Consider the following 115,343-nt stretch of genomic DNA (forward strand, 5'->3'; position numbering starts at 1 on the left):
GACCAGCCATGCCGGGCCCGGAGGCCAGCGGCCCTCTTGCAGGACCGCGAAGAAGATAACGGGGGGAAGAAGGCCCGGAGGAAGCTCCGGGAAGGGACCCGGTAGGGAGCGCCCGCGCCCCCGGGCCCTGCGAAGAGAAGCAGGCAGCAAAGAGCCCCGGCGCTCGGGGGAAGGCACCGGGGCTCGTCTATGGGGACGACGACGGGGCGGGCGCTGGGCGCCGGCCGGGTGGGTGTTACGCCGCTTCGTCGAAGCCCGTGTCATGGGCCATCTTCTTCAGTTCCAGGAGGGCGTGCTTCTCGATCTGGCGGATGCGCTCGCGTGTCAGCCCGTGCTGCTTGCCGACCTCGGTGAGCGTGCGCTCCCGCCCGTCGACCATGCCGTAGCGGGCCTTGATGATCGAGGCCGTACGGTCATCGAGCCTGCCGATCAGGTCGTCGAGCTCTTCCCGGCGCAGCACCGTGAGCACGGACTGCTCAGGAGACGCGGCCGAGGTGTCCTCCAGCAGGTCACCGAACTGGGTCTCCCCCTCGTCGTCCACCGACATGTTCAGGCTGACCGGGTCGCGCGCCCAGTCGAGTACGTCCGTGACCCGCTCCGGGGTGGAGTTGAGCTCTGCGGCGACCTCCGCCGGCTCCGGGTCGCGGCCGTGTTCGCGGTTGAACTCGCGCTGCACTCGGCGGATGCGGCCCAGCTCCTCCACCAAGTGGACGGGGAGCCGGATGGTGCGGGACTGGTCGGCGATGGAGCGGGTGATGGCCTGGCGGATCCACCACGTGGCATAGGTGGAGAACTTGAAGCCCTTCGTGTAGTCGAACTTCTCCACAGCGCGCACGAGTCCGGCGTTGCCCTCCTGGATCAGGTCCAGCAGGGGCAGGCCGCTGCGCGGGTAGCGGCGGGCCACAGCCACCACGAGGCGCAGGTTGGAGCGGATGAAGATGTCCTTGGCCCGTTCGCCCTCGGCGACGATGCCCTCCAGTTCCTCGCGGCTCGCGGTCGCGCCGGGCGAGTCGCTGGAAACCGGCTTCTCGAGGCCGTCGAGGATACGCTGGGCGTAGACGCCCGCTTCTATCGCGAGCGACAGCTCGACTTCCTTGGCGGCGTCCAGCAGCGGAGTGCGGGCGATCTCGTCGAGATACATGCCGACCAGGTCGCGGTCCGCGACTTCGCTGCCAGCGGCGCGAACACTGCTTGCCGTGTCGGAGACACCGGTCGTGTTCTCCTGACGACGGGCGACGGCACGGGTTGCCATGCGTGCTCCCTTGCGAGTGATCTGAAACTTTGGCCTGGTGGCTGACTCGGACACTTCACGAGTGCCCGCCTTGCGTAGATGTCAACGGCTGGAATCCGGACTAAATTCCCAACACGCGCAACATTTTTCCGATCATGCAGTAGACTGCGCGGCTACCCATGCGGGCAGGACGGTGACAGCACGCACTCAGGTGCTGGTCGGAGCGGTGTGGAGCCGCTCTGAGCCGTCTCCCGGCCCCCCTCTGCGGCTGCCGGACGGGCGTCACCCTCGTCGCCCTTCACCCGTCTAGACGGCTGGCGTTTCCACTTGGTTGCGTGAGTGCTGTGTGAGCCCCTCCGGCACCCTGTTGCGGAGCGGCTCCGGTCCGGAGCGGCTCGGGCCGCCCGAGGCCCGACAGGAGCCCCGGAACCCCAGCAGCACGAGAGCGGCCCCTGTACCCCTGCGGAAGGGGTACAGGGGCCGCCGGTGGCCCGGCCCCGTGACCGGGCCGTCATCGGGCCGCTGTCTGGACCGTCGACCGAGCCGTCAGTGCGTTGACCGAGCCGTCAGTGCATGGCCGCCAGGACCGGCTCCGGCTCGCCGCCGGGCGCGTCGCCGTCCGTCTCGCCGTCCAGCGTCTTGCCGGGGGCCTGGTTGCCGCCACGGGCGTTCACCAGCACTGTCACGAGCGTGGCCGAGACGAGCAGGATGCCCACCGCCCACCAGATCGCCGAGGTGTAGCCGTGCACCATGGCCTGCAGCTTCAGCATCTGCTGTGCGGGCTTGCTGGTGGCCTCGGCCGCGTGCGAGGTGACGTACGACGTGGTGGCGCTGGCCGCGATGGTGTTCAGCAGCGCCGTACCGATGGCTCCGCCGACCTGCTGCGAGGTGTTGACCATCGCGGAGGCGACACCGGCGTCACTCGGCTGGACACCGTGCGTGGCCAGGGACATGGCGGGCATGAAGGCCGTACCGAGGCCGAGGCCGAGCATCACCATGGCGGGCAGGATCAGCGCCGGGTAGGAGCTGTCCACCTCGAGCTGCGTCAGCAGCAGCATGCCAAGCGCCGCGAGCAGGAAGCCGGGCGCCATCAGCAGACGGGCCGGGACGCGGGTCATGAGCCGCGCTCCGATCTGCGTGGAGCCGGTGATCATGCCGACCACCATCGGCAGGAAGGCCACCCCGGTGCGGACCGGGGAGTAGTCCTTGACCACCTGGAGGTAGTACGTCAGGAACAGGAAGAGCCCGAACATGGCGATGATTGCCAGGCCCAGCGACAGGTAGACCCCGCCGCGATTCCGGTCGGTGACCACCCGCAGGGGCAGCAACGGCGCCCGGACCTTGGACTCGACCAGGGCGAACGCGCCCAGCAGCGCGACCGAAGCGACGAACATGGCGATGGTGCCGCCGTCGCTCCAGCCGTCCGTCTCCGCGCGGGTGAACCCGTACACGAGCGAGACGAGGCCGAGCGTGGAGAGGACGACCCCGGGAATGTCGAGCGCGGAGCGGTTCCGGGTGCCGGACGGCTCCCGGATGACGGTGATCGCACCGAGGGCGGCGACCGCCGCGAACGGGACGTTGACGTAGAAGGTCCAGCGCCAGTCCAGGTACTCGGTCAGCAGACCGCCGAGGATCAGGCCGATGGCGCCGCCGCCACCCGCGATGGCGCCGTAGATGCCGAACGCCTTGGCGCGCTCCTTGCCGTCGGTGAACATCACCGCGAGCAGCGACAGTGCGGCCGGCGCCAGCAGTGCGCCGAACGCACCCTGCAGTGCCCGCGCGGCCAGCATCATGGCCTCTCCGGTCGCGGCGCCGCCCAGTGCCGATGCTGCCGCGAAGCCGACGAGTCCGGTCACGAAGGCGCGCTTACGGCCCCACATGTCGGCTATCCGGCCGCCGAACAGCAGCAGTCCGCCGAAGGCGAGGGCGTAGGCGGTGACGACCCACTGCCGGTTGGCGTCGGAGATGCCCAGGTCGGCCTGGGCGGAGGGGAGCGCGATGTTCACGATCGTCGCGTCGAGGACGACCATGAGCTGCGCAATGGCGATGAAGGCCAGCGCCTTCCATCGCCGGGGGTCGAGCCCGGCCTGTGCGTCGGCCGGAGATGGCGTTTCTGGCATGGATGTGCCTACCTCACGGTGCGGAGTACGAAAAAAGGGACGTGGAAGAGACGACGCCGAAGTCGGTGATGTGACGGTGCGGCTCTGGCGGTCTCTACAGCTGGAAGAGTCGGTGGCGGAGGAAGTCTGGGCTCAGGGGCTGCGGGAACTTGGGCTGGAAGATCTGGAACGGGAAGGTCTGGGACAGGAAGGTCTGGCTGGGAGGTCTGGCGGCGGCGAGGCCAACAGGTGGCTGCGTCAGTGGCTGAGCCAGGGTTTGTGCGTCAGGAGTCCGGAAGGGAGAAGGAGGGACTCGGGAGAGATGACTCCGCAGGGGCGAAAAACTGAGCGGTGCGACAACCCCTCGGCGCTGCGGTTACGGAGATCAGTTGTCCTGTCGCAGTTCCTCCAGTGTCACGGCGTGGCCGGGTAGTTCGGATTTGGCGGGGGCGCGCAGCCCGTCCAGGAAGAGCTGCACATGACGCTCGACGAAGCGTTCGATGCGCTGGCAGCCGACGCCCGGCAGCGGCCGGGTGAGCTGGCTGAGCGCGACCATCACGTCGCCGACGTCGATGTCGGTACGCACTTCGCCCGCCTGTTGGGCCCGCCTGATGAGCTCCTGGGTGAGCCATTCGACCCGCGCGCGAGCCGCCAGACACCGCGGCTCCATGGGATCGAAACGCCCCGAGAGCATTGGACAGAGCGCACCGATGCGCTCTTCGACCGCACCGAAGACGAAGCGGCGCAGCGCTTCGAAGGAGTTCTCCTCCTCGGCAAGCGCCTGCTCCGCCCGCTCGGCGATTCGCTCGGTGACGGCATGCATCACGCCGTGCACGAGCGAGTCACGGTCGGGGAAGTGCCGGTAGAGGGTTGCATTTCCGACCCCTGCCGCGCGAGCGATTTCATCCAGGGACGCGTCGGCTCCGTGGACGACGAACGCCTCGCGGGCCGCGTTGAGGATGCGTTCACGATTGCGGGCCGCGTCAGCGCGCCCCTTGGGGGCAACGCATTCAGCGGCGACGCCCTTGCCGGCGACGCGCTTGGCGGCGGTTGCGCTGCGCATCTGTGTTCCCTCGCTCCCCAGGCCGAACGGACCGGTACGGCACCTACGCGGTACGGCGGTGCTTGTTGCTGTGGTGCTGTGTTGCGGTAGTGCTGCAGTTCGCGATCCGGGGACTTGGTCCCCGTTTCGCGAACGCCTACGTAAACGGGGACGCGCTCCCCGGTTATTTCCCCTGACTGGTGTGACTCACATCACCGGAAACCTCAGTGGTCACGTGGATAACACAGCCCTCGGCCGGTACTCGGCCAGTACCGGCCGGACCGGGCTACCCGTCCCCACAGCCCCGCCCCCACCCAGCCCTCACACAAAAGACCTCGCACAAGAGACTTCACACAGGAGAACGGAGCGGCAATGTCCAACCCCACCCCCGTCAAGGTCGCGGTCATCTACTACTCCGCGACAGGCACCATCGCCGCCCTCGCCAAGGAGATCGCCGCCACGGCCGAGAAGGCGGGTGCAGAGGTCCGGTTGCGGCGCGTACAGGAGCTGGCGCCGCAGTCCGCGATCGACTCCAACCCCGCCTGGACCGCCAACGCCCGCGAGACAGCGGACATCCCCGAGGCCACCCCGGACGACATCGACTGGGCGGACGCGGCGATCCTGGGCACCCCCACCCGGTACGGCAATGTGACCTCGCAGCTCAAGCAGTACCTGGACACCCTGGGCCCGCTGTGGGCGGAAGGACGGCTGGCCGACAAGGTCTACAGCGGCTTCACTTCGTCCTCCACCCTGCACGGCGGCCAGGAGAGCACCCTGCTGGCGCTGTACAACTCGGCTCACCACTTCGGCGGCATCATCGTCCCGCCCGGCTACACGGACGCCTCGAAGTTCGAGGACGGCAATCCCTACGGCACCTCACACGTCGACGCGCAGGGCCAGAAGCCGGTCGACGGCACCGCGCTGAAGGCGGCCCGCGTCCAGGCCGAGCGAGTCGTACGGGTGACGCGGGCGCTCCAGGCGGGGCTCGCGGTGGAGTAGGCGGAGCCAGGGTGCCCTCAGGCAGACACAGCAGGAACCGTGCCGCGTCCCGTGCTCCCCCACCCGTTCCACCTCCCTCCCCAGAGCCCCCAGGCCCCCAGAGCCCACAAGGCCCCAGAAATCCCCAGGACCCCCGGCCCCCGGCCCCCGGCCCCCGAACGAGTGCGCCGTACGCCATTGGACTGGACCCATGAAGTCCCGCGCGGCGTCTGGTCCGAGCCGTCGCCTCGCTGGGACGATGCTGTTGCATCCAGCGGTGACCCCCACATGACCCACGTGCTCCACCCACACATGTGAGGAGCGTTCCGATGCAGCAGCCCTTCTCCGGCGAACACACCTCCGGCCAGCCCACCTCCCGCAGAAACGTCCTCGCCGCTGCCGCCGGCACCGCGGCAGCGATCGGCGTCACGGCCTCCTCCGCGCCGGGCACAGCGCAAGCCGCCCCACCCGCGCCCCGTTCCGTCCCCGGCAGGGAGACGGGCGCTGAGGGGGGCACGGAGGGGGGCACGGAGGGGAACGCCCCGACGACCTCCTCCGCATCCGCCGTCCACGCCCGGGCGGCGGCCCTGCTGCAGCGGATGAGCCTCGACGAGAAGATCGGACAGCTGTTCGTCATCGAGGTCTACGGCCAGACCGCGGAGACGGAGCACGAGGGAAACCGCAAGCTGTACGGCGTCCCGACGCCGACGGAGGTGATCCGGAAGTACCATCCGGGCGGCGTCATCTACTTCGACGCCCGCCGGGGCCCCGACAACGTCCGCGAGCCGCGCCAGATCGCACGCCTGTCCAACGGGCTGCAGCGCGCCGCCGTACGCACCGGTGCGCGGGTACCGCTGCTGATCTCCATCGACCAGGAGGGCGGCAGCGTCGTCTACCGGATGCTGGAGCCGGCCACCCAGCTCCCCGGCAACATGGCGCTCGCAGCGACGCGCTCCACCCGCGACGTCTACGACAGCGCCGAGATCATCGGTACGGAGCTGGCCGCCGTCGGCATCAACCAGAACTACGCGCCCGTCGCCGACGTCAACATCAATCCCGCCAACCCCGTCATCGGCGTTCGCTCGTTCGGGTCGGACACCGGCCTGTGCGCCCAGTTCGTCTCCACCGCCGTACGCGGCTACCATCGGGGCGGCGTGGCGAGCGCGGCAAAGCACTTCCCGGGCCACGGTGATACAGACGTCGACAGCCACACAGGGCTGCCGGAGATCAAGCACACACGCGCGGAGCTGGACCGCATCGACCTGCCGCCGTTCCGTGCCGCCATCCGGCGCGGAGTGGACACGATCATGACAGCGCATATCGTCGTGCCCTCCCTGGACCCCTCCAGGGTGCCCGCGACCATGTCACGGCCGATCGTCACCGGGCTGCTGCGCGGGGAACTGGGCTTCAAGGGCGTCATCGCGACGGACGCACTGGACATGGGGGGCGCCACCACCGACTTCCCGCCCGACGTCGCCCCCGTACGCGCCTTCCAGGCAGGCTGCGACCAACTGGTCCTGGCACCGCAGCTGGACAAGGCGTTCGCCGCTGTACGGAACGCCGTACGCTCCGGACAGATCACCGAGGCGCGACTGAACAGCTCCGTCCTGCGCATCCTCGAACACAAGCTGCACAGGCGACTGTTCCCGTCCCCGTACGTGAGCGAACGGCGCGCCGCACGGATCGTCGGCAGCAGACGGCACCGGTCGCGGGCCCGGCAGATCACGGAGCGAACGGTCACCCTGATCCGCAACGAGGACGGGGCGCTCCCCCTCCCCCGTACCCCCGCGACCGTCCTCGTCACAGGCTGGGGCACCGGTCCCCTCGCCGCCCTGGCCCGCGCCATCGGCGAACGGCGCGGCCAGCTGACGACCACCCTGGAGACCGGCAGCCGGCCGAACACCGCCAAGATCGACGAAGCCACGCAGGCCGCCCGCAGTCACGACGTCACCGTGGTCCTCGCCAACGCCTCCGCCGCCGGCAAGGAGGACGGCGCCGCCCAGGCCCAGCTGATCGCGTCCCTGGCCGCCACCGGACGCCGGTTGATCGTGACGGGCGTACGCCTGCCCTACGACCTCCGCCGCTTCCCCGACGTCCCCGCCTACCTGGCGACCTACAACTACGGCACCCCCTCCATGACCGCCCTGGCCCGCGTCCTCTACGGCGAGGTCGCTCCCCACGGCGAGCTCCCGGTCCCCATCCCCACCCTCGACGACCCCGACCGCCCCCTCTACCCCTTCGGCCACGGCCTGCACTACTGACCCCAACGACGTTGCCGACGGCGATCCCTCATCCGCTAGGCTAGGCGCGCGGATCATCCCGATCCGCGCGCCTCCGTAGCTCAGGGGATAGAGCACCGCTCTCCTAAAGCGGGTGTCGCAGGTTCGAATCCTGCCGGGGGCACCGAGAAATACCTGGTCAAAGGCCCTGCCGTCCAGCGGACGGGAGGGCCTTTGGTGTTGCGGTACTCGTCATGCGGCACTCATATGGCATGTGTGCCGTGCGCGTAGGCCGTGAAGAGTGGCAGGGGCGGGGGCCGGTGGTGGTTTGACCTTGTCGTTGCGTCAACTTCTAGCGTCAGGGCCATGTCGATCACCGTTCTTGACACCTGCTCCGCCATGCGGCGGATTCTGACGGCCCCGGTCGCGGACCGTGTCGGCCTGCTGCGTTCGATGCTGGAGCCCAACAAGGGCATGTACCGCTACCACCCCGGCGGGGTCGACCTGGTGGCCACGCACCTCGAGACATCCGGGTTCCCCGTCGACCGGGACGAGGAGCGTTGCCTCGACGCGCTCGACACGCTCGCTGCGGCCGGAGCCTGGGAGCGGATGCGATGTGCCCTCGACGACGCGCTCACCGTGCTGCTGGAGGCGACGCCGGGACTGAAGGTTCCGGACATCACGGTGCTGTTCGTGCTCGGCGACCCGGGTGACGAGCACTTCATGGGACCCTGCCGAGGTGTCACCGGGTTCGGGGGCATCTCGGGCCACATATCGATCACGTTCTGGCCCTTCCCCGAGAACGTGGAGCGGCTGGAGGCCACTGCCGTGCACGAGCTCCACCACAACCTGCGATGGGCCCCAGGCGGGGTGGTGTGGGACCCGATGACCGTCACGGTCGGCGAGCACATCGTCGGCGAGGGCCTGGCCGACGCCTTCGCCCGTCAGCTCTACGGCGACGAGCTCGGCTACGCCCGTATCGGGGTACCGCACCTGCACGACGACGAGGTCTTCGACAAGGTGCTCACCGGGCTCGATGTGACGGGCATGCAGAACTTCACTGCCTGGGTGCACGGCGACCCCGGCGCCGAGCGCTTCGGCCTCACTCCGGTGGGACTGCCGATGGGCGCGGGGTACGCCGCGGGCAACAGGCTGGTGGACACCTACCTGGCGGCGACCGGGCAGACGGCGGCGCAGGCCCTGCATGCCGACAGCTCGGAGATCATCGCCGCCACGCTCGGCCGCGGGTGACACTGGGACGGTGGAGTGGACGATCCAGGAGCTCGCTACACGGGCCGGCATCACCAGTCGCACCCTGCGTCACTACGACCGCGTCGGGCTCCTGGCCCCGTCCCGGGTCGGTGCGAACGGGTACCGCTACTACGACGCAGGTGCGGTCGCCCGGCTCCAGCGGATCCTGCTCATGCGTCGGCTCGGCATGGGTCTGCCGGCCATCGCCGCTGTCCTGGCCGAGGAGGTGGACACGTGTGACGGGCTCCGCGCGCACATCACCACGCTGGAAGAGGAACGGGACCGCATCGACCGGCAGCTCCGGTCCGTACGTCACACGCTCGACGCTCTGCAGGCGGGGATGGAACCTCGGATGGACGTCATGTTGGCCGGGTTCAACGACCACTACAAGGACGAGGTGATCTCGCGCTGGGGCGAGCGCGCGTTCCAGGTGAGCAACGACTGGTGGCACGGCAAGACCCTTGACCAGCAGCGGGCCTGGAAGCAGGCCGCCGAGGACCTCGTCGCCGCGTGGGTCGAAGCGGCGAAGGCCGGTGTTTCTCCGACATCGGAACAGGCGCAGTCACTGGCTGCCCGGCACATCCGGTGGCTGAGCCAGATCCCCGGAACTCCCACGGCCGAAGGCGACCGGGAGTGCTCGATCGAGATGGTGAAGGGGCTGGGGGACATGTACGTCGACGACCCTCGCTTCGCCGACATGTACGACGACGCCGCGGGGGCCGCATTCGTCCGCGACGCACTGCAAGCGTATGCGCGGACCCGGATGTAGTTCGGCCTTCCGGTGGCGGCAGGGTTCCCAAGACTCTGGCCGGACCAGTCGGGTCGAGAGCCGGGAGGCGCGTGTTCGTGGCGCGTACGCAGTCCAAGTGCGGCGCCCTGACGACCAAGGGAACGCGCTGCCAGCGGTTGGCGCTGATCGGCGCGTCACGGTGTGACCTCCGGTCGGGGCCGGCCAGCGGCGTCAACAACGCGGCCCGGCAGACCGGTACGGCGCTGGGAGTCGCCGTCTTCGGTGCCTTCGCGGGATCGCCCGGCGGCCCTGCGGCGTTCACCGCAGGGCCGCGCCATCTCGGCATGCTGGGCCGCGCGGTGGGTGGCGGTCCTCGTCGTCACGGCCACGACGGTGCCGCGTCCTGGAGTTCTGGAGGTGACGGACAGCCCTGCACTCGGCCGCGTGCGTGACGTGCGGTGAGGCGTGACGTGATCGAGGGCACGTGACGTGATCGAGTGCAGCGAGCGGTCACTGGCTTTCGATCGGTGGCGCTGTCTGGCGCGGGCGAGGGCCGAGGTTCTGGGTGATCGTGGTGTGCAGTGCGGCGTGCAGGACGGGCGCGGGTGTCAGCGAGCCGGCCGGTGTGCAGGGCACCGCCCAGTGCGGGCCTGGAGGGTGCAGACGGCTGCTGGGCGGTACGGTCACCCAGCTCGCCGTACTCAGCACTTGGACGGCGGCGAATTCGCAGAAGGACCAGCCCTGGGCGCTGCCCGGCTCGATGAGCCAGTAGAGCCTGCTGCCGTAGGGGTCGCGGATGGCCGCGCCGGACGAGGAGCCGAGCCGGGCAAGTACGCCTTCTCCCAGGTACGCGGGGACCCTTACCGCGTCCCACCACTCCCCGGCGGGTAACAGCACGGCATCCAGCCCCTTCGGCAGCGGCCACCACACGGTCACGGCTTCTCCTGTGCGTCTTCTGCGGCGGCTTCTGCGACGCCTTCGGCTGCTTGTCCAGCTGCGTCCCCGGCGTCCTCGGCAGCTTCGGCCGCCCGGGCGCCGGCAGTTCGTGGCGTCGCGCGTCCCCGTGCTGTAGGGCGCATTTCACGGTTCCTCACGCTCTCCGCATGTCTTCACCTGTTGGAACGCGACCCACTCTGCCGACAGCGGCAACCAGAAAGTGTCACCAATGCGTGACACCACCGTCGCACACAGTGATCACCAGTCGTCCGCCTCCCGCCGCGGCCGCCGCACCGTACGTCAAGCCGCCGGGCGGTCACAGGGACAGCCAGGCAGCCATGTTGTCCAGTGAGTCGGGCGTCCGGCGACGTTGCGCCACCAGGCCGTTGATGGTCTCGCGTGCTCCTGGGTGGTAACGGGTCTGCTCGGGCGCCAGTTTGCGTGCCGTCACCAGGGACTCCAGTGCGGCGTCGCCGCGTCCGGTCTCCATCTCGGCCCGTGCCCGGTCGACGTAGAAGTGTGCCCGGCGCGACATCGGCCAGCCGTGCGGTAGGCGCACCCCGCGCGACTTCTCCAGCGCCTTGCCGTAGCGCCGCATCTCCACCTGTGCGGACACTTCGTGGACCGCCACATTGGCCGGTCCGAAGCTCAGCCAGTACACCCGCTCCGCCTCACCGGTGCGCTCCGCATAGGAGGCGGCCTCGCGCAAGTGGCTGTCGACAGCGTTCGCGTCGTGTGCGCGGGCCGCGATGACGCTCGCCCCCAGGTGCAGCTGCCCCCGTACGACGAGTGCCGCACGGGCCTCCTGCTCGGCGCTGTCGGTACAGGAGAGCGCCCGGTACCCCGCGTCGATGAGCCGCAGCCCGATGGTGTGCTCGCCCTCGCGGAAGTAGGCCAGGGCGCGCATGTACTGCCGTACGGCGGCCATCAGCGGGTCGGAACCGCGCTCGGCGGCCCAGCCGAGCCGGTCCAGGGCGATGGTGGCCAGGTCGTAGAAGCCCAGCTTGGTGGCGATGTCGTGGGCCGTGCGGTACGCGGAACCCAGTGTCTGCCACAGCCCGGTCGTCCCGCCGTGGTGGGCGGCCGCCGCGGCCTCGGCGATGAAGGCGGGCAGGGCGTGGGCGGCCTTGCTGAGCTGGGTGGCGCGCACCATCCGGCACAGTTCGTCGGCCTGGGCGGCGAGTTCGGCCGGAGTACGGGATCTGCGCTGCGGGGCGTGGGGTGCTGGAAGTGTCCGTGACTCCTGTGGCAGTTGTGGTGCCTGCGATACCTGTGAGGTCTGGGGCTGCTGGGGTGATTGGGGTGTCCGGGGCACCCGGTCGTCCGCTCGGCCCGGATCGTGGTAGTGGTCGTGGACGTGGACGTGGTCGAGTTCGTACGCCTCGTGCCAGTCGTAGAGGTCGTACAGGTCGAGCGCTTCCCTGATGGGACGGATGAGGGCGGCCAGCCGGTCCTGCTGGAGCTCGGTGACGTAGGGCTGGCCTGTCAGCACCGTCACATCGATACGCAACACCCGCGCCACGGCCGAGACCAGGTCGGGCGAGGCGTTTTTCCGTCCTTCCTCGACCTGTCGTAACAGGCTGTAGGAATAGGGGATTCTGGCGGCCAGGCCGCGCTGGGTCAGTCCGGCCAGCTTGCGTTGGTGGGCGATGCGGACGCCCGCGTGTTCTTCCTGCATACCGCGCATCCGCGACTCCGTTCCTCGATGCCCGGGCACCGTATGTGCGGTGTGCGCCAGCGATGCATTTCGGCCGCGAGTGCCACTCGATCGAGTTCCGCGAGGTTGCGCGGCGGGGCGCCGTATGAGAAACGACCGCGCTGAGTGGGAGGTGGCGGCGCCTTGTACATGGAGCAAGAGTTCCGAACCCCCACCAAGGTGCCCGGGAGGAGACACGAGGGACGCGGGCTTCGTGGTGGGATGCCCGTATGGCCTCACGCGTCCTGTATCTGCTCGGCTGCGCGGCGCCACCTGTGCTGCGGGTCGCCGATGTCCTCGGCGACGCCCAACGCGTCGGCTGGGACGTGTGCCTGGGGCTCACCCCGACTGCGGCGCACTGGCTGTCCGATCAGCTTCCTGAACTTGAGCAGCAGACAGGGCATCCGGTGCGCTCGCACTACAAGATGCCCGGCCAGCCGGACGCCTGGCCGCCCGCCACGGCCGCACTGGTGGCCCCGGCGACGTTCAACACGGTCAACCAGTGGGCGCTCGGGATCACGGAGAAGTTCGTCGTCGGTTTCGCCGCCGAGGCGATCGGCAAGGGCATTCCTCTGGTGACGATGCCATGTGTGAACGCCGCCTTTGCCCGCCACCCTCAGTTCGGCACCTCCCTGGAGACGCTGCGGCGGGCCGGGGTGCGGGTGCTGTACGGGGAGGGCGGTTTCGTACCCAACGCGCCGGGCCGGGGCCGCCCGGACGCGTTCCCCTGGGAGCTCGCGCTGGCCGCCGTGGAAGAGGCAGCCGGGGACGCTGGCCTCCCGCAGTGACGGCCAGGCCGGTCGCCACTGGCCCAACAGGCCGGCCGCGGCGCCCGCCACCAGACCCGTCGCACCGGTCACGGCCCGTCTTTCCTCTCGCGCTCACAGCGAGGTACCCTTTGGGCGTTCGCCTTGGTCAATTGCCCAAGGCGAACGCCCAATCCATGCACGCCCAGCCCGCGGGCACCCGCCCACGGGCGTCGGCTCCACGAGCGTCGGCTCCACGAGCGCCCGGCCCGGATGCCGGTCCGGGCCGCCCCACCCGAGAACCGCCCTTACGAGGAGGCTCCTCCATGGCCCCACCACCCCCTCCCACGGCAGCGGAGCGCGGCCACGAGGTGCGGCAGCGGCTCTTGCGGGCCGGTGCGGAACTGATCACCGAGCGCGGCTGGTCGGCGGTGAGCACCCGCGCCGTCGCCGAGCGGGCAGAGGTCGGACAGGGCCTGGTGCACTACCACTTCGCCTCGCTCGGCGCGCTGCTGCGGCAGGCAGCGCTGGGGGCCGTCGAAGCGCTCCTCCACGAGCTGACGGTGCTGCTGAAGGCCGCCGCCACCCCGCAGGAGGCGCTGGAGCGCATATTGAGCACGCTGGACGCCTACTCGGGCACCGACACGACCTCGCTGCTGTTCACCGAGACCTATCTGGCGGCCACCCGCGACGAAGAGCTGAAGAGTGGCCTGGCGCGCCTCCTCACCGGCGCGCGCGAGGAGTTGGCCGGCCATCTGCGCGTGCAGCGGGTGCGGCAGCCGCAGGAGACCGCCGCCGTGCTGATGGCCGCGGTCGACGGGCTGATGCTGCACAGACCCGTGTCGCCCTCGCTCAGCTCGGCAGCCGTCGGGCCTGTGCTGCGACGACTGCTCATCGGGACGAATTCTGGAGGTGAGACAGCGTGAAGGCTGTCATCTGTGGTGCGGGAATCGCCGGACTCGCGCTCGCTCGCCAGCTGGCCGCGCACGGCTGGCAGGTAGAGATCGTGGAACACGCACAAGGGCCGCGCGAACAGGGATACATGATCGACTTCTTCGGGGTCGGTTTCGAGGCGGCCGAGGAGATGGGGCTGCTGCCACGCCTCCGGGAACTCGGGTACCTGATCAGCGAGGCGGCCTTCGTGGACGAGCGGGGGCGCCGTCGGGCCGGTCTGGACTACGGGGAGTTCTCCGATGCGACCGGCGGAAAGCTGCTCAGCATCATGCGGCCCGACCTCGAACTCGCCCTCCGGGAAAGCCTGCCCGCCGAGGTGGAGCTGCGCTACAGCCTGACCGTCACGGACGCCGACGACCGGGAAGACGGTGTCCGCGTCACACTGAGCGACGGCAGCGTGCGGGACGCCGATCTGCTGGTGGGCGCCGACGGCATCCACTCCACGGTGCGCTCCCTGGCGTTCGGCCAGGAGGGGACCGACGAGCACTGCCTGCGCCAGCTGGGCTTCCACACGGCGGCGTTCGTCTTCGACGACCCGCAGGTGTACGAACAGGTAGAGGGGCGCTTCTGCCTGACGGACACGGTCGGCCGCCAGATGGGCTTCTACGCGCTGCGCAGCGGCAAGGTCGCGGCCTTCACCGTGCACCGGGTGGACGACCCGTCCGCACCGCTCCCCCAGGACACACGCAGCGCCGTACGGGAGATCTACGGCTCGCTGGGCTGGGTGGTGCCGCGCGCGCTGGCGGCCTGTCCACCCTCCGAGGAGATCTACTACGACCATGTGGCCCAGACAGTGCTGCCCCGTTGGAGCCGTGGCAGGACGGTGCTGGTCGGTGACGCCTGCTACGCCGTCTCCCTGCTGGCGGGTCAGGGCGCGTCCCTGGGCGTCGCGGGCGCCCATGTGCTGGCCGCGCAACTGGCAGCAGCGGACGGTGACGTACATGCCGGGCTGGAACGGTACGAGCAGCTGTGGCGCCCGGTGGCCGAGGACAAACAACGCGTGGCGCACCAGGGAACGCGCTGGTTCCTGCCCAACAGCGCAGCGCGGTTGCGGCTGCGCAGGGCGGCGATGCGGCTCACCGGGCTGCCCGGAGTCAACCGGCTGATCGCCTCGACAGTGACGGGCAAGCCGGCGGAGCTGTCGCAACTGACGAAGTGAAGCGGCCTCCGGGACCGCCAGGGGCCAGGCGGGGACCGCCAGGTCCTCCGGGGCAGCCCCTGCGAGTCCGCCGAAAATTCTTCCGGGACAGCGATGAGTTCCGCCGCCGGGCCCGGTCTACCCCTGCGAAGAGCTTTTCAGCCCCCGTAGAGAGCCTCACGCGCCGCTACGGGAGCCGTCAGCAGGCCCAGCAGAGCGAAGCGCAGCAGAGCGCAGAGAAGAGGCACAGCATGTCCCGGAAGATCTTCGTCAATCTGCCGGTGAAGGACCTGGACCGCAGCGTCGACTTCTTCACCAAGTGCGGCTTCTCGTTCAACCCGCAGTTCACGGACGAGAACGCCACCTGCATGGTGGTCAGCGAGGACATCTACGTGATGCTGCTGGTCGAGCCGTTCTTCAAGTCCTTCTCGCAGCGGGAGATCCCCGACACCGCCCGGACCAGCGAGGTGCTGGTGTGTCTGTCGGCCGACAGCCGCGAGGAGGTCGACGAACTGGTCGACGCCGCGCTGACCGCCGGCGCGGCGGCGCACGGCGACCCGCAGGAGGAGGGCCCGATGTACGGGCGTTCCTTCGCCGACCCGGACGGCCACATCTGGGAGGTCATGTGGATGGACCCGGCGGCGATCGAGGGCTGACCGGCCAGCCGCCTGCCCACCGGCCCGTAGCCGCCCACCGGGCCACCCGTGGACCACCTACGGGCCACCTACGGACCACCCGCAGGCCGCCCAAGAGCCCGCCCACGGGCAACCGCCGCCACGACACCTCAGCGGAAGTCCGCCGCGTGGTCCCGGGCCCACTGGGCGAAGGTGCGGGCGGGCCTGCCGGTGAGTTCCTCGACTCCCGGGGAGACCTCGGCGGGAGTGTCCACGGAGCGGGCGGCCATGTCGAGCAGTACGTCGGCGATCCCGGCGGGTATGCCGTCGGCGACCATGCCCGCGCGGGCCTCCTCCTGCGGGATCTCCTCGAACCGCAGGCTCCGTCCTGTCGCTTCTGCGATGAGGCGGAGCTGTTCGGCCTGGGTCAGCGACTCGGGACCTGTCAGTACGGGTGTCGCACCACTGCCGCCGAGCGCACCGGTCAGCGCCAGGGCGGCGACGGCGGCGATGTCGTCCTCGTGGATCGGTGTGGCGTGTGCCCTGGGGTGGGCGGCGCGCACCACACCGTCCCGCCGTACGCCCTCGGCCCACGCAAGGGTGTTGGTGGCGAACATGCCGGGTCGCAGGTGCGTCCACTCCATACCGGCCGCGGCCGCCGCGGTCTCCACCGCGTTCTCCAGTGACCGGTGGTGCTCCGCGATGGGGTTGTGGGGGTCCACGGTGGGGATCGCCTGGACGACCGAGGACGACGAGAGGGTCACCATCCGCTTCACCCCGCGTTCGGCCGCGAGTTGCAGGAGGTCCCCGGGTCCGTGCCAGAAGGCGGCGGGGTTGAGGAAGACGGCGGAAGCTCCGTCCAGCGCGGCGCCCAGATCGTCCGCCGCGACCGGTGTCGCGCCGTCGGGCAGCCGGGCGCGGTCGGGGTTCCGCGTCAGACCGCGGACCTCGTGGCCCTCGGCGGTCAGCCGGGCGACGAGCGGGCGGCCGACGTTTCCGGTCGCTCCGGTCACCAGAATCATGTTGTTCTCCCTCATTGTGGGTTCGTGCTGTGTTGGTCGGTGTGCCGTGTTGTGACGGTGTGCTGTGTTGTGCGTGTGTGCTGCCGAAAAGGTCGTACGGGTGCTGCTCGACGCGCGGCGCACCGGTTTCCGGCGTACGGCAGGACAGCCGGGCGCCGGGAGCGGCCAGCTGCGAAGGACCAGATACCGGACGGACCAGACGGCATCTTTCAACCAGATGGATGAAGAAGTCAACCGAATAGATGAGGTTGCACGCGCGGCCGCTACGCTGGACACCGTGAGCGACAAACCCGCCCCCTCGCCCAGCGCACGCTCCCCGCGCCGCACGCCCGGCCCCAAGGAGCGCAAACTCGACCCGGAGCGCTCGTGCCGCCTCCTGCTCGAGGCGGCGCTGGACGAGTTCGCCGCCAAAGGGTTCGCCGGGGCGCGAGTGCAGGACATCGCCGACCGCGCGGGGCTCAACAAGCAGCTGATCGCCTACTACTTCGGCGGCAAGGAAGGGCTGTGGAACGAGCTGAGCCGCCGTTGGACCGAGAGCGAGGAGTCGCTCAACGAGCCGGGCGTGCCACTGGACGAGGTCGTGGCGCGCTATCTGGCCCAGGCACTGGACGACCCCCGTGGCCCCCGGCTGAACGCCTGGGCAGGGCTGACGGGGGCCGGGCAGGAGGGCGACCGCGAGGACCTCTCGGACATGGAGCGCCGCAAGGAGGCGGGGGAGATCGCGACAGAGCTCGATCCGGGCGTCGTCCTCCTGCTGCTGATGAGCGCGGTCGCCACCCCTGTGGTGGTGCCGCACGCAGTGCGCTCGGTCCTCGGCATGGACCCGGAGTCGCCCGAGTTCCGGGAGCTGTACACCGAACAGCTGCGCCGGATCGTCCGGCGCCTGGGCTGACGACAGACCGCAGATCGCGGACCGCGGACCGGAGACCGCGGGGCGCGGCGGCCACCGGCCGGTTCTGCCGTCGAACCGCCCGTGGCCGGTTCGTCGGTCCTACGACCAAGGTCCCGTCCCGAACCAGGCATTCCTCCCGCTGTCCGGTCGTTGTGCTGAACGAGCCGGGCCCGCATCCGGAGCGGAGCTCAGATCCAGAGTCCAGAGTCGAGGGGACAGCGATGTCGATTCAGCTCAACCACACGATCGTGTACGCCAGCGACAAGAAGCGCTCCGCCGAGTTTCTCGCCGATCTGCTGGGCCTGGAGGTCCGGCCGCAGTACGGCCCGTTTCTGCCGGTCGTCACCGAGAACGACGTGGCGCTCGACTTCGCCGATGCCGGGGAGAGTCCGATCACGCCCCAGCACTACGCGTTCCTCGTCTCGGAGGAGGAGTTCGACGCCGTCTTCGCCCGGATCAAGGAGGCGCGGCTCACCTACTGGGCCGACCCGATGCGCACCCGCCCCGGCGAGATCAACCACAACGACGGTGGCCGCGGTGTCTACTGGGCCGACCCGGACGGGCACATGCTGGAGATCATCACCCGCCACTACGGCGGGTGAAGAGCCCGCCTGAGCGGTTGCGGGACAGACGGCTCCTCAGCCGTCCGAGCCGTCCTCCCCCTCGGGGCAGGGCGTGCCGCGCGGCAGCTTGTAGGGAGCCGCGATCCGGTAGACGCCGGGGCGCGGCGCGTCCAGGACCGTCCAGGTGTCCAGGACCGGCTTGTCCTTCCCCTCCGGGGGCGGACCGCCGAACGTGGGCTCCGCCTTGCGCAGACAGCCGTTGATGTTGCCGCTCTCGGCGGAGGGGGGCGCCACCCGGTCGCCGTCCTTGTCGACCAGCCCGAGCCACGGCGAGTACGGCACCCGCACCAGCACCCGCCCGCTCTCGCGTACGCGTACGGTCACGCTCTCGGCGTCGGCGCGCTCCACGGACGCCGAGGCGTCGACCAGCGGCACCGGGTCCTTGACCCGGAACAGCCGCCAGCTGTCGTCGGACCAGATCTCCTTCAGATAGGGCTGGCCCTCCCCCACCAGCTTGGCCTCGGCGACGCCGCCGGCGAGGTCGGGCGGGTCGGCGGGGAGGACGACGTAGTGCACGGCCCAGCGGCGCAGCCACGCGTGATAGCGCTCGGGGCTGAGGTTCTCCTCGTAGAAGAGCGGATTGCGCTCCAGGTCGGCCTGCCGGTTCCAGCCACGGGCCAGGTTGACGTACGGAGCCAGCGCCGAAGCCTCCCGGTGGCTGTTGACGGGGACGACCTCCACCCGCGCCCGGTCCGCGTCGACTTTCCTCAGCTGGGCGAGCAGCGGCTCCAGTTCACCGGCCCAGTTGGTGTCCGGCGTGGTGTGCAGCACGTCCCAGGTGGGTTTGCCGATCTGCCAGCCGAAGGTCACCAGCAGCGCCAGCGCCATGGCCAGACCACGACGGGACTTCCACGGCCGCCACCCGTGCCCTACCGCGATCGGCACGGCCGCCAGCAGCGCCACCCCGCCGAACAGCAGTCCGAGCCGTTCCACATTGGAGCCGACCTGCGAGGGGATCGCCCAGGTCAGCACGATGCCCAGGGCATAGATGGCACCACCCACCCGGACGGCCGTCCACGACTTGGGGACCAGCAGTACGACTGCCACGGCGCCCAGCACCGGGAAGATCAGCGACCAGAACGGCATCGGCTGCACACCCGTGAACGGGAAGAGCAGCGCCGAGGCGGCCACGACCGCCGGCGGCGGAAGGGCGACGGCGAACATCGCGGCGGGCCTGCGTGCCAGCAGCAGTGAGGCCGCGACGACTTCCAGGAACAGCCCGGCGACAGGGCTGGCGGCGGTCGCCAGCGCGGCCAGCAGCACCGCCAGAGCCGCCCGCGTGTACCGCGCGAGCCGACTGGCGCGCCCCCCGCGCCAGCGCGCGGGCCAGGTCCAGACGACGGCGACGGCGCCCAGCCCGAAGAGCACGCCCAGCGCGAAGGTGACGCGCCCCGAGGCGGCGTTGCACGCGAAGGCGAAGGCCCCCCACAGAGAGGGCAGCAGGGGCTTGGGGACCGTCCGCGCCAGGAGCAGCGACAGCAGCCCCGCGGAGAGCACCCCGGAGAGGATCAGCGTCGTGCGGACGCCGATCACGGCCATCAGATACGGCGAGATCACGCTGTAGGAGAACGGGTGCAGCCCGCCGTACCAGGCGAGGTTGTAGGCCGAACCGGGATGCTCGCCCGCGAACTCGGCCCAGGCGTCCTGCGCGGCCAGGTCCCCGCCGCCGCTGGCGAGGAACCACAGCCAGAGCAGGTGGAGCAGCGAAGCGACGGCCAGGGTGATACCGACGACGGGGAGCGGCTTGGAGACCGCGCGCCGCAGCCGCGCCCGGCCCTCGGCATCGTCCGAGGCACCGCTCTCGGCAGCGCCACTCCTGGTGGCCCCGCTCCTGGTGGCCCCGCCCTCGGAAGCTCCGCCCTTGGCGGCCCCGCTCTCGGCGGCCTCGCCCTTGGCGTCCCTCGTCGACTCCGGGCGCTGTCCGGGTACAGGTGTGCGAACGGCGCCCGTGGCGTCGTCCACGCCAGGACTTCCAGCTATCTCACCGGCGCCGGGGTCAGGGTCCGACTCCGGCGTCCGCGGTGGGTGCACAGTGGCCACTGCGCTCTCTCCCCGTCCTCCCCGTACGAATGTGCGGCTCAGATCCGCACGACGTTACCGGACGACACCACCGGACTTCCCACCGGACTCCCCACCGCCCCACGCGCCGGGCCGCCCGTGGGGCGGGCGAGGCGCGCGGGGCGGGGCGTGAGCCGTGAACCGGACATGCCGACCGGGACGGTGGACGCACTGGGGCACCGAATGGTTCAGCCGAGCACGGAATGGTTCAGCCGACGCGGGTCAGCTTGTCCCCGAACCCTGGTTCGGTCAGGTCGCTCTGGAGGGCGACCGGGACCTTCACCTGGCCAGGACCGTCACCCACGGTGAGGCTGCCGACCTTGGTGCCGGGCCCGGCCTCGTGCGGGATGGTCTTGCCGCTGTCGGTCAGCTTCAGCTTCACCTTCAGACCCGACCAGCCCACTGCCGTCACGTCCTTGGTGGCCACGACGGGGGTCTTCCCGCCCAGCTTGTCGTCGACATAGCCGACGACCTGGCCCTTCTTGACCACCTTCTTGGCCGTGAGCGCGTCCTGGCCGGCGTCGATCAGCTTCTTGCTGGCGGCCAGCACGGTGTCCAGGATCGAAGGCTGGTACTGCCCGAGGACGGCACCGATGATGAGCTGCTTCGTACCAGCGATCTCCTTCTCGGCCGCGAACAGCAGGTTGCCGCCCGCCTTGGTCGTCGTACCCGTCTTGATGCCGACCACGCCGTCCATCGGAACCAGCCTGTTCCAGTTGGACTGCTTCTTGCCGTTGGTGTCCACGTACTGCGGCTGCCGCACGACCTCGCGGAACAGCGGGCTCTCCATCACCTTCTTGCCCAGCTTGACCTGGTCGGCCGCGGTGCTCACGGTCGAGGCCGTCAGACCGCTGGGGTCGGTGTAGTGGGTGTTGGTCATGCCCAGGTCCTTGGCGGCTGCGTTCATCTTCTTCACGAACGCCTTCTCCGAGCCCGCGTCCCAGCGGGCCAGCAGCCGTGCCACGTTGTTCGCGGACGCGATCATGATCGCATCCATCGCCTCCCGCTGCGAGATCTTCTGGCCCGCCTTGACCTTGACGGTCGACTCGTTCTGCGCGCTCAGCCCGGCCTCGTCCTCCGCCTTCTGGTCGACGGGGATCATCTCGCCCTTCGTCCCCTTCTTCACGGGGTGATCCCGCAGGATGACGTAAGCCGTCATCACCTTCGCGACGCTGGCGATCGGCACCGGCTTCTGCTTGCCGTGCGAGCCGAAGCTGCCCAGCCCGTCCACGTCGATCACGGCCTGCCCCTCGGAGGGCCAGGGCATGGACGGCTTGTCACCCTCGAAGGTGTACGTACCGGCAGCCGTCATGGACAGCTCGGGGTCCGGCAGCGGACGCAGTGCCTGCACCACCACGAAGATCACCGCGAGCAGCAGCACCAGCGGCGTCCAGATCTTCACCCGGCGGGCAGCCGTGCGCAGCGGCGTCTCGGGCGGCGGCGGACTGTTGGTGAGCTGCGCCAGCAGATCCAGCGGCTGCGGCTGCGAGCCGCCCGCCTCCGGGCTGCCCGGCATCGGCTGCTGCCGCGTACGCTCCGGCTCGCTCTCGGCGGGGCTCGGTGCCGGTGCCGGTGCCGGTGCCGGTGCCGATGCCGACGGATCGGCCGCTCCGGCCGACGTGCCCGGCGCGCTACCCGGAGCCGCCGGCGACTGGGGGGCACCGGCGGGGCGTGCGGGGGCCGCCGACCACGGGTTGGCGGTGGGCGCCGACGGGGACGACGACGCGGGCTTGCCGGGCGCCGCCGGGGTCGCGGCCGCCGCGCCCGTCGCACCCGCTGCTGTCGACGGCGTCGACGGCGTCGACTTGGCGGGGGTGCGGGGCTCGTCGGCGGAGCGGAGCGGGACGAACTGGCTGGTCCGCTCGGCCTCCGACTCCTCGCTGCCACCCTTGTCGCGGCTGCCCTTGTCGCTGCCACCCTTGTCGCTGCCGTCCCACTTCCGGGGGTCGGGGGCGCCCGAGGGATCGGCTGAACCCTTTCTGCCGGACTTCTCCGGCTTCTCGCCGCCCTCCGGCTTCTCACCGTCCTCCGACTTCGTCGGCTCCTCCGCCTTGCCCGGCTTCTGCGAGCTCTGCGGACTCTTCGTCTCGCCCCGCTTGGTGTCGGGCGTACGGAAGACCGCCGTCGGCTGGTCAGCGGCCCCGCCGTTCCTGCCGCTCTTGCCGCTCTTGTCGTCCTTGTCGTCCTCTCCGGCGCTCTTCGCGTCCTTGGGTGCGCCGAAGAACGCCGAGGTCAGCCGCTCGGCGCGGTCGGCCGCCGCGACGTCGTCCTCCTGGCGGGAACGGTCGCTCCCGGGCCGTACGATCCCGAACATCGCGGTCGGCGCGTCGCCCTGCGGCGCGAGGTCGGCCTCGGGGCCGGAATCGGCTTCGGCGGCGGTACCGGCGTCGGTGTCGACGTCGGACTGGGCGTCCTCCGACTTGGGCCGGACGGGGAGATCCGAGGAAGCGGCGCCGTCGCCGTTCTTCCCGGCGCGCGCGTCCACACCGGCACCGTCGGCACCGTTCGCGGGGGTCTTCTGCCCCTCGGCGCCGTCCGCGTCGGCGGGAGCGCCGTCGCCCGCGACCCAGGCGGCCACGGCCGACTTCAGGCGCGCGTCGCCCTCGTCCCCCGTCGCGGGCTCACCGGCCGCTATGGCCTCGTCCCGCTCCGCCGTGCCCTCCGGGTCAGCCGTCCTGCCACCCGTCTCGTCGTCCGGCTCCCCGGCCGGGGACGTGGGTGCGGGGATCTTCGACGGAGCCGTGTCCCGGGTCGCCGTACCGGCACCGTTCTCCGCTCCGGAGCTCTTCGACTGCTTCTTTTCGGCCGTCTCGTCGGGCCGTGCAACCGTCCCGCCGCTCCCCGTCGTCTCCCCCGACGACCTCTCCCGCTCCGACCTGTCGGGGGATTCGCCCGCCACCGATGCCTCCTGATGCTGCTGCTCGCCGCTCGCGATACCAGTTAACAGTGTCCTATGCACCGAGGGCGCCACCGGCGTGGCGGTGCTCCCCCGGAGGGCTGCCCGTGCGGCCTCCCCCAGCGCCAGACGAGAACGACATACCTACTGGTTCCCACCCATAAGGTCCGGGCGCTCTCGACAGACCATTGTGAGAGGGGTCACCCTGTCATTCATCCACGCGGGGAGGCATGGATGGGCAGGAGCCGCAGAACAATTCCCGAGGAGCTGCTGTTGCTCGCCCTGGACCCGGCAACGGGCACCACGGCGCAGCCGCAGTCGCTTGACCTCGGCCTGGCCGGAGCACAGCTAGTGGAGCTGGCTCTGGCAGGACGGATAGCCCCTGATGGGGATCGTATCGCCGTGGTGCTGCCACGGCCGACCGGAGATCCGACCCTGGACTCCGCATTGGAGCTGCTGCGCAGGCGCGGCAGCCCGGTGCGCGCTGTCCACTGGATCGGCGGGCCCCGGTTGGGGCTGCGCCAAACCTATCTCACACATCTGGAACGGTGCGGCATGGTGCACGCCGTTTCCGGCCAGATGTGCGGAGTTCTGCCGACGACGCGCTATCAAGCGACGGAGACGGCCATCAGCCGGGAGATCAGGGCCCGGCTGGACACCGCGATCCGCACCGGAGTCCCGCCGGACCCGCGGACCGCGGCGCTCGCCGCGCTGGCCCACGCGGTCGGTCTCGGCAAGCACCTCTACCCGGGCAACGAGGGGCGGTCCTGCCGTTCCCGGCTGCGGGACCTGATCAGGCACGACCCGATGGGCGGCCTCGTCGCACACGCGGTGATGGACGTCCAGAACGGCGTCGGGGCGCAGTCGAGGCGGGCCCAGGCCGGCACGGCGAGCGGACCGTCCTCGGGCCGCTCGGCCGCGCGGGCGACGGCGTCGGCCGCCGGTCCGGCCCGGCATCTGCCGGACCAGGCCCGGCATCTGGCGGGTGGCATGGTCCGGGCGGGAGCACGCTGAGGTCACGCCCGCGTCCGCCGCGTCCGCCGCGAGCGGCGCGCGCAGGGCCTCACCGGGTACGGGCCGGACCCGCCGCCCACGCGGGCTGAGGGTCGGGCACGTACGCGCAGGACGCTACGCGCGTGGCCGACTGCCGCGGTGGTGTCGGTACGGCGACTGCTGTGCCGCACCGGCCACCACCCGGTGTCGGCCGCTGCGCCGACGGCTGCGCGGCGGCCGCTTGCCGTACGTCGGCCACCGCAACCCCTGGGACTGCCACGAACGGGGCGCCACAGGTCGGCGGCCTACGTCGGCCTGTCGAAGCGCGGCAGTTGCCGCAGGGTGGGAGGCGTGGCAAGTGAGCGGGGCCGGCCGTCGGTGGGCGGCCGGATTCGGTTCTCTCTCGTGTGGTTTTTCTCGACCGCTGTACTCAACCCCGCACTCTCTGTTGCCATTTTCCAGCGCGAGCGCACATGTTGGTGGCAATCTGCTGGAGTAGTCGTACTTACACGGAGGTGCGGTCCCGTGGCGTCGAACGTCAACCCCACAGTCCGGCGTCGCCGACTGGGCCAGGAGTTGCGCCGTCTGCGCGAGCAGCGGGGCATGACGGCCGAGGAGGTCGCGGACCGGCTGCTGGTCTCCCAGTCGAAGATCAGCAGATTGGAGAACGGCCGGCGCAGCATCAGCCAGCGGGATGTGCGCGACCTGTGCGGGGTCTACGAGGTCGAGGACCGCCGGATAGTCGACTCCCTGATGCAGATGGCCAAGGAGTCGCGCCAGCAGGGCTGGTGGCACGCCTTCGGCGATATCCCCTACAGCGTCTACATCGGCCTGGAGACGGACGCCGCCTCGCTGCGCGTCTACGAGCCGCAGGTGGTGCCTGGGCTGTTGCAGACGCGGCCGTACGCGGAGGCCGTCGTCGCCGGGGCGCTGCCGGAGGCCACGGCGGCGGACATCGAGCGCCGGGTGCAGGTGCGGATGCGCCGCCAGGACCGCATCAAGGACGAGCGCAACCCGCTGCGGCTGTGGGCGGTGCTGGACGAGTCGGTGCTGCGCCGGGAGGTGGGCGGCAAGCACACGATGGCCGAGCAGTTGGAATACCTCAACGAGATGTCGCAGCAGCCCCATGTGACCCTCCAGGTGATGCCGTTCTCGATGGGCGCGCACCCGGGGGTGAACGGCCAGTACGCCATCCTCGAGTTCCCTGAGGCATCGGACTCGACCGTCATCTACCTCGAGGGCGTCACCAGCGACCTCTACCTGGAGAAGGCGAACGATGTGGCGAACTACAGCGTCATGTACGAGCATCTGCGTGCCCAGGCGTTGAACCCGGACCAGACGCGCGAGTTCATCGAGAAGGTCGCCAAGGAGTACGCGCGGGGCTGAGCACCCGGGGAGGCGGAGGGCAGACCGCCATAGGAAGGCAGAACACGACGGCCCGGCAATTGCCGGGCCGTCTGGCATGTGCCGGAGGGCGATGCCGCAAAAGACGGGAAGGCTACACCGCAGCGCACCGCGATGTGAAGAGCTGCTTGGAATATGCCATCCGGTTGAGTGAACGGGCACTTCCTGCGCCCGAATCGCCGCGTAATGTCGTTCGCACGTCAGGAACAACCCGGAACAACCGGAGCAGACATGCCGATTCAGCAAGGAAAAACCCACACGTGGACCAAGTCCAGCTACTCGACCGGCAACGGTGCCTGCGTCGAGGTCAAATCACCGGCTGTGCGCACGGTGGCGGTGCGTGACTCCAAAGATCCGCAGGGTCCCGCGCTGAGCTTCCGGCCGGAGGCGTGGGGCGCGTTCGTGGCCCGCGTGGGCGCCGGGGACTCCGGTACCTGCGCGGCAGCCTGAGGCCCGGCCCCCGAAGCCGGACGCCCGTACGCAGCAGCGACGTAAGAGCCCTCTCGACTGGCCGCCGTCCCGGCCGAGGGGGCTCGGCGCTGTCCGGCCCCGCCACCCCCGCCTCCCCCGTCAGCCCCCGTCAGCCCCCGTCAGCCCCCGTCAGCGCAACTGGTCCACATAGGTTTCGGTTCCCGGGATCGTCGGGACGAAGGGAGCGACCAGTTCCGTTCTCCCCATACCGGAGTCCGCGACAGCTTCGTCCAGACCCGTGAAGCATGCCTCCCAGCGTTCGCGCGGGTCCTCCTGGAGGAACCACAGAAGAGTCAGCCGGGTGTCGACACCCTCGACCTGCCTCACATACGACATCCGGTCGACGGGCAGCGGAGTGGGGCGGAATACGGTGACCATGGCGGCGGGTGAGCCCTTGAGGCGGGCCGGGAGGTGGCGGGTGCGCAGCCACTCCAGCAGTTCGGCCCGTTCGCCGGGGCCGCCCGCGTCGACGACCTGGAGCAGCAGGCCCCGGTAGGGGTGGTCGAGCGCGTGGTGGTCGCGGGGCCCGGCGGCGCCGTCACGGTAGACGGTCGTCTCGTGGTTCTGGAAGCTCGTGAAGACATGGGTGCGGTCGCGGTAGACGCGGCCGTCGTGGTTGAGCCGTCTGTTGATCGCGACTGTCCACCGCATGTGCTCCTCGTAGCGGCCCTCGGTGATCCAGTAGGTGGACAGATAGCAGCCCGTGGTGACCGGCTGTGCGACGACGGACTCGGCCGGGTAGCGGAGGAGTTGGAGATCCCGCGTGGCCACCCAGCGGCGCCCGGCGTAGATCCAGGGCATGGCCATGGCGCCCGCGATGTAGTGGTCGTCCTCGTACCAGCGGTTGTAGGCGTACTCATGGCCCGGATGCGGCTCCACCATCGTGATCAGTGCGTGCCCGGGGCGCACGCCGTAGGGGCCGGCGGAGGCCAGTCGCGCGTAGGCGGCGGGCGCGCCGGCCGTGAGCTCGGCCGTCACCTCGGCCGGTTGTTCGGCCGGTGGTTCAGCCGCTCCCTCGGCCGGTGGTTCAGCCGCTCCCTCGGCCGGTGGTTCGGCCGCTCGCTCGGCCGGTGGTTCGGCCGGTGGTTCGGTCGGGCTCTCCATCGGGGTTCCTCCGGCTGCTCAGCTCCCGTACGGTGTCCCGGACCGGTTTAACTGACTGGGCGTCAGAAAGCGAGAGCCCGAGCGGTACCGGTGCGCGGCGTGCGGAACTGTACGGGAGGCGATCTGTCGTGCTGCTCGCGGACAAGACCGTGGTGGTGTCGGGAGTCGGCACGGGGCTCGGCCACGAGGTGGCCGCCGCCTGCGTCCGGGAGGGCGCCGGCGTCGCGCTCGGCGCCCGTACGGAGGCGAACCTGGCCGCGTGCGCCGATGCGGTCGACCCCGGTGGGGCACACAGCACCTACCGCGTCTGCGACATCCGGGACGAGGAGCAGTGCGCGGCGCTGGCCGCGCTGGCCCGCGAGCGCTTCGGCGGCATCGACGCGGTGGTGCATGTCGCGGCACTCGACACCGTCATGGGCGGCCTGGAGGACGCCGATCTCGCGGAGTGGCAGCGCGTACTGGACGTCAATCTGCTGGGGACGCTCAGGATGACCCGGGCCTGCCTCCCGGCGCTGAAGGCGGCCGGGGCCGAGCGCGGGGACGGTTCCGTCGTGATGATCGGCACCCAGTCCTCCGTCGCCCCGCCCACCCAGGTCCGGCAGGCCGCCTACGCCGCGTCCAAGGGCGCCCTCGTCGCGGCCATGTACTCCCTCGCCCGGGAGCTGGGCCCCTACGGGATACGGGTCAACACCGTGCAGCCCGGCTGGATGTGGGGGCCGATGGTGGAGGCGTACGTGGCGTGGACGGCGGAATCCGAGGGGGTGGCGCCGGAGGTGGTGCGCGGCCGGATGGAGGAGCGGATGGCGCTGCCACGGCTGGCCGAGGACGGGGATGTGGCCGAGACGGCGGTGTTCTTCGCCTCCGGCCGGGCGCGTGGGATCACGGGACAGTGCCTGCTGGTGAACGCGGGCGAGCTGATGCGGTAGTCGATGAGCGCGGGGTGTGCGTGCGGGTGCCGGGAGGACAGTCGCGGGCGCGACGGGCGTGTGCGAGGGTGCAGCTGACGCATGGGTCTGGACGCCACACCTCAGTCCGCATCTTCGCCGGCCTCGCGGAAGTGCCGTACGACCTGGGCCGCGACCGCCCGTGCCGCACGGGAGGGCCGACGGCGGCGGTGGTGCGCCAGGTGGACGGAGACGTGCGGCAGGGCGGGACCGCGCACCGCCGCGAGCCGGCCCTCGCCCAGCGCTTCGGCCACATTGGCGTGCGGCAGGACGGTCAGGCCGAGCCCGGCCGCGACACAGGAACGGGCCGCCTCGATGCTGCCGAACCGGGTCAGCCGGGGCCGGGCGCCGGGGACCGCCCGTAGCCGTTCGGCCAGCCAGTCGCTGTAGGAGCAGCCCTGCTCATGGAGGAAGAAGCTCTCCCGCGCCAGTTCGTGCCACTCCGCCGGCTGCTCGCGTCCGGCGAGGGGGTGGTCAGCGGCGCACAGCAGCGCCAAGGACTGACCGGCGACCCGCTCGGCCGTGATGCCGGAGAAGTCGGCCTGTTCCTCCAGCAGGAGTGCACAGTCGAGCCTGCCGGCCCGCAGTCCTTCCACGGCACCGACGGTTCCGCACGGCTCCAGGTGCACTTCCACACCGGGGTGACTGCCGCGCAGCGCGGCGATCACCCGGGGGAGGTGGGCCGAACAGAGCGTCTCCCCCGCGCCCACCACCACTCTCCCGCTGACCGGGCCGTCCTCGGTGGCCGCCTCGAACAGCCGCGCCTCGGCCGCCAGGACTTCCTCGGCCACGCCGAGCAGCCGCGCTCCCGCCTCGGTGAGCAGAGCGCCTCTGGCGAGCCGGTCGAAGAGCCGGGTGCCCAGCGCCTTCTCCAGCGCTCTGATCTGCACGGTGACCGTGGACTGTGCGAGTCGCAGTTCGGCGGCGGCCGCGGTGAAGCTCTCCGTTCTGGCAAGTGCGGTGAAGGTCTGGAGCAGCCTGGTGTCCATGCCAGGAACCCTAACAATCCATCGAACCTCCCGATGGCACTCATGCATAACTATCGTTGGTATTGATGTCGCGATGGTGGAAAGGTGAAGCCATGACTTCCTCAGCGGCCGAAACGCCTACCCCAGCCACCACAGCGGCACCGGTTGCCGATGCCGACATCCTTCGCTACACCGCCTTCACCTCCGACCCCGACGGCGGCAACCCGGCCGGTGTCGTGCTGGACGCCACGCGGCTCGACGAGCAGCAGATGCTGGCGATCGCCGCCGAGGTCGGATACTCCGAGACGGCGTTCGTCACCGCCGGGGACGAACAGCAGCGCCGCTTCACCCTGCGGTACTTCAGCCCGCTGGCCGAGGTCGCCTTCTGCGGACACGCCACGGTCGCCGCATCGGTGGCGCTCGCCGAGCGCATCGGCCCGGGCGCGTTGCTCTTCGACACTCCCGCAGGGGAGATCAGGGTCGCGACCGAGACCGATGACAAGGGCGCCGTGCGGGCGACGCTCACCAGCGTTCCCACCCGCTCGCGCGCCGCACAGGACGCCGAGGTGGACGCCACGCTCTCCGCGCTGGGTTGGGCGCGCGCCGACCTGGACCCGGCGCTGCCGCCGCACGTCGCCTTCGGCGGCAACGAGCACCTGGTGCTGGCGGCCGGTTCCCGGGCCCGGCTGGCCGACCTCGACTACGGCTTCGAGGCGCTGGCCGACGTCATGAACCGGTACGGCTGGACGACGGTGCACCTGGTCTGGCGCGAGAGCGACGACCGCTACCACGCACGCGACCCGTTCCCCGTCGGCGGTGTCGTCGAGGACCCGGCCACCGGGGCGGCAGCCGCCGCGTTCGGAGGCTATCTGCGTACGCTCGGACTGCTGCCCGCGGCGGGCGTGGTCGCCATCCGTCAGGGCGAGGACATGGGGCGGCCGAGCGATCTGCGCATCGAGGCGCAGCCCGGCGACGCGCGCATCCGCGTCACGGGCCACGCCGTCCCGATCGCCGGCCACTAGAGCCGGCCCAGGCACAGAAAACCCGCAGCCCGCCAACGGCCGGCCGGGGCACCCCCTATCCGGGCAAGGCTTCCAACCGCCGCTCGAACAACATCGGTACCGGCATCGAGGGCACGACCGCCACATGGCTGGTGGACCGGTGGTTCGCGGCCTGGGGGAGGTGAGGCAACTTGGCGGCCTCGAGGGGGAGACGGGGTGAGGTGCGCTCGTGCCAGAGGCCGGGCACGAACAGACCGCGGCCCGCTCGGGCGCGGGCCGCCCTGCTCACCAGCGGCGTCGCACCGAGCTGAGCTGCCGCCTCCTTGAAGCGGGCGGGCTTCCAGCCCGTCCACTCCTTCACCTTCCGGTCCGTCGGGTCAGGAAGGGCCAGCAGCATCAGATGGAGCGCCGCCGCGTCCTCGCTCAGGCCGTACTGCTCCGCGCACCGGGTCACCAGCCCCGGCACCGAGCGGGCCGGGTGCTGCTCCCAGCCTGCGGGCACCGCGGCGTCGGCGGCCAGATGGGCGCCCAGCGCGGCGAAGTCCTCGCTGAGCAGCAGCCGCAGATCCGCCAGCGCGGGCAGGCCGGAGGGGGTGGGGAGCCACTGGGAGGGCAGGACGGCGTCCAGGTAGGTGTCCAGCGCTTCGAGCACCGGATCGTCCGCGCCCGACAGCCGGTCCGGGTCCACGGACACATGGCGGACGTCGTGGTTGTCGTCCTCTGTCACCGTCACGGCCGGGTGCGCGGTGAGTCCGTCGGTGGACGGCGGCGCGCCCATCAGGTAGTTGCTCTGCAGGGAGAAGACCCGCAGCGGACCGGGGCCCGCCGCCAGTTCCTGGCGCAGCCGCAGGATGGCCGCTCCGAGCATCGGGCGCAGCGGATCGCCTGCGGGCGTGCGGTAGGCGGCCCATGCGGTGAGGCGGGGCAGCGCCAGCAGTTCGGGCTCGGGGCTCAGTGGTACGCCGGGCTGCAGGCAGTCGGCACCGGCGGCGAGCCGGGCCAGGAGCGCGGAGCGCCGCAGTGGCGGCCACCACAGCCGGTCGGCGGCCTCGGTGCGGGGCTCGTTGCCGTGGCTGCTGCGCGGGGTTGCCGACTCCCCGGTGGGCGCGGCCACTTCCTTGTGGGCCAGTGCCGTCAGCCCGGGCGGTGCGGGCAGCGGTCTGCCGATCTCGCTCAGCCACCACTCGGCGGCCCTGGGAACGTCCGGGCCCTGGGTCCACAGCAGTTCGGGGTCGTCGGGCAGCAGTCTGTCGTAGAGGGCTGCCAGCTGCCCGGGGGTGAGGAAGTGGTGGAGCCCGTCCAAGGCCCTCTCGTGCTCCTTCTCCGTCACCTCCCAGCTCTTGAGGCCGTAGGAGCCCGTGGTCGAAGGGAGGCTCTGCGCGGCGCCCTGGTGCGGTGCGCAGGGCAGCACGCCACGCACCAGGACCACCGCCTCGGGGAGCGAGAGGTCGAGCCGTCGGGCGAGGTCGGCGGCCAGTTCGGGGCGGGCGGGGGCCGGGCCGTGCTGCTGGTACGACTGAGCGAAGCGCGTGAACCAACTGCGGGGACGCGCTGGCTCCAGCACATCGGCCCTGACCGGTTCGAGGCCCGCGGCGGCGAGCGGGCCGGCCGCCGGGAAGTCGCCACCGGGTGCGTACTCCAGCACGCGCAGCGGAACCAGCTTCCGGACCGCCGAGCCGGTTCTGCGCTCCCTGAGCACCAGGGCGGCAGAGGTCCGGGTGCGGATCGGCCAGGTGTACAGCGCGGGCAGCTGCCGCTCCGTCGCGGTGGGCAGCGCGTACTCCACGATCCGCCACTCGCCCGAGGCGAAGGGGCAGTCCGCGTACCGGGCCAGTTCAGTCACCGTCCTGGAGGCGTCGCGGGTGAGGCCCATCGCGGCGCGCAGGGCCTCCAGCAGGGCGTACCCGTGGACGGGCGCGACCCTGAGCCGCTGCCAGGCGTGGTCCCGCTCCTGGCTCCCCTTGCGGAGGTCGCCGTCCCAGGGCGGGGTGTCGGAGACCGCCAGCCGCATCAGCCGTTGGGTGAGGGACTGCCAGGATGTTTCCTCTTCCGGGGCGGGCGCGGGGACGGAGACGGGGGCCCGCTCGGCGTCCGGGGTGAAGCGGCGTACCAGTCGGGCCTGGCCTTCGAGGCAGTTGGCGGCCATCACCAGCAGGTGGGTGACCCGGTGGAAGCTCAGGCCCGCCTCCTGCCAGGTGGTGCCCTGGGCGAGCTCGGGCAGTTCGTCGCGGAGCAGGACGAAGTTGTCGCCTCGTGCTCCGTCGCCCGGGCTGAGGTGTTCGGGCTTCACCCTGGCGACGATCTTCTCGATCCGTTCGCGGTCCAGCTGAGGCGGCAGTTCGCGCATCAGCAGCCCTATGACGTCGACCGCGGCGAACTCGCGGGCCGCCTCGGGGTCCTGGAGCAGCTGGTCGACCGCTCCCCCGACGTGCACGAACCTGCCGAGGATCAGCACCAGCCCGTCGAAGTCGACCCCGGCGCGCAGCAGCGCCCGCTCGCGCGCGCACCAGGCTCGCAGCTCCTCGTGGCCGACCCAGGTGGCGTAGAGATGGTCGATCCGGCCCCAGCCCTTGGTCTGATGCGGGTTGTACCAGCGGTTGGACGACATGGCGTCGGCCGCTTTGTCGCCCTCCACCGTCATATCGAGGTCGGCGCGCATCCACGCTCGCACCTCGGGCTCGAAGCGCGCGTCGGCCAGCAGGTGGCGCAGCTCGGGGCGGCGCGAGACCAGCAGGTCGTACGGGCGCGCTGTGGCCAGCCGTTCGGGTGGGTCGCTGACCGGGACGCCGTGCTCCAGGAGCAGGTCCATCAGGTCGAGGGGGATGCGCTTGCGCTCTCTCCAGTCGCGGTACGTCCAGTGCCGGAACTCGACCGGGACGCCGTCGGCGGCTGCCCTCGGGGCGACGCGCTCGGCCAGCTCGTACACCATCGGCCACGGGCCGCTGTCCCGGACCGGCGCCGTGTTGACGCAGTCGGTCAGCCAGGCGGCGGCCGCTCCCTGCCCGAGTCCGGAAAGCTCGCCGGTGAGCTGGGCGAGCGCCCCGGTGCGCTCCAGCAGGGTGCGCCACAGCTCGGCCCGTCCCCCTGAGGCGTAGCCGCGGGGGCGCAGCCGCAGGACGGCTTCGCGTACGGTCTCCGCGCACCGTTCGACCAGTATGTCGATGGCACGGCCCTTGCAGCAGCGGGTCCAGAACTCGGTGTCGTCGAGCGAGAGCGCGCCGTCCTCGATCAGCTCCGCCATCATGGTGGCCAGCTCTTCGTCGGGCTCCTGCCCGGCCGCCTTGGCGAGCTTGCGGATGTCGGCCGCCAGCTGCGGGTGGAGTTCGCCGTGGCCGCGGAGTCTGGCCCGCACCACCTCGCGGAAGCGGGCCAGGTGCTCACCTGATCCGCTGCCCCCGTTGGCCAGTTCGTTCACCCACGCCCGCAGCACGGTCGCGGAGAGGGCCCCTGCCGCGGCGTAGCGAAGCTGACGGGAGTGCAGCCAGGCGTGGTCGGGTGTGCGGCCGAGGTTGCGCTCGGTCTTGCGGGCCCGGCCGAACCAGGCGGCCGCCTCGGCTTCGCTGCCGTGCTGGAGGGCGAAGTCGGCCATCTCGTCCAGCAGTGTGACCGCCAGCGCCGGGGCGGTCTCCTCCAGCCCGGCCAGCACGCGGTCCATGTCCTTCTTGAAGACGTACTCCCACTCCAGGGTCTCGTGCTGGAGGGCGCGGATCTTCTCCAGGGCGAGGCGCTGCTGCTGCGGGTGGGCCGCCAGCACTCGTTCGGGGAACGGCAGCTGTCCCTCGTGATCCGGTGCCCCGTGCGGAATGCCGGTGCTGAAGAGGCCGTCCGGCAGCCAGGTGTCCTCGCCCATCAGCAGGTCGCGGTAGGGGACCACGTCCTCGGGCAGCAGCTGGGTCAGGGTGAGCCCGTGCGGGCCCGCGTAGGTGCGGGCGAACAGGCCGTCCTCGCCGCGCTCCTCGGTCAGCGGCACGCCGGCGTCCTCCAGCGCGCGCCGCCACTCGGGGTCCGCTTCGGCCAGCGCGCGCGGGGCGCCTGCTCCCGCATCGGCCCACGCCTGCGCGTACTCCTGGCACGCCGTGCGGTGTGCGCGCAGTGCTTTTCCTACGGCGATCAGTGAGAGCAGCCCGGGGTCGCCGGCGAGCTGGGCCGGAACCGTCTTCAGCTTGCGGCCCTTCGGGTTGCGGTAGACCAGCTCCAGGCCGTCTTCCGCCAACTCGGCCGTGTAGCCGTCCTTCTCCACGCTCGCGGCCATGGGCTGCTGCCTTCCGTCGTCCCCGTTACCCCGTTCGTCCCCGCACGAACGGCTGCCGCCATGGCACAGCTGTTCCCTGGGCGATCTGCCGTGCGGGGATCTTGCAAAACACCTTATGCGCGGCCACCGACAGCCGCGTGGCCCTGTGGAAAACCCGGTGCGGGCCAGGGCCTGCCCGGCGAACGGGCCGGGGGGCCTGCCCGGCGACGATCTTGCGTACCCCGCACGGGGGCCGCCTCACGCCCGCGGATAGCGGGCCAGCCAGGCGGGGGACGCCGTGCCGGGGCCGTGCAGGGCAGGGCCCTGAGTCATCTCCATGGCGAAGTCGTCGGCCAGTTCCAGGATCGTCGCGCGGCCTTCCAGCTCGGCCACCCAGCCGGGCGGCAGGGAGGTCTCACCGTGCATGGCGCCCAGCAGATTGCCGCAGACGGAGCCGGTCGAGTCGCTGTCCCCGCTGTGGTTGACGGCCAGCAGCAGGCCGTGCCGGACGTCTTCGGCGACCAGCGCGCAGTAGACGCCGATGGACAGCGCCTCCTCGGCCGTCCAGCCCTCCCCCAGCGCCGCCACCCGTTCCGGTGAGGGCATGCCCTGGCGGACGGCGCCCAGCGCGCGCTTGAGCGCTTCGGTGGTCTCCTGATGCCCCGGGCGGGTCGCCAGTTGCACCAGGGTGCGCTGGACGGCGGTGTCCAGGTCGTCGCCCCGGGCGAGCGTGTGGACGATGGCGGCGAACGCGCCTGCCGCCAGGTAGCCGGTGGGGTGGCCGTGCGTCTGCGCGGCACACTCGACGGCGAGCTGGAAGACAAGCCCCGGCTCCCAGCCCACCAGCAGCCCGAAGGGCGCCGACCGCATGACGGTTCCGCAGCCCTTGGAGTCGGGGTTCTTCGGCTGCTCGACGGTGCCCATACGGGGGTCGGCCAGTCCGCTCAGGCAGGCGTTCCCGGGAGCGCGGCGGGCGTAGAGCCACTCCTCGCGGGCGAGCCAGCCGTCGTTCTCCCGCCGCTCGTCGGGCCCCCAGTCGCGCTGTGTCGCCGCCCAGCGGCGGTAGGCGGCGTGCACATCGGTGGGCGGGTGCCAGGCACCGGTGTCGCGGCGTACATGGGCGCGGATGAGGCCGTCCACGGTGAACAGCGTCATCTGGGTGTCGTCGGTGACGGCGCCCCTGCGGCCGTATGCGGGTACGTAGTCCGTGACCCCTTGCGGCCCCCACTTCTCGCGGACGGCGGCCAGCGAGTCGAACTCGACGCCGGCACCGAGCGCGTCACCGATCGCGCCGCCCAGCAGGCAGCCGCGCACCCTGCTGCGGAAGTCCTGCTGCTCGGCCCGCCCCCATATGGCCGTCGCGCCACCGTCTGAGCCGCCCGCACCTGTCACGATTCGCTGCCCTTCCTTGCCTCCCTTGTGGCTCCCGCACTGTATTAAAGATCCGCCCGCGCGTAGCGGGGTCTGCGGGAGCCGTCGGGCCACGGACGGCAGAATCGTGCCACGGGCGCCTCGGGATCACACCACGGGCAGCAGGTCCGGCAGGTGGCCGTCGGAGGCGTGCGCCGCCTCGACGCGCTCCGGCGGAACCTCGCCGTAGCGGGTCGTACGCGGCCGTGCGGGGCGCCCCGCGGCTTCCGCGATGGCGACCAGGTCCTTGATGGAGCGGTAGGACCCGTAGGAGGAGCCCGCCATACGGGAGATCGTCTCCTCCATGAGGGTGCCGCCCAGGTCGTTGGCGCCCGAGCGGAGCATTTCGGCAGCCCCTTCGGTGCCCAGTTTCACCCAGCTGGTCTGGATGTTGGGGACCCAGGGGTGCAGCAGCAGTCGGGCCATGGCGGTGACGGCCCGGTTCTCACGGGCTGTGGGCCCCGGGCGGGCGATACCGGCGAGGTAGACGGGCGCGTTGGTGTGGATGAAGGGCAGCGTCACGAACTCGCTGAAGCCGGGCAGCCCCTTCTCCAGTGCCGACCGCTGGATGTCGGCCAGCAACCGCAGATGACCCAGCCAGTGGCGGGGCTGGTCGACGTGGCCGTACATCATCGTGGACGTCGAGCCCAGACCCACCTCGTGCGCCGTCTTGACGACCTCGACCCAGGTGGCCGTCGGGAGCTTGCCCTTGGTGAGAATCCAGCGGACCTCGTCGTCCAGGATCTCGGCCGCCGTACCGGGGATGGAGTCCAGCCCGGCCTCCTTGGCCGCGGTCAGCCACTCGCGGATGGACATTCCGGTGCGGGTGGCGCCGTTGACCACCTCCATGGGCGAGAACGCGTGCACATGGATGCCCGGCACCCGCTCCTTGACGGCGCGCGCGATGTCGAAGTAGGCGCTGCCCGGCAGGTCCGGATGGATGCCGCCCTGCATGCACACCTCGACAGCGCCCACCTCCCACGCCTGCTGCGCCCGGTCGGCGACCTGCTCCAGGGAGAGAGTGAAGGCGTCGGCGTCGGTGCGGCGCTGTGCGAAGGCGCAGAAACGGCAGCCGGTGTAGCAGACGTTGGTGAAGTTGATGTTGCGGGTGACGATGTAGGTGACCTCGTCGCCGACCGCGTCCCGGCGGACGTCGTCCGCCGTTCGGCACAGCGCGTCCAGTGCGGGGCCGTCGGCGTGCAGCAGGGCGAGTGCCTGCTCGTCGGTGAGCCGGGTGGGGTCGTCGGCTGCCTGGTCGAGCGCTTGGCGCACATCGGAGTCGACGCGCTGGGGCGCCATTCCCGGCGCCGCGCGCTCGCGCAGCTCGTCCCAGTCGCCGTACACCTCGTCGAAGTCGTCGCGGCGGTCGGCGGTACGGCCCTCGGTGTCGATGGTGCGGTGCAGGTCGGTGCGGCCCATCGGCGTGAAGCCCTCGTCGGGCTCCTGCCAGGGGTGCCCCTCGGGCTGTACGTCCTCGCGGGCCAGCCCCGTCTCCGGATCGGCCAGCGCCCTCACGTGCGGCAGGACGCGCGGGTCCAGCCACGGCTCGCCGCGCCGCACGAACTCGGGGTAGACGGCGAGGCGCTCGCGCAGCTGGAAGCCGGCGGTCCGGCTCTTCTCGGCCAGCTCGTCGATGTGCGGCCAGGGGCGCTCTGGGTTGACGTGGTCGGGGGTGAGCGGGGAGACGCCGCCCCAGTCGTCGATCCCCGCCTCGATCAGCCGGACGTACTCGGCGTCCACCAGGTTCGGCGGGGCCTGCAGACAGCCGGAAGGGCCCATGATGTGCCGCGCGACGGCGACCGTGGCGACCAGGTCGTCCAGTTCGGCGTCGGGCATACCGCGCATCGCCGTGTCCGGCTTGGCGCGGAAGTTCTGGATGATCAACTCCTGGACGCCGTGGTAGGCCCGCTGCACACGGCGCAGCGCGAACAGCGACTCGGCACGCTCCTCGTACGTCTCGCCGATACCGATCAGCAGACCGCTGGTGAACGGCACATTGGAGCGCCCCGCGTCCTCCAGCACCCGCAGCCGCACCGCGGGCTCCTTGTCGGGCGAGCCGTAGTGCGGCCCTCCCGGCTCGCTCCACAGCCGCTCGGCGGTGGTCTCCAGCATCATGCCCATGGAGGGCGCTACGGGCTTGAGCCGCTGGAAGTCGGTCCAGGACAGCACCCCGGGGTTGAGGTGCGGCAGCAGCCCGGTCTCCTCCAGGATGCGGATGGCGACGGCGCGGACGTAGGCGAGCGTGTCGTCGTAGCCCTCCGCGTCGAGCCAGGCGCGCGCCTCAGGCCAGCGGTCCTCCGGCTTGTCCCCCAGGGTGATCAGTGCTTCCTTGCACCCCAGCTCGGCCCCCCGGCGGGCGATGTCGAGGACTTCGTCCATCGACATGTACATCCCGTGGCCCGCACGGCGCAACTTGCCGGGGACTGTCACGAACGTGCAGTAGTGGCACTTGTCGCGGCACAGCCGGGTGAGGGGGAGGAAGACGCTCTTGGAGTACGTGATGACACCGGGACGCCCCGCGGCTGCCAGGCCCGCGTCCCTGACGCGGGCCGCCGAAGCGGTCAGGTCCGCCAAGTCCTCGCCCCGCGCCTGGAGCAGCACGGCGGCTTCCGTCACGTCGAGCGCGACCCCGTCCCGCGCCCGCTTCAGGGCCCGCCGCATCGCGTTGGCCGTCGGCGTCTGTCCGTGTGAGGTCATCCCCCGAGCGTAGCCCTCGGCGCGGGCGGCGCAGGTGGGGCGGGGTAACGGTAACCATTGGCGGGCGCGCCACCGCGGGGACTTCTCGCGCTCACCGACCGCGCGTACAACTCCCCCATGGACTCCTCCAAGGACACGCATATGGGCAGACGTGACGCACTGCGGCTCTCGCTGGCCGCCGGGGCCGCGAGCGCGGTGACGCTTTCCGGGGTGAGGTTCGCCCGCGCTGAGGACGGTGCCACAGCGAGCCGGAAACTGCGGGGGCACCTGCCCACCGGTGCTCGCGATTTCGTGTATCTGCCGGTGGAGATCCCGGCCGGGGTGCGGGAGATCGCGGTCTCCTACAGCTACGACAAACCGGACGTGCCGAAGGGCACTCCCGGCAACGCGCTCGACATCGGCATCTTCGACCAGCGCGGCACGGCACTGGGCGGACGGGGTTTCCGCGGCTGGTCCGGCGGCTTCCGGGACTCCTTCGCCATCAGCGCCGAGAAGGCGACCCCGGGCTATCTGGCCGGCCCGGTCGACGCGGGCACCTGGCATGTGGTGCTGGGCCCGTACACGGTGGCGCCGCAGGGCATGGACTACGAGGTGACGGTCACCCTGCGGCACGGTGAGCCCGGCCGTACGCCGCGGCCCGGCTATCCGCCCGAGCGCGCCAGGGGGCGGGGCCGGGCCTGGTACCGGGGCGACTGCCATCTGCACACGGTGCACTCGGACGGGCGCCGTACGCCCGAGGAGGTGGCGGCCGCCGCGCGCGCCGCCGGGCTGGACTTCATCACCACGACCGAGCACAACACCACCTCCGGGCACGCCGCGTGGCAGGGGCTGTGGGGAGACGATCTGCTGGTGCTGTGCGGAGAGGAGATCACCACCCGCAACGGCCACTGGCTGGCGCTGGGCACCGACCCCGGCACCTTCCTCGACTGGCGCTACCGGGCCCGGGACGACGCCTACCCGAGGTTCGCGCGGGCCGTGCACCGGGCGGGCGGTCTGGTGGTGCCCGCGCATCCCAACTGTCCGTTCGTGGGCTGCCAGTGGAAGTTCGGCTACCGGCACGCCGACGCGGTGGAGGTGTGGAACGGCCCGTGGACGGCCGACGACGAGCTGGCGCTGGCCGCCTGGGACAACATGCTCGTCGTCGGAGACAGCTGGCTGCCCGCCATGGGCAACAGCGACGCGCACCGGGAGGGCCAGGACGTGGGGCTGCCGCAGACGGTGGTGCACGCGGACGACCTGGCGCGCCGCCCTGTGCTGGAGGCGATCGGCAGCGGGCGGTCGTATCTGGCCGAGTCGTCGAAGCTCTCTCTGCGGCTGGAGGCGACCACACCGGGCGGCGGACACGCCACGCTCGGCCAGACGCTGCGGGCCGAGCCCGACACCCCGGTGGACGTCTCCCTCACCCTGCGGGGCGCGCCCGAGGGGGCCACGCTGCACCTGGTGACGGACCAGGGCACCGTGCGCACCGCTACCGGCTCACGCCTCACCTGGCGCACGACGCCCTCACTGGCCGCCTATGTACGGGCAGAGGTACGGCATCCCGCCCAGGAGGGCTCCGGGCTGCCCGGCGCGATGGCGGCGATGACGAACCCCGTCTGGCTGGGCAGCGCCCCGGAAAGGGGCGGGCGGGGTCAGTGAGGGACCGACGCGGCGGGCGTGCGGTCGGCGAGCCACCGCAGTGCGGCCTCGGACGGGGAGCCGGGTTCGACGGTGTAGGTGCACAGCGTCTGGTGGTGGTCGACGGTGAGCTGGAACGTCTCGTAGGACACCTCCAGCTCGCCCGCCTCCGGGTGGTGTATGCGCTTGCGGCCCGAGAGTTTTTCGCGCACCTGGTGGTCCTCCCACAGTTCACGGAACCGCGGGCTGCCCTCGAGCAGCTCGGTCAGCACGGCTTTGGCCCGCGGGTGACACGGGTAGCGCGCGCAGTCGGCGCGCAGGGCGGCGACCGTCTCGGCGGCCAACTCCTCCCAGCCGGGGTGCAGGGTGCGGCTGTCGGGGTGGCGGAAGACGAGCAGCGGCGCGTTGCGCCAGCGCGGCGGCAGGGCCTCCAGATCGAAGGCGACACGGGCGCCGATCCGGTTCCAGGCCAGGAAGTCCAGCCCTGGCCCGTAGACGAAGGCCGGGATGTGCGGGTCCATGGAGTCCAGCAGCCGCTGGATCTCGGGCCGTACAACGGTCCGGGTGGACGAGCCGTCGCCGAACTGCGGGTCGGCGAGGTTGCGCAGATAGGTGTGCTCGTCGGCGGTCAGCCGCAGGGCGCGGGCCAGCGCGTCGAGCACAGGGGCCGAGATGCTGTGCGCGCGGTCCTGTTCGATGCGGATGTAGTAGTCGACACTGATCCCGGCGAGCTGGGCGACCTCCTCGCGGCGCAGCCCGGGTACGCGGCGCCGGTTGTGGACGGGCGGCAGCCCCACCTCGTCGGGGTCGAGCGCTGCCCTGCGGGACTTGAGGAAGGCGCCGATCTGCAGCGTCTCCTTCTTCTCCGTGACCGTCATGCGCCCAGTATCCGCCGAGGGTGGTACTGCCGGACCCAGGTTGCGCCTGATCTGGTTGGGGTGCGCGGCCTGGACGAGGCTTGTCCCCGACCCGAAGACAGCAGGACACGACACACAGGAGCGCAACTGTGCAACGGCGCATTCTCGGCGGCACCGGCATCTCGGTCAGCGACCACGCCCTCGGCGCCATGATGCTCGGCACCGCCAACACCGACGTCGACGACTGCGTCCGCATCGTCCACCGCGCCCTCGACGCGGGCATCAACCTGGTGGACACCGCCGACGCGTACGGCAACGGCGCGAGCGAGGAGGTCGTGGGGCGGGCGCTCAAGGGCCGCAGGGACGAGGTCGTACTGGCCACCAAGGGGCACCTGCCGATGGGTGACGACCCCAATCAGAGCGGCAACAGCCGCCGCTGGCTGACCCGGGCGCTGGATGACAGCCTGCGCCGGCTCGGCACCGACCATGTGGACCTCTACCAGTTGCACCGGCCCGACCCGCACACCGACATCGACGAGACGCTGGGGGCGCTGTCCGACTTCGTGCGCGCGGGCAAGGTGCGTGCCGTGGGCACCTCCACGTTCCCCGCCGAGCTCCAGGTGGAGGCCCAGTGGGCGGCGCAGCGGGGCGGTCATGTACGGCCGCGCACAGAGCAGCCGCCGTACTCGATCCTGGCGCGTGGTGTCGAGGCCGCGCTGCTGCCCACCGCGCAGCGCTACGGTCTGGGCGTCCTGGTGTGGGGGCCGCTGTCCGCCGGCTGGCTGTCGGGGCGCATCCGCGCGGCCGACGACATCGACCTGAGCGCGGGCCGCACGGCGATCGAGCGGCACAAGTTCGATGTGAGCCTGCCCGGCAACGCGCGCAAGCTGGAGGCGGTGCTCGCGCTGGGCGAGCTGGCCGAGGAGGCCGGGATCGAGCTGCGGCACATGGCCACCGCTTTCGTCCGCAACCACCCGGCCGTCACCTCGGTGCTGCTCGGCCCTCGCACGATGGAGCATCTGGAGTCGCTGCTGACGGGTGCCGAGGTGACGCTCAGCACCGAGGTGCTGGACCGGATCGACGAGATCGTGCCCCCGGGTACGGATCTGAACCCGGACGACTTCTACTACACGCCGCCCGCGCTGGCCAACGCCGCACTGCGGCGGCGATGACGGGCACGCCGGGGAGGGGAGCGCGCTACCGGGTGGCGACGGTCTCGGTGTCGCGGCCGGAGCGCAGGATCTTCCCCGGCACCGCGCCGGTCACCTTGTCGTCGCGGATGGTCTCCACACCGTTGACCCAGACGCCGACGACTCCGACAGCACGCGAGTCGAGCCGTGGACTGTCGCCGGGCAGGTCGTGTACGAGGGTCGCCTGGCCGGCGTCGATCCGCTGCGGGTCGAAGAGGACCAGGTCCGCGTGCCAGCCCTCGCGTATCCGGCCGCGTTCGCGCAGTCCGAACAGCCGGGCCGGCTCGTCGGTGAGCATCCGCACGGCACGCTCCAGGCCGACCAGCTTCCGGCCGCGCAGACAGTCGCCCAGAAAGCGGGTGGTGTACGGAGCCCCGCACATGCGGTCCAGATGGGCCCCCGCGTCCGAGCCGCCCAGCATCACGTCCTCGTGCTCCCAGGTCTGCCTGCGCAGCTCCCAGCTCGCCGGGTCGTTGTCGGTGGGCATCGGCCACAGCACGGTGCGCAGTTCGTCGTTGGCGCAGATGTCCACCAGGCAGCCGAAGGGGTCCTGGCCCCGTTCGGCCGCGACATCGGCCACCACGCGGCCGGTCAGGCCCTCGTTGGCGGCCGAGTAGGTGTCGCCTATGACGTACCGGTCGAAGCGGGCCAGCCGGCGGAAGACGCCCGCCTCCTTGCTGTCCGCACGGCGCAGCATTTCGGCGCGTACGCCGACGTCCCGCAGCCTGGCGATGCGTTCGGGCACCGGCAGCGCGAGGATGTCGCCCCAGCCGGGGATGAGGTTGAGCGCGCAGAAGGTGCCCAGCGACATGTTCATCGGCGTGAGAATGGGCATGGTGAGCGCGACGACGCGACCGCCCTCCTTGCGTGCGTACTCGCCGGCCGCCAACTGGCGTGGCACCCGTTCGGGCACGGCGGCGTCGATGGTGAGCACGTTCCAGTTGAGCGGCCGTCCGGCGGCCGCCGACATGTGTGCCAGCAGGTCGATCTCCTCGTCGGAGAACTGGTCGAGGCAGCCGGCGACGATGGCCTCGATCTGGGTGCCCTCGTGGTCGGCGACGGCGCGGCAGAGCGCCAGCAGCTCCTCGGGCCGGGCGTGCCGGGAGGCGACGGGGTTGCCGTCGCCGTCGGAGTGAGTGGCGGACTGGGTGGTGGAAAGGCCCCAGGCGCCCGCCTCCATGGCCTCGTGGAGGAGCCGCAGCATCCGGGCGAGCTGTGCCTCGTCGGGCCGGCCGCCGATGGCGTCGGGGCCCATCACATGCCGTCGCAGTGCGCAGTGGCCCACCATGAAGCCCGCGTTGACGGCGGTGCGCCCTTCCAGCGCGTCCAGGTAGTCGCCGAAGGAGTGCCAGTCCCAGGGTGCGCCCTCCTCCAGTGCCACCAGGGACATGCCCTCCACCTTGGACATCATCCGCCGCGTGTAGTCGGCGTCCTGCGGGCGTGCGGGGTTGAGCGGGGCCAGGGTGAAGCCGCAGTTGCCGCCCGCGACGGTGGTGACGCCGTGGTTCATGGAGGGGGTGGCGTACGGGTCCCAGAACAGCTGGGCGTCGTAGTGGGTGTGCGGGTCGACGAATCCGGGGGCCAGGACCAGGCCGGTGGCGTCCTGGCTGCTGCGGGCCTCCTCGCGGAGCGTCCCCGGCTCGGCGATGCGGGCGATCCGGCCGTCCCGGGTGCCGACATCGGCCCGGTAGGAGGGTGCCCCGGTGCCGTCGACGACGGTGGCGCCCGTGATGAGATGGTCGAGCATGCTGGGTGTCCTCCTTCGCGGAGCCTGCTCGCCCGCGAGCCTGCGGGGTACGGGTCGGCGGTGCGGGCCGGTGTCCGGCCGACGGGTCAGACGGTCAGCCGTTGCGTGCCGCGTCGCGGAAGCGGGTGGTGCGGTGCACCGGGTCGGTGTCGATCTGCGGGATCACGTGTTCACCGATGAGCTTGATCGTGTTCATGGTGTCCTCGTACGGGATGCCGATGGGCAGCCCGAAGGAGAGCTGGTCGGCGCCCGCCTGCTCCCAGCGCTTGCACTGGCGCAGCACCTCTTCGGGGTTGCCGCAGATCATCAGCTCCTCGGCGATCAGCAGGTCGACGACCTCCGCCGTGTACTCCGGGATCAGTTCGGGCCACTGCGGGATGCCCTCGGGCCGGGGGAAGGTGTCGTGGTAGCGGAAGAGGAGCGACTGCAGATAGTTGAGGCCGCCGTGCACGGCGATCTGCTTCGCCTTCTCGGTCGTCTCGGCACAGATCGCGGTGGAGGTCACCATGACGTTGTCGTTGACGTAGCCGCCGACGGGCCGGGCGTCCTTGACGGCGCCCTTGTACGACTCGACGACCCACTCCATGTCGGAGACCTTCTGCACGCTGAAGCCCAGCACCCCCAGCCCCTTCTTCGCGGCCATCGCATACGAGGAGGGCGAACCCGCCGCGTACCACATCGCCGGGTGTGAACCCCCGTACGGCCTGGGGAGGATCTTGCGTGGGGGCAACGACCAGTGCTTCCCCTGAAACCCCTGGTACTCGTCCTGCAGCCACATCTTCGGGAACTCGGCGATGGTCTCCTCCCAGATCTCCTTCGTGTGGTTCATGTCGGTGACACCCGGCAGGAACCCGAGGATCTCGTGGGAGCCGGCGCCCCGCCCTGAGCCGAACTCGAAGCGGCCACCGGTGAGGTGGTCGAGCATGGCGACCTTCTCCGCCACCTTCACCGGGTGGTTGACCTGCGGCAGCGGGTTGAAGATGCCGGAGCCGAGGTGGATGCGCTCGGTGGCGTGCGCGAGGTAGCCGAGGAAGACGTCGTTGGCCGACAGGTGGCTGTACTCCTCCAGGAAGTGGTGCTCGGAGGCCCAGGCGTATTTGAAGCCCGACTTGTCCGCCTGGATGACGTACTCGGTCTCCTCGACCAGCGCCTTGTGCTCGGCCTGCGGATCGGCCTGGGCCCGCGTGGCCGGCACGTACCCCTGAACAAAGAGCCCGAACTCCACGGTGTCATCTCCTTGGGCGGCTGTTCCCCGGCTTTCCCGGCTGCTTCCGGCTGCTTCCGGCTGCTTCCGGCTGCTTCCGGCTGTTACCGGATGTCTTCGACGGCGATTTATGACGGTCCGTCAGTTCGCACTGGACCGACTGTGGCACCGCCGGGTGGGGTCGTCAATACGGCGGATACCCCCCACCGCGGGCACCGGCGGGACCGGCGCGCAGGTGAAGGAAGAGTGAAGAACTGATCATGAATTGCCGGAGGACTTGCAAAGTCTTCCTGACGGAAATCGGCGCCCCCTCCCGCACGTCGGCACCCTCGTCCCACAAGCGAAGGAGCAAACCCTGGTGCGACCCCGCCCCGGGAGCGGCTCACAGCACAGGGACGCCCGCCAGCCAGCCGCCGTCGATGACGAACGGCTGCCCGGTGACGTATGAGGAGTCGGCACAGCTGAGGAACAGCGCCAGCCGCGCGACCTCCTCCGGGCGGCCCATCCTGCCCTGCGGGACGAGCTTGGCGTAGAAGGCGTCCAGGCCGCTCTCCCCGGCCCCGCCCCCGCCCCCGGAAGCGCCGGCCACCTGTTCCTCGGGTGCCTCCCCGAGCGCCTCGCCGCGCGCCCCCGCCGTATCCAGCCTGAGGCCGTTCTCCGCCGCCAGAGCCGGGTTGGACATCGGGGTGTCGATCGCGCCGGGACACATCGCGTTGACGCGGACGCCCCGGCTCGCGAGCTCCATCGACGCGACACGGGTCATCCCGACGATCGCGGCCTTGGTCGCCGCGTACGCGGTCAGAAACGCCATCCCGGCCAGCGCGGCGTACGAGGCCGTGTTGACGATGGTGCCGCCGCCGGCCGCCTCGATGCGCGGCGCGAGTGTCTTCATGCCGAGGAAACAGCCCGTCTGGTTGACGTCGACCACCTCACGGAACTCGGCGGCCGGGGTGGCCGCCAGCTCGTTGAAGCGGAGGATGCCCGCGTTGTTGATGAGGCCGTCCACCTTCCCGAAGCTCTCCTCGGCGAGGTCGGCGGCCGACTGCCAGCCGGCCTCGTCCCGTACGTCCAGATGGACGTAGCGCGCCCGGTCGGCACCGAGCTCTGCCGCTACCTGTGCGCCTTCGTCGTCGAGCACGTCGCAGAGCACCACCTTGCCGCCCTCGGCGGCGAACAGCCGTGCCTCCGCCGCGCCCTGGCCGCGTGCTGCTCCACTGATCAGCACGACCCTGCCGTCGAGCTTCCCCATGTGTGCCTCCTTCTGCGGGGCCCTCCAGGGAGCCCCCGCACGTCCCCGGGGGCCCCAGGGAGCCCCGTCCGTCCCCGCGAGCAGTGCCCTACGCGCCGGCCAGGCGCGGGGCGACCTCGGCCATGAAGAGGGCCAGTTGGTCCACCAGTTCCGCCGCCGCCCGGGCGCGGAAGCGCAGCTGGAGCTGGCCGACACCCATATCGCGGTAGGGGCGCAGCGCGTCGGCCAGCGTCTCGGGCGTGCCCCGAAGGGTGCGGCGGCCGACGTCCCAGGTGGGTCGGCCCACATGGAGCGGTTCCGCGATGGCGCCGACAGTGAAGGGTGTGTCCGCGAGACCGGCCGACTCCCGCAGGCGGTGGATGCGCCTGATCTTGGGCGGCAGTGCCTCGCGGGGGTCGCCCTGGGGGAGCCATCCGTCACCGCGCAGGGCCGCTCGGCGCACCGCGGGGGGCGAGGAGCCGCCCACCCACAGGGGTGGCCGTGGCCGCTGCGCGGGGCGTGGGCGCTGTCCCAGTCCGGCGAAGGAGTAGCGGTCTCCGGTGAAGGCGGGGAACTCCTCCTCGCCCAAGGCGGTCTTGAGCGCGTCGAGAGTCTCGTCCAGTACGGCGCCGCGGGCGTGGAAGTCCGCTCCGAGGGCTTCGAATTCCTCGCGTACGTGCCCTGCTCCCACGCCCAGTACGAGCCGGCCCGCGGAGAGGTGGTCGAGTGTGGCGTACTGCTTGGCGGTGACCAGTGGGTGTCTCAGGCCGACGACGGCGACGTGGCTGAGCAGCGCGACGCGTTCGGTGGCGGCTGCCAGGAAGGACAGGGTGGCCACCGGGTCGTACCAGACGGTGCTCATGGTGCCGGCCAGCCGTCGTGGCACGGCCACGTGGTCGCAGCAGCCGATGTAGGCGTAGCCGTTGCGGTCTGCGGCGCGGGCTACGGCCAGCAGCTCTGCGGGTCCCGCTGCGGCTTCCCACGGTTCGGCGTAGAGGGTGCTCTGCGACTGGACCGGTAGCTGGATTCCGTAGGCGAGCTGTCCGGGAGGGAAAGTCAGCACGGGGCCCATGCTCGTACCTGACGCTCCGTCAGACAAGAGGGCGGTCGGCCCAGACATCGGGCCCGCACATCGGCCCGGACATCCGGGCCGGGCACCGCCGACGGCGCGCCGGGCGAACCACCGACCGCCCCGCGCCGTCACATGTCCAATCGGTGGCCCGGTCGGCTGACCCGTCCTCAGGAGTGCTAGCCTCTGCGCCGCACCCGGCGCGTTTGCTCTTGGCAACCAGGAGCACGGATTCCGCATCCGGCTGCGCGCGCGGCGCCACTGAGGGAACATGGCGGCACTGCTGTTTCCTGATCAGTTCGCGATCAGTCCGCGGACCGAACCAGACCGCACGACAATCCAATCGCTCAAGGACGCCGATGACCGAGATACCGGTGGCACTGACCGTCATCCTGTCCGTGGGGACGGCGGCCGCCGTGGCACTCGCCCTCCTGCTGGCGCGTTCGGCGCGGGGGGCGAAGCGGTTGCGACAGCGCTCCGCCGCCACCGAGAAGGACTTGCAGGAGGCCCTGCGCCACCAGGCGGCACTCGCCCAGCGCGCGCAGGCGACCGAGGCCGAGGTCCGGCACCTGGCGGGCGCCCGCGTCCCGGACCTGACGGCGGCGCTCGCCCATCCCAACGTCCCCGTACGCGGCCTGCTCGATCCGGCGTTCCGTGGCACGGAGCTGGACCGCGCGCTCACCACGGTGCTGGAGCAGGTCAGCGACGCCGTCACCAAGGAGCGGCTGCGGGTGGACGGTGCGGCGCAGGCCGCCATGCGCGGTGCGACGACCACCATCCAGGCGCTGCTCTACCAGCTGCAGACGCGGCTGCAGACCATGCAGGAACGTTACGACGACCCGTTCATCGCCGAGGACCTGCTGGCCGCCGACTTCCTCAACGAGCAGGCGCTGCGCCGTATCCAGTCCACCGCGATCGTCTGCGGCGCCTGGCCCGGGCTGACCCGGCAGAACTCGCACCTGGGCGACATCGTCGTCGGCGCGATGTCCCGGCTCAGCGGCTACGAGCGCGTCCAGGTCACCAACCAGCTCCGCGATCCGGTGGGCGTGGTGGCGCGGGCGGTGGAGCCCGCGGCCGTCGTGCTCACCGAGCTGCTCGCCAACGCGCTCCACTACTCGCACCCCGAACTCCCCGTGGCCGTCACGATCCAGCAGGGCAACCGCGGCGCCTCGTTGATCATCGATGACGCCGGTGTCGGCATGCACGCCGAGGAGCTGGAACGCGCCCAGCGGTTGATGGCGGGCCAGGACAACGTGCTCCTGACCGAGCTGGGCGACCCGCCCAGGACAGGTTTCGCGACGGTGGGGCAGCTCGCCAGGCAGTACGGCTTCACCACGTCCGTCGAGGCATCCCCGTACGGCGGCGTACGGGCCATCGTCCACATCCCCGGCGAACCCCTGCTGACGCTGCTCGACGAGGAGGAGCAGCCGATGTCCCCCATGGCCCCGGTGCCGCGGTCCACCGCAAGTGCCGCAGCGGTCCCCTCCGCGATGCCCGGCCATGCGGCCACCCAGCGCCCGCCCCAGCCCCGGTCCGAGCCGGCCCGCAACGACACCGTCCACCTGGACGCAGGCGCCGGCCGTACGGCCGAGCGGCCGTACTCCGAGCCGGCCGGTGACCCGCAGGCGCAGCCCCAGTCCGCCGAGGAGGAGCTGCCGCGCCGTCGGCGCCGCCGTCCGGGGCCGTATGTGGATCTGGGCACCTCCGGGGAGGCGGCGGGCCCCGCCGGGAGTGCGGGCGCCGCACCGACCGCCGAGCCCCCGCAGACGCCGGCCGCGTCCCCGGAGGAGAGCGCCCAGCGCTGGGCCGCCTTCCAGCGCGGCACCAACTCGGGCCGCGCGGCGGTCGACGAGGCCACAGAGACGGGCACGCTGCCCCGAGTGACGCCCACGGCGCCGGGTTCCGACACCGATCACGGCAACGCGGTCGCCGACGACCAGCACGCCGATTTCCGTTCCGCTGAAGGGAATCCGCAGGCATGACAATCCCCGCACGCAGGTCGCTCCGGGACGACACCTCATGGGTGCTGGGCCCCCTCATGGAGCTGCCGCACGTCATCCACGCGGCCGTCATCTCCGGCGACGGCCTCATCGAGGGGCGCTCGCCCAATCTGGAGCGGGATGCGGCAGAGGGTGTGGCCGCGATGCTCTCCGCACTCCAGGGTGCGGCGCGCACGACCACGGCGGCGTTCGCCGGCACGTTCGAGGCGCGGCTACGGCAGACCGTGGTGGAGTCCGACCACGGCTGGGTCTTCGCGATCCCCGCGGGCGAGAACACCACGCTGGCCGTGTTCGCCGGCCCCGACGTGAACATGGGCGTGGTAACCCACCAGATGCAGGTACAGGTCGCGTCGCTGGGTGCGAAGACCATGAGCACCCCGGCGAGGAACGACACGACCACATGACCCCGCCGCCCCGTGACGGCAGGCGCCTGGTGCCTGCGTATCTGGCGACGACCGGACGAGCACGGCCCAGCCGCAACACGCTCGACCGCCTCACCGTTCTGCACGGTGCCGCGGACCCCTCGACGGTCTCCGGGCTGCGCCCGGAGGAGATCCGGCTGTTGGAGCTGCTGCGCGGCGGTGCGCTGTCGCTCGCCGAGGCTGCCGCGCATCTGCGGCTTCCGGTCAGTGTGGTCAAGGTCCTGGTGGCCGACCTGGTGGACGCGGGCCGACTGATGGCCCGCGCCCCGATTCCCGACGCCGAACTGCCGGAGCGGCAGATTCTGGAGAAAGTTCTCAATGGACTCCGCACTCTCAAGTCCTCCTAGTCCGGAACCCCCGTCGGGCGCCGGGGCAGGCTCCATGTATCTGGACGACAAGCCGCAGACGCTGGTCAAGCTGCTGGTCGCGGGCCCGTTCGGGGTGGGCAAGACCACCTTCATCCGCTCGCTGTCGGAGACGCAGCCGCTGCACACCGAGGAGGTGATGACGCGTACCGGGGCGCTGGTGGACGATCTGGCCGGAGTGCGCGACAAGACCACCACCACGGTCGCCATCGACTTCGGGCGGCTGACGCTGCCCGGGGATCTGGTGCTGTACATGTTCGGCACCCCGGGTCAGCGCAGGTTCCGCCCGCTGTGGCAGGACATAGCCCGGGGCGCGCTGGGCGCCCTGGTGCTGGCGGACACCCGTCGCCTGGCCGACTCCTTCGAGGTGATGGACATGATCGAGGAGGCGGGCCTGCGGTACGCGGTGGCGGTCAACTCCTTCCCCGACTCGCCGCAGCACCACCCCGACACCCTGCGGGACCACCTCGACCTGGCCCCTGACACCCCACTGGTGGTGTGTGACGCGCGCAGCCGTGACCAGTCGGCGGACGCGCTGATCGCGCTGGTGGGCCACGTCCTGGAGGCCCTCGACCGGCAGCAACAGCAGCAGTCAGGCCAGGCAGAGAGCCAGCCGCAGCAGCCCCAGGAGTTGACTTGAGCACCGCCCCAGCGCCGGGAACGCAGCCCTCCGGCCAGATGCCTCCGCCGCTGTCCCGGCCCAACAACGAGGTCACGCCGCTGTACGGGGAGGAGTTCGCCGCCGACCCGTACGCCGTCTACGAGCGGCTGCGCAGGTTCGGCGCCGTCGCACCGGTGGAGATCGCCCCCGGGGTCGGCGCGATGCTGGTGATCGACTACCGCGCCGCTCTGGAACTGCTGCACGACTCGGCCACCTGGTCGAAGGACTCCAGCATCTGGCTGGACAGCGTGCCGGAGGACTCGGCCGTGATGCCGATGCTGCGCGGCAGGCCCAACGCGCTGTTCACCGACGGGGAGACACACGCCCGCTACCGGAGGGTGATCTCCGACGGCTTCGCGCGGCTGGAGCCGCACACGATCCGCCAGATGGTGCGAGAGGTCGCCGACTCACTGATCGCGAGCTTCGCGCAGGACGGCGAGGCCGACCTGGTCGGCCAGTTCGCGCGGGTGCTGCCGCTGCTCGTCTTCAACCGGGTCTTCGGCCTGCCGGACGAGAGCAGCCAGCTGCTGATCCAGGGCATCGCCGGGATGTTCGACAGCAAGACGCCCGAGGAGGCGGCAGCGGCCGACGCCGCGTACACCCGCTACATCACCGAGCTGACGCAGCTCAAGCAGCGCGAGCGCGGTCAGGACCTGACGTCCTGGTTCATCGACCACCCCGCGGAGCTGACGGCCGAGGAGGTCGTCCACCAGATCGTGGTGACGCTGGGCGCCAGCTACGAGCCGCTGTCCAACCTCATCGGCAACGCGCTCAGCCGGATGCTCGTGGACGACCGCTACTACGGCAACCTCTCCGGCGGCGCGCTGACGGCCCGCGACGCGCTGCACGACGTACTGCGCAACGAGCCGCCGATGGCCAACTACTCGGCGCACTACCCCCGTCACGACGTCTACTTCCACGGCGTGTGGCTGCGCGCCGGGCAGCTCGTCCTGGTCTCCTACGCGGCGGCCTCCACCCAGACCGGCCGCTCGGCACCGGGTGAGAGCATCGGCGCCGCGGCGTCCGGGGGCGGGGCGCATCTGGCGTGGGCGGCCGGCCCGCACGCCTGCCCCGCACAGCAGCCCGCACTGCTCATCGCGACGACCGCCATCGAACGGCTCACCGCCTGGCTGTCGGACATCGAGCTGACGGTGCGCTACGACCAACTCCAATGGCGGCCGGGACCCTTCCAGCGCGGACTGGTCTCGCTGCCCGCACGGTTCAGCCCCGTCAGTCCCGACACCGCAGGAGGAACTCCGTGGAAGCACAGCGGCACACGGTCCGCATAGACCCGTTAGGGCGGGACATCCACGGCGAGGCCGAGCGCATCCGCGAGCTGGGCTCGAGCGCCACGCTGGTCGAGCTGCCCGCGGGGGTCCACGCCTGGTACGTCAGCGAGTTCGACGCGCTCAAGGAGCTGCTGCGCGATCCGCGGGTCTCCAAGGACCCGCGTCAGCACTGGCCGCCCTGGCAGCGCGGCGAGTTCCGCGACAGCTGGCTGCTGACCTGGCTCGACCGGGAGAACATGCTGTGCTCCTACGGCGATGACCACAAGCGGCTGCGGAAGCTGGTCGCGCCCGCGTTCACCGCGCGGCGCACTGCGGCCATGCTCCCCCGCGTCGAGCGGATCACCGGCGAGCTGCTGGACGCGATGGAACGGCAGGCGCGGCAGTCCGGGCCCGGCGGGGAGCCGCTGGAGCTGCGCTCGGCCTTCGCGCACCCGCTGCCGATGAACGTGATCTGCGAGCTGTTCGGTGTGCCCGCCGAGCAGCGGCCCGAGATGCGGCGGCTGATGGACCTGATCATGGACACCACGCTGACGTCCGAGCAGGCGGCGCAGACGGCGGTGGACATGCACGCGGCCTTCACCGCGCTGGCCGAGGCGAAGCGCGCCGAGCCGGGTGAGGACCTGACCAGCGTGCTGGTCTCGGCCCGGGACGAGGAGGGTGACGCGCTCTCCGAGAAGGAGCTGCTGGACACCCTGCTGCTGATGATCGGCGCGGGGCACGAGACGACCGTCAATCTCATCGGCAACGCGGTGCAGGCGCTGCTCACCCATCCCGGCCAGCTGGAGCTGGTGCGGGAGGGGAAGGCGTCCTGGGACGATGTGATCGAGGAGACGCTGCGCTGGGCGCCCAGCATCGCCAATCTGCCGCTGCGGTTCGCCGTCGAGCAGATCGAACTGGCGGACGGCACCACGATCCGCCAGGGCGACGCCATCGTCTCCACGATCGCCTCGGCCAACCGCGACTCCGCCAAGTACGGCTCGGGTGCCGCCGAGTTCGACATCCTGCGGCCCGGCGGAGAGCATCTGTCGTTCGGCCACGGGGTGCACTTCTGTCTGGGCGCTCCGCTGGCCCGGATGGAGGCGCGTATCGCGCTGTCCGCGCTCTTCGACCGCTTCCCGAAGCTGTCGTTGGCGGTGCCGCCCGAGGAGCTGGCGCAGGTTCCCTCGGCCATCGCCTTCGGCTACGCGAAGCTGCCGGTGCGGCCGCTGGGCTGAGCGACAGCGGTGCTGTGAGCCGGAGGTGGCGGGGAGCGGGCGGCCCGGAGGACAGGGCCGGGCAGCCGCTCCCCGCCGCTTCCCCGGCCCGCCCCGGGAACCGGGGTCAGGGGCCGGCCCACAGCCCCTCGTCCGTCAGCCCCAGCAGTTCGATGGCGTTGCCACGTACGATCCGCTCCACCAGTCCGGCGGGCAGGTGTCCCATCTGGGCCTCACCGACCTCCCTTGACCTGGGCCAGGTCGAGTCGGAGTGCGGGTAGTCGGTCTCGTACAGGACGTTGGGAACGCCGATGGACTCCACGTTCCGCAGTCCGAAGGCGTCGTCGAAGAAGCAGCCGTGGACGTGCTCGGCGAACTGCTCGGAGGGCGGCCGCAGCACCTTGTCCGCCACCCCGCCCCAGCCCCGGTTCTCCTCCCACACCGCATCGGCGCGCTCCAGGATGTACGGAATCCAGCCGATCTGGCCCTCCGCGTACATGATCCTCAGGTTCGGGAAGCGGTCGAAGAGCCCGCTCATCAGCCAGTCGACCATCGAGAAGCAGCAGTTGGCGAAGGTGAGGGTGGAGCCGACGGCGGGGGGCGCGTCCGCCGAGGTGGAGGGCATCCTGCTGGAGGAGCCGATGTGCATGGCGATGACGGTTCCGGTCTCGTCGCAGGCCCGCAGGAAGGGGTCCCAGGCGTCGGTGTGGACGGACGGCAGTCCCAGGCGCGGCGGGATCTCGGAGAAGCAGACGGCGCGTACACCGCGTGCCGCGTTGCGCCGTACCTCCTCGGCGGCCAGTTCGGCGTCCCACAGCGGCACCAGGGTGAGGGGTATGAGGCGCCCCCGCGCGTCGGGGCCGCACCACTCCTCGACCATCCAGTCGTTGTAGGCACGCACCCCCAGCAGGCCCAGTTCCCGGTCCTTGGCCTCGGTGAAGGTCTGCCCGCAGAAGCGGGGGAAGGTGGGGAAGCACAGGGCCGACTGGACGTGGTTGACGTCCATGTCCGCCAGCCGTTCGCGTACGTCGTAGGAGCCGGGACGCATCTGCTCGTAGGTGATGGCCTCCAGCCGCACCTCGTCCCTGTCGTAGCCGACGGCCGTATCGAGTCTGGTCAGCGGTCGGCGCAGCTCCTCGTACACCCACCAGTCGGCCATCGGCCCCTCGTCGCCGGGCTCGCCCATGGTGGGCGCGAACTTCCCGCCGACGAAGGTCATCTCCTTCAGCGGTGCACGGACGATACGCGGTCCGACCTCGCGGTACCGGGACGGCAGCCTCTCCCGCCACACGTGCGGGGGTTCGACCGTGTGGTCGTCCACCGAGATGATCCTGGGGAAGGTCTCCATGCGGTCACGGTAGCGCCGATCTGACGGTCCGTCAGCTCTCGTGCGGCGGATTCCGGCTCCCCTCCGCCGTCGGCGAATTCGAAGGGTTCGTAGAGAGGCCGGTACCTGAGCTGACGTAATTGCCATGAACAAGGCAGACTGGCCCCTGCGGGGAACGGAGGAGTGCGGAGCTGCAGGGGAGCACGCCAATGGGCGCCGGGGACCATACGGGAGTCGGAACGGAGCACCGGGAGCAGAAGCTTCGCTTCGCCGTGCTCGGTCCCGTCCGCGCCTGGCGTGGCGACCAGCCGGTCGGCATGGGCTCACCCCAGCAGAAAGCGCTGCTCGCGGCGCTGTTGCTGCGCGGCGGCCACACCGCGACCGCCGAGGAGCTCATCGACTCCATCTGGGGCGAGGAGCCGCCCGAGCGGGCCAAGGCGGCGCTGCGCACCTACGCCTCCCGCATTCGCAAGGCACTCGGCGCCGACGCCGACATCCTGGTCAGCGAGTCCGGCGGCTACGCCATCCGTACCGGCCCCGAGGCCGCACTGGACGTAGAAACAGCGCACGAACTGGCCGTACGCGCCGAGAAGGCCGCCTCCGGGGGCGACCGCGCCCAGGCACGCGAACTGTACGGCGCGGCCCTGGCTCAATGGGACGGCGAACCCCTCGCCCACGTCCCCGGCCCCTTCGCCGAACACCAGCGCGTCCGGCTGGAGGAGTGGCGCCTGGGCCTGCTGGAGCTGCGGCTCGATCTCGACCTCCAGGTCGGCTGCCACGCGGAGGCCGTCAGCGAACTGACGGCGCTGACCGCGGCGCACCCGCTGCGCGAGAGGCTGCGCGAACTGCTGATGCTCGCCCTCTACCGCAGCGGACGGCAGGCCGAGGCACTGGCCGTCTACGCCGACACCCGCCGGCTGCTCGCCGACGAACTCGGCGTCGACCCGCGCCCCGAACTCTCCGAGCTCCAGCAGCGCATCCTGGAGGCCGACGAAGAGCTCACCTACCAGGCCGACACCCGCTCGCCCGCCTCGGCCACCAGCGTGACCAGGCCCGCGCAGCTTCCCGCCACCGTCGCCGACTTCACCGGCCGCACCTCCTTCGTGGCCGAACTCAGCGACCAGCTCGCCCAGGCCGAGGGCACCGTCATGGCCGTTTCAGCCGTCGCGGGCATCGGCGGGGTCGGCAAGACGACGCTGGCCATCCATGTGGCACACGCCGCCGCCGACCGCTTCCCCGACGGCCAGCTCTATGTGGACCTGCAGGGCGCCGGCTCCTCGCCCGCCGACCCCGAAGCCGTACTCGGCTCGTTCCTGCGCGCCCTGGGCGTCGCGGACTCCGACATCCCCAGCGGCCTGCACGACCGCGCCGCGCTCTTCCGCTCGCTGCTTGCGGGCCGCCGGGTGCTCGCCCTGCTGGACAACGCGCGCGACGCCGCCCAGGTGCGCCCTCTGCTGCCCGGCACCGCAGGCTGCGCGGCCCTGGTGACCAGCCGGGTCCGGATGGTCGACCTGGCGGGCGCCCACCTGGTCGACCTCGATGTGATGAGCCCGGAGGAGGCCATCGCGCTCTTCTCCCGGATCGTGGGCGAGGAGCGGGTGCTGGCCGAGCGCGAGGCCGCCATGGACGTGGTGGCCGCCTGCGGGTTCCTGCCGCTGGCCATCCGGATCGCCGCGGCGAGGCTCTCCGCCCGCCGCACCTGGACGGTCACCGTGCTCGCCGCCAAGCTCGCCGACGAACGCCGCAGGCTGGACGAGCTCCAGGCCGGCGACCAGGCGGTGGGGGCCACCTTCGAGCTCGGCTACGGGCAGCTCGACCGCGAACAGGCCCGCGCCTTCCGGCTGCTGGGCCTCGCCGAGGGCCCCGACATCTCACTCGACGCCGCCGCCGCCCTGCTGGACCGCACCCCTGAGGACACCGAGGACCTGCTGGAGTCCCTGGTCGACACCTCCCTTCTGGAGTCGGCGGCGCCGCGCCGCTACCGCTTCCACGACCTGGTCCGCCTCTTCGCCCGGGCCTGCGCCGAACGCGACGAACAGCCGCCCAGCGAGTGCGAGGCGGCGCTGGCGCGGCTGCTGGACTTCTACCTGGCCACCGCGCGGAACGTGCACGCGCTGGAGCGCCCGGAGGAGAGGCTGGTGGACCATCTGGAGCCCACCCGCCACCCCGGTCTGCGCTTCGCCGGGCAGAGCGACGCCATCGACTGGGAGTTCACCGAGTCCGCCTGCTTCCTGGCCTGCGCCCGGCAGGCCGGCCACGGCGCGACCCTGAACAGCGCCGTGGACCTGCTGATGGCCACAGGGCCGCTGGGCGAGTCGGGTGTCAACCTGCGGCAGTACCAGCAGACCGCCGAGGCGCTCAGGGAGGCCGCGAGCGCCGACGGCAACGCCCGCGCCGAGGCACGCGCACGGTCGGTGCTGACCGGTCTCCATCTGACCACGGGCGATCTGCCGGCGGCCGACGAGGAAGCCCGCACCGCCGGAATCCTCGGTTCCGTGGCGGGCGACCCGATGTCCACCTCCTACTCCCTCAACGACCGTGGCATCGTGGCCAACTACCAGGGCCGCTACGAGGACGCCAAGGAGTTCCTGAGCCAGGCGCTGGCGGCCTTCCGCGCCCAGGACAACAAGATCGCCGAGGCCAGCGCGCTGAGCAACCTGGCCCGCGCGCACTCCTGGCTGGGGGAGAGCACCCAGGCGCTCGGACTGGCCGCGCAGGCCGTGGCCATCCACGCCCGCCTGGGCGTCACCATGCGGCACGGGAACGCGCTCTACGCCTTCGGTATCGCCCTCACCGACGCCGGCCGCCTCACCGAGGCCGAACAGCACCTCAGCGAGGCCCTGGACATCTTCCAGAAGTGCCGCCAGCCCCTGTGGGTGGGGATGTCGTACTTCCGCCTCGGTGAAGTGCACCTCGCGGCCGACCGCCCGGCCCAGGCCGCCGTGCTGGCCGAGCAGGCCATCGCCATGCTGCGGAGCGTCGGCGGACCCTGGCGCCGGGCGAACGCGCTGACGCTGCTGGGGCGGGCGCTGGACGCCATCGGCCAGCAGCGCAGGGCGCACGCCTGCTGGCGCGAGGCGCTGGAGCAGTACGAGGCACTGAGCGCCCCGGAGGCCGCCGTGGTCCGCGAACTGCTGGCAGAGCCGGACGTCTCCGGACTGGCGGCTCACTGCTCCTGAGAGAGCCGCCGCCACGGGCGGAGCCGGTGCTGGTGGGAGCCGGAGCCCCGGCGCCGGCGCCGGCGCCGGCGGGAGAGCGTTCAACGCCTTCACCAAGCGGACGTTCATCGATCGTTTATCGCCACCGTGCATGCTCATAGCAGTCGATCCGGCGCCTCGGGGGGCAGGCGGATCGACAGGGGGAACCGACCAACCCCCCGATAGGGTGAACGGCCCTGACGCGTCCGTCCGGCGGCCCACGGGGGAGCCGCTGGACGGGCACTGCCCACACAGCCCAAGAGGGGAAAGCCACCATGAGCGACCACGAGGAGAAGGCACCGCCCCAGAGCGGTGACATCACCACGCAGGAGCGGAACAACACCATCAAGCCGGGTGCCAAGAAGAAGAACGGTGAGCTCAGCACCGAGGAGCGCAACAACACCATCCGGCCCGCGACCTGAGACTCGCTCTCCGGGGGATTGCGGCAACGTTCGGGGGAGGTCCCCCGGAGAGCGCACGACCATCACGCTGGGGCGGCCCGCCAGGGGGGAACCAGGAGGGCGCCCTACGGGGGAAAGCGAGGGTCGTGGCCGACGACGAAGAGGGGGAGTCGTCGGCCGCGGCCCTCGGCGCATGAAACGCGGCGTCTCGTTTCCCGGGGCGCCGCAGCGTCAAAGTAATGGGTAGAACACATTTTCACTCCCGGAGGTACTCCCCATGACCCGCGCCAAGCAACTCGTCGCCGCCTGCGCCCTGGCCTTCGCGGCCACCGGAGCGCTGGCCGCACCGGCACTCGCCGAGGACTACGCGCCGACCGGTGCCGACGACCGCGTACAGACCATCACCATCGACGAGCGCAACGCCACCTTCGCGCCCAGCTCGGCGTCGGCGTTCGCGCTCACCGCAGCCGGCGCAACCGCGTCTTGACGACCTTCCCGCTCGCGTTACGGGGGAGTTCGGGGACGAACTCGACCTCGCGGGGAACCTTGTAGTTGGCCATCTCGCGGCGGGACCAGGCGATCAGGTCGTCCGCTGTGACCGTCGCGCCGGGGTGGCGTACGGCGAAGACCTTGGCGACCTCGCCCAGCCGGGCGTCGGGGACACCGACGACGGCGGCCTCGGCGATGCCGGGGTGGCGGGTGAGGAGTTGCTCTATCTCGGCCGGATAGGCATTGAAGCCGCCGACGATGAACATGTCCTTGATCCGGTCGGTGATGCGCAGATTGCCATCGGTGTCCATGACCCCGATGTCACCGGTGCGCAACCAGCCGTCCGGGGTGAGCACCTCTTCGGTCCGGCGGGGCTCCTCGAAGTAGCCGGACGTCACGTGGTAGCCGCGCACCAGCACCTCGCCGGGTGTGCCGGGCGGCTGCTCGGCACCCGAGGACGCCACGACCTTCACCTCCGTACCCGGCAGGGCCCGTCCCGAGGTCGCTGCGACGACCTCGGGCGGGTCGCCGCGCCGGCACATCGTCACGGTGCCGGACGCCTCGGTCAGCCCGTAGGCGGTCAGTACGGTGCCGACCCCGAGCTCGGCACGCAGCCGCTCGACCAGCTCCAGCGGGACGACGGCCGCGCCGGTCACCACCAGGCGGAGCGCGGACAGGTCGTGCTGGTGGCGGGCCGGGTGGTCGAGCAGCGACTGGTGGAGGGTGGGCGGCCCGGGCAGCACACTGATCCGCTCGGTGGCGATGTGGGCCAGCGCCGTCTCCGCGTTGAAGACCGGCTGCGGGATCATCGTCGCGCCGCGCAGCAGACAGGCGATGACGCCCGCCTTGTAGCCGAAGGTGTGGAAGAACGGGTTGACGATCAGATAGCGGTCGCCCTCCGCCAGTCCGGCCAGTTCGCTCCAGCAGTCGTAGACGCGCAGCGTCTGCTCATGGGTGATGACCACGCCCTTGGGGTGCCCGGTGGTGCCCGAGGTGAAGGTGATGTCGGAGGGCGCGGACGGCGCTGTCAGCTCGGCGCGCTCCCGGACCGCGCGGCGCGAGACGGCTGTGCCGCAGTCCAGGAAGTCCGCCCAGGTACGGAAGTTCTCCGGTGCGTCCGGTGCGAAGACCACCGCCTCGCGCAGGTGCGGCAGCCCGGGCAGCGGCCCGGTGCCGGGCCCCTCGGCGGTGGCACGGCGCAGTGAGGCGACGTACGAGGCGCCCAGGAAGGTGCCGGTGACGAACAGCAGCCGGGCGCGGGTCCGCTCCAGCACATAGGCCGCCTCGGCGCCCTTGAAGCGCGTGTTGACCGGTACCAGGACGCCGCCCGCGGTGACAGCGCCGAGCGCGGCGACGATCCAGTCCAGCGTGTTGGGCGCCCACACGGCCACCCGGTCGCCCGGCTCCACGCCCCGGGCGAGGCAGGCGGCCGCTGCCCGCTCGACCCGCTCCCCCAGTTCGGCGTACGAGACGCGGGTGCGGCCCTCGACGACGGCCTCGCGCTCCCCGTACCGCTCGGCGGCAGCCCGAACCAGCAGGGGAACGGTCCGCGGGGTGGCCGAAGGTGCGGCCCCCGGGGCGGTCCGCGGCGCTTTTCCGTACGCGGGCGAGAAGTCCGTACCGCTCACGATGCGCCTCCTGGGCCGGGCCGGCGAGCACCGGCACCACTACCTGACACATCGTCAGGTTAGCGGTAGCCTCCCGCACTGTCAGTACCGGAGCACGTCGGCAGCACGTACGGGAGGACGCCATGAAGGACGCCACGGCGATCGTCGGCATAGGCCGGACGCCGTTCGCCAAACGGCTTCCCGAATCCGAGAAGGCCCTCGCCTGCCGCGCGGTCCTGCACGCCCTGGACGACGCGGGAATCTCCCCCGAAGAGGTGGACGGCTTCGCCTCGTACACCATGGAGGAGACCGACGAGGTCGAGGTCGCCAAGTCGATCGGCGCGGGCGACGTGACGTTCTTCTCCAAGGTCGGCTACGGCGGCGGTGGTTCCTGTGCCACCGTCGCGCATCTGGCCGCCGCGATCGCCACCGGGCAGGCGACCGTCGGCGTCGCCTGGCGCTCCCGCAAGCGCGGCTCCGGCGGCCGGCCGTGGCGCAACACCACCGTGCAGTTGCCCACCCCCGCACAGTGGACCCGCCCCTTCGGACTGCTGCGTCCCGCCGACGAGATCGGCATGCTCACCCGCCGCTACATGCACGAGTACGGCGCCACTCGCGACCACCTCTTCAACGTCGCGCTGGCGTGCCGCAACCGCGCCAACCAGAACCCCGCAGCGATGATGTACGAGCGGCCGCTGACCCGCGAGATGTACATGACGTCCCGCTGGATCAGCGAACCGCTGTGCCTGTTCGACAACTGCCTGGAGACCGACGGCGCACTGGCGTGCGTCCTGGTCTCCGCCGACCGTGCGCGCGACTGCCGCAACAAGCCCGTCTATGTGCACTCCGCAGCGCAGGGCCTGCCCGCCCAGCACCACGGAATGGTCAACTACTGGGCCGAGGACCCGCTGCACGGCCCCGCCTGGACGGCCGCGGGACAACTCTGGAAGCACGCCGACCTGTGTCCACAGGATGTGGATGTCGCCCAGATCTACGACGCCTTCACCGCGCTCATCCCGCTCTCCCTGGAGGGATACGGCTTCTGCGAGCGCGGCGAGGGCGCGGCCTTCACCGAGGGCGGCGCGCTGGAGATCGGCGGACGGCTGCCCCTCAACACCTCCGGGGGCGGCCTGTCCGAAGCCTATGTGCACGGCTTCAACCTGATCACCGAGGGCGTCCGCCAACTGCGCGGCACCTCGACGGCCCAGGTGCCCGACGCCGCCACCTGCCTGGTGACGGCGGGCGAGGGCGTACCCACCTCCGCACTGCTGCTGAGGAGCTGACAGCCATGACCAGCGCTGTGACCGGCCCCCCGGAGACCGGACTGCTGCTTCCCGTACCCGACGACGACGGGGCACCCTTCTGGTCGTACACGGCCGACGGCGAACTGCGCGTACAGACGTGCTCCCGCTGCGGAAAGCGCCGCTTCCCGCCTCGGCCCTGCTGTCCGCACTGCCAGTCGTTCGAGAGCGAGTGGCAGCCCATGAGCGGGCGAGGCCGTATCTGGTCGTACGTGGTGGCTCATCCGCCGCTGCTGCCCGGCTACGCCGAAGCGGCCCCCTACCCCGTCCTCGTCGTGGAACTGGCCGACGATCCGGCGATCCGGCTGGTGGGCAACCTGGTGGGCGCGCCGGACGCGCCACTGGGCCCCACAGCCGCCGAAAGGCTGCGCATAGGCGCGCCGGTACGGGTGGTCTTCCGCGAAGTCGCCGACGGCGAGCGGCGGATGACCGTGCCCCGCTGGATGCTGGAGCGGCCGTGACCATCCACGTCGAACGGCAGGACGGCGTGGCGACGGTGACACTGGACAACCCCGCGAAGCACAACGCGCTCGACCTCGCCGACGCGCGGTCCCTCACCGGCATCTGGCGCGACCTGCGCACCGACGGCTCGGTGCGCGCCGCGGTGGTCACCGGAGCGGGCGGCCGGGCCTTCTGCACGGGCGTCGACCGCGCCGCCGTCGCGCAACAGGGCGCCGTACCCCAGCCCTGCGCGCCCTTCGCCGTCGAGGACCCGCTGCTGCGGATCGGGCCCAAGAGCAACGATCTGTGGATACCCGTCATAGCCGCCGTCGAGGGCATGGCCTGCGGCGGCGCCTTCTACCTGCTGAGCGAGGCGGAGTTCCTCGTCGCGACCGAGGAGTCCACCTTCTTCGACCCCCACACCAGCTACGGAATGGTCAGCGCTTACGAGGCCATGGGCATGGCACAGCGGATGCCGTTCGGCGAGGCCGCCAGGATGGCGCTGATGGGCGCCGCCGAGCGGGTCTCCGGACGCCGCGCCTATGAGACGGGCCTGATCTCCGAACTCGCCCCCGCCGGAGGAGCGCTGGAGGCGGCACTGTGCTGCGCCCGAACGCTGGCCTCCTACCCGCCCGGAGCCGTACAGGGCACGGTGCGGGCAGTATGGGCCGCGCGCGAAGCCGCCCGCGACCATGCGAGGGCACTCGCGACGCCGTTGATCGCCCTCGGCAACTTGCCGCCGGAGCAGCAGGCGGAACTTTTCGCGGAGCGCCGCGGGGGTGGGCCGCCTCGGGTGCGCTGAACCGTGTCCGGCTGACCGGGCCCCTTACGGGGCTCTGTGGCACCGATACGGGGGCTGGCTCTGTTGCACCGATACAGGGGAGCGCTATCGCACCGAGCTGACCTCGCACTGTTCGACCTTGCGCATGTCCTCGGGGTGCTCCATGGCCACCTCGACGGTCTTACTGCTGCCCGCCCGTACGACGGCCACGGCGGAGCCTGTGTCGACGATCTCGCCGTTCACATCGCGGAAGTTGACGTTGACGGTGAAGGTGCCCTTGCGGGTGCCCGAGTTGCGGACCCGGACAGTGGCGCCGGGCTCCTTCTTGACCTCGAGGTTCCTGCCCTTGGCCGCGACACACTCGGCGATGGTGCCGGACCCGCGTGCCTGACCGCGGGTCGACCCGCCGGAGGTGCTGCTGGACGTGTTCCGGGAGGTGCTGCCCGAGGTGTAGCCGCCGCTGCTGCCGTAGTCGTCGTCGTAGTCGTTGTCGTAGTCGTTGTCATAGTCGCTGGAGCTGTGACTGCTGGACTTCTTGCTGCTGCACCCACCGCCACCGTGCCCGCCACTGCTGCGGCTCTTGCTGCTGCCGCCGTGGCCGCCCGAGGAGCGGGCCGGGCTGAATCCGCTCAGCGCCACCAGCACAAGGGTGACGGCGGCGAGCAGCTTGAGATGGCGCATCCGCTTCATGTGACTCCCCCGATGAGTAAGCGTGCCGCGACGCACCGGAACCGAGCCCGGCACTTGTCGCGTGCAGTACAACTACTGTCAACGCCTCAAGACGCCAGCAGTGGCGAGGGGGTTCCCGGCGGCGTAGCGTCGGATACGGATCACGCACCCGTGCGGCGCCGGGAGCGGCGCCGGAAAGCGAGGCGAGACCATGATCCGGAACGTGATCGGGTCGCTGCTCGCCCTCCTCGGAGCGGCGGCCGCCGTGTACAGCCCCTTCCGACCGTGGTACGGCGGCCGTCCCGGGCGTGATTACCGCATCCCCGAGCTCTTCCAGGCCGGTGGCATCACCAGCGCCGACGCGGCCCTGTTCAGCGGCCTGTTCGTGCTGATGCTGGTCGTCGCGGTGGTGGCCGTGCTCGGCGTACTGTTCCGCTCCCGGTCGGCGGTGGGAGTGGCGGGCGTGCTGGCGCTGGGCTTCACCATCCTGTGGATGGTGCGGCAGGGGCAGGCCGTCGGAAGCCTCTCCGTCGGAAACACCGGGGGGCTCGCATCCGGTGCGGGGCTCGCCCTCGGCAGCGGGTTCCTGTTGCTGCTCGCGTCCGCGTTGATGACGGGCCGGCGTGGTGCGGCCCGTGGACGGCATGCGGCGCCGCCCGCTGAGGTGTCCTCTTCGCGCGGGCCCGAAGAGGACACGCTGGAACAGCCGTTCGCGGGCCCGCCGCCCCCGGAGCCCGGCGCCCCGCCCCCGGGCCGCCCGTTCAAGGGCCCCCAGGCGGAGGACGACCACCGCGACGCCGCCTGAGCGCCCCGCCAAGGGCGCGGGGTCAGGGGCGCGGGGAACTGCGCGAGCAAGCACAAGGCGCCCGCAGCCCGCAGACGACAGCACGCAGACGACAGCGCGGGGCACCCCTCTGCGGAACGAACCCAGGCGTCAACCGGAATGGCGGGCCTGACCAGTTCCCTTGGTGGCATCGAGCGCGTAGACGCAACGGTCCTTGCTGCACGCGTACACCACGCCCCCGACGGCCACCGGCGACCCGGTGATCTCCCCACCGGTGGCCAGCTTCCACCGGAGCTGGCCACCGACCGCGTCGACGGTGTACAGGCAGTGGTCGGCCGACCCGAAGTGGACCCGGCCGTCGGCCACCACAGGCGCTCCCACCACATCGGCGCCCGTCGCGAAGCGCCAACGCGGCGTTCCGCTCACCGCGTCGAGGGTGTACAGGGCGCTGCCGCTGCCCAGGTGCACCAGCCCGTCGGCGGTGACGACCGGCTCCGTGGAGTGCCGCGCCTCGGTGGCGATGCGCCAGCGGTCGTGGCCGTTGCCGGAGTCGAGCGCGTAGACGGTGCCCAGGTAGTCCGCGAGGTAGACGCCGCCGCCCGTCACCCCGGGGCCAGGGACGAAGGCGGGCGGGCACAGGAAGGCGGCCGGGGCGTCGAACCGCCACCGCTCCCTGCCCGTCGCGGCGTCCAGCGCGAACACCCGGGAGCCCGCGCAGACGTACACGGCCCCGTCCTCTGCAGTGGTCACCCGTACGGGGACGCCACCCGTCGCGGAGGCGTCCCCGACCGGATACGACCACCGCTCGGCACCGGTACGCGCCTCCAGCGCGTACAGCCGTCCGTCCGCCCAGGTGTAGACGGCGCCCTCGGCGATGACGGGGCCCGCCTCAGGGGTCTCGAAGTCGGCCTGCGCGCCGGTCAGTTCCCACAGCTTCTCGCCGCTGGCGGCCTCCCATGCCTGGACGCCGCCGCCCCGGGTGCCGGTGACCACCGTGCCGCGCTCGACCTGGAGCGAGTAGACCCAGCCGTCGGTGGCCAGCCGCCAGCACTCCGCCCCGTCGGTGGCGTCGAGCGCGTACAGGCTGGGCCCGTCCGAAGCGTGCACCCGCCCACCGGAGACGGTCATCGACCAGGCGACCTCCCGCGTCTTGAACTGTCTGCGCCCACTCGCCACATCCAGCGCGTGCACCTCGAACGAGGTCACGTACACCAGGTCGTCGGCGACGACGGGCGAGCCCCACACGTCGTTCGACATCCGGAACCGCCAGGGCCGCCAGCGCTGCGGGCCGCCCGGCTGCGGCCCCGTGCCGCCCGGCCGTCCGGGGCCCGCCGACGGCGGGGACTGCACGGCGGGCGGCGCGGGCGACGACGGCTGTGACGGCACCCCGGCCGACGGCTGCTGGAACGGCGGTGCGGCGGGCGGCGCGGGGGCCGGGGGCGGCGCGACCCCCTGGTCGGAGCCTCCGGCGTGCCGGGGCCCGGGTGCACCGTAGGGGCGCGCCAGCGGGTGGGGGGCGGACGGCGCGGGGGCGGACGCCCCCGCCGGGGCGGACGGAGCGGCCGACGCGGCGGAGGGCGCTCCGGAAGGCGCCGAGGGCGCCGACTGGTGCGGGAGCTGCGCGTAGGGCTGCGCCGCCGAGGACTGCGGGGTGCCTTCCTGGCCGCCCCCCGGCGGGCGCACCCAACCGGAGGTCGAGGCGGCTTCCACGTCCCGTCCGGGCTCGTCCGGGCGCCGCGGCCCGGGGCCGATCGGCACCTGTCCGCCGGCGAGCTGTACGGACGCGCCGTCGGCGTTCGCCGGCTGGGAGGCGGGACGAGAGACCACGGGCCCCGAGGCGGAGCCCTGGCGCGGCTCGGAGCCCCCGGAGCCGCCCGGAACGCCGGGGGCGCCACCGGGGGAGCCAGGAGCGCCGGAAGCGCCGGTGGAGCCGCCGACAGCGCGTGGGCCGGCAGGGATGCCCTGGTCCCACTCGGCGGCACCCGGCGCGGCCGCCCCGCTGCCGAACGCCGCACCGGGCCCTGCGGCTGCCGCTTCCCGGCCCGCTGCCGAGCGCCCGGCGGCCGGGGGCCCGCCGGGTCCCACGGACCCCAGCGCGGAGCCCGCACCGCCACCGTCGGCGCCGCCACCACCGCCACCACCGACGGCGGCAGCCGCACCAGCGCCCGGGCCCGCGTTCGCCCCTGCGCCCACCGCGTCGCCGGAGCCGCCTGCGTCACCGTTGCCGCTCCCCTGGCCACCGGACCCTGGGCCTGCCCCGGAGCCCGCCGCGCCCGCGCCCGCCGCGGCGGCCGCCGCGTTCTGCCGGCGCATCGCACGGCCGCCCCTGCGGCGCTCGATCAGCGAGACAGCCGTGGACGGCAGCCACGCCGAGACCGTGCCGCTGTCGTCGCTGCCGGCGCCGAACAGGTGCGGCGCGAGCTGTGCCTGCAGGTCGGCAGGGGTGGGCCGCTCCTCGGCGTTCATCCGCATACAGGACTCGATCAGCGGCCGCAGTTCGTCCGGCAGCCCCTCCAGGTCGGGTCCCTCGCGCAGCAGCATGAAGACCGTCTCCACGGGGTTGGCCCCGTGGAAAGGGGCGTGACCGGTGGCGGCGAAGACGAGTGTCGAGGCGAGGGAGAAGACGTCGCTGGCCCCGGTGACGCTGCGGGAGTCGCGCGCCTGCTCGGGCGACATGTAGGCGGGCGTACCGACGGCGACGTTCGTCATGGTCAGCCGGGTGTTGGAGACGCCCGAGGCGATGCCGAAGTCGATGACGCGGGGGCCGTCCTCCAGGACGAGCACATTGGACGGCTTGAGGTCGCGGTGCACCAGGCCAGCGCCGTGAATGGACTGCAGCGCCTCGGCAACACCCGCCGCCAGCCAGCGCACGGCCTGCACGGGCACCGGTCCGCACTCGGTGACTATTTCCTCCAGGGAGGGCGCGGGCACATAGGCGGTGGCCAGCCACGGCACGGCCGCGCGCGGGTCGGCGTCCACGACGGCGGCGGTGTAGAAGCCGCTGACGGCTCGCGCCGCCTCCACCTCGCGGGTGAAGCGCACCCGGAAGAGCTGGTCCTCCGCCAGTTCGGTGCGCACCGTCTTGATCGCGACGCGGCGGCCGGACGCCGAGCGTGCGAGGTAGACCAGCCCCATACCGCCGGAACCGAGACGGCCCAGCACCTCGAACGGGCCGATCCGCCGCGGATCGTGCTGTGTAAGCTGCTCCACCACTTGTCCTGCCACCTCCCCGTAGGGGCCGTAAAATCTGCCCGTTCCCGCCCCGTGCAGCCTCTCACTGCCGTGCCGGACCTGGCGGTCCGGACGCCGATTCTTCCTGGCGAACGCGCCGGTTGCGAACCCGGGGGCGGCACGTAAGTGTCTTCGTGGTCCGACAAAGCCCGGAATCACCCGGAGAATCCGGCACACGGCCTTGGTTGCGTATCACTCCAATTGTCCCCTCGGCCGCCGGCAACCGGAGCGCACCCCATTTGCCCGCTGAAGAATCGCGGGCGGATCACCCCTCGGTAAGCTGACGGCATGACAGGACAAGTGCGAACCGTCGACGGCAGGGTGGCCGGACGCCGCGGTCAGGCGACGCGGCAGAAGCTGCTCGACTGCCTCAGCGAGATGCTCAGCTCGTCGCCCTACCGCGACGTCAAGGTCATCGATGTGGCGCGGAGAGCGGGCACCTCTCCGGCGACCTTCTACCAGTACTTCCCCGATGTCGAGGGCGCCGTCCTGGAGATCGCGGAGGCCATGGCCAAGGAGGGTGCGGGTCTCACCGAGCTGGTGGCCGGCCGCTCCTGGGTGGGCAAGGCGGGCCGGCAGACGGCCGAGGACCTGGTGGAGGGCTTTCTTACCTTCTGGCGCAAGAACGACGCGATCCTGCGGGTGGTCGATCTGGGCGCGGCGGAGGGCGACAAGCGGTTCTACAAGATCCGTATGAAGATCCTCAACTCGGTCAACAACTCCCTCGCCGACGCGATCAAGGACCTGCAGTCCCGGGGCAAGGTCGACAAGGAGATCAACGCCGCCGCGGTCGCCGGCTCCCTGGTCGCCATGCTCGCCTCCGTGGCCGGCCACCAGAAGGGCTTCCAGAGCTGGGGCGTCAAGCAGTCCGAGCTGAAGCCCAGCCTCACCCTCCTCGTCCACCTCGGCGTGACCGGCAAGAAGCCCGCCAAGTAACCTCCCAGCAGCCGTCCGGGCCGCCACCGGAACGGCTCACCCGACAGCAGAGCGGCTCATCAAGCGGTCCCAGTCCGCCCCGGCAGCGCGCACCGTCGGTCAGTCCGTCCGCTGACCCGGCCGATTCGTCCCCCCAGCCCGGCGTTCCAGACGGAAGATGCGGATACGCCGTTCGATCCGCGCCTGATAGACGGCGTACGGCGGCCAGAACCGCAGCAGTTCCCGCCACGCCTCCTCCCGTTCGTCCCCCTCCAACTGCCGTGCCCGTACGGGGATGTCCCTTCCCCGGTAGTTGATCCATGCCTCCGGGTGCCGACGCAGATTCGCCGTCCACGCCGGATGTTCCCGCCTGCCGAAGTTACTGCCCACCAGCAGCCAGCTGTCCCGCTCTTCTTCGGGCATGCACGCCAGTGGCGTACGCCGCGGCTGTCCGCTCCTCGCTCCGGTCGAGGTCAGTACGATGCCGGGCAGCAGCTGGGTACTGAGCATCGTCCTGCCGCCGGACATCCGGTGCACCGCCCGGTCCAGGGCCGGGATCACATGGGGTGCGATCCGTGCGAACGCTCTGGTGGACGAGGTCTTCTGGACCAGTCTCAAACCGCCGTTCCCGGCCATCAGACAGCGACCCCCTGTCCCTCGCGCAGCTCGAACAGTGCCGCACGCTCCGCGGCACACGCGCGCAGCCGGTGCGCGGGCCCGAACAGCAGCTCGTCGCCGGCCGCGCGCTTGAAGTACAGGTGCGCCTCGTGCTCCCAGGTGAAACCCACACCGCCGTGCAGTTGCACCGCCTCGGCGGCGGCCAGCCGCAGCGCCTCCAGCCCCTGCGCCAGCGCCGTCCCCCCGGCCGTCCTGTCTGCCGACCTCTCGGCCGTCCTCTCAGCAGTCGCGCCGTCACCGTCTGCACGACCGCCGTCTGCACGACCGCTGTCTGCGGCAGAGCTGTCCGCGGCATCGCCGTCTGTCCGCCCGGCCCGCTCCGTCCGGCCACCGGCCGCCCACGCCGCGTAGTACGCGGCCGAGCGCGCCGCCTGCACCTGTACATAGACATCCGCCAGCCGGTGCCGTACCGCCTGGAACGAGCCGACAGGTCGCCCGAACTGCTCACGCACCTTGACGTACTCGACGGTACGGGCGAGAGCGGCGTCGGCGGCTCCCACCGCCTCGGCAGCCAGCACGGCGGCGACCCCCGGCCCCGCCGCCGTCAGCGCCGGGCAGACGTCCTCGGCGCTGTCCCCGAGCGGCGTGGCGGGGACGCCGCGCAGTTGCACGCGGGCGACGGGGCGCGTCCCGTCGAGCGCGGTCTGCCGGGTGCGTACGAGGCGGCCGACGACCCCGCCCACGCCCTCGCCCCCGCCGCCCCCGCCTGTGTCCCAGCCACCGCCCCTGTCCGCGCCACCGCGCCTGTCCGCGTCGCCGCCCCCGCCCGCGTCGCCGCAGTCGACGAGGAAGAGCACCGTCCGGCTGCGCGCGAAGCCGCCCGTGTGTGCGGCGACCAGCAGCAGACCGGCGCTGTGGCCGCCGAGCACCTGGTCCACCTCCCCGTACAGCCGCCAGCCCGCGTCCGCACGTCCTGTGTACCCAGCGCCCCCGGTGTGCCCGGTGTCCCCAGCGGTCCCGGCGGGCCCGGGGCGGCGGGTGGCCTGTACGCCGCCAGCGCGCCCGCCGCCGGCCCAGCCATGGGCGGCCCGGTCGGTCAGCCCGAGCGCCGGGGCGAGAGCGCTGCCCGGCACGGCGAGGGCCGCGGTCAGCTCCCCGGAGGCGAGGCGGGGCAGCAGGCGGGCCCGCTGGTCAACGGTGCCCAGCGCGGCGATGAGCGGCGCCACGAGTCCGGCCGTCGGCAGCATCGGTGAGGGCAGCAGCGTGCGGCCCGCCTCCTCGAAGGCGAGGGCCAGTTCGAGCGTGCCGCAGCCGACGCCGCCGTACGCTTCGGGCAGCGCCAGGCCGGGCAGACCGAGCTGTCCGGCGAGGGTGTGCCACAGGGCGGTGTCGTATCCCTCGGGGGTGAGCGCGGCGGCCTTCACCTCATCGGGCCCGCAACGGCGCGCCAGCAGTTGCCGCAGGGTGCGCCGCAGCTGCTCCTGCTCCTCGGTGAACGCGGTATCCATCGGCGGCGCCCCCTCGGGACAGTTCGGTGAGCTGACGGGGCGTCATATTAGAGAGGTCGGCACGGGAAGCCCAGAGCCACGCACCCTGCCGCGGGTGCACAAAACTGATGTACCGTCAGTTCCATGCCGGTCGCCGACACCCGCAGCATCCATCGCACCGGACGCCGCGTCGCGGTCGCCGGAGTCGCTCTCTCCGACACCGGGAAGGTCGACACGGAGCGGGCCGGGACGGCGACGCCGTACGCGCTGCACGCACAGGCGGCCCGCCGCGCCCTGGCCGACGCGGGGCTCGACCGCTCCCGGGTGGACGGTCTGGCCTCGGCCGGGCTGGGCGTTCTGGCGCCGGTGGAGGTCGCCGAGTATCTGGGGCTGCGGCCCACCTGGGTGGACTCGACCTCCGTCGGCGGCGCCACCTGGGAGGTGATGGCGGCCCACGCGGCCGACGCCGTCGCACAGGGCCGGGCCGATGCCGTGCTGCTCGTCTACGGCTCGACAGCACGTGCCGATCTCAAGGCCCGCCGCCGCACCGCCAACCTGTCCTTCGGCGCGCACGGTCCCCTGCAGTTCGAGGTGCCGTACGGGCACACGCTCGTCGCCAAGTACGCGATGGCGGCCCGGCGGCACATGCACCAGTACGGCACCACCCTCGAACAGCTGGCCCAGGTCGCCGTCCAGGCCCGCGCCAACGCGGCGGCCAATCCGGAGGCGCTGTACCGCGAGCCGATCACGGTCGACGACGTACTGTCCGGACCGCTGATCGCCGACCCGTTCACCAAACTGCACTGCTGTGTGCGCTCGGACGGCGGCTGTGCCGTACTGCTCGTCGCCGAGGACCTGGTGCCCGACCTGGCCACCGAGCCGGTGTGGATTCTCGGCTCGGGCACGGCGGTCTCCCATACGACGATGTCCGAGTGGGAGGACTTCACCGTCTCCCCTGCGGCCGCTTCAGGACGTGCGGCGTTCGCGCGTGCCGGAGTCACCCCGCAGGACATCGACCTGGCGCAGATCTACGACGCCTTCACCTATATGACCCTGGTGACACTGGAGGACCTGGGCTTCTGCGCCAAGGGCGAGGGCGGCGCGTTCGTGGAGCAGGGGCGGCTGCTGCGCGACGGCGAGCTGCCGGTCAACACCGACGGCGGCGGCCTGTCCGCCTGCCACCCCGGCATGCGCGGCCTGTTCCTCCTGGTCGAGGCAGTACGCCAACTGCGCGGCGAGGCCGACGAGGGCCGGCAGGTCCGCCGACGGGACGGCACCCTGCCCGAACTGGCCGTCGCCTCCGGAACGGGCGGCTGGTTCTGCTCCTCGGGAACGGTGGTACTGGGGCGTGACTGAGGGCGACGGGGCATGCGTGCAGAGCAGCCGTTTACATGGGGACAGCCGGGTGCTCGCATGCGGGCAGCGGTGAGCATGCATGCGGGGCAGCCGGCAAAGCGGCCTAGAAACGCTGGTACATGATGTGCAGGCCCACATAGCCGTGCTTCGGGTGCAGGAAGCCTTCCTCCAAGGTGGCGACGATCTCGAAGCCGAGCGACTTCCACAGTGCGACGGCACGGGTATTGGTCTCCACCACGGCGTTGAACTGCATCGCCCGGTAGCCCTCCCGCTTCGCCCACTCCAGCGCATGCTCGCCCAGCGCCCGGCCGACCCCCTTGCCGCCGCCGTCCGGGTCGACCATGAAGCTGGCCCCGGCGATGTGCGAAGCGCCGCCCATGTGATTGGGGTTCATCTTGGCGGAGCCCAGTACGCTCCCGGCGTCGTCCACGGCCACCACGGTGCGGCCGGGCGGCTGGAGCATCCACGTGCCGCGAGCGTCCGGCTCCGCCATGTCGCGCGGATAGGTGTAGGTCTCCCCTGCGGCGACGATTCGCTGGAAGAAGGGCCAGATGGCGGGCCAGTCGGCCGCGGTGGCTGTTCGGATCTGCACGGGCCCAGGATGCGGCACGTGCCCCTGATGCCGCCAGCGACTATCCGCGTCGGCCGGGGGCCGGCCGGAAGACCGGCACGACGGGCTCCGGGGTGCTCCCCCGTTCCCTCTCCCGTCCCCTCTCCCGGGCGCCCTCCTCGGCCTCGGTCTCTCCCTCTGCTTCCGCCCTCTCTGCCCCTGTACCGCCCTCAGGGCGGAACGCCACCCTGAGCTCCATCCCCACCCGGAGCGCCTCCGGCGGGCATCCGGTGATCTCCGTCATCATCCGCGGCCCTTCCGCGAGCTCCACCACGGCGGCGACGTACGGAACCCGTGTGTCGAACGGCGGCAGGTCGTTGCGGTGGACGACGGACCAGGTGTAGAGCGTCGCCCGCCCGTCCGCCTCCTCCCAGCCGACGTCCTCGCTCCAGCAGTACGGACAGAACTCGCGCGGATAGTGATGCGCGGCGCCGCAGCCCTCGGCCCGGCAGCGGCGGATGAGAAGCCGCCCCGCTGCCGCCGCGCGCCAGTACGGAGCGGTGAACGCGTCGACGCCGGGGAGGTCGAACCGCTGCCGTGCCCCCGGTGCCGCCTCGCCCGCCGTTCCGCCCATGGAGCCGCCCCTCGCTCGACCTGACGCTGCGTCAGTTCTAACCGCTGCCGCGTGAGCCCGCAAGGGTGCACCCACCGATCTAGGATGGTCGTCATGCCCATGTCCGACAGCGGCACACCCGTCCACATTCTCGGGGCCGGACCCGGGGGCCTGGCCACCGCCGCGGCTCTGCGGGAGCGCGGCATCAGCGCGGTCGTACTGGAGCGGACCGACACCGTCGGCTCGTCCTGGCGCGGCCACTACGACCGGCTGCGGCTGCACACCGCCCGGACCCATTCCGCACTCCCCGGCCTGCCCATCCCCCGTGCGTACGGGCGCTGGGTGGCCCGGGACGACCTCGTGCGCTACCTGGAGAAATACGCGGCACACCACAGGATCGAGGTGGCAACAGGCGTCGAGGTGCACAGGCTGGAGCGAGCCGACGGCGCAGAGGGTGCGGCGCGAGCCGACGGCGCACAGGCCGCCGAAGGCGCACAGTGGGTACTGCACGCCAACGGGGGGCGACGGTTGACCGCGCCCGCCGTCGTGGTCGCCACCGGCTACAACCACACCCCGCACCTGCCCGACTGGCCCGGCCGCGACGGCTTCACCGGCGAACTGCTGCACGCCTCCCGCTACCGCTCCCCCGCGCCCTACACGGGACGCGACGTACTGGTGGTAGGTGCGGGCAACACAGGCGCCGAAATCGCCGCGGATCTGGCCGAGGGCGGCGCCGGGCGGGTCCGCCTCGCCGTCCGGACGCCTCCGCACATCCTGCGTCGCTCCACCCTCGGCTGGCCCTCGCAGCGCAGCGCCATCCTGGGCCGGAGGCTGCCGGTACGGCTGGTGGACCGCATGGCAGCGCCGCTGACCAAGCTGTCCGTGCCGGACCTGACCCCTTACGGGCTGCCACGCCCCGACGCCGGCCTGTACACCCGGGCGCGGCAGGGCGCCGTCCCAGTGCTCGACGTGGGCCTGGTGGACGCGGTGCGACAGGGGAAGGTCGAGCCGGTGGCCGCCGTCGAGTCGTTCGAGGACGGCAAGGTGCTGCTGGCCGACGGGGACACGGTGACGCCCGAAGTCGTCATCGCCGCCACCGGGTACCGGCGCGGCCTCGATGAGCTGGTCGGCCACCTGGGGGTGCTGGACTCCCGAGGGGTGCCCCGCGTCCACGGCCGCCGCACCCACCCCGCTGCTCCCGCCCTGTACTTCAACGGGTTCTCCAACCCGCTCAGCGGCGGCCTGCGCGAACTCGCCCTGGACGCCCGCCGGATAGCCAGGGCGGTGGCGCGCGCGGCCGGATGAGGCGGGGCAGGAGCGGGGCAAGGGCGAGGGCGGGGCCGGATGGAGCCGGGTGAGGCCCGCGTGGGGGTCGAGTGGGGCCGGGCGGGGGCCGGGTGGGGCCGGGCCACCGCCAAGGGGGTTACTGACGCGGTGTCAATTCAGTAACCTGACAGAGCGTCAGTTCCAGGGAGGCGCCAGTCCCCGGCAGGCCACCACACGGGAGTGGGCGAGAGAACATGCTCGGATCGACTCACGGGACCCTCACCATGACCCCCCGCTCGGCCCGGGTGCTGGCCTGCGGCGGGCGTACCGGCGGCGCCGTGCACAGCAGCGCCTACGGCACCTCCGACGTCGCACTCGATGTCAGCGGGCGCCCGCTGCACGCGCCGGTGCCCGACCTGGACCGGTTCTTCCACCCGGAGGCGGTGGCCGTCGTCGGCGCCTCGGACGCCGAGAGCCGCCCCAACGCGGGCATCACGCGCCAGTTGCTGGCGTGGGCCCAGCGGGTCGGTGCCCGCCTGCACCCGGTGCATCCCGAGCGCCGCGAGGTGTTCGGACTGCCCTGCGTCCCCACCGTCGCCGCGCTGCCCGAGCCGGTGGACGTCGCCGTGCTGCTCGTCGCCGACCCGCTGCCCGTCGTCGAGCAGCTGGCCGGGACCAAGACCCGGTTCGCCGTCGTCTTCGCCTCCGGTTTCGCCGAGACCGGCGAGGAGGGCGCGGCCGCGCAGGTCCGGCTCGCCGAAGCCGCCGCCCGCTCCGGGGTGCGGCTGCTGGGGCCGAACACCAACCTCAACGCCTTCGAGCACTTCCGCGACGACCTCGAAGGGCCCGCCATCGCGCTGATCACTCAGTCAGGCCACCAGGGGCGCCCCCTCTTCGCCCTCCAGGAGCTGGGCATCCGGCTCTCGCACTGGGCGCCGACCGGCAACGAGGCGGACCTGGAGACCGCGGACTTCCTCTCCTACTTCGCCACCCTGCCCGAGGTCGGGGCCGTCGCCGCGTATGTGGAAGGGCTCAAGGACGGCCGCGGCTTTCTGCTGGCGGCCGACCGCGCCGCGCGCTGCGGCGTGCCCGTCGTCGCCGTGAAGGTGGGCCGCACCGAGGCCGGTGCGCGTACCGCCGCCTCGCACACCGGGAAGCTCACCGGAGCGGACGCCACGGTGGACGCGGCGATGCGGCAGTTCGGCGTCATCCGCGTGGCCGGGCTGGACGAGCTCCAGGACACCACCGCGCTGCTGGCCCGCGCCCGGCCGCCGCGCGCCGAGGGGGTGGCCGTCTACGCGATCTCCGGCGGCACCGGGGCCCACTTCGCCGACCTGGCCACCGCCGAGGGGCTGCGGCTGCCCGCTCTCTCCGCCGCCAAGCAGGCCGAGCTGCACCAGTGGATTCCCGCCGACCTCTCGGTCGCCAACCCCGTCGACAGCGGCGGGCACCCGGTGGGCGACTGGCGCGGCCGCAAGATCATCGACGCGCTGCTGGCCGACCCGGACGTCGGGGTGCTCGTCTGCCCCATCACCGGCCCCTTCCCCCCGATGAGCGACAAGCTGGCCCGGGACCTGGTCGCCGCAGCCGAGGAGACCGACAAACTGGTCTGCGTCGTATGGGGCTCCCCCGTCGGTACCGAGGACGCCTACCGGCACACCCTGCTGGGCTCTTCCCGGGTGGCGACCTTCCGCACCTTCGGCAACTGTGTACGCGCCATCCGCGCCTACCTCGACCACCACCGCTTCACCCGTGCCTACCGCTCGCCCTTCGACGAGGCGCCCCGCACCGCCTCCCCCTCGCTGCGCAAGGCCGAGGCACTGCTGCGCCCGGGACATCAGCTGAGCGAGCACGCGGGCAAGCAGCTGCTGCGCGCGTACGGGATTCGCGTACCGCGCGAGCAGCTGTGCACCAGCGCGGCCGGCGCGGTGCGCGCGGCGGCGCAGGTGGGCTACCCGGTGGTGATGAAGGCGTCCGCACCGCAGCTCGCGCACAAGAGCGAGTACGGCCTCGTCCGCCTCGGACTCACCTCGGCCAGCCAGGTGCGCGACACCTACCGGGAGCTGACGGAGATCGCACGGGCCGAGGAGATCGAGCTGGACGGCGTGCTGGTGTGCCAGCTGGTCGCCCCGGGCGTGGAGATGGCCGTCGGCATCACCCAGGACGAGCTGTTCGGGCCGACCGTGACGGTGGGGCTGGGCGGCGTCCTGATCGAGGTGCTGCGGGATGTCGCCGTGCGGGTCCCGCCGTTCGGTGAGGACCAGGCACGCGCGATGCTCGGGGAACTGCGGGGCGCGGCCCTGCTGGAGGGCGTGCGCGGCAGGCCGCCCGCCGATGTGGACGCGCTGGTCGAGGTCATCCTGCGGGTGCAGCGGATGGCGCTGGAGCTGGGCAGGGCCGGCCCCGGTTCCGGCCATGGCAGCGGGACCGGGAGTGGTGGCGGCGGGCTGGCCGAGCTGGACATCAACCCGCTGGTCGTCCTGGAGCGCGGACAGGGCGCGGTGGCGCTCGACGCGCTGGCCGTCTGCCGCTGAGCGCCGGCGGCCGCCGCCCGGCACCGAGCGGCGCTGCGGCGCCCGTGAAAGGAGCTGCACGTTGACGTCCTCCCCCCGTGATCCGTCCCCCGGGGCACCCTTGGTGACCCCGGAAGTCCTGGACGAGTCCCTGGAAGAAGTTGTAACGCAGGCCACTGACAACGCCGTGTCGTGGATCACCCTCGACCGCCCGCACGCGCTGAACGCGCTGACCTGGGAGCAGCGCGAGCGCCTCATCGGTCTGCTGGCCGACGCCTCGACGAACCCGGGAGTGAGGGCCGTCGTACTCACCGGGCGGGGCCGGGGGTTCTGCGCGGGTGCCGACCTCAAAGGCGTCGCGGGCGGCGGGGAGCGAGTGGCGGGCGATGTGGCCCGTACGCTCGAACGGGGTGCGCAGCGGCTGGTGACGGCCGTGCTGGACTGTGAGAAGCCGGTGCTCGCGGCGGTCAACGGCACCGCGGCGGGGCTGGGCTGCCACCTCGCGCTCGCCTGCGACCTGGTGCTGGCCGCCGAGGAGGCGTCGTTCGTCGAGGTCTTCGTACGCCGGGGCCTGGTGCCGGACGGCGGAGGCGCCTATCTGCTGCCCAGGCTGGTGGGGCCGCAGCGGGCGAAGGAGTTGATGTTCTTCGGGGACCGGCTGCCCGCGTCCGAGGCCGAACGTCTCGGCCTGGTCAACCGGGTCGTGCCCGCCGACGCCCTGGAGCGGACGGCGCGGGAGTGGGCCGGCCGGCTGGCCGCAGGCCCGACCCGTGCGCTGGCGCTCACCAAGCGGCTGGTCAATTCCTCGCTGGACGCGGACCGTGCGGCCGCGCTCGCGGCGGAGGCGTGGGCGCAGGAGATCAACATGACCACCAGGGATGCGCGGGAGGGCGTGGCCTCCTTCGCGGAGCGGCGCAAACCGGGCTTCGAGGGACGGTAGAGCGCCATGGTTACGCTGGAGTTGCCGAGCGCCGAGCGCGGCCCGGCGACCAGGACCGCCCGGACCTTCCGATCTGACGAAGCATCAGGTGCAATGAACCCATGATGGGACACGCTGGAATGGCAGCCACCGCGGTGCGCTACCTGCGCGCCGCAGGCGCACCGTCGGCACGCGCCGCGCGCGGCGCCCGGGAGACCCGGCGCGGCACCGAGCGGGCCGCGGAGCCCGGCGCGCTCCCCCGACCCGAGCTGCGCGCCGTGCGCGAGGACGAACGCGCACCCGTGGAACCGGCCCACTTCCGCCGCGTACTGGGCGGCTTCGCCTCCGGTGTGACCGTGGTCACCGCCCCGGCGACCGAAGGTGAGCAGAGCCCGGCCGGGTTCGCCTGCCAGTCCTTCGCCTCCCTCTCACTGGAGCCGCCGCTGATCTCCTTCATGGTGGGCCGCACCTCCACGAGCTGGCCCCGGATCGCCCGCGCCGGCGTCTTCTGCGTGAACGTCCTCACGGCCTCCCAGGGCGAGCTGTGCCGCGCCTTCGCGGTGAGCGGCGCCGACAAGTTCGCCGGGGTCTCCTACTCTCCCGCGCCGGTCACCGGCTCGCCACTGCTGGAGGGCGTGGCGGCGTGGATCGACTGCGAGATCCACGCCGTGCACACGGGCGGCGACCATCTCATCGTCGTCGGCCGGGTCCGCGACCTGGACACCGCTGAGAACGCGCAGGAGCCGCTGATATTCCACCGGGGGCAGCTGGGCACCTTCACGCCCCTGGATGCCGAGGGCTGACCGCCGGCACCCGTCGGCAAGGGGCGCTCACGCTCACGCGGAGTGCACCTCCAGTCCCGTCCGACCGGGTGCCAGCTCCGGGCGCAGCACCAGATCGGCGTCGTAGTCGCCGCCCGCCTCGTACCGGAAGGGCAGGGGCGCGAGCGCGTCCAGGCCGAGCAGCCGCTCCCGCAGCTCCTCCTGACGCTCCTTGACGTCCGCCTCGGTCGCGCGGTCGGCGCCGTAGACGACGAACGGGGGCAGCGCCGCCATGCCCGTGTACCAGAACGTGCCGTGGTGCAGCGGGAAGAGCACATCGTTGACGTACCCGTGGATACCGCGCGGACCGAAGCTGGAACGCCGTGCCCCGACCGAGGTGACGACCATGGCGCGCTTCCCGGCCAGCCCGCCGTCCCCGTAACGCCGGACGTGGCCGGCTTCGTCCCGCACTCCGAACGCGAATCCCTGCACCAGTACCCGGTCGAACCAGCCCTTGAGGATGGCGGGCGGTCCGAACCACCACAGCGGGAAGTGGAAGACCAGGGTGTCGGCCCATTCGATCTTCTCCTGCTCGGCACGGATGTCCGGGCTGAGGCCGCCGGTGAGGTAGCCGTCCTCCTGCGCGTCACCGACCAGCAGCCGCTCCCCCGGCCGCTGTCTGCCGGGGAAGTCCGCACCGTCGACGACCGGCTTCCAGCCCATCGCGTACAGATCGGACTCCCTCACCTCATGGCCGCCCTCGCGCAGCGCGGTCACTCCGGTGTCACGCAGTGCGGCGTTCAGGGAGCGGGCTTCCGGGTGGGCGAATATCCACAGCGTCTTCATGCCACTGAGCATGCGCCCGGGCGAGCACCCAAACGAGTGGCCAGATGGACGACAAGTGCAAGATTCCGGTCACGCCTCACCGGCCACGCCTCACCGGTCACGGCTCACCCGGCCACGGCTCACTCCGCCTGCTGCGCCGGTGTTCCCTCGGACTGTGTGCGGCGCTGCACCACCAGCGCCATCAGTGCCGCCATGGCGCACAGCACGCCGGTGCCGGTCCACGCCATGTCGTACGACCCGGTGGCGTCCCGTACGAGCCCTGCCAGGAAGGCGATCAGCGAGGCACCGGCCTGGTGCGAGGCGAGCACCCAGCCGAAGACGACCGCACCGTCGGCGCCGAAGTGCTCCCGGCACAGCGCCATGGTGGGCGGCACAGTGGCGACCCAGTCGAGTCCGTAGAAGACGATGAAGAAGAGCATCGGCGGCTGCACACTCGCGGCGAACAGCAGCGGCAGCACCAGCAGCGAGAGTCCGCGCAGCCCGTAGTAGACCGCCAGCAGCCTGCGCGCGTCGAACCGGTCGGTCAGCCAGCCGGAACAGACCGTGCCCACCAGGTCCAGCACCCCGATGAGGGCCAGCAGGGAAGCCGCGACAGGAACGGCCATCCCGTGGTCGTGTGCGGCAGGCACGAAGTGCGTGCTCATCAGCCCGTTGGAGGAGGCGCCGCAGATCGCGAACGTCCCGGCCAGCAGCCAGAAGACCCGGGTGCGCGCCGCCGTGCGCAGCACCGACAGGGTACGCCGCAGCGCGCCCGTCGTATCAGCGCGCGGGGTCACGTAAGCGGCACCGGCGCCGTACGGACGCAGCCCCACGTCCTCGGGGCGGTCCCGCAGCAACCACACCACCAGTGGCACCACAGCGAGCGCCGCACCGCACACCACCAAGGAAGCGGTGCGCCAGCCCGGGCCCTCCACCAGCAGCGCCACCAGAGGGAGGAAGACCAGCTGCCCGGTCGCGCTTCCGGCGGTCAGGATGCCGCTGACCAGGCCGCGCCTGGCGACGAACCAGCGGTTGGCCACCGTGGCGGCGAAGGCGAGCGCCATGGAGCCCGAGCCGACGCCCACCAGCAGCCCCCAGCAGAGCACCAGTTGCCACTCGCTGTGCATGAAGACGGTCAGCCCGCTGCCCACCGAGATCAACAGCAACGCCGCCGTGACGACCTGGCGTATGCCGTAGCGCTCCATCAGCGCCGAGGCGAACGGCGCGGTGAGCCCGTACAGCAGCACATTCAGCCCGACGGCGAACGAGATGGTGCCGTGCGACCAGCCGAACTCCTGGTGCAGAGGGTCGATGAAAACGCTCGGCGTGGCCCGGAACCCGGCGGCGCCCACGAGCGCGACGAAGCACACCAGGGCGACCCACCAGGCGCGGTGCACACGCGGGCCGGGAGAAGCCGAACCGGCGGGCGGTGCGCCGGGGGAAGGCGAGCCTGCAGGGTGCGGTTCGGACAGCGGTTCAGCCTGATCGGCGCCGCCCTTCCCGGACGGCCTCGGGGAGAGGGTCTCAGTCACGCGGACCAGCCTGTGCGACGGTGACCGGCCGATCGAGTGGCCCGAGAGCCACCATGTGCGAGGATCGGGCCATGGCTGTTTTCACCCGCCCCGGACTGCACAAGGTCGCCGTCCTGGTGCGGCACGGTCTGCTGCCGATCGAACTGGGCATCCCGCACGCCCTGATGGGCAGGGCGCGGTCGGCCACCGGTGAGCGGTTGTACGAGGTCGTCACCTGTGCGGTCGCCCCTGGCCCGATCCGCACGGAGGGCGACTTCACCGTCAATGTGGACCACGGCACCGAGGCGCTGGCCGAGGCGGACACAGTGATCGTCCCGGCCGCGCACGACAGGGACGAGCCGTACGACCGTGGCGCGATGAACCCCGGGCTGACCGAGGCGTTCGCCCGCATCCGCCCCGGCACCCGGGTCGCCTCCATCTGCACGGGCGCCTTCGTACTGGCCGCCGCCGGACTGCTGGACGGCAAGCGGGCCACAACACACTGGCGCGCCAGCGAGCGCTTCCAGCGCCTCTTCCCGAGCGTCCGGCTCGACTCCGACGTGCTCTACATCGACGAGGGCTCCGTCCTCACCTCTGCGGGCATCGCCTCAGGCGTCGATCTGTGTCTGCACATGATCCGCCGGGACCACGGCGCTGCCGTCGCCAACGCGGTGGCGCGGCGCACTGTCGTACCGCCGCACCGTGACGGCGGGCAGGCCCAGTTCATCCGCCGCCCCGTCCCCGAACCGCGCGTCTCCTCCACCGGAGCGGCCCGCGCCTGGGCACTGCGCCACCTCGACCGCCCCCTCACCCTGCGCGAACTCGCCGAGCGCGAGTCGATGAGCGTGCGCACCTTCACCCGCCGCTTCCGCGACGAGGTCGGGATGAGCCCCCAGCAGTGGCTCACTCAGCAGCGCATCGAACGCGCCCGCCAGCTGTTGGAGGAGAGCGATCTGTCCATCGACCGGATCGCCGCCCAGGCGGGCTTCGGCTCCGCTTCGACACTGCGGATGCACTTGCAGACAGCGCTGGGCGTCTCACCGAGCGCATACCGCCGTACGTTCCGCACGGGTGCGGCAGCAGACACCGGAAACGGCACCGGTATGGCGACGGACGGGAGCAGATGAGCATGGAGGAGCACCAGACGACAACCGGAGCGAGGGTTTTCACCCGCCCAGGGCGGCACCGGGTCGCGGTACTGGTCAGACATGGGGTGATTCCGATGGAGCTCGGCCTGGTGCACCAGGTGTTCGGGCGGGCGGCCACCCCGGAGGGTGAGCCGCTGTACGAGGTGGTCACCTGTGCCGTCGTGCCCGGAGCTGTCCGTACGGACGCCGATTTCCCCATCCATGTGGCACACGGTGCCGAAGCACTGGCGGAGGCCGACACGGTTGTCGTTCCGGCCACCCATGAGCCGGACGAGACGGAGACCGAAGGGAGCCTTCCCGAACCACTCCGTCAGGCGCTCGCCCGCATCCGTCCCGAAGCCCGTCTCGCATCCATCTGCACGGGCGCCTTCGTACTGGCCGCCGCCGGACTGCTGGACGGCAAGCGGGCGACGACGCACTGGATGTCCACCGACAGCTTCCGCGCTCTGTATCCAGCCGTCCGGCTCGACCCCGATGTGCTCTACGTGGACGAGGGCTCCGTGCTGACCTCCGCGGGCGAGGCGGCCGGAATCGACCTGTGTCTGCACATCGTGCGGGGTGACCACGGCGCTGCCGTCGCCAACGCGGTGGCGCGGCGCACTGTCGTACCGCCGCACCGTGACGGCGGGCAGGCCCAGTTCATCCGCCGCCCCGTACCCGAACCGCGCGTCTCCTCCACCGGAGCGGCCCGCGCCTGGGCACTGCGCCACCTCGACCGCCCCCTCACCCTGCGCGAACTCGCCGAGCGCGAGTCGATGAGCGTGCGCACCTTCACCCGCCGCTTCCGTGAGGAAGTCGGCGTCACCCCGCTGCGCTGGCTCAATCAGCAGCGCATCGAACGCGCCCGCCAGCTGCTGGAGGAGAGCGATCTGCCTGTCGAGCGCATCGCCTCCCAGGCGGGCTTCGGCACGGCGGCCTCCCTCCGCCAGCACTTCCAGGCGGCGCTGGGCGTCTCCCCACGCGCCTACCGCCGTACCTTCCGCGCGGAGGCGGAGAGCGCGGCGGCCTAGCGGTGCGGGCTGCTCCTCGGTCAGTCCTGAAAGGTGAGCACCGCTCGGGCCACCCGGCCGTGATGGGCGTCGTGGGCCGCGGCCGCGAACTCCTCGACCGGGTAGGTGCGGGTGACCAGTTCGTCCAGCAGCAGCCGCCCCTGTCGGTACAGGTCCGCGTACAGCGCGATGTCGCGGGGCGGACGGGAGGAGCCGTAGCGGCAGCCCAGGATGGACTTGTCCAGGAACAGCGCTGCGGGCAGGAAGACTGCCTCCGCTTCGGCCGGTGGCATGCCCAGCAGCACCGCCTGACCGTGCCGGTCGAGGAGATCGACGGCCTGCCGCACGAGTGCGGTGCTGCCGACGCACTCGAAGGTGTGCGCTGCGCCGCTGGGCAGGATCTCCTTGACGGCGGCCACCGTTCCCCCTGCGGCGTCCCGCTGCGCCGCGCCGGCGTCCCCCCACGCGGCGCCGGCGTCCCCCTGCGAGGCATCGGCTTCCCCCCGTGAGGCGTCCACGAAGTGGGTGGCGCCGAACTGCCGGGCCGTCGCTTCCTTCTCCGGGTCGGCGTCCACCGCCACGATGGGGTTCGCGCCCGCGATCCTGGCCCCCTGCAGCACATTGAGCCCGACGCCCCCGGTACCGATCACCACCACCGACTCACCCTGACCGACCTCGGCGCGGTTGAGCACAGCGCCGACGCCGGTGAGAACGGCGCAGCCGATCAGCGCGGCTGAGGTGAGGGGGATGTCGTCGGGGACCGGGGTGGCCTGGACGGCCTTGACCACGGTGCGCTCGGCGAAGGCCGAGTTGGCGGCGAAGTTGTACAACGGCTCGCCACCCCGGGTGAACGGCTGCTCGGGCCTGCCGATGGCCCGGGGACACATGGTGGGGCGGCCTCGCGCGCACTGGGGGCACGCGCCGCAGTTGGCGATGGTGGACAGCGCCACATGGTCTCCGGGCGCCACATGCACCACGCCTTCACCGACGGCCTCGACCACCCCGGCGCCCTCGTGGCCGAGCACCACCGGCCGTGGGAAGGGGATCGTTCCGTCGATGACGGACAGATCGCTGTGGCACAGCCCGGCAGCGCGGATGCCCACGAGCACCTCGCCGGGGCCCGGAGCCCGGACCTCCAGGTCGTCGACGACCTCGGCCTCTCCGCCCTCCAGGATCACGCCTCTCATGCCACTCCCGCTCCCCTCACCCCACTGGTAACGACGACACCCCGCTGGTCGCGGGACACAACGGCATCCCGCCCGTCACAACGGCATCTCGCCTGTCACGACGGCACCCCCTGTCACGACGGCCAGACGATCGACTGGAGCTCGCTGTAGGCGTGCAGCCCGAACGAGCCGCCGTCCCGGCCGACTCCGGACTCCTTGAAGCCGCCGAACGGTGTCTCCGGGTGCCGCTGGACGGTGTTGATGCCGACGTTGCCGCTGCGCAGCCGCCCCGCCAGCCGCCAGGCGCGGCCGGTGTCACTGCTGAAGACGTAGTCGTAGAGGCCGTAGGGGGTGCTGTTGGCGATGCGTACGGCCTCGTCGTCGTCCGCGAACGGGAGGACGACCACCACGGGGCCGAACAGTTCCTCGCGGGCGACGGTCATCTCCGGTGTGACGCCGGTGATCAGGGTCGGCGCGACGTAGAAGCCGGTGGCCGGGCGCTTGGGCCGTTCGCCGCCCACCAGCACCGTAGCGCCCTGCTCCCGGGCGCCGGCGACATACGCCTCGACGCGGTCGCGCTGGGCCGCGGAGATCACCGGCCCGACCACGGTTCGCTCATTCGTGGGATGGCCGAGCGTCAGTGCGGAGGCGTACCGTGAAAGCGCAGTCACGAACTCGTCGTGGAGCGAGTCGTGAACGAGCACACGCGTCGGTGCCGTACAGATCTGGCCGCTGTGAAACGCCCAGGTCGAGGTGACCGAGCCCAGTGCTGCCTCGCGGGCCCTGCCAACCGCGTCGTCCAGCACCAACGCCGCACCCTTTCCACCCAGTTCCAGCAGGGTGCGTTTCATCCCTCGTCCCGCGTTCCCAGCGATCTCCTTTCCCACGGAGGTGGAGCCAGTGAAACTGATCATGTCGACGCCCGGGTGTGCCACCAGGGCCTCACCCGGCCCGGGGCCCGACCCGGTGACGACGTTGTAGAGCCCGTCCGGCAGCCCCGCCTCCTGAAGCAGCGGACCCAGCTCCAGGCAGCTCAGCGGGTCCTGCGGCGCCGGCTTGCAGACCACGGCGTTGCCCATGGCCAGTGCGGGCGCCACCTTGCCCGCGAGGTTGACCACGGGGAAGTTGTAGGAGGTGATGCACCCGACCACGCCGACGGGACGGCGTACGGCGACGGCGCCGATCAGTCCGCCAGGAGCCAGCGCGCTGGGCCCCACTGGCTGCGGCGCCAGGGGCACGGTCTCCGGTTCGAGCGCGCCGCGCGCGTAGCGCCGGAAGCGGTCGGCAGCAGTGGGCAGCTGCATACCGCGTGCGACCTTGAGCGTGGCGCCGGTCTCGGCCTGCAGCAGCGGCACGAGTGCTCCAGCGCGCTCGGTCAGCAACTCGGCGATCCGCTCCAGCACCCGGGAGCGCTCGCGCGGGTCCGTGGCGGCCCATGCCTCCTGGGCGGCGCGTGCCGCGCGGACGGCCGCGTCCACCTCGGCGGCGTCCCCTTCGGGAGCCTCGCCGACCAGCAGCTCGGTGGCCGGGTCGATGACCGGGTAGTGACCGCGCGCGGGCTCGCGCCAGTCACCGTCGATCCAGTGCCGGTAGGCCCTGGGCGGCCCCGGCACGTCCGGCGGCGAGGTCGTCGCAGCGGTGCTCGGTTCCGTCGTCACGTGCGTGCCTCTCTGGGCAGGCCCAGCACCTGCTGGGCGAGGATGTCGCGCTGGATCTCGTCCGAGCCGCCGTAGATGGTGTCGGCGCGGGTGAAGAGGAACAGCCGCTGGAGGGCGTCGAGTTCGTAGGGCCGGTGCGGCGTCCAGTCGTACGGGCCGAGGGCGGCCGGGGCCCCGCGCACCAGCACGGCCAGCTCACCGAGCTGCTGATGCCAGCATCCCCACAGCAGCTTGGCGACGCTGGGCGCACCTGGAACCGCCGCGTCACCGCTCCCGTCGGTCGTGGTGCGGCTACCGGAGCCGGTACGGGTGCCGCTGTCGCTGCCTGCGCCGGTGCCAGTGGCGGTTCCTGCACCTGCACCGGTGCCGGTGCCGCTCCCGGTGCCGCCGAGGGTACGCAGGGCGTTCCAGCGCATCACCCGCAGCTGGGACCACGCCCGCACGAGTCGGTCGCGGAGGACCGGGTCGGCGGCGGCACCGGTACGCAGGGCGAGGCGGAGTACGCGGTCGAGTTCGGCGGCGAAGCCGATCTGCTGGGCAAGCGTTGACACGCCGCGCTCCAGGGCCAGCAGGGAGGTGGCGACCCGCCAGCCGTCGCCCTCGGCGCCCACCCGGTGCCCGGCTTCGGCGAGTGCGCCGTCGAAGAAGACCTCGTTGAACTCCTCCGTGCCCGACATCTGCCGGATGGGACGGACTTCGACGCGGCCGGGCTGGTCCATCGGCACCAACAGGAAGGAGAGTCCCCGGTGGCCGCTCGTGCCCTGCTCGGTGCGGGCGAGGACGAAACACCAGTCCGCTTCTTGGGCAAGTGATGTCCAGATCTTCTGGCCGGTGACGCGGTAGCCTCCGGCCCCACCGCCCGCCCCCAAGCCCCCCACGGTGCCGGTCCGTACGCCGTCGGCCCGTACGCCACCGGCCCGTACGGCGGTCGCGCGCACGGCGCTGGTGCGCACTGCGGTCGTGCGCACTGCGGCCAGGTCCGAGCCGGCGTCCGGTTCACTGTAGCCCTGGCACCACAGTTCCTCTCCCCGGGCGATGGCGGGCAGGAAGCGTTGGCGCTGCTCGGCCGTGCCATGGGCGAGCAGGGTCGGGGCGAGCAGGTTCTCGCCGATGTGGCCGACGCGGGCGGGGGCGCCCGCCCGGGCGTACTCCTCGGCCCAGACGACCTGCTGGGTGAGGGTGGCGGTGCGGTTGCCGTAGCTGCCGTGGCGGGGGTCCCAGCCGATCCCGATCCAGCCGGCGGCGCCCAGTTCCCGCTCCCAGCGGCGGCGGACGACGGTGGCCTGGTGCTCGCGGCCGGGCCCGCCCTCTCCGGTGGCGCCCGCGAAGTCGCCGGTCAGGTGGTCGTGGAGCCACTGGCGGGCCTCCGCCCTGAAGTCCTCGTCCTCGCGGGTGAAGCCGAAGTCCACTCGTCCCCCTCTCCACGGGCGGGGCCGGTATCCGTCCCCGCCGTCACCGGGTGTCAGCTCACGCGTTGGGGCGGTCCTTGCGGGCTGCGGCCTCGGCCATCTCCTTGAGCCGCTCCAGCAGGGGCATCGGGTCCTGGCCGACGGTGCCGGGCAGGTGGTCGGCGAGTTGCTGCGGAGTCCAGGAGCCGTCGGCGTAGGCGGCCCGAAGCTCGCGGGGCTGCGCCCATACGGCGATCTTGGGCCCGGCGACGGTGTAGACCTGTCCGGTGATCTCCTGCTGTCCGGCGTGGTCGCTCAGCAGGTAGACGACGAGGGGTGCGACGTCCTCGGGCTCGCCGATCTCGGTCAGTTCCACAGGGACGTAGGCGGACATCCGGGTGCGGGCCACGGGGGCGACGGCATTGGCGGTGACGCCGTACTTGTGCAGGCCGAGTGCCGCGCTGCGGACGAGGGAGATGACGCCGCCCTTGGCCGCCGCGTAGTTGGCCTGGGAGACGGAGCCCTGGTGGTTGCCGCTGGTGAAGCCGATCAGGGCGCCGCCGCGCTGGGTGCGCATGACGGCGCTCGCGGCGCGGAAGACGGTGAAGGTCCCCTTGAGGTGGGTGGCGACGACCGGGTCCCACTCGTCCTCGGTCATGTTGAAGAGCATCCGTTCGCGCAGGATTCCGGCCACGCAGACGGCCCCGTCAAGGCGGCCGAAGCTGTCGAGCGCGGTGTCCACGACGCGCTGTCCGCCCTCCATGGTGGAGACGTCGTCGGCGACCGGCACGGCCTGGCCGCCCGCTGCCGCGATCTCCTTGACGACGGCCTCGGCTATCTCGCTGCGCGGTTCGCCGCCGTCCACCGAGACGCCGTAGTCGTTGACGACGACCTTGGCTCCCTCGTCGGCGCAGGCCAGCGCCACCGCGCGGCCGATGCCCCGGCCGGCCCCTGTGACGGCGACGACCTTCCCGGCCAAGAAGTTCCCCACGTCCTGCCCCCTCCCGCCGAATCTGACGACCCGTTAGATTCTTGGGCAGGTGCCCGCCGAGCACAAGACCCCGTGCGACCGGGCCCACGCCGCCCGACGTTCCCGGGAGGACAGATGACCGTGCCGGCACAGTGCCCCGAGTTCGCCGAGATCGCCGCGCGCGTCAACAACTGGGGCCGCTGGGGCGCCGGGGACGAGATCGGCACGCTCAACCTCGTCACCGACGAGGTGGTGCGCCGGGCGGTGGCCACCGTCCGCAGCGGCCGCCGCCTCGCGCTCGCGCTGCCGCTCCAGCAGGACGGGGTACAGACCGGGCTGATCCCCGGCCGGGTGAACCCACTGCACACGATGGTCGCGCTCAACCTGGAGATGTTCGGGCCCGGGACGGTCGCCACCAGCGACGACGCCGTCACCATGGGCCTGCAGGCCGCCACCCACTGGGACGGTCTCCCCCATGTCTCGCACGGGGGGCGGATCTACAACGGCCGCCCCGCCGACACCGTCACCGCGCACGGCGGCGCGGCGTTCAGCGGAATCGAGAAGAGCGGCCCCGTCGTCTCCCGTGGCGTGCTGCTCGACGTGGCACGCGCCCGGGGTGTGGACCGGCTGGCGGGCGGCCACGCGGTCACACCCGAAGATCTGGAAGCAGCCGAGGAGTTCGCGGGCACCCGCGTACGAGCCGGTGACATCGTGCTCGTCCGTACGGGACAGCTGCGCCGCTATCTGGCCGGCGACAAGCACGGCTACGCGCATCCCTCCTCCGGGCTGTCGCTGCGCACGCCCGCCTGGTTCCACGCCCGGGACGTGGCGGCCGTGGCCAACGACACCCTCACGTTCGAGATCGTGCCGCCCGAGATCGAGGGCCTCTGGCTTCCCGTGCACGCCCTGCACCTGGTGGAGATGGGGATGCTCCAGGGTCAGAACTGGAACCTGGAGGAACTCTCCGCGGCCTGTGCGGACGAGGGCCACTACGCCTTCCTGTTGACGGCCCAGCCGGAGCCCTTCACCGGCGGCTCGGGCGCCCCGGTGGCTCCGGTGGCGGTGCTGTGAGCCGGGCGGGGCGCCGGAGTGCCGCGTTGCAGGCAGGACGGGTGTGGCAGGCGAGACGGGTACTGCGGGCAAGACGGGTGGCGGTGCGCCCTTGCGCGCCCCGAGCACGGCACGGCGTACCGCCACCCGACTCCGGCGCTCGGGGCCCTGCCCTCAACGGAGGTTGGCGCCGGACCGCGACCCGTACTCGTCGAGGAACCTCAGGTACCTCGACGTCCCCTCACAACGAATCGCTCCACCCAAGGGTGATCAAGCCGATACGAGACGTCAACACCTGGTCTGGACTTTGGCGGCTTTGCCCGTTTTGCCCCGGCGCATGTTCAGCCGAACGCGCCAGCACCTGCCCCCGCGACGTTGACTCGCGCACGCGCGTTCGCACCGGCGTGCACCTCGCCGTTCGGGCGCACTTCACCGTTCGCACGACCCTCGGTGCGCCCACCGCCCGCCTCACGGCCGGCGGTCGGTGCCGAACCCGTGGTCGCGAGCGGCGCCGTGTCCAGTTCGCACCACACCCGCTTGCCCCCCGGCTCGTGCTCCCAGCCCCAGCGGTCCGCGAGCCCCGAGACGAGTTCGAGTCCACGCCCACCGGTGTCCTCACCCTCCGCCTGGCGGCGGCGCGGCGCGCGGCTGCTCGCATCCGCGACCTCGACCCGCACCGAGCCTGCTGCCTCGTGCGCCGCACCACCGCCGCACCGCCGGGGCAGCAGCATGCACAGCACGGCCGGACAGCCGGTGTGCACCACCGCGTTGGTGACGAGTTCCGAGATCAGCAGAATCAGCGTCTCGGCAAGGGACTCGTCGGCGTCCACTCCGGCCCCCGCCAGCCGGGCCCTGGCCCACCTCCGGGCGCGCCCCACCTCCGTCGGATCGGATCCGATCTCCAACTGCTCCAGAAGCACCTGCACCGCTCACACCATCCGAACTGGCGGACACATCGCCTCGCGTCTCCATGTAGTCACGGATTGTGACTCCAGCGAGAACAGCATGGTTGACTCATAGTGATGTCAACAAGCGCTTCAGGCATATTCCGGCGCAAAGGAGTAGACGCACGGCATACTGTGCGACGCCGAGCGCGGGGACTCGAACGACCCGCCCTGAAACTCGTGGACACCCTTTTGTTCCTTGGTCTTCGGGGGTCGGGGTCGACTGGCGACCCGACCCGCGCCTTCTGTCGGCAGCCCGCCGCCACCGGGGCCGCCACACTCGCGCCCAGGGAGCGTACCGGAGTGGAATCCGATCTTCCGCTCGTGGTCGTCACTGGATGAATCCAAGGCGCCCATAACGCAGCGTAATCACTCTCATCGAATTTCCCGGATGAATACCCTGTTCACTCTCATATGGGGCACAGCAGCGCTGAGGCCAATCGCTCCTCAGACGTCACAGCGGTTCGCCACTGCTCGGCACGCAACCACGCGCGCTTCAGGTGCAGATGGACATCGGCCTCCCATGTGAACCCCACCCCGCCGTGCACCTGGAGACAGTCGCGTGCATTGCCCACGGCTGCCGTGTCGGCGAGGAGCTTCGCCGCGCTGATCTCCTCCTCGTCCACGGTGACGGCCGCCGCGTAAACCACACTTCTGGCCGTTTCCGAACGGACCAGCATCCCGGCGCACAGATGCTGCACCGCCTGGAACGCGCCGACCGGACGGCCGAACTGCTCGCGCTGCCGCGCGTACCCGACCGCCATCTCCAACGTGCGGCAGGCGCTCCCGAGCTGGAGCGCCGCGGTGAGCAGCACCGCCTCCCGCAGCAACACCCCCGCGCCCACGGCCTGCTCCCTCCCGCTGCCCCCCGCCGCCCGCGCCCCCGGGGAATCGCTCTCGCGCCGTCCGTGCACCCGGTGCAGCGGGGTGAGCGGGTCCAGGGAACGCATCGGGCGCGCCGCCAGTTCGCCGGGGGACAGCACCCGCACCGTGTGCCCCTCGTCGAGTACCAGCACGGCGTCCGCCGCAGCCAGGTGCTCGACCGGCGGTGTCGGACCGCCGTACGGTCCCGTACCCTCCACGGCCGTCACCACCGCCGTGCCGTCCTCGGCCCCCGCCACGAGCCCCGCACTGCCCGCAAGGTGGCTGGCGACCAGGGGGCCGGGCAGCAGCGCCCGTCCGGCCTCCTCGAAGAGCAGCACCGCCTCCGGCAGGCCCAGCCCGACGCCTCCCGCGCTCTGCGGCGCGCGCAGTGCGAACAGTCCCGCCTGTCCCAACTCGCGCCACAGGCCGCTGTCGAGCGCCGTGCCCGCCGCGTCCCCGCCCACCGCCGCACCGTCCACCGCAGCCGCGCCGCTACCCACCGCCGCACCGTCCACCGTGTCCCGCAACGCCTCCCGGTCGAACCGTGCTCGCAGCAGTTGGCGCATACCGTCTCGCAGTGCCCTCTGGTCCTCCGTCAGCCGGAAGTCCATCCGCGCCGTCACCGTCCCTTCGGGAGGCCGAGGATGCGCTCGGCGACGATGTTGTGCTGGATCTGCGACGTGCCGGCGGCGATGGTGTACGAGAGGGACGAGAGCCGCTCCAGTGCCCATTCCTCCGCCAGGTCCAGCGCGGCGGGGCCCAGCACCGCTGCCGCCGCGTCGTACAGTTCCTGGCGCGCCTGCGAGTAGCGCAGCTTGAAGACCGAACCGCCCGCTCCGGGTACCCCTGTGCCACCTTGGCGCAGCCCGTGTGCGGCCTCGCTGACGTTCCACTGGATGAGCCGCCACAGTGCGCTGAATTCCGCGTTCAGCCGGCCCAGCCGACGGCGCACTGCCGCGTCGTCCCAGCGACCGTTGTGCCGCGCACGGCGGGCGAGCAGCCGCAGGGTGCGGCGGCATGCGACGACCTCGCCGACGAACGCCGTGCCCCGCTCGAAGGACAGGGTCACCATGGTGACCCGCCAGCCGTCGTTCTCCGCGCCGACCCGGTTGTCGACGGGTACCCGCACCTCGTCCAGGAAGACCTCGGCGAACTCGTGCGAGCCGGCCAGTGTGCGCAGCGGCCGTACGGTGACGCCGGGCGTGTCCATGGGCAGTGCGAGCCAGGTGATGCCGTGGTGCCGAGGGGCTTCCGGGTCGGTACGGACGAGCAGTTCGCACCAGTCGGCGACCTCGGCGTGCGAGGTCCAGATCTTGCTGCCGGTCACCACATAGGTGTCACCGTCGCGTACCGCCCGGGTGCGCAGGCGTGCCAGGTCCGAGCCGGCGTCCGGTTCCGAGAATCCCTGGCACCACACCTCCTCGCCGCGCAGGATCGGCGGCAGCCAGCGGGCGCGCTGCCGCGGGCTGCCCTCGGCAGCGATCGTCGGCCCGGCGTGCAGCAGTCCGACGAATCCGGCTCCCACATACGGGGCCCCGGCCGCCTCCGTCTCCTCCAGGAAGATCAGGTGCTGGGTGGGTGTCGCGCCCTGGCCGCCCGCGTCCTTCGGCCAGTGCAGACCCGCGTATCCGGCGTCGTACAGCCGGCGCTGCCAGTCCATGTCGTAGGTGCGGCGGGCCTGCCAGTCCAGCGGGTCGGGCCGGGGCGGCAGGGTGGGCAGCACATCGGCGAGCCAGGTGCGCAGCCGCGCCCGGAACTCCTCTTCCTCCTCCGTGTACGCGAGACGCATCGCTGTCGGCTCACACCAGGTCGAGTTCGAGCATCCGGATGGCGTTGCCCCGCATCAGCTTGTGAACGGTCTCCTGGTCCAGCCCCTGTACGTGTTCCAGTGCGACTTGTTTGGTGTGCGGGAAGGTGGAGTCGACGTGCGGGTAGTCGGTCTCGAAGGTGGCGTTGTCCCTGCCGACCGAGTCCAGCGCGGTGACGCCGTGTTTGTCGCGGAAGAAGCAGCAGAAGATCTGCCGGTAGTAGTAGGTGGAGGGCGGCTCGGGGATCAGGTCGCGGACGCCGCCCCAGGCGCGGTGCTCTTCCCAGACGTCGTCGGCGCGCTCCAGCGCGTAGGGAATCCAGCCCATCTGGCCCTCGCTGTAGGCGAGTTTCAGCCGAGGATGTCTGACGAGCACGCCGCTGAAGAGGAAGTCCATCATGGAGGCCATGGCGTTGTTGAAGGAGAGCGACGCCTGTACGGCCGGAGGCGCGTCCGGGGAGGCGGCGGGCATCTGGGAGGAGGACCCGATGTGCATGTTGACGACGGTGCCGGTCTCCTCGCAGACGGCGAAGAAGGGGTCCCAGTAGCCGCTGTGGATACTGGGGAGCCCCAGGTGTGTGGGGATCTCGCTGAAGGTGACGGCGCGCACCCCGCGCGCGGCGTTGCGGCGTACCTCGGCGACGGCCAGGTCGATGTCCCACAGCGGGATGAGGCAGAGCGGGACGAGCCTGCCGCCGGAGTCGCCGCACCACTCCTCGACCATCCAGTCGTTGTAGGCGCGTACGCAGGCCAGCGCGACCTCCTTGTCGTGAGCCTCGGCGAAGGTCTGCCCGCAGAAGCGGGGGAAGGTCGGAAAGCACAGGGATGCCTCGACATGGTTGAGGTCCATGTCCTTGAGGCGTTCGGCCGGGTCCCAGCAGCCGGGCCGCATCTGGTCGCGGGTGATGCCCTCCAGGGTCATCTCGTCGCGGTCGAAACCGACGGCGGCGATGTTGCGCTTGTAGGGGAACTTCAGGTCCTCGTAGATCCACCAGTCGGCCGGTGGCCCGTCGGGGTCCATGGTGATCCGGTATTTGCCGCCGACGTACTCGAGTTCCCCGATGCCGGCGGTGAGCGGCTTGGGGCCGCGATCCCGGTACTTGGCGGGCAGCCAGGTGTCGAAGAGGTGCGCGGGTTCGATCACATGGTCGTCGACGCTGATGATGCGCGGTAGTTCGGTCACGGGCGTGGTCCCCTCGCCATACCGGCCTGCTCACTGCCTTATCTGATGACCCGTCAGATAGAGGCTAGCCCCGCACCTCTGGACCGACAAGCCGTCGCCTCCTACGCTTCCCGCACAACTGACGGGCCGTCAGCTCGTCGAGTCACTCGGCACGGTCGACAGCAGGCACCCAAGGGAGCGCCATGTCCACCCAAGACCACGCGGCAGCCTCGACCGCTGTCGCATACGAACTCGGCGCCTCGCGCACCCTGTGGGAACTGGTCACCCGCCGGGCGGAGCTCAGCCCGGACGTTCCCGTGCTCATCCAGGCTGCCGACAACCCGGTTGACGATCGCTCCCTCACTTTCGGCCAGTTGCGTACCCGCGCGGAACGCACAGCTGCCGGGCTGTACGCGCAGGGAATGCGCCCCGGACAGACAGTGGCCTGGCAACTGCCCACCCGCATCGAGACCGTTGTGCTCTCCCTCGCCCTGGCCCGGCTCGGCGTACGGCAGACGCCGCTCATCCCCGGGCACCGGGAGCGCGAGGTCGCTCTCGCGGTGCGTGCGACCGGCGCCGGATGGTACGCACACCCCGGCCAGTGGCACGGCACCGACTACGCCGCACTGGCCGAGCGGGTCAACCGGCGGTACGAGCACGCCCCGCGCGCGTTCACCGCGTACAACACCCTCCCCGAGGCCCCGCCCGGTCCACCGTCAGCGCTGCCACCGCCGCCCGCCGACGGCACCGCTGTGCGCTGGATCTACTGGACCTCGGGCACCACCTCCGAGCCGCGCGGCGTACGCCACACCGACCGCAGCCTGATCGCGGGCGGCTCCTGCCTGGCACACGCCCTGCGGCTGCGCCCCGACGACGTGGGGTCGATCGCCTTCCCCTACGCGCACATCGGCGGTCCCGACTATCTGGTGATGCTGCTCCTGTACGGATTCCCCGCCGTACTGTTCGAGAAGTTCGCGATGCCGGGCGCGCTGGCGGGCTACCGGCGCCACGGAGTGACGACGGCGGGCGGCTCCACGGCGTTCTACTCGATGTTCCTGGCCGAACAGCGCAAGCAGCCGCACCGCAGACTCCTTCCCGGCCTGCGGCTGCTCGCCGGCGGCGGCGCCCCCAAACCCCCCGAGCTCTACCACGAGGTGGTCGCGGAGCTGGGCTGCCGGCTCACCCATGGCTACGGCATGACCGAGGCACCGATGATCACGATGGGCGCTCCCGACGACACACCGGAGCAGTTGGCCACCACCGAGGGACGTCCACCGCCGGGAATGGAGATCCGGATCACCACACCGGACGGCGAACCGCTGCCGCCGGGGCACGAGGGAGAGGTCAGGCTGCGCGGCGAGGCGGTGTGCCAGGGCTACTTGGATGCGGACCGGACGGCCGAGGTCTTCGACGCCGACGGCTTTCTGCTCACCGGCGATCTGGGGCGCCTGCTGGAGAGCGGTCATCTGGTGCTCACGGGCCGGTCGAAGGACGTCATCATCCGCAAGGGCGAGAACGTCTCGGCCAAGGAGATCGAGCAGCTTCTCTACGAACACCCGGCGGTCGCCGACGCGGCGGTGATCGGTCTGCCCGACCCGGAGCGGGGAGAGCGGGTCTGCGCTGTCGTCGAGCAGCCGCCGGGGGCGGGACGGGTCACGCTCGCTGAACTGACCGCGTATCTGCGGGAAGAGGGGCTGGCCACCTACAAACTGCCCGAACAGTTGGAGGTGGTGGAGGCGCTGCCGCGCAACGAGACCCTGCGCAAGGTCCTCAAGTACAAGCTGCGGGAGCGGTTCGGCTGACCCTTCCGCGCCCCGGGGTCACGCCGTGAGCGGGCCCGCGGGGGTGTGCGCTTCGGTGGCGGCGGCCAGGTCCGGGTAGCAGTCGAAGAGCCGCCGTACCCCCAGCGCCGAGAGCACCCTGTTCACATGCGAGCCGTCCTCGGCACCGCGCGCGGGCAGGATCAGCCGCAGCCGCCCCGCGCAGGACCGCATCAGCCTTCGCGAGGCGATCAGGACGCCCACTCCGCTGGAATCGCAGAACATGACGTCGGACAGATCGAGCACCAGGCTTCTGCGCCCCTCCGCCACAGCATCGTGCACATGCTGCCGCACCGCGGGTGAGGTGACCAGGTCCAGCTCACCGGAGACCCGGAGCACGGCCCACCCGCCCCGCTCCTCCTCCAGCACCTTCAACGACACTCCCCGCAACCCCTTCGTCGATCGCCCTACAGCAGTCGGCTGCCCTGGCCCACCCCTCCAAAACTGGTCCCAGGGAATCGACCCTAAGCGGTCCGGCGGTATTACCCAGGGGAACCAGTGAGAACTTGTGGTCACGCCCCCATAACGCTCGGCAGCATCCGCCCCTTACGCCCCTGTACCACCGCCCGAACCAAGCACTCCGTGACGAGAACTGCACCCTCGGCAACTATCCAGGGGCGCACGTTGCCGCGAAAGGGGCGTGCGCAGTCAGTTGCTCGCACTACATTCGAGGCGTTGACGGGCATCACAAGAGGCGGAAGGGACCGCCGCAAACGGCACCGACGGGGCGGGCCGGAGGCGGACGGCGGAACCGAGGGCTGGGGGCCACCATGGCGAACGACACACCACCGCGCTGGGACCGGAAGATGCAGCAGCGGCTCGCGCGCGGCGAGGCGGCGGCGCTGGGTGAGCTCTACGACCGCTTCGCGTCACTTGTACACGGCCTCGCCCACCGGGTGCTGGACGACGAGGAGGCGGCCGACAGCGCCACCCGGGAGGTCTTCGCGCACATCTGGGAGAACCCGCACAGCTTCGACCCGCGTGAGGGCCCCATGCGGTCCTGGATAGCGGCACTGACCCAGCAGATCGCGACCGGCAGGCTGCGCAGCCAGCAGCGCAGCGCCGGCCCCTGTTCACCGGAACAGGCCGAGCGGTTCGAGGAGCAGGTCCGCACCGCTGCCACCGCGGCGCGTGCGGACTACATCGTCACCTCCATGCCGTCCTCCCTGCGCGCCGCCCTCGAACTGGCGTATTTCGAGCGCCACGACTACCGGCAGACGGCCCGCACGCTGGGCGTCACCGAGGACGAGGCCCGCCGCCGGCTGCGGCTGGGGCTCCAACTCCTCTCCTCCGCCATGACACAGCCCGCCATGACCCGATCCGGCGCGGAGTCCCGGCCATGAGTACGCCACCGACACCCCCGACACCACCGACACCTTCGGGCCCTGGTCCTGGTCCTGGTCCTGGCTCCGGTCCCGGTCCTGGTCCTGGCCCGGGGCAGCCCGCCGGGCGGCAGGCGCGCAACGTGACCTCCCCGGCCACCGGCACCGCCGAGGTAGCGCCGGAAGGCGAACTACAGGATCACCGGGTCCTCACCTCGCTGCTCGGCGCCTGGGCCCTCGCCGCCTGCTCCCCTGAGGAGACCGCCGCAGTGGAGGCGCATCTGACCGACTGCGCGCCCTGCGCAGAGGAAGCGCTGCGGCTGCGCGACGCCGTCGGCCTGCTGCACGCGGAGGACAGCCTCGACCTGGACCCGATGCTGCGCTCCCGGGTGCTGGAAGGCTGCCTCAACCGGCGTCCCGCCCGTATCCCGATGCCCACCTGGGCGGCGCCCTACGACGCGGAGACCGCCCGGCTGGACGCGCTGCTGCGGGACATGGCCGACACGGAGTGGCGGGCTCCGGTGCGGCTGCGCTGGTTCGACGGCGACCGGCAGACCACCCGGGAGACGACCGTGGCCGGTGTCCTCGGCCATCTGCTCGCGGTCGACGGGCTGGTCGCGAGCGGCATCGGCCTGCCCGACCCGCTGCCGGCCAACGCCCTCCCGGCCGGTCCCGACGCGGGACCGCAGAGCCGTACGGAGGCTTACTGGGCGCTGGGCGAGGCCGGGCACCAGAGCCCGGCAGCGCGCGAGCCGTGGCGGGAGCAGAGCCACGCCATGATCCGCGACGTGTCGTTCCTCGCCGCTCAGGACGAAGCCGACCACGAGGGCGGCACCGGCGAAGGCGGCACCGGCGAGGGCACTGCCCGTGGGCGGCTCGTCTCCTACGGCAGCTTCTCGCTGCCGCTGCGCGACGCGTTCCTCGACCGCGCTTTCGAGTGCTGGATGCACGCCGAGGACATCGCGGAAGCCGTCGACTACCCGTACGGGCCGCCCGGTCCGGCGCATCTCAACCTGCTGGTCGATCTCGCAGCGCGGCAGCTGCCCGGCGCGCTCGCGGCGCGGCGCCGCACGGGGCTCGCGCCGCCGTCCCGCGGTCTGGCCACGGCAGGCGCACCCGGCCGCACCCTGCATCTGGAGGTCGAGGGCGAGGGAGGCGGCGACTGGTACATCCCGCTCGATTCCCCGGGCAGCCGCGCCTCACCGGAGGGCAAGGTCGCCCATATCGCGCTGGACGGCCTGGAGTTCTGCCAGCTCGCGGCGGGCCATGTGCAGCCGCTGGAGGCTGCCGCCGGGCACGACGGTGACCCGCAGGCCATCCAGGACGTCCTCTACGCGACCGCTTCGCTGTCGCGGTTGTAGCCGAACGTGGCGGCCCGGGGCGGAAGGCCCCGGGCCCGGCCCGGCGTCCGCTCAGGTGAAGACGACCGTACGGTGGCCGTTCAGCAGGACGCGGTGCTCGCTGTGCCACTTCACGGCGCGGGCCAGCGCCTGGCACTCGACGTCACGGCCCACGGCGACCAACTGCTCGGGCGTGACGTCGTGACCGACCCGCTCGACCTCCTGCTCGATGATCGGCCCCTCGTCGAGGTCGGCGGTCACATAGTGCGCCGTGGCGCCGATCAGCTTCACGCCGCGTGCGTGCGCCTGGTGGTACGGCTTGGCGCCCTTGAAGCTCGGCAGGAAGGAGTGGTGGATATTGATGATCCGCCCGGACAGCTGCTTGCACAGGTTGTCGGAGAGCACCTGCATGTAGCGCGCGAGGACGACGAGTTCCACCCGCTCGGCCTCCACCAGCTCCAGCAGCCGCTCCTCGGCCTGTGCCTTGGTGTCCTTCGTCACAGGGATGTGGTGGAAGGGGATGTCGTAGGAGGCGACCAGCTCGGCGAAGTCGGTGTGGTTGGAGACCACGGCGACGATCTCGACGGGCAGGGCGCCGATCCGGGAGCGGAAGAGCAGGTCGTTCAGGCAGTGCCCGAACTTGCTCACCATGAGGACGACCCGCATCTTCTCCTCGGCCCGGTGAATCTGCCAGTCCATCCGGAAGGAGTCGCCGACCGCGGAGAAGCTGGCCCGCAGTTTCTCCACCGTGGTGTTACCGGTGAAGTGGACGCGCATGAAAAAGAGCCCGGTGTCGCGGTCCCCGAACTGCTGGCTGTCCTCGATGTTGCAGCCCGTCATGAACAGATAGCTGGAGACGGCGTGCACGATGCCCTGATTATCCGGGCACGAGAGAGTGAGGACGAACTGTCCCGCCTGCTCGCTTTCGCTCTTCTCGGCGATCTCGGCGGAGTTGTCGGGGGCGGAGTGCGACTGGCTCATGGCTTCAAGACTGGCACATCACCCGGGGTGCCCCGGTCACACCGTCCGAAGCATGATCGCCAGAAGCTCCAGGGAGCGTGGCGGCTCGTCCGGGTCCTCGCCGTCGTTCCCGGCGAGCAGCACATGGGCCTCCCGCGCCGCTTGTACGGCCTCCGGCCAGGCCGGATGTTCCAGGTACGAGGCGACCGGGGCGTCGGCGCCGACCTGGTGCATGATGCGCAGCACCCGCAGCACGGCGGCGTCCACCAGCTGGGCCTCCTGCGCGTCCCGGAAGATCGTTCCGACGTATTTCTCCGCCGACCAGTTGTCCAGCCAGGTGTCCTCGACCAGGCGGTAGACGGCGTCCGTGACATCGCCGTATCCGGGGACGCCGGCCAGCCAGCACTCGTGCTGGAAGGTCTGGTCGGAGAGCATGTGCAGCGCCGAGCGCACGTTGCTGCGCCAGCGCCACCAGGGCACGTCGTTGACAGGCATGCCGCCTATGGTGGTGGAACCACGGCCACGTCGGGAAGACTTCACGGAACCTGCTTGCTGCATGGTCACCGACCCTACGTTCCGTCCGCCGCGCCAGGGCGGCGGCCCCTCACCCTGCCGCGCACCCGCTCACAGCGCGCCCACGCCCGCTCACAGGGAGCCGTACTGCCGCTCGGTGAGGCCGTACTTCTTCGCCGTCGGATTCCACAGCCGCGCCGCCTTCTTCTTGGAGGCGGTCGCCTTACCGCTGGCGCCGTTGCCGGCCGCCAGGTGGCGGGTCGGTTTGGCCTTGCCCTTGTGGCAGCCCTTCTTACGCGCCGCCTGGTCCGCCCAGGCCGCGTAATGGTTGTCGGCTGAGGCCGAGGCCCGCCAGGCGCTCTTGAGCGCCGAGTTCAGCTCGGCGCTGTGCGGGATGGCGTCCGTCTTCAGTTCGCCGAGCCGCCGCACCAGGGCGGTGCGCTGCTTGGCGGCGGACCGCAGATCGGCCGCCGCCTTGCCCAGCGACTTGCAGGCCCTGATGTTCTGCACGGAACGTACGACCGAGGAGCGGCTGTTGTTGCTGTCGGCCAGCAGCGCGTCCAGCTTCTTGGCCTGCGCCTCGGCGGGGTCCGGCGCCGCTGAGGACTTCTTCTCGCCCGCGGGCTCGCTGGACGCCTTCGGCTTGTCGGAGCCGGGGTCGTCGTCACCGCCGTTCGCGAGGAGCAGGCCGACGACGAGCCCGATCACCGCGACGCCCGCCAGCCCCGCGCCTATCAGCACCCCGGGATGCATTCCGCGGCGGCCCCGGCCGGCGTCGCGCCGCGCCGCCCGCCCCCCGGCCTGCGGCTCGTACTGCCGCGAGCCCGGCTGGGGATAGCCGTAACCGCCACCCTGTGCACCAGGCTGCGGGTACCCGTAGCCGCCGCCCCGCGTACCGGGCTGCGGATAGCCGTAGCCGCCGCCCCGCGAGCCGCCCGGCTGCGGGTAGCCGTAACCGCCCGGCCGGGCACCGGGCTGGGGGTAGCCGTAACCGCCACGTGGCGGGGCGGGCCGCTGCGCCGCGTCGTCGAAGACGGGCAGGCTCTGCGTGGAGCCCGGCTCGTCGTGGCCGACAGCGGGCTGTCCCCGGCCGGACTGCGGCGCGTCGGACCTGAAGAGGTTCTCGAACTCCGGGAGGGGCTGCCGGGTGCCCTCCGCCCCGGCACCCTGCCCTTGGGGGGCGGGTGTGCCCGAGTCGGGTGTGCCCGCGCCGGGTGTGCCCGAGTCGGGCGCGCCCGCGCCGGACATCGGCGGGAGCATCTGGGTCGCCTCCGAGTCGCTGCCGACACCGGCCGCCATCGGAGGCAGATACTGCGTGGCCTCGCTGTCCGGGCTGCCCCCCACCGGGGCGGCGGGCCCCGGCTGCTGCGGCGGCAGCAACTGCGTTCCGTCGTCGGGACCGGCGGAACCCACTGCGGGCTGACCCGCCGGGAACGGCGGAAGCATCTGGGTGGCGTCGCTGTCGCCCGGTCCGCCCTGGTACGCGCCCTGCGGCGGAGTCGGCGGGGCCGAGGGCGGGGACGGCGGGGGCGCGCTCGGCGGGGGCGGCATCGCGCCGGGCAGCGGCTGCCCGTACGCGGGCGGCGGCATCTCTCCCTGAGTGCCATGGCCGCCCTGTCCCGCGGCCGGGGGCAGCGGCCCGGCACCGCCGGGTGACTGCGGCTGCGGCAGATGCGGCGAGGTGGCGGGTGCCGCCGGTGGAGTCCGTGGGCGGGCCGGGGTGCCCTCCGGGGGGAGCGGCAGCGCACCGCCGGGCTCGTCCTGCTGCGGAGCGCCCCAGTAGCCGGTGCCACCGTGCCCCGGGCCGCCGTGCCCCGGGCCGCCCTGCGCGGCGCCTTCGTAGCCGCCGTCGTAGCCGCCGTAGGTGCTGTCGTCGGCCTGGGACGCCTCGGCGCCCGGGCCCCAGGGGTCGCCCCACGGCTGCCCGGCCGGGGGGCTCACCTGCTCGCGCTCGGACTGGGCCTGGCGCTGCTGCTGAGGAGTCCAAGGGTCGCCGTTGGCCGGCAGCACGACCCCCTCGTACGGGGTCGTGGAGGCGGGCAGGGCGTCACCGGCGGAGCCGGAAGTCCCGTCCTGTCCGCGTCCGTTGTGCGTTGTCACCGAGACTCCTCGTTCGCATGGCTAGCGGAAGCGTCGGCTCACGCTACCGGGTCATGCCAACGGGCGACCACGCGCCCAGATGTGCGGACGCCCTTCCTTCACCTGATGTCACCATGAAGCCCGCAAGGAAGGATGAATCACGCGAAACGCTCGACTGGTCACCAGGGGCAGGGCAGGCCCCTCACGCCGCGGCGATCGGCTCCAGACTCTCGTGGAACTCCCGCACCACGGGCTCGTCCCGGTACGGTTCCAGCCGCTGCCGGAAGTCGTCCAGATACTCCGCGCCCCGGTCCGACCGCAGCCCCGCGAGCAGTTGCGCCGCCTGCCCGCCCGTCTGGCAGGCGCGCTCCACCTCGCGCTGCTGCACCTGCGCGCCGGCCAGCAGGAACAGCCCGATCGCACGCCGCCGCGCCCGGCCGTGCGGGTGCCCGGTGACGGCCTCCTCCGCGCGCGCTGCCGCGCTCTCGGCCTGGCCCAGGTCGCGATGGCAGTGGGCGAGTTCGTCCGCGAGGTAGGCGCGGTCGAAGTGCGCGATCCAGGACGGGTCGTCCCCGGCGTCGGCCGCCGCCTCGGCGCCGTCCATGGCCGTCAGCGCCCGGGTGACGGAACCCTGGCAGGCGCGCGCATCGCCCATCAGCGCGTGCCCGCGCGCCTCAGCGGCGTGGAACATCGCCTCCACGCGCGGCGTCACCCGCCCCCGCGCCCCCTCCTGTGCCGCACGCGCCAACTGGGCGATCTCGCGCGGGTTGCCGAGCGAGGCGGCCAGGTGGCTCATCCCGGCGGCCAGCACATAGCCGCCGTACGCCCGGTCCCCCGCCGCCTGGGCCAGCCGCAGGGACTGGATGTAGTACCGCTGCGCGAGCCCGTGCTGGCCGGTGTCCACGGCCATGTAGCCCGCCAGTTCGGTCAGCCGGGCCACGGCGGCGAACAGCGACCGGCCGACCGCCTCCTTGTAGGAGCCGGCGAGCAGCCCGGAGACGACGCTGTTGAGGTAGTGCACCACCACGGGGCGGATATGGCCGCTGCCATAGCGGTGGTCCAGGTCGGAGAGCGCCTCGGTCATCGCCTGTACGGCCGCCACGTCCGCCTCGCCCACCCGGGCCCCGGAGGAGCGTGCGACCTGGTGGTCGGGCTGCGTGATCAGCCAGTCCCTGCTCGGCTCGACCAGCGCGGAGGCCGCCACGGTCGACCCGGTCAGGAAGTCCCTGCGGCCCACGTCACTGCGCCACAGCTCACAGACCTGCTCGACGGCACCGACGACGGTCGGCGCGAACTGCAGCCCCACGCCCGAGGCGAGGTTCTTGCCGTTGGCCATGCCGATCTCGTCGATCGTCACGGTACGGCCCAGCTTGCGGCCGAGGGCCTCGGCGATGATGCCCGGAGCCCGCCCGCGCGGCTGCTGGCCGCGCAGCCAGCGCGCCACGGAGGTCTTGTCGTATCGCAGATCCAGTCCGTGCTCGGCGCCGCACATGTTGACGCGGCGGGCGAGGCCGGCGTTCGAGCACCCGGCCTCCTGGATGAGTGCTTGCAGCCGTTCATTGGGCTGCCTCGCGACGAGCGGCCTGGCGGCCATGCGATCCCCCTCCGTGGTTTCTCTGCAACCAAGACCCGGCGTGATCACGGCTCGGCGCCGACTGCTTGACGCAGACCGCGCGGCGCCGGCTGATTTGCGCATATGCCCGTGAGACCCCCCAAAGCCCGCGCTTCACAGCACAATGCGCCGCAGAGGGACTACCCACCCAAGACCGCTCTTCTGTGCACGCGCCCCCACACTTGCCACCATGCGCCGTCATGAGCGCGGGCTGCCCCCAGCCCGGTGAAATCAGTGACGCGCTGCCGCCGCATGCACCGTCGCGCCTCGGACCGCGCCGTTCAGCGCCCGTAACCCCTGCGAGGGACGAAAGTTGTGATGGTCGTGGAAGAGACCATCACCTTTACCTCTGGAGTGACCACGGACGCCTCTGGAGCGGCCACGGACGCGCACAGCCCCGGACAGCGGACAGCACCACCCGCGACACCCCTCGAACACGCGGTGCGCTACACGCAGGAGCGGGCCTGGGACGTCTTTCCCGGCGTCTGGCTGGAAACGGTGAACGGCGTCCCGCGCTGCGCCTGCGGCGAGCGCGCGTGCCCCGCACCCGGCGCACACCCGGCGCGCGCACGCTGGGCGGACGAGACGACGGGGAGCGCGACGACCGTGCGCCGGGTGTGGGCCACTGAACCGCGCGCCGCCGTACTGCTGCCGACCGGGCGCGCCTTCGACGCGCTGGAGGTCTCCGAAGCCGTCGGCTGCCTGGCCCTCGCCCGCCTCGAACGGATGGACCAGCCGCTGGGACCTGTCACCTGCACACCGGATGGCCGGATGCTCTTCTTCGTTCTTCCGGGCGCCATCGCGAAGGTTCCCGCGACTCTGCGGCGGCTGGGGTGGTCGCCCACCGCGTTGGACCTTCGATCCAGAGGTGCCGGGGACTGGGTGGCTGCGCCGCCCACGCGAGTGGGGACGCGGGGGGCTGTGCAGTGGGCTCGGGAGCCCACTGCGGCCAATCGTTGGTTGCCCGATGTGGATGAGGTGCTGCCCACCATTGCGTACGCCTGCGGACGCGAAGCCGCCGCCCTTGGCTGAGGTCGCCGCCAATGGCCGAGGGCGGAGCCCTCTGACCCCCTCTCGTTCATGGGGCTCCGCCCCCCCCCGACACGACCTGTCGGCGGCAGCCGGGACACGAACGGGGCCCGCGTCCACAACCGGGCGCCCCGAAGAGAGGGGGTGCCAAGGGGTCAGGTGCCAGTTGTGGGGAGGGTTGCTTGGAGGAAGGGTTCGACGACGCGGCGCCAATCGTCGGGCTGGTCGTAATGGATCAAATGCCCTGCCTCAGTGACCTCGGCGTAAATGCCCCGCGGCAGCACCCGCACCATTTCCTGGGCCTCGGCGCGCCCCAGCTCCCCGTCGAGTCCGCGCACCACCAGGGTGGGGCAGCGGACCTGGGCGAGCTCGTCCCAGTGCGCGTCATACACCCATCCCTCCCGGACACGCATCATCACCTCCGGCGAGAAGGTGGGGCGCCAGCCGTCCTCGCGTTCGGACATCACCTCCGCGAAGAACTCACCCCGCGAGGCGCGGGAGCGTTCGAGGGAGGGATCGTCCTCGCCGAACCACCTGCGGACGTCGGCGAGGGTCGCGAAGGGGACCGGCCAGGACTTGAACCACTCCTCCCACTCCCGCTGCGACTGCTCGCCGAGCGCGGTGGCCCGCATATCGCTGATCACCAGTGCTTGGACGAGGTCGGGGCGTTTGGCGGCGAGTTGCCATGCGGTGAGCGCGCCCATGGCGTGGCCGACGAGGGCGACGGGGGCGAGTTCGAGTCTTTCGAGCGCGGCTTCCGCGTCGGCGACGAACGCTTCCCGGTCGTAGCGGCCCTCGTTCGGCTTGTCACTGCGGCCGTGGCCGCGCTGGTCGAGGGCGACGGCGCGATAGCGGTCCGCCAGCCAGCGGGCGGTTCCGGCCCAGTGGGAGGCGCGGCCCATGAGTCCGTGCAGTAAAAGCACGCCCGGCGGTTTGCGGCGCTGCGTGTCGGCCAGGGCCTCGGGGCCGGCGCCGGCCTTGGGCGAGTCGGCGAACTCCCAGGCGGCGAGACGGAGTCCGTCCGCCCCCGTCACATCGATACGTCGCACCATGCGTCGTGACACCCCCACTCCTGTGACCGCCGCGTCAGACTATCGAACCTTTATTCGAACAGCCGGGGCTCACGGCGAATACCCCACCTTTGAGTGACAACGTTGCGGGGTTGCCCGTCGTCCCCCGGGGGAGACAGGAACCGGGAGGGCGGCAGACCCTGAGAGCTCGGGGCTCCGGGTTGCCGCGGGGGGACATGGGGAGGCGGGGCTCCGGAAGCCGAAGGCACCGGAGCCCCGGCTGCTCACCCGCGGTACGAGGCCAAGGCCCGCGGAACACAGCATCGATGGCTCCCTTCCGCCCGCGCCGGCGTCGCCCGGCACGCATACGGCCGCTCGTGTTCCGGCAACTCTGGTACGGCTGGAAGAATTTGGGAAGACGCCCATCCGCGCGGGCGCGTCGCCGCGCGCCGGGGCGTCTTCCCGTGCGCCCTACTTGGACGCAACCGTCCAGCTTCTGCCTGACCGAGGACGGCACGATGGCGGAAACCCGCCGTTGGGGCACGGCGCCGCGTGCCCGACGCGGGAATGCCGTGGCCGGCCGCGCCGTTCCCGCGCGCCCCTACGGGGCGCTCAGCGCTTGGCGACGAAGACGTGCGCGGCGACCTCGGTGCCCAGTTCCGCCGCCTCGCCGCTGCTGCCCACCTGGACGCCGCCCGCGGAGCCCGCGTTGACGCTGACGACCGCGCCCGGCTGCACACCGGCCCGCCGCAGGGTGTACATCAGCTGGGCATCCATCTGGATCGGCTCGCCGATCCTGCGGACCACGACGGTCTTGCCGTCGCCGCCCGTCTCGACGTCGTTCAGACTGACCAGGCCGTCGTCCAGGAAGGGATCGGCCTCGGCTTTCTCGCCCAGCTCCTCCAGGCCCGGGATCGGGTTGCCGTAGGGGGACTCGGTGGGGTGCCGCAGCAGATCGAGCACGCGGCGCTCGACCGCTTCGCTCATCACGTGCTCCCAGCGGCACGCCTCCGCGTGCACCTGCTCCCACTCCAGGCCGATCACATCGACCAGCAGACACTCCGCCAGCCGGTGCTTGCGCATCACGCGGGTGGCCAGCTGCCTGCCCTCTTCCGTGAGCTCCAGGTGCCGGTCCCCGGCGACCGTCACCAGTCCGTCCCGCTCCATCCGGGCCACGGTCTGGCTGACCGTCGGACCGCTCTGGTCCAGGCGCTCGGCGATGCGGGCACGCATCGGGACCACACCTTCCTCCTCGAGCTCCAGGATGGTGCGGAGATACATCTCCGTCGTGTCGATGAGTCCTGACATTGCGCAGCCCCTAGTCAGTCGTGCGGTGGCCCTGAAAGCAATTCTGACGCATCCCACTGACAACCGCGCCGCCCCGACCGGGTGCCGGTCTCCGCAGCGCGCTGCGGACGGTTGACAGGAGAAAGGTCCAGACCTCAACGTGATCGCCGTACTACGGAACGGAACCGGGCCCGATCACCTCGCCCGGTCCACGGTGACGGAGGCGAGGGGCGCGTATGGGCGAGCAGGGTGGCGCGGCGGGGACGACGGCGGCGCGGGAGTTCTTCGACGCGGCCATCGCGCTGCTGAGCCAGCTCAGGGACGGCGAGGCGGCGGGCATCGAGGCGGCGGGCAAGCTGCTCGCCGAGACGGTGACCGACGGTGGCCGGATCTTCGCCTTCGGCGCCGGGCACTCCTCCCTCCCCGCGCAGGACACCGTCTACCGGGCGGGCGGGCTGGCCGTGATGAACCTGCTCAACGTGCCGGGGGCCGTCGGGGTCGCCGTCCGCCCGGCCACGCTGGGCAGCGCGCTGGAGCGGGTCTCCGGGCTGGCGGCCGCAGCGCTGGACTCCAGTCCGGCGCGTGCCGGGGACGTACTGATCGTCATCTCCCTCTCGGGCCGCAACGAGCTTCCGGTGGAGCTGGCCCTCAACGCGCGCGCCCTCGGACTCAAGGTCGTGGGGATCACCTCGGTCGCGTACGCGGAACAGACCCGCTCCCGGCACGCCACCGGCACCTTCCTCAAGGACCACTGCGACATCGTCGTGGACAGCCGGATCGCCGTCGGTGACGCCGTGCTGACCGCCGAGGGCGTGGCAGCGCCGTTCGCGCCCGCCTCCACGGTGGTGACCAGCGCGGTGATGCAGGCGATCGTCGCCACGGCGGCGTGTGAGCTGGCGCGCCGGGGCGTGGAGCCGCCCATGCTGCGCTCGGGCAATGTGGACGGCGGCCACGACTGGAACGCGCACGTCATGGACGAGTACGCGGACCGGATCTTCTACCGCTGACCGCTCCCCAGCGTGTGACCGCTCCCCAGCGCGCCCGCCAGGTCCACGGCTGCCGCGACGTGCGTGGCGATCTGCTCCGCGTAGTCCGCGTCCTCCCGGTCGAAGGGGCGGCGGCCCGCGTCCCTCAGGAAGGTGACGACGCCGAGCGAGCGGCCCCGGCAGCGCAGCACCGTGCACAGCCCGTGCACGGTGCCCTGCGGCCACTTGCGGGTCCGCGCCCACTCGGCCGTGTCCGCCCCGCGCTGCGCCCCGCAGCTGGCCCTTACGGAGGTGCAGCGCTGGTACGCCTGGAGCGCCGGGTGCCCTTCCGGGTAGGCGACGGGGATACCGCTGGCGGTACCGGGCTCGATGAACGGCGGACGGCCGCGTTCGGCCGCGGGTGTCAGCGCGGCCCGCACCAGCCGCGGATCGCGGGGCGGCAGCGCGTCCAGCGAGGCGTCCTGGGTGCGCGAGGGCTCGGGTCCCGGTTCGGCTGCCAGGTCCAGCAGCGCGTGGTCGGCGAATCCGGCCAGTGCGAACTCCAGGTGGAGGCACGCGGCCTCCATGGGATCGGCGCACTCGGCGGCGGCGCGTGCCGCGCGGTGCGACTGGCCGTCGCGGAAGCGCAGCCGGGCCGCCTCCCGCTCGGCCTGCTTCTGGTCGGTGGCGTCCTGGAAGAGCCAGGCGACGCCGAGCGGCACGGGTTCCTCAGCCAGCGGTGAGGACAGCCGCAGGAAGCCGCTGCGCCAGCAGCGGCGGCGCGCCGACTCCGCGGTGGGCGCTGCCGCCCGGCCCTCGCCGTCGCTCATCCGGGCGGTGTCGCCCTCGGCGGCGTCGCCCGGGGCGGGGTCCGCGCCGTCGCCGCTCTCGCCGTCGGCAGGGGCGGTTCCGGTACCGGTACGGCCCGGGCCCGTACGGTCGCTGGGCGGGCGGAGCGTCACCCAGATCTCGGCGGGCGCCGGCGGTGCCCCCTCACCGAGCACGTGCTGGAGTGCTCCCTCCAGCTCCTCCGTGCCCTGTTCGAGGAGTTCGCCCAGCGGGCGGCCGAGCATGCCGGCGCGCGCCGGTACGCGGAAGGCCCGCGCCGCGTACGCGTTGACGACGGTGGGCCGCAGATCGGCGTCGACCAGGACGACACCCCACGAGGCGTCCTCCAGCAGCGCCTCGCTCAGCGCTATGCAGCGCTCCAGATCGATCTGGGCGTGCACCTCGCTGAAGGCGCAGTAGACACCCTGGGGACGGCCGTCGGCACCGCTGACGCCCGAGGACTGGATACGCACCAGCACCCGTCCGCCGTCCTTGGTCAGCAGCGCGAACTCGTGGACCTGACGGCCGGGCGAGCGCATCGCGTCCAGCAGCCGGCCCTCGACCTCCTCGGCGTCGGCCGGGCGCACCGCCCAGCCCGCCAGGCCCTTGCGGCCCACGGCCTCCTCCTGCGTCCACCCCAGCATCCGCTCCGCCTCGCGGTTCCAGTGTGTGACCACGCCGTCGGCGTCGAAGGCACACAGCGCGGCGTCCATGCCGTCGAGCAGAGCGGCGAGCAGAAGTTCGTCGTCAGGCCCGCCGTCACCGTCCGAGGACGACGCGGAGTGAGTCTCGGATCGAGCCGCCACCTCGGCACCCCCCTTGTTGCTGTGCCCGTCTTGTTGCTGTGCCCGTCTCTTGTCGTACCCGTCTGCTGCGTCGTCGCTCAGCGCCACGACGTATGTACGGATCATTCAACTCGAACGTGACGCACCCCACAGGGAGTTCCCCGAAATCGTTGTCGCCCCGAAATTCGTTTGCCGCCCACCGGAGCGGTGCCTACGGTGTGGAGCACACAGGAAAGGAGGTGATCCGGCTGATGATCAATCACCGGACGTGTGAGGTGGCTGCGGCCTGAGGCCGACGCCACTAGCGTGACGCCGGTTCGCCGGCCAATCCACAGCAGTCACCCGGCCCGTGGGCTCGTCGGACTCGTCCGACCGACGCCGCCGCCTCTGGCGGTGGAGTCGCCCACGGGCCGTTTCCTTTCGTGCGCCCCCGTTGGGCGGTACGGGGCGCGGCCCTCTCAGGGACAGAGCCGCTCGATCTCCCAGTTCCCGCCCGCCGCGAGGCGGTAGCGCAGGCGGTCGTGCAGGCGGTTCTCCCGGCCCTGCCAGAACTCCACCGTCTCGGGCCGCACCCGGTAGCCGCCCCACTGGGCCGGTGCCGGAACGTCCTCCCCCTCCGGGTAGCGCTCCGCGAGTTGTGCGTACAGCCGGTCCAGGTCCTCCCTGGAGGCCACCCGCGAGGACTGTTCGCTCGCCCACGCACCCAGCTGCGAGCCGTGCGGGCGGGTGCGGAAGTAGGCGGCTGTCTCATCGCGCCCGGTGCGCTCGACAGCACCCGAAATGATCACCTGACGGGCGATGCCGTGCCAGGGGAAGAGCAGCGAGGCATACGGATTCGCCTCGATCTCCCGTCCCTTGCGGGAGCCGTAGTTGGTGAAGAAGACGAAGCCGCGCTCGTCGTAGCGCTTCAGCAGGACGGTGCGGGAGCTGGGGCGGCCCTGCTCGTCCGCGGTGGAGCAGACCATCGCGTTGGGTTCGTGCAGCCCGCTGGCTGTCGCCTGGGCGAACCAGAGCGCGAACTGGGCGAAGGGGTCGGGCGCCAGATCCTTCTCACTGAGCCCTTCGTCCCGGTAGTGGGCGCGCATCGCGGCGGGGTCGAGAGTGGTCGAGGCCACAGGCGTCTCGGGGGCGGTCGCGTCGGGAGCGTCGTCGGTCTCGGCAGTGTCATCAGCGTGAGGCACGTCGCCATCTTGCAGCATCGATCCCGGCCGCGGTCGGACAGTCTGCCCGGTGGACACCCTCCGCACACCTGCCGGACGGGAATCGGCCGCTGTGCCGCTTCTCACCCTCCCCTACAGGTGCCGGAACCGACAGAATCCTGCCCCGGGAGCTGTGGTGGCCGCACACCAAGAGCTATCGTTGCCGCTCCGCCCAGCAGCGTGCTCCAGGCCACAGGCAGCGGAGCGTGACCACCGTCCGGGGCGGGCATGACCGAGGTGACGGCCCGGTCCGTGAGCCGCGGACGCCGGCAGCGGAACCGTTCGCCGCGCTCACACAGCATGCGCCGCATGTGCCGCACGCGCCGTATGCACGCAGACCACGCTGCCCCGCGCAGCCCACGCCAGCAGGTCGTTCCGCCGTCAGCACAGCTTGACGACGCTTTACGAGGGAGCCGCCAGATGTCCGACTTCGTACCCGGACTCGAGGGAGTCGTCGCGTTCGAGACGGAGATCGCCGAACCCGACAAGGAAGGCGGCTCGCTCCGCTACCGAGGCGTGGACATCGAGGACCTGGTCGGCCACGTCTCGTTCGGCAGCGTGTGGGGCCTGCTGGTCGACGGCAGCTTCAACCCCGGCCTCCCGCCCGCCGAACCGTTCCCCATCCCCGTCCACTCCGGGGACATCCGGGTGGACGTCCAGTCGGCCCTCGCCATGCTCGCGCCCGTCTGGGGCCTCAAACCGCTCCTCGACATCGACGAGGGCACCGCCCGTGACGACCTGGCGCGCGCCGCCGTGATGGCCCTCTCCTACGTCGCACAGTCCGCGCGCGGCCAGGGCCTGCCGATGGTGCCGCAGAAGGAGATCGACAAGGCCGACACAGTCGTCGAGCGCTTCATGCGCCGCTGGCGCGGCGAGCCCGACCCCAAGCACGTCGCCGCCGTCGACGCCTACTGGACCTCGGCGGCCGAGCACGGCATGAACGCCTCCACCTTCACGGCCCGCGTCATCGCCTCCACCGGCGCGGACGTCGCCGCTGCGCTCTCCGGTGCCGTCGGCGCCATGTCCGGGCCGCTGCACGGCGGCGCCCCCTCCCGGGTCCTCGGCATGATCGAGGAGATCGAGCGGGAGGGCGACGCGGACGCCTACGTGAAGCGCCAGCTGGACCGCGGCGAGCGGCTGATGGGCTTCGGCCACCGCGTCTACCGCGCCGAGGACCCGCGAGCGCGCGTGCTGCGCCGTACGGCCAAGGAACTGGGCGCCCCGCGCTACGAGGTGGCGCTGGCCCTGGAGAAGGCCGCTCTCGCCGAGCTGCGCGCCCGCCGCCCCGACCGGGTGCTGGAGACCAACGTCGAGTTCTGGGCCGCGATCGTCCTGGACTTCGCCGAGGTTCCGGCCCACATGTTCACCTCGATGTTCACCTGCGCCCGCACCGCCGGCTGGTCGGCGCACATCCTGGAACAGAAGCGCACGAGCCGCCTGGTGCGCCCCTCCGCCCGCTATGTGGGCCCAGGGCCGCGTGACCCCCGCGAGATCGACGGCTTCTCCGGCTGACGCCTTCTCCTGCTGACGCCGCCCACGCACGTCGTCCCCGCCACCTGCTGCGGTGGCGGGGACGACGTGCGCGGGCTCACGTGTCCGTTGTGCCCGTGTCCACCGGCCGACGGTCACTCCGACGCTGCAGAGCCCGGAAGTCCTCGAACCACGCCTGAGTGCGCCCGTCCTCGCCGTCGGCGCGCTTCCGGACGGTCCGGGTGGCGTACAGGCTGTTGAGCAGCCACGGCCGTTTGTCCGGGCCGATGTCGCGCACCATGGCTTCGGCCTGTGCCACGCCATAAGTGGCCACCGCGAGCTTCCCCGTGTCGCGGAACCGCTCCACCTGGTCCGCGAGGTAGTGCCTGTTTCTGCTGAACCAGGGACACATGGACAAGAAAGCGTTCCACTTCTGCTCCGGGAACGGGTTGCGGACAGCGCTCCGGAGCAGCTCCCACACCCGCGTATCCGGATCGATGCCGTAGCGCCGGGCGAACCGGGCCGGAATCCTGTCCCGCATGTGCGCACTCCAGTCGAGCACCAGGGAGAACTCGGTGGCAAGGAACCTCTGGTCTGCACGGAGCAGTGGGACCACGTAGTCCAGGTACTGCTGGGCGGCGTCGAGGGAGGCCACATGCGGGTGGATGTCGACGCCTTCGATCTCCCGCGTGCCGTGGACGAACTCCATCCACCGACGGGTGGCCGCGGTCCGCCAGGCGGGATCGTCCAGGTGATTCAACGCACCCATGTACAACCGGGTCCTGCAGCCTTGCGCGTAGTGCTTCCTGCGGTACGAGACGAGGTGCTGTGCCAGATGCTCGTAGAAGGCATTGAGGTCCGGGCCGCCGCGATCGGCCCGGCGACTCTCGATGAACGGCTCGTTCCCGATCACCAGGATGTCGACCTTGTCCAGCACGGCACTCGCCACCTTCTCCACGCGCGCGAGTTCAGCATCCATGAGCGCGCTGCCGACTGCGGGGAACGCACGCTCGTGGTAGGGGAACTTCAACGACAGGACGGTGCCGTACCCCTGCCCATGCGCGTCCAACAGCGTGGCCACGGCCCGCTGGCGCTCCAGTGGGCCTTTGCCGACCTCCCGCATCGGAAGGAAGCCGCGCAGCCAGCCCGCGGAGAGTCCACGTAACTGGGCGAAGCTCACATCGCGGGGGTCCTCGTTGAAGTTGGCCCCCAGCGCGCCGCTCGGGGCCGCCCCGCGGCCCGAGCGCCCGGCTCCTGACTCATCCGGCGCCCGCTTCTCCTCCGCGCTGCACCCCGCCGCCAGGAACGCGGCGGCGGACGCGCCGAGCAGCAGACACCGCCGCGACACTCCGGGCTCCCTTGCACGGCACGTACCGGACTCCGGTGCACGGCGCGTACCGGGCTCCGGCCGCGACTGGTGAGCCATCCCGTCCTCCTCCTCGGTGTTCCAAAGGACACTCCGTACGCGGGGCCGGACGTGTTCAGCTCGTTCAGCCCAGGACGATCGGGTTGACGAAGGTGCCGGGACGCGTGGCGCTGGACTGGTCCAGAATGGCGCCGCCGTAGGGCCAGTCGAGGGTGACGTGGGCCGTCTCGTTGGGCGGCGTGATCAGGACCTTGCTCGGCACGAAGCGCTTGGGGCCCTTCATGTCACTGGGCACCGGCAGGATGTTCATGCTGACCGCGGCGGTGCTCTCACCGGGATGCAGGGTGATGGTGCTGGGCGTGTCCGCGGAGCGGCGCAGGTCCCAGGTTTCGCCGGACTTGCTGACCAGTTGGACACCCGGGAAGCCGCGCAGGGTGCAGGTACGCGCGCTGTCGTTCTTCAGTTGGACGCTCGCGATCTGCTGGTGGTCGGCGTCCATGTCCGGGGCGCCACCGTGCGGGCCGCCCCAGGTGAAGTCCAGCTCGCCGGTGTGGCAGCGCTTGCTGGTGCCGGCGGCGGAGGAAGTGTTCACCGCGTCGGTCCGCGAACCCTTCTGGGCGGCCTCCTTCACCTTCACACCCGCGGAGCCCTTCGCCTCGGCGCCCGAGGAGCCCTTCGCCGCGTCGGCGTGCGTGCCCGCCTTGGAGGAGGAGGCGTCAGTGGACGAGTTGCACGCGGTGGCACCTGCGCCGACCGCGACGACGGCCAGCACGGCGGCAGTGCAGCGAACGGCGCGAGTGAGCTTGCGAGTCATGGTTCCTCTTTCCCGGCGCCGGACCTCTCCGTCCGGCGCTCCCCGTCTCATGGAGTGCGTCTTACGGGAGGTGTGATGCGGCCCCTCCTGCGAAGGTTCACGACCCTGGCCGGAAAGATTGTCCGGAACTTGTAACGGCCATCCACACCGCGTCGTCCCCGCCATCTGTAGCGATGGCGGGGACGGTGGGATCAGCTCTTTCTCGTACTCAGTCCTTGTAGTACGGGGTGACCGGCACCGTGCCGTTGTCGTTCACCATGCAGGCGTAGCCCTCGATCAGCCCCGCGTTCTGCAGTTGGTCGCCGACCTTCTGGCAGTCCTTGATGCTGGTGCCGGGAACCACGATGTCCTTCCCCTGATGGACCGCCGGAGCGGCCTTGGGCCGCGCCGATCGAGTTCACGCTGCCCCGCACATTTTCGGGCCTCTACCTCGCCAACCGCTCGATGAAGGCCGCCCACTGGTTGGACGGTACGGAGAGCACGGGGCCGCGCTGGTCCTTGGAGTCGCGAACGTGGACGGTGGTGGCGGTGTGCGCTACCTCCACGCAGTCGCCACCATCCGAGCCGCTATAGCTGCTCTTACGCCAGGGCAGATCACCCGTCACTCGACCCTCACCCTCTCGATGAAAGCTACCCACTGGGCGGGCGCTACGGAGAGCACAGGGCCACGCTGGTCCTTGGAGTCACGAACGTGCACAGCGGTGGGGGCGTGCGCGACTTCCACGCAGTTGCCACCCCCCGAGCCGCTGTAGCTGCTCTTGAACCAGGGCAGTTCGGGAAGCCGGGCTGCCGCGTGCTCATTCGTCATCGTTCTCCTGCCAACTGCTCGATGAAGGCTGCTGACTCCTCGACGTTCAGCGCCTGCGATCGCAGCTTGCCATACCGCAAGGCGAATGTACTCACTTGTTTGGAGTCGCTGACGACATGGCCGATGTCCTGGGACTCGAAGTAGCCGTACCGCTGGTGCTCTGCGGTCTCCACAAGCACGAACCCGCCGTTCAGACCGGTGTGAAAGCCACTGCCGATCGGCACAACCTGAATGGCCA

96 protein-coding genes and 1 tRNA gene (1 of these 97 running past the window's edge) are annotated in these 115,343 nt (G+C 71.6%); 46 read left to right on the top strand and 51 right to left on the bottom strand.

The annotated features are described in order from the left end of the window. Positions 1-235: 235 nt before the first annotated feature. The 3 genes from JW592_RS13680 to JW592_RS13690 all read right to left on the bottom strand — a co-directional run bounded on the left by JW592_RS13680 (position 236) and on the right by JW592_RS13690 (position 4,393). Positions 236-1,252, bottom strand: coding sequence for a sigma-70 family RNA polymerase sigma factor (locus tag JW592_RS13680; RefSeq protein ID WP_209265326.1), 1,017 nt, complete (start codon positions 1,250-1,252; stop codon positions 236-238). Positions 1,253-1,797: 545 nt separating this feature from the next. Further along, positions 1,798-3,351, bottom strand: a complete 1,554-nt coding sequence (locus JW592_RS13685) for an MFS transporter (protein WP_209265327.1) — start codon at positions 3,349-3,351, stop codon at positions 1,798-1,800. Positions 3,352-3,715: 364 nt separating this feature from the next. After that, entirely contained in the window at positions 3,716-4,393 is a 678-nt protein-coding gene (locus JW592_RS13690; RefSeq protein WP_209265328.1) for a TetR/AcrR family transcriptional regulator, read from the bottom strand. A 351-nt stretch (positions 4,394-4,744) separates the two neighbouring features. Here JW592_RS13690 and wrbA point away from each other — a divergent pair, with 351 nt between their 5' ends. From wrbA to JW592_RS13715, 5 genes are all read left to right on the top strand, one after another. Further along, positions 4,745-5,371: an NAD(P)H:quinone oxidoreductase gene (wrbA, locus tag JW592_RS13695; protein ID WP_209265329.1), complete on the top strand. Its 627-nt coding sequence runs from the start codon at positions 4,745-4,747 to the stop codon at positions 5,369-5,371. Between the two features lie 308 nt (positions 5,372-5,679). Continuing rightward, complete coding sequence (locus JW592_RS13700) at positions 5,680-7,611, top strand: glycoside hydrolase family 3 protein (protein ID WP_209265330.1); 1,932 nt, start codon at positions 5,680-5,682, stop codon at positions 7,609-7,611. 69 nt (positions 7,612-7,680) lie between these two features. Beyond that, positions 7,681-7,753 (top strand) — tRNA-Arg (locus tag JW592_RS13705). 182 nt (positions 7,754-7,935) lie between these two features. Further along, complete coding sequence (locus JW592_RS13710; RefSeq protein WP_209265331.1) at positions 7,936-8,820, top strand: DUF2268 domain-containing putative Zn-dependent protease; 885 nt, start codon at positions 7,936-7,938, stop codon at positions 8,818-8,820. 10 nt (positions 8,821-8,830) lie between these two features. Further along, positions 8,831-9,589: a MerR family transcriptional regulator gene (locus JW592_RS13715; protein WP_209265332.1), complete on the top strand. Its 759-nt coding sequence runs from the start codon at positions 8,831-8,833 to the stop codon at positions 9,587-9,589. 471 nt (positions 9,590-10,060) lie between these two features. Here the strand turns inward: JW592_RS13715 and JW592_RS13720 are convergent, their stop codons facing one another. Continuing rightward, a complete protein-coding gene (locus tag JW592_RS13720) occupies positions 10,061-10,486 on the bottom strand; it encodes a hypothetical protein (RefSeq protein WP_209265333.1) in 426 nt (141 codons plus the stop codon). Between the two features lie 316 nt (positions 10,487-10,802). Further along, positions 10,803-12,173 (bottom strand): helix-turn-helix domain-containing protein, encoded by a 1,371-nt coding sequence (locus JW592_RS13725; RefSeq protein ID WP_209265334.1) that lies wholly within the window; start codon positions 12,171-12,173, stop codon positions 10,803-10,805. 239 nt (positions 12,174-12,412) lie between these two features. On the opposite strand from JW592_RS13725, the gene JW592_RS13730 reads away from it, so the two are divergent. The 4 genes from JW592_RS13730 to JW592_RS13745 all read left to right on the top strand — a co-directional run bounded on the left by JW592_RS13730 (position 12,413) and on the right by JW592_RS13745 (position 15,676). Beyond that, positions 12,413-12,970, top strand: coding sequence for a flavoprotein (locus tag JW592_RS13730; RefSeq protein ID WP_209265335.1), 558 nt, complete (start codon positions 12,413-12,415; stop codon positions 12,968-12,970). A 284-nt stretch (positions 12,971-13,254) separates the two neighbouring features. Continuing rightward, positions 13,255-13,854, top strand: coding sequence for a TetR/AcrR family transcriptional regulator (locus JW592_RS13735; protein WP_209265336.1), 600 nt, complete (start codon positions 13,255-13,257; stop codon positions 13,852-13,854). After that, positions 13,851-15,041 carry an FAD-dependent monooxygenase gene (locus JW592_RS13740; RefSeq protein WP_209265337.1) on the top strand — a complete coding sequence of 397 codons (1,191 nt, stop codon included), beginning with the start codon at positions 13,851-13,853 and terminating at the stop codon, positions 15,039-15,041. The genes JW592_RS13735 and JW592_RS13740 overlap by 4 nt, the downstream gene beginning before the upstream one ends. A 230-nt stretch (positions 15,042-15,271) precedes the next feature. Then, positions 15,272-15,676, top strand: coding sequence for a VOC family protein (locus JW592_RS13745; RefSeq protein WP_209265338.1), 405 nt, complete (start codon positions 15,272-15,274; stop codon positions 15,674-15,676). Positions 15,677-15,804: 128 nt separating this feature from the next. On the opposite strand, the gene JW592_RS13750 is transcribed toward JW592_RS13745, so the two are convergent. Further along, complete coding sequence (locus tag JW592_RS13750; protein WP_209265339.1) at positions 15,805-16,656, bottom strand: NAD(P)H-binding protein; 852 nt, start codon at positions 16,654-16,656, stop codon at positions 15,805-15,807. 277 nt (positions 16,657-16,933) lie between these two features. Here JW592_RS13750 and JW592_RS13755 point away from each other — a divergent pair, with 277 nt between their 5' ends. Together JW592_RS13755 and JW592_RS13760 are read left to right on the top strand one after the other, a co-directional pair. Further along, a complete protein-coding gene (locus JW592_RS13755; protein ID WP_307805408.1) occupies positions 16,934-17,548 on the top strand; it encodes a TetR/AcrR family transcriptional regulator in 615 nt (204 codons plus the stop codon). A gap of 221 nt (positions 17,549-17,769) precedes the next feature. Continuing rightward, complete coding sequence (locus JW592_RS13760; protein WP_209265340.1) at positions 17,770-18,150, top strand: VOC family protein; 381 nt, start codon at positions 17,770-17,772, stop codon at positions 18,148-18,150. Between the two features lie 36 nt (positions 18,151-18,186). Here JW592_RS13760 and JW592_RS13765 read toward each other — a convergent pair whose 3' ends face one another. Together JW592_RS13765 and JW592_RS13770 are read right to left on the bottom strand one after the other, a co-directional pair. Then, positions 18,187-20,133 carry a DUF8823 domain-containing protein gene (locus JW592_RS13765; protein WP_307805409.1) on the bottom strand — a complete coding sequence of 649 codons (1,947 nt, stop codon included), beginning with the start codon at positions 20,131-20,133 and terminating at the stop codon, positions 18,187-18,189. Positions 20,134-20,437: 304 nt separating this feature from the next. Continuing rightward, complete coding sequence (locus JW592_RS13770; RefSeq protein ID WP_209265342.1) at positions 20,438-23,128, bottom strand: D-alanyl-D-alanine carboxypeptidase; 2,691 nt, start codon at positions 23,126-23,128, stop codon at positions 20,438-20,440. Positions 23,129-23,359: 231 nt separating this feature from the next. Here JW592_RS13770 and JW592_RS13775 point away from each other — a divergent pair, with 231 nt between their 5' ends. The 3 genes from JW592_RS13775 (at position 23,360) to JW592_RS13785 (ending at position 25,972) form a co-directional block, all read left to right on the top strand. Next, complete coding sequence (locus tag JW592_RS13775) at positions 23,360-24,139, top strand: GOLPH3/VPS74 family protein (RefSeq protein WP_209265343.1); 780 nt, start codon at positions 23,360-23,362, stop codon at positions 24,137-24,139. 504 nt (positions 24,140-24,643) lie between these two features. After that, on the top strand, positions 24,644-25,504 hold the full coding sequence (locus JW592_RS13780) for a helix-turn-helix domain-containing protein (RefSeq protein WP_209265344.1): 861 nt from the start codon (positions 24,644-24,646) through the stop codon (positions 25,502-25,504). A gap of 249 nt (positions 25,505-25,753) precedes the next feature. Next, positions 25,754-25,972 (top strand): DUF397 domain-containing protein, encoded by a 219-nt coding sequence (locus tag JW592_RS13785; protein WP_209265345.1) that lies wholly within the window; start codon positions 25,754-25,756, stop codon positions 25,970-25,972. Between the two features lie 150 nt (positions 25,973-26,122). On the opposite strand, the gene JW592_RS13790 is transcribed toward JW592_RS13785, so the two are convergent. After that, positions 26,123-27,097, bottom strand: a complete 975-nt coding sequence (locus tag JW592_RS13790) for a hypothetical protein (protein WP_229375962.1) — start codon at positions 27,095-27,097, stop codon at positions 26,123-26,125. A gap of 128 nt (positions 27,098-27,225) precedes the next feature. On the opposite strand from JW592_RS13790, the gene JW592_RS13795 reads away from it, so the two are divergent. Then, on the top strand, positions 27,226-28,023 hold the full coding sequence (locus JW592_RS13795; protein WP_209265346.1) for an SDR family oxidoreductase: 798 nt from the start codon (positions 27,226-27,228) through the stop codon (positions 28,021-28,023). 101 nt (positions 28,024-28,124) lie between these two features. Here the strand turns inward: JW592_RS13795 and JW592_RS13800 are convergent, their stop codons facing one another. Further along, positions 28,125-29,030, bottom strand: coding sequence for a LysR family transcriptional regulator (locus JW592_RS13800; RefSeq protein ID WP_209265347.1), 906 nt, complete (start codon positions 29,028-29,030; stop codon positions 28,125-28,127). A 92-nt stretch (positions 29,031-29,122) separates the two neighbouring features. Here JW592_RS13800 and JW592_RS13805 point away from each other — a divergent pair, with 92 nt between their 5' ends. Next, positions 29,123-30,031 (top strand): PhzF family phenazine biosynthesis isomerase, encoded by a 909-nt coding sequence (locus JW592_RS13805; protein ID WP_209265348.1) that lies wholly within the window; start codon positions 29,123-29,125, stop codon positions 30,029-30,031. A gap of 55 nt (positions 30,032-30,086) precedes the next feature. Here the strand turns inward: JW592_RS13805 and JW592_RS13810 are convergent, their stop codons facing one another. The 3 genes from JW592_RS13810 to JW592_RS13820 form a co-directional block, all read right to left on the bottom strand. Next, positions 30,087-34,262: a hypothetical protein gene (locus tag JW592_RS13810; protein WP_209265349.1), complete on the bottom strand. Its 4,176-nt coding sequence runs from the start codon at positions 34,260-34,262 to the stop codon at positions 30,087-30,089. A gap of 237 nt (positions 34,263-34,499) precedes the next feature. Then, a complete protein-coding gene (locus JW592_RS13815) occupies positions 34,500-35,633 on the bottom strand; it encodes an ADP-ribosylglycohydrolase family protein (protein WP_209265350.1) in 1,134 nt (377 codons plus the stop codon). A gap of 126 nt (positions 35,634-35,759) precedes the next feature. Further along, positions 35,760-38,348, bottom strand: coding sequence for a bifunctional FO biosynthesis protein CofGH (locus JW592_RS13820; protein WP_209265351.1), 2,589 nt, complete (start codon positions 38,346-38,348; stop codon positions 35,760-35,762). A 141-nt stretch (positions 38,349-38,489) separates the two neighbouring features. On the opposite strand from JW592_RS13820, the gene JW592_RS13825 reads away from it, so the two are divergent. After that, on the top strand, positions 38,490-39,986 hold the full coding sequence (locus JW592_RS13825) for a CehA/McbA family metallohydrolase (protein ID WP_209265473.1): 1,497 nt from the start codon (positions 38,490-38,492) through the stop codon (positions 39,984-39,986). Here JW592_RS13825 and JW592_RS13830 read toward each other — a convergent pair. Further along, positions 39,980-40,843 carry a helix-turn-helix domain-containing protein gene (locus JW592_RS13830; RefSeq protein ID WP_209265352.1) on the bottom strand — a complete coding sequence of 288 codons (864 nt, stop codon included), beginning with the start codon at positions 40,841-40,843 and terminating at the stop codon, positions 39,980-39,982. The genes JW592_RS13825 and JW592_RS13830 overlap by 7 nt on opposite strands. Before the next feature lie 128 nt (positions 40,844-40,971). On the opposite strand from JW592_RS13830, the gene JW592_RS13835 reads away from it, so the two are divergent. Then, entirely contained in the window at positions 40,972-41,994 is a 1,023-nt protein-coding gene (locus tag JW592_RS13835) for an aldo/keto reductase (RefSeq protein ID WP_209265353.1), read from the top strand. A 25-nt stretch (positions 41,995-42,019) separates the two neighbouring features. Here JW592_RS13835 and JW592_RS13840 read toward each other — a convergent pair whose 3' ends face one another. From JW592_RS13840 to JW592_RS13855, 4 genes are all read right to left on the bottom strand, one after another. Continuing rightward, on the bottom strand, positions 42,020-43,759 hold the full coding sequence (locus JW592_RS13840) for an N-acyl-D-amino-acid deacylase family protein (RefSeq protein ID WP_209265354.1): 1,740 nt from the start codon (positions 43,757-43,759) through the stop codon (positions 42,020-42,022). A 94-nt stretch (positions 43,760-43,853) separates the two neighbouring features. Next, the gene (locus tag JW592_RS13845) at positions 43,854-44,984 is read right to left on the bottom strand and encodes an LLM class flavin-dependent oxidoreductase (protein ID WP_209265355.1); all 1,131 of its coding nucleotides are present in this window, start codon (positions 44,982-44,984) and stop codon (positions 43,854-43,856) included. A gap of 361 nt (positions 44,985-45,345) precedes the next feature. Then, positions 45,346-46,212 carry an SDR family NAD(P)-dependent oxidoreductase gene (locus JW592_RS13850; RefSeq protein WP_209265356.1) on the bottom strand — a complete coding sequence of 289 codons (867 nt, stop codon included), beginning with the start codon at positions 46,210-46,212 and terminating at the stop codon, positions 45,346-45,348. Between the two features lie 88 nt (positions 46,213-46,300). Continuing rightward, on the bottom strand, positions 46,301-47,263 hold the full coding sequence (locus JW592_RS13855) for a TIGR03619 family F420-dependent LLM class oxidoreductase (protein ID WP_209265357.1): 963 nt from the start codon (positions 47,261-47,263) through the stop codon (positions 46,301-46,303). Between the two features lie 356 nt (positions 47,264-47,619). Between JW592_RS13855 and JW592_RS13860 the strand changes: the two genes are divergently transcribed. The 6 genes from JW592_RS13860 to JW592_RS13885 are packed head-to-tail and all read left to right on the top strand — an operon-like array spanning position 47,620 to position 53,211. After that, the gene (locus JW592_RS13860) at positions 47,620-49,242 is read left to right on the top strand and encodes an ATP-binding protein (protein ID WP_209265358.1); all 1,623 of its coding nucleotides are present in this window, start codon (positions 47,620-47,622) and stop codon (positions 49,240-49,242) included. Continuing rightward, a complete protein-coding gene (locus JW592_RS13865) occupies positions 49,239-49,664 on the top strand; it encodes a roadblock/LC7 domain-containing protein (protein ID WP_209265359.1) in 426 nt (141 codons plus the stop codon). Before JW592_RS13860 ends, JW592_RS13865 begins: the two co-directional genes overlap by 4 nt. Then, a complete protein-coding gene (locus tag JW592_RS13870) occupies positions 49,661-50,029 on the top strand; it encodes a DUF742 domain-containing protein (RefSeq protein ID WP_209265360.1) in 369 nt (122 codons plus the stop codon). The genes JW592_RS13865 and JW592_RS13870 overlap by 4 nt, the downstream gene beginning before the upstream one ends. A gap of 34 nt (positions 50,030-50,063) precedes the next feature. Next, positions 50,064-50,687 carry a GTP-binding protein gene (locus JW592_RS13875; RefSeq protein ID WP_209265361.1) on the top strand — a complete coding sequence of 208 codons (624 nt, stop codon included), beginning with the start codon at positions 50,064-50,066 and terminating at the stop codon, positions 50,685-50,687. Further along, positions 50,684-51,997 carry a cytochrome P450 family protein gene (locus JW592_RS13880; RefSeq protein ID WP_229375963.1) on the top strand — a complete coding sequence of 438 codons (1,314 nt, stop codon included), beginning with the start codon at positions 50,684-50,686 and terminating at the stop codon, positions 51,995-51,997. The genes JW592_RS13875 and JW592_RS13880 overlap by 4 nt, the downstream gene beginning before the upstream one ends. Further along, a complete protein-coding gene (locus tag JW592_RS13885) occupies positions 51,967-53,211 on the top strand; it encodes a cytochrome P450 family protein (RefSeq protein ID WP_307805410.1) in 1,245 nt (414 codons plus the stop codon). Before JW592_RS13880 ends, JW592_RS13885 begins: the two co-directional genes overlap by 31 nt. Before the next feature lie 106 nt (positions 53,212-53,317). On the opposite strand, the gene JW592_RS13890 is transcribed toward JW592_RS13885, so the two are convergent. Then, a complete protein-coding gene (locus tag JW592_RS13890; protein ID WP_209265363.1) occupies positions 53,318-54,538 on the bottom strand; it encodes an amidohydrolase family protein in 1,221 nt (406 codons plus the stop codon). A 188-nt stretch (positions 54,539-54,726) separates the two neighbouring features. Here JW592_RS13890 and afsR point away from each other — a divergent pair, with 188 nt between their 5' ends. The 3 genes from afsR to JW592_RS13905 all read left to right on the top strand — a co-directional run bounded on the left by afsR (position 54,727) and on the right by JW592_RS13905 (position 58,602). Continuing rightward, the gene (gene afsR, locus JW592_RS13895; protein WP_209265364.1) at positions 54,727-57,696 is read left to right on the top strand and encodes an SARP-family global regulator AfsR; all 2,970 of its coding nucleotides are present in this window, start codon (positions 54,727-54,729) and stop codon (positions 57,694-57,696) included. A gap of 293 nt (positions 57,697-57,989) precedes the next feature. Next, positions 57,990-58,136: a hypothetical protein gene (locus tag JW592_RS13900; protein WP_209265365.1), complete on the top strand. Its 147-nt coding sequence runs from the start codon at positions 57,990-57,992 to the stop codon at positions 58,134-58,136. Positions 58,137-58,392: 256 nt separating this feature from the next. Next, positions 58,393-58,602: a hypothetical protein gene (locus JW592_RS13905; protein WP_209265366.1), complete on the top strand. Its 210-nt coding sequence runs from the start codon at positions 58,393-58,395 to the stop codon at positions 58,600-58,602. On the opposite strand, the gene JW592_RS13910 is transcribed toward JW592_RS13905, so the two are convergent. Next, on the bottom strand, positions 58,574-60,142 hold the full coding sequence (locus tag JW592_RS13910; RefSeq protein ID WP_209265475.1) for a FadD3 family acyl-CoA ligase: 1,569 nt from the start codon (positions 60,140-60,142) through the stop codon (positions 58,574-58,576). The two genes, JW592_RS13905 and JW592_RS13910, sit on opposite strands and share 29 nt — an antisense overlap. 212 nt (positions 60,143-60,354) lie before the next feature. Here JW592_RS13910 and JW592_RS13915 point away from each other — a divergent pair, with 212 nt between their 5' ends. Genes JW592_RS13915 through JW592_RS13925 form a run of 3 tightly spaced genes read left to right on the top strand, consistent with a single transcriptional unit; the run spans position 60,355 to position 62,755 of the window. Further along, a complete protein-coding gene (locus JW592_RS13915; protein ID WP_209265367.1) occupies positions 60,355-61,494 on the top strand; it encodes a lipid-transfer protein in 1,140 nt (379 codons plus the stop codon). 5 nt (positions 61,495-61,499) lie between these two features. After that, positions 61,500-61,973, top strand: a complete 474-nt coding sequence (locus JW592_RS13920; RefSeq protein ID WP_209265368.1) for a Zn-ribbon domain-containing OB-fold protein — start codon at positions 61,500-61,502, stop codon at positions 61,971-61,973. After that, positions 61,970-62,755 carry an enoyl-CoA hydratase/isomerase family protein gene (locus JW592_RS13925; protein WP_209265369.1) on the top strand — a complete coding sequence of 262 codons (786 nt, stop codon included), beginning with the start codon at positions 61,970-61,972 and terminating at the stop codon, positions 62,753-62,755. Before JW592_RS13920 ends, JW592_RS13925 begins: the two co-directional genes overlap by 4 nt. An 84-nt stretch (positions 62,756-62,839) precedes the next feature. On the opposite strand, the gene JW592_RS13930 is transcribed toward JW592_RS13925, so the two are convergent. Continuing rightward, a complete protein-coding gene (locus JW592_RS13930; RefSeq protein WP_209265370.1) occupies positions 62,840-63,424 on the bottom strand; it encodes a hypothetical protein in 585 nt (194 codons plus the stop codon). A gap of 190 nt (positions 63,425-63,614) precedes the next feature. Between JW592_RS13930 and JW592_RS13935 the strand changes: the two genes are divergently transcribed. Beyond that, positions 63,615-64,208, top strand: coding sequence for a hypothetical protein (locus JW592_RS13935; RefSeq protein WP_229375964.1), 594 nt, complete (start codon positions 63,615-63,617; stop codon positions 64,206-64,208). A gap of 129 nt (positions 64,209-64,337) precedes the next feature. Here the strand turns inward: JW592_RS13935 and JW592_RS13940 are convergent, their stop codons facing one another. Continuing rightward, entirely contained in the window at positions 64,338-67,400 is a 3,063-nt protein-coding gene (locus tag JW592_RS13940; RefSeq protein ID WP_209265371.1) for a serine/threonine-protein kinase, read from the bottom strand. Between the two features lie 306 nt (positions 67,401-67,706). Between JW592_RS13940 and JW592_RS13945 the strand changes: the two genes are divergently transcribed. Next, positions 67,707-68,354, top strand: a complete 648-nt coding sequence (locus JW592_RS13945) for a TetR/AcrR family transcriptional regulator (protein WP_209265372.1) — start codon at positions 67,707-67,709, stop codon at positions 68,352-68,354. Between the two features lie 99 nt (positions 68,355-68,453). On the opposite strand, the gene JW592_RS13950 is transcribed toward JW592_RS13945, so the two are convergent. Both JW592_RS13950 and JW592_RS13955 read right to left on the bottom strand, forming a co-directional pair. Continuing rightward, entirely contained in the window at positions 68,454-68,969 is a 516-nt protein-coding gene (locus JW592_RS13950) for a nitroreductase/quinone reductase family protein (RefSeq protein WP_209265373.1), read from the bottom strand. Beyond that, positions 68,969-70,459 carry an acyl-CoA dehydrogenase family protein gene (locus tag JW592_RS13955; protein WP_209265374.1) on the bottom strand — a complete coding sequence of 497 codons (1,491 nt, stop codon included), beginning with the start codon at positions 70,457-70,459 and terminating at the stop codon, positions 68,969-68,971. The genes JW592_RS13950 and JW592_RS13955 overlap by 1 nt, the downstream gene beginning before the upstream one ends. Before the next feature lie 123 nt (positions 70,460-70,582). Here JW592_RS13955 and JW592_RS13960 point away from each other — a divergent pair, with 123 nt between their 5' ends. Beyond that, a complete protein-coding gene (locus JW592_RS13960; protein WP_209265375.1) occupies positions 70,583-71,794 on the top strand; it encodes a thiolase C-terminal domain-containing protein in 1,212 nt (403 codons plus the stop codon). Positions 71,795-71,897: 103 nt separating this feature from the next. Here the strand turns inward: JW592_RS13960 and JW592_RS13965 are convergent, their stop codons facing one another. Beyond that, the gene (locus JW592_RS13965) at positions 71,898-72,386 is read right to left on the bottom strand and encodes a GNAT family N-acetyltransferase (RefSeq protein WP_209265376.1); all 489 of its coding nucleotides are present in this window, start codon (positions 72,384-72,386) and stop codon (positions 71,898-71,900) included. Positions 72,387-72,426: 40 nt separating this feature from the next. Further along, positions 72,427-72,978: a Zn-ribbon domain-containing OB-fold protein gene (locus tag JW592_RS13970; RefSeq protein ID WP_209265377.1), complete on the bottom strand. Its 552-nt coding sequence runs from the start codon at positions 72,976-72,978 to the stop codon at positions 72,427-72,429. A gap of 99 nt (positions 72,979-73,077) precedes the next feature. Between JW592_RS13970 and JW592_RS13975 the strand changes: the two genes are divergently transcribed. The 4 genes from JW592_RS13975 (at position 73,078) to JW592_RS13990 (ending at position 78,458) form a co-directional block, all read left to right on the top strand. Continuing rightward, positions 73,078-74,262 carry a flavin-containing monooxygenase gene (locus tag JW592_RS13975; protein ID WP_209265476.1) on the top strand — a complete coding sequence of 395 codons (1,185 nt, stop codon included), beginning with the start codon at positions 73,078-73,080 and terminating at the stop codon, positions 74,260-74,262. Positions 74,263-74,477: 215 nt separating this feature from the next. Continuing rightward, complete coding sequence (locus JW592_RS13980; protein ID WP_209265378.1) at positions 74,478-76,757, top strand: acetate--CoA ligase family protein; 2,280 nt, start codon at positions 74,478-74,480, stop codon at positions 76,755-76,757. A gap of 118 nt (positions 76,758-76,875) precedes the next feature. After that, positions 76,876-77,676 carry an enoyl-CoA hydratase/isomerase family protein gene (locus tag JW592_RS13985; RefSeq protein WP_229376005.1) on the top strand — a complete coding sequence of 267 codons (801 nt, stop codon included), beginning with the start codon at positions 76,876-76,878 and terminating at the stop codon, positions 77,674-77,676. Between the two features lie 101 nt (positions 77,677-77,777). Next, positions 77,778-78,458, top strand: coding sequence for a flavin reductase family protein (locus JW592_RS13990; protein ID WP_229375966.1), 681 nt, complete (start codon positions 77,778-77,780; stop codon positions 78,456-78,458). Between the two features lie 33 nt (positions 78,459-78,491). On the opposite strand, the gene JW592_RS13995 is transcribed toward JW592_RS13990, so the two are convergent. Further along, on the bottom strand, positions 78,492-79,262 hold the full coding sequence (locus tag JW592_RS13995; protein ID WP_209265379.1) for an NAD(P)H-dependent oxidoreductase: 771 nt from the start codon (positions 79,260-79,262) through the stop codon (positions 78,492-78,494). Between the two features lie 119 nt (positions 79,263-79,381). Next, positions 79,382-80,773 carry an MFS transporter gene (locus JW592_RS14000; RefSeq protein WP_209265380.1) on the bottom strand — a complete coding sequence of 464 codons (1,392 nt, stop codon included), beginning with the start codon at positions 80,771-80,773 and terminating at the stop codon, positions 79,382-79,384. A gap of 71 nt (positions 80,774-80,844) precedes the next feature. On the opposite strand from JW592_RS14000, the gene JW592_RS14005 reads away from it, so the two are divergent. Next, positions 80,845-81,879, top strand: coding sequence for a GlxA family transcriptional regulator (locus JW592_RS14005; protein ID WP_229375968.1), 1,035 nt, complete (start codon positions 80,845-80,847; stop codon positions 81,877-81,879). Then, the gene (locus JW592_RS14010) at positions 81,876-82,910 is read left to right on the top strand and encodes a GlxA family transcriptional regulator (RefSeq protein WP_229375970.1); all 1,035 of its coding nucleotides are present in this window, start codon (positions 81,876-81,878) and stop codon (positions 82,908-82,910) included. Before JW592_RS14005 ends, JW592_RS14010 begins: the two co-directional genes overlap by 4 nt. Before the next feature lie 20 nt (positions 82,911-82,930). Here the strand turns inward: JW592_RS14010 and JW592_RS14015 are convergent, their stop codons facing one another. From JW592_RS14015 to JW592_RS14030, 4 genes are all read right to left on the bottom strand, one after another. Further along, on the bottom strand, positions 82,931-84,076 hold the full coding sequence (locus JW592_RS14015) for an alcohol dehydrogenase catalytic domain-containing protein (protein WP_209265382.1): 1,146 nt from the start codon (positions 84,074-84,076) through the stop codon (positions 82,931-82,933). A gap of 113 nt (positions 84,077-84,189) precedes the next feature. Beyond that, complete coding sequence (locus JW592_RS14020) at positions 84,190-85,668, bottom strand: aldehyde dehydrogenase family protein (protein WP_209265480.1); 1,479 nt, start codon at positions 85,666-85,668, stop codon at positions 84,190-84,192. Positions 85,669-85,709: 41 nt separating this feature from the next. Beyond that, on the bottom strand, positions 85,710-87,122 hold the full coding sequence (locus JW592_RS14025; protein WP_209265383.1) for an acyl-CoA dehydrogenase family protein: 1,413 nt from the start codon (positions 87,120-87,122) through the stop codon (positions 85,710-85,712). A gap of 58 nt (positions 87,123-87,180) precedes the next feature. Next, positions 87,181-88,092, bottom strand: coding sequence for an SDR family oxidoreductase (locus JW592_RS14030; protein ID WP_209265384.1), 912 nt, complete (start codon positions 88,090-88,092; stop codon positions 87,181-87,183). A 114-nt stretch (positions 88,093-88,206) separates the two neighbouring features. Here JW592_RS14030 and JW592_RS14035 point away from each other — a divergent pair, with 114 nt between their 5' ends. Then, positions 88,207-89,142 carry a cyclase family protein gene (locus JW592_RS14035; protein WP_209265385.1) on the top strand — a complete coding sequence of 312 codons (936 nt, stop codon included), beginning with the start codon at positions 88,207-88,209 and terminating at the stop codon, positions 89,140-89,142. A 320-nt stretch (positions 89,143-89,462) separates the two neighbouring features. On the opposite strand, the gene JW592_RS14040 is transcribed toward JW592_RS14035, so the two are convergent. The 4 genes from JW592_RS14040 to JW592_RS14055 form a co-directional block, all read right to left on the bottom strand. Continuing rightward, complete coding sequence (locus tag JW592_RS14040) at positions 89,463-90,047, bottom strand: ATP-binding protein (RefSeq protein WP_209265386.1); 585 nt, start codon at positions 90,045-90,047, stop codon at positions 89,463-89,465. Between the two features lie 428 nt (positions 90,048-90,475). Beyond that, a complete protein-coding gene (locus JW592_RS14045; protein WP_209265481.1) occupies positions 90,476-91,540 on the bottom strand; it encodes an acyl-CoA dehydrogenase family protein in 1,065 nt (354 codons plus the stop codon). An 8-nt stretch (positions 91,541-91,548) separates the two neighbouring features. After that, on the bottom strand, positions 91,549-92,718 hold the full coding sequence (locus tag JW592_RS14050) for an acyl-CoA dehydrogenase family protein (protein WP_209265387.1): 1,170 nt from the start codon (positions 92,716-92,718) through the stop codon (positions 91,549-91,551). Between the two features lie 10 nt (positions 92,719-92,728). After that, positions 92,729-93,919 carry an amidohydrolase family protein gene (locus JW592_RS14055; RefSeq protein WP_209265388.1) on the bottom strand — a complete coding sequence of 397 codons (1,191 nt, stop codon included), beginning with the start codon at positions 93,917-93,919 and terminating at the stop codon, positions 92,729-92,731. A gap of 182 nt (positions 93,920-94,101) precedes the next feature. Here JW592_RS14055 and JW592_RS14060 point away from each other — a divergent pair, with 182 nt between their 5' ends. Further along, positions 94,102-95,700 (top strand): class I adenylate-forming enzyme family protein, encoded by a 1,599-nt coding sequence (locus JW592_RS14060; RefSeq protein ID WP_209265389.1) that lies wholly within the window; start codon positions 94,102-94,104, stop codon positions 95,698-95,700. Between the two features lie 18 nt (positions 95,701-95,718). On the opposite strand, the gene JW592_RS14065 is transcribed toward JW592_RS14060, so the two are convergent. Beyond that, positions 95,719-96,099: an STAS domain-containing protein gene (locus JW592_RS14065; protein ID WP_209265390.1), complete on the bottom strand. Its 381-nt coding sequence runs from the start codon at positions 96,097-96,099 to the stop codon at positions 95,719-95,721. 389 nt (positions 96,100-96,488) lie between these two features. On the opposite strand from JW592_RS14065, the gene JW592_RS14070 reads away from it, so the two are divergent. Together JW592_RS14070 and JW592_RS14075 are read left to right on the top strand one after the other, a co-directional pair. Next, complete coding sequence (locus tag JW592_RS14070; protein ID WP_209265391.1) at positions 96,489-97,061, top strand: sigma-70 family RNA polymerase sigma factor; 573 nt, start codon at positions 96,489-96,491, stop codon at positions 97,059-97,061. Continuing rightward, the gene (locus JW592_RS14075; protein WP_229375974.1) at positions 97,058-98,401 is read left to right on the top strand and encodes a zf-HC2 domain-containing protein; all 1,344 of its coding nucleotides are present in this window, start codon (positions 97,058-97,060) and stop codon (positions 98,399-98,401) included. The genes JW592_RS14070 and JW592_RS14075 overlap by 4 nt, the downstream gene beginning before the upstream one ends. 51 nt (positions 98,402-98,452) lie before the next feature. Here the strand turns inward: JW592_RS14075 and purU are convergent, their stop codons facing one another. The 4 genes from purU to JW592_RS14095 all read right to left on the bottom strand — a co-directional run bounded on the left by purU (position 98,453) and on the right by JW592_RS14095 (position 103,526). Continuing rightward, entirely contained in the window at positions 98,453-99,361 is a 909-nt protein-coding gene (gene purU, locus JW592_RS14080; protein WP_229375976.1) for a formyltetrahydrofolate deformylase, read from the bottom strand. Between the two features lie 36 nt (positions 99,362-99,397). Further along, positions 99,398-99,898, bottom strand: coding sequence for an SCO4402 family protein (locus JW592_RS14085; RefSeq protein WP_209265393.1), 501 nt, complete (start codon positions 99,896-99,898; stop codon positions 99,398-99,400). An 87-nt stretch (positions 99,899-99,985) separates the two neighbouring features. Continuing rightward, positions 99,986-101,953 (bottom strand): hypothetical protein, encoded by a 1,968-nt coding sequence (locus JW592_RS14090; RefSeq protein ID WP_209265394.1) that lies wholly within the window; start codon positions 101,951-101,953, stop codon positions 99,986-99,988. Positions 101,954-102,134: 181 nt separating this feature from the next. Beyond that, entirely contained in the window at positions 102,135-103,526 is a 1,392-nt protein-coding gene (locus JW592_RS14095; protein ID WP_209265395.1) for an NsdA family TPR-like regulatory protein, read from the bottom strand. Positions 103,527-103,862: 336 nt separating this feature from the next. On the opposite strand from JW592_RS14095, the gene JW592_RS14100 reads away from it, so the two are divergent. Beyond that, positions 103,863-104,576 (top strand): bifunctional DNA primase/polymerase, encoded by a 714-nt coding sequence (locus JW592_RS14100; RefSeq protein WP_209265483.1) that lies wholly within the window; start codon positions 103,863-103,865, stop codon positions 104,574-104,576. A 152-nt stretch (positions 104,577-104,728) separates the two neighbouring features. On the opposite strand, the gene JW592_RS14105 is transcribed toward JW592_RS14100, so the two are convergent. After that, positions 104,729-105,625 (bottom strand): alpha/beta fold hydrolase, encoded by an 897-nt coding sequence (locus JW592_RS14105; protein ID WP_209265396.1) that lies wholly within the window; start codon positions 105,623-105,625, stop codon positions 104,729-104,731. Positions 105,626-106,195: 570 nt separating this feature from the next. After that, positions 106,196-106,891, bottom strand: coding sequence for an iron-dependent transcriptional repressor DtxR (locus JW592_RS14110; RefSeq protein ID WP_209242938.1), 696 nt, complete (start codon positions 106,889-106,891; stop codon positions 106,196-106,198). A gap of 215 nt (positions 106,892-107,106) precedes the next feature. Between JW592_RS14110 and JW592_RS14115 the strand changes: the two genes are divergently transcribed. Continuing rightward, positions 107,107-107,877, top strand: a complete 771-nt coding sequence (locus tag JW592_RS14115; protein WP_209265397.1) for an SIS domain-containing protein — start codon at positions 107,107-107,109, stop codon at positions 107,875-107,877. Here the strand turns inward: JW592_RS14115 and JW592_RS14120 are convergent. After that, on the bottom strand, positions 107,868-109,376 hold the full coding sequence (locus JW592_RS14120; protein ID WP_229376017.1) for a PAS domain-containing protein: 1,509 nt from the start codon (positions 109,374-109,376) through the stop codon (positions 107,868-107,870). The two genes, JW592_RS14115 and JW592_RS14120, sit on opposite strands and share 10 nt — an antisense overlap. Positions 109,377-109,906: 530 nt before the next feature. Further along, entirely contained in the window at positions 109,907-110,533 is a 627-nt protein-coding gene (gene pdxH / locus JW592_RS14125) for a pyridoxamine 5'-phosphate oxidase (protein ID WP_209265484.1), read from the bottom strand. Positions 110,534-111,067: 534 nt separating this feature from the next. Between pdxH and JW592_RS14130 the strand changes: the two genes are divergently transcribed. Then, the gene (locus JW592_RS14130) at positions 111,068-112,159 is read left to right on the top strand and encodes a citrate synthase 2 (protein ID WP_209265399.1); all 1,092 of its coding nucleotides are present in this window, start codon (positions 111,068-111,070) and stop codon (positions 112,157-112,159) included. Positions 112,160-112,235: 76 nt separating this feature from the next. On the opposite strand, the gene JW592_RS14135 is transcribed toward JW592_RS14130, so the two are convergent. From JW592_RS14135 to JW592_RS14155, 6 genes are all read right to left on the bottom strand, one after another. Next, positions 112,236-113,465 (bottom strand): hypothetical protein, encoded by a 1,230-nt coding sequence (locus tag JW592_RS14135; RefSeq protein WP_209265400.1) that lies wholly within the window; start codon positions 113,463-113,465, stop codon positions 112,236-112,238. A gap of 142 nt (positions 113,466-113,607) precedes the next feature. Continuing rightward, the gene (locus JW592_RS14140) at positions 113,608-114,297 is read right to left on the bottom strand and encodes a DUF4232 domain-containing protein (RefSeq protein WP_209265401.1); all 690 of its coding nucleotides are present in this window, start codon (positions 114,295-114,297) and stop codon (positions 113,608-113,610) included. 208 nt (positions 114,298-114,505) lie between these two features. Beyond that, positions 114,506-114,640: a hypothetical protein gene (locus tag JW592_RS33205; protein ID WP_267878008.1), complete on the bottom strand. Its 135-nt coding sequence runs from the start codon at positions 114,638-114,640 to the stop codon at positions 114,506-114,508. A gap of 82 nt (positions 114,641-114,722) precedes the next feature. Next, complete coding sequence (locus tag JW592_RS14145; protein WP_209265402.1) at positions 114,723-114,902, bottom strand: DUF397 domain-containing protein; 180 nt, start codon at positions 114,900-114,902, stop codon at positions 114,723-114,725. Beyond that, a complete protein-coding gene (locus tag JW592_RS14150; RefSeq protein ID WP_209265403.1) occupies positions 114,899-115,105 on the bottom strand; it encodes a DUF397 domain-containing protein in 207 nt (68 codons plus the stop codon). The genes JW592_RS14145 and JW592_RS14150 overlap by 4 nt, the downstream gene beginning before the upstream one ends. After that, on the bottom strand, positions 115,102-115,343 hold the 3' portion of the coding sequence (locus JW592_RS14155) for a helix-turn-helix domain-containing protein (RefSeq protein WP_209265404.1). Its footprint extends 664 nt past the window's final position; only the last 242 of its 906 coding nucleotides appear in the window; its start codon lies off the right edge, out of view; the stop codon is at positions 115,102-115,104. Before JW592_RS14155 ends, JW592_RS14150 begins: the two co-directional genes overlap by 4 nt.

The organism is Streptomyces spirodelae, assembly GCF_017676385.1.
Taxonomy (GTDB): domain Bacteria; phylum Actinomycetota; class Actinomycetes; order Streptomycetales; family Streptomycetaceae; genus Streptomyces; species Streptomyces spirodelae.

Coding starts and splice junctions, on each gene's coding strand:
- JW592_RS13680 (WP_209265326.1), bottom strand. CDS start 1,252: ATGGCAACCCGTGCCGTCGCCCGTCGTCAGGAGAACACGACCGGTGTC.
- JW592_RS13685 (WP_209265327.1), bottom strand. CDS start 3,351: ATGCCAGAAACGCCATCTCCGGCCGACGCACAGGCCGGGCTCGACCCC.
- JW592_RS13690 (WP_209265328.1), bottom strand. CDS start 4,393: ATGCGCAGCGCAACCGCCGCCAAGCGCGTCGCCGGCAAGGGCGTCGCC.
- wrbA (WP_209265329.1), top strand. CDS start 4,745: ATGTCCAACCCCACCCCCGTCAAGGTCGCGGTCATCTACTACTCCGCG.
- JW592_RS13700 (WP_209265330.1), top strand. CDS start 5,680: ATGCAGCAGCCCTTCTCCGGCGAACACACCTCCGGCCAGCCCACCTCC.
- JW592_RS13710 (WP_209265331.1), top strand. CDS start 7,936: ATGTCGATCACCGTTCTTGACACCTGCTCCGCCATGCGGCGGATTCTG.
- JW592_RS13725 (WP_209265334.1), bottom strand. CDS start 12,173: ATGCGCGGTATGCAGGAAGAACACGCGGGCGTCCGCATCGCCCACCAA.
- JW592_RS13730 (WP_209265335.1), top strand. CDS start 12,413: ATGGCCTCACGCGTCCTGTATCTGCTCGGCTGCGCGGCGCCACCTGTG.
- JW592_RS13735 (WP_209265336.1), top strand. CDS start 13,255: ATGGCCCCACCACCCCCTCCCACGGCAGCGGAGCGCGGCCACGAGGTG.
- JW592_RS13745 (WP_209265338.1), top strand. CDS start 15,272: ATGTCCCGGAAGATCTTCGTCAATCTGCCGGTGAAGGACCTGGACCGC.
- JW592_RS13750 (WP_209265339.1), bottom strand. CDS start 16,656: ATGATTCTGGTGACCGGAGCGACCGGAAACGTCGGCCGCCCGCTCGTC.
- JW592_RS13760 (WP_209265340.1), top strand. CDS start 17,770: ATGTCGATTCAGCTCAACCACACGATCGTGTACGCCAGCGACAAGAAG.
- JW592_RS13775 (WP_209265343.1), top strand. CDS start 23,360: ATGGGCAGGAGCCGCAGAACAATTCCCGAGGAGCTGCTGTTGCTCGCC.
- JW592_RS13785 (WP_209265345.1), top strand. CDS start 25,754: ATGCCGATTCAGCAAGGAAAAACCCACACGTGGACCAAGTCCAGCTAC.
- JW592_RS13790 (WP_229375962.1), bottom strand. CDS start 27,097: ATGGAGAGCCCGACCGAACCACCGGCCGAACCACCGGCCGAGCGAGCG.
- JW592_RS13800 (WP_209265347.1), bottom strand. CDS start 29,030: ATGGACACCAGGCTGCTCCAGACCTTCACCGCACTTGCCAGAACGGAG.
- JW592_RS13805 (WP_209265348.1), top strand. CDS start 29,123: ATGACTTCCTCAGCGGCCGAAACGCCTACCCCAGCCACCACAGCGGCA.
- JW592_RS13810 (WP_209265349.1), bottom strand. CDS start 34,262: ATGGCCGCGAGCGTGGAGAAGGACGGCTACACGGCCGAGTTGGCGGAA.
- JW592_RS13820 (WP_209265351.1), bottom strand. CDS start 38,348: ATGACCTCACACGGACAGACGCCGACGGCCAACGCGATGCGGCGGGCC.
- JW592_RS13825 (WP_209265473.1), top strand. CDS start 38,490: ATGGGCAGACGTGACGCACTGCGGCTCTCGCTGGCCGCCGGGGCCGCG.
- JW592_RS13830 (WP_209265352.1), bottom strand. CDS start 40,843: ATGACGGTCACGGAGAAGAAGGAGACGCTGCAGATCGGCGCCTTCCTC.
- JW592_RS13840 (WP_209265354.1), bottom strand. CDS start 43,759: ATGCTCGACCATCTCATCACGGGCGCCACCGTCGTCGACGGCACCGGG.
- JW592_RS13850 (WP_209265356.1), bottom strand. CDS start 46,212: ATGGGGAAGCTCGACGGCAGGGTCGTGCTGATCAGTGGAGCAGCACGC.
- JW592_RS13855 (WP_209265357.1), bottom strand. CDS start 47,263: ATGGGCCCCGTGCTGACTTTCCCTCCCGGACAGCTCGCCTACGGAATC.
- JW592_RS13860 (WP_209265358.1), top strand. CDS start 47,620: ATGACCGAGATACCGGTGGCACTGACCGTCATCCTGTCCGTGGGGACG.
- JW592_RS13865 (WP_209265359.1), top strand. CDS start 49,239: ATGACAATCCCCGCACGCAGGTCGCTCCGGGACGACACCTCATGGGTG.
- JW592_RS13870 (WP_209265360.1), top strand. CDS start 49,661: ATGACCCCGCCGCCCCGTGACGGCAGGCGCCTGGTGCCTGCGTATCTG.
- JW592_RS13875 (WP_209265361.1), top strand. CDS start 50,064: ATGTATCTGGACGACAAGCCGCAGACGCTGGTCAAGCTGCTGGTCGCG.
- JW592_RS13890 (WP_209265363.1), bottom strand. CDS start 54,538: ATGGAGACCTTCCCCAGGATCATCTCGGTGGACGACCACACGGTCGAA.
- afsR (WP_209265364.1), top strand. CDS start 54,727: ATGGGCGCCGGGGACCATACGGGAGTCGGAACGGAGCACCGGGAGCAG.
- JW592_RS13900 (WP_209265365.1), top strand. CDS start 57,990: ATGAGCGACCACGAGGAGAAGGCACCGCCCCAGAGCGGTGACATCACC.
- JW592_RS13905 (WP_209265366.1), top strand. CDS start 58,393: ATGACCCGCGCCAAGCAACTCGTCGCCGCCTGCGCCCTGGCCTTCGCG.
- JW592_RS13915 (WP_209265367.1), top strand. CDS start 60,355: ATGAAGGACGCCACGGCGATCGTCGGCATAGGCCGGACGCCGTTCGCC.
- JW592_RS13920 (WP_209265368.1), top strand. CDS start 61,500: ATGACCAGCGCTGTGACCGGCCCCCCGGAGACCGGACTGCTGCTTCCC.
- JW592_RS13930 (WP_209265370.1), bottom strand. CDS start 63,424: ATGAAGCGGATGCGCCATCTCAAGCTGCTCGCCGCCGTCACCCTTGTG.
- JW592_RS13935 (WP_229375964.1), top strand. CDS start 63,615: ATGATCCGGAACGTGATCGGGTCGCTGCTCGCCCTCCTCGGAGCGGCG.
- JW592_RS13945 (WP_209265372.1), top strand. CDS start 67,707: ATGACAGGACAAGTGCGAACCGTCGACGGCAGGGTGGCCGGACGCCGC.
- JW592_RS13950 (WP_209265373.1), bottom strand. CDS start 68,969: ATGGCCGGGAACGGCGGTTTGAGACTGGTCCAGAAGACCTCGTCCACC.
- JW592_RS13955 (WP_209265374.1), bottom strand. CDS start 70,459: ATGGATACCGCGTTCACCGAGGAGCAGGAGCAGCTGCGGCGCACCCTG.
- JW592_RS13960 (WP_209265375.1), top strand. CDS start 70,583: ATGCCGGTCGCCGACACCCGCAGCATCCATCGCACCGGACGCCGCGTC.
- JW592_RS13970 (WP_209265377.1), bottom strand. CDS start 72,978: ATGGGCGGAACGGCGGGCGAGGCGGCACCGGGGGCACGGCAGCGGTTC.
- JW592_RS13975 (WP_209265476.1), top strand. CDS start 73,078: ATGTCCGACAGCGGCACACCCGTCCACATTCTCGGGGCCGGACCCGGG.
- JW592_RS13980 (WP_209265378.1), top strand. CDS start 74,478: ATGCTCGGATCGACTCACGGGACCCTCACCATGACCCCCCGCTCGGCC.
- JW592_RS13990 (WP_229375966.1), top strand. CDS start 77,778: ATGATGGGACACGCTGGAATGGCAGCCACCGCGGTGCGCTACCTGCGC.
- JW592_RS13995 (WP_209265379.1), bottom strand. CDS start 79,262: ATGAAGACGCTGTGGATATTCGCCCACCCGGAAGCCCGCTCCCTGAAC.
- JW592_RS14005 (WP_229375968.1), top strand. CDS start 80,845: ATGGCTGTTTTCACCCGCCCCGGACTGCACAAGGTCGCCGTCCTGGTG.
- JW592_RS14010 (WP_229375970.1), top strand. CDS start 81,876: ATGAGCATGGAGGAGCACCAGACGACAACCGGAGCGAGGGTTTTCACC.
- JW592_RS14015 (WP_209265382.1), bottom strand. CDS start 84,076: ATGAGAGGCGTGATCCTGGAGGGCGGAGAGGCCGAGGTCGTCGACGAC.
- JW592_RS14035 (WP_209265385.1), top strand. CDS start 88,207: ATGACCGTGCCGGCACAGTGCCCCGAGTTCGCCGAGATCGCCGCGCGC.
- JW592_RS14045 (WP_209265481.1), bottom strand. CDS start 91,540: ATGGACTTCCGGCTGACGGAGGACCAGAGGGCACTGCGAGACGGTATG.
- JW592_RS14050 (WP_209265387.1), bottom strand. CDS start 92,718: ATGCGTCTCGCGTACACGGAGGAGGAAGAGGAGTTCCGGGCGCGGCTG.
- JW592_RS14060 (WP_209265389.1), top strand. CDS start 94,102: ATGTCCACCCAAGACCACGCGGCAGCCTCGACCGCTGTCGCATACGAA.
- JW592_RS14070 (WP_209265391.1), top strand. CDS start 96,489: ATGGCGAACGACACACCACCGCGCTGGGACCGGAAGATGCAGCAGCGG.
- JW592_RS14075 (WP_229375974.1), top strand. CDS start 97,058: ATGAGTACGCCACCGACACCCCCGACACCACCGACACCTTCGGGCCCT.
- purU (WP_229375976.1), bottom strand. CDS start 99,361: ATGAGCCAGTCGCACTCCGCCCCCGACAACTCCGCCGAGATCGCCGAG.
- JW592_RS14085 (WP_209265393.1), bottom strand. CDS start 99,898: ATGCAGCAAGCAGGTTCCGTGAAGTCTTCCCGACGTGGCCGTGGTTCC.
- JW592_RS14095 (WP_209265395.1), bottom strand. CDS start 103,526: ATGGCCGCCAGGCCGCTCGTCGCGAGGCAGCCCAATGAACGGCTGCAA.
- JW592_RS14100 (WP_209265483.1), top strand. CDS start 103,863: ATGGTCGTGGAAGAGACCATCACCTTTACCTCTGGAGTGACCACGGAC.
- JW592_RS14105 (WP_209265396.1), bottom strand. CDS start 105,625: ATGGTGCGACGTATCGATGTGACGGGGGCGGACGGACTCCGTCTCGCC.
- JW592_RS14110 (WP_209242938.1), bottom strand. CDS start 106,891: ATGTCAGGACTCATCGACACGACGGAGATGTATCTCCGCACCATCCTG.
- JW592_RS14115 (WP_209265397.1), top strand. CDS start 107,107: ATGGGCGAGCAGGGTGGCGCGGCGGGGACGACGGCGGCGCGGGAGTTC.
- JW592_RS14120 (WP_229376017.1), bottom strand. CDS start 109,376: ATGGACGCCGCGCTGTGTGCCTTCGACGCCGACGGCGTGGTCACACAC.
- pdxH (WP_209265484.1), bottom strand. CDS start 110,533: ATGCGCGCCCACTACCGGGACGAAGGGCTCAGTGAGAAGGATCTGGCG.
- JW592_RS14130 (WP_209265399.1), top strand. CDS start 111,068: ATGTCCGACTTCGTACCCGGACTCGAGGGAGTCGTCGCGTTCGAGACG.
- JW592_RS14140 (WP_209265401.1), bottom strand. CDS start 114,297: ATGACTCGCAAGCTCACTCGCGCCGTTCGCTGCACTGCCGCCGTGCTG.
- JW592_RS14150 (WP_209265403.1), bottom strand. CDS start 115,105: ATGACGAATGAGCACGCGGCAGCCCGGCTTCCCGAACTGCCCTGGTTC.